Origin of the sequence: Amphiplicatus metriothermophilus, assembly GCF_900199215.1 — a bacterium.
GTDB lineage: Bacteria > Pseudomonadota > Alphaproteobacteria > Caulobacterales > Parvularculaceae > Amphiplicatus > Amphiplicatus metriothermophilus.
In genome coordinates this window covers 1-115343 of record NZ_FZQA01000005.1, presented here as the reverse complement: position 1 = coordinate 115343, position 115343 = coordinate 1, and the positions used below count along the sequence as shown (strand labels likewise).

The following is a 115343-nucleotide window of genomic DNA, read 5'->3' as shown; positions in this document are numbered from 1 at the left end:
CATTCCGTTGCCGAACAGGAATGCCATATATCCCGCATAAGTCAGCAGCATCAGGGCAGCCCACACTCGCCCGATTGTCTTGGTTGCGAAGAGAAGCAATATGAAGACGCAGCTGGCGGCCAGCATGATCGGCGTATCGATGACTCTGAAGCGTTCGCTGATGTCGATCGGCTGAATGACGGCCGTTGTACCAAGTATCGCCAGCACGTTGAAAATGTTGCTGCCGATGACATTGCCCAGCACGACATCCGAGTGGCGGCGGATGGCGGCGACGATGGCTGTCGCCAGTTCCGGCAGCGACGTCCCAACCGCGACCAGTGAAAGGCCAATGACAGCGTCAGGCACCCCGAAGCTGCGCGCAATCGATACAGCGCCGTCCACGAGGAAATCCGCGCCAAAGACCAGCAGTGCGATGCCCCCAAGGGCAAGGATGGGCGCCAGCCAGGCACGCCTGATCGGAATGTCTTCGAACTCCTCCGCTTCCTGCTCGAAAACATTGGCGGCTGTCTCACGCTTCTCCAGCCAGTAGCTGGCGAGCAGATAGACGCAGAGCACCCCCAGTAGAGCGGCTCCCTCGATGGTCGTAATCGCTTGCCCCTGAACAAGGCCGAACAGCGCCAACGCCACCAGTCCCGCAACGAGCGCCTCGCGCACCGCCGTCCGCTTCCAGCCTGTGATGGGCAGGATCAGCGCAGAAACGCCCACGATCAGCAGAATATTCGCAATATTGCTGCCGACGACGTTTCCCAGCGCAATCTCAGGGGAGCCGCCGAGGGCGGCATTGACCGAGACCAAAAGCTCTGGCGTCGATGTGCCGAACCCGACAATCACCAGCCCGATGATGAGCTTGGACAGGCCGAGGCGCTCGGCGATGGCGACGCTGCCCCGCACGAGACTCTCGCCCCCAATGAACAGCAGCACGAGCCCCGATGCGACCAGTCCGAAATCCAACAGCATTATAATTCGTTCTCCAACCAGTCAGAGCCATCCACGGCGCTTGAAATAAACGTAGGGAATGATCGCCGACAGGATCATCAAGCCGATTGCCCACGGGTAGCCGAGAAGCCATTCAAGTTCCGGCATGTGTTCGAAGTTCATCCCGTAGCTCGATGCGACCAGCGTCGGCGGCAGGAAAACCACAGCCGCGACCGAGAAAATCTTGATGATGGCGTTCTGCTCGATATTGATCATGCCGAGCGTGGCATCGAGCAGGAAGGTGATCTTCTGGGAAAGGAAGCTCGCGTGGTCGGCAAGCGATCGCACGTCGCGAGAGAGAGTTTTGATGCGCTCTCTCAAGTCTTTTCCGCTCTTGCGCTGCATGGCACCATGGCCAAGAAAGCCGATGAGTCGTTCGAGCGTCACGAGGCTATCGCGAATATTCGACGTGAGATCGCCCTTGCGGCCGATGGCTTCCAGAACCTTTTGGAAATCCTGGCTCTTGGTCGGCTTGGCGCCCTTGTGCTGGAAGACATCGCGAGAGATGCCATCAATCTCCCGGCCGGCCCGCTCCAGGATATCGGCCAACCGATCGACGATCGCTTCCAGCAGCGCAACCAGCACACCCTCGCCAGTGTCACATCCCATCGGGACCTTTTCGGCGCGCTGGGGAAATGTCTGAAAAGCTCGTGGATCATGGTAGCGCACGGTGATCAGACGGACGCCCGATAGAACGAACGTCACCGGGTGCATCTGCGGATCATCGCCATCGGCCTGGGCCGGCAGCGTGGCGGTCATGAAGGCGGCGCCATCCTTGTTGTAGAGGCGTGAGGAGATCTCGATCTCCTCCATCTCCTCCTTGGTCGGAATGTCGATCCCGAGGCGACTCTCAAGATCGTTCTCCTCAGCGTCCGTTGGGTTGATGAGATCGATCCAGACCAGGTTTTCAGAAAGCTCCGATGCCCCCTCAACGGCTTTCAGCCGACCGCCTTCGTTCAGGAATCCGCGGATCATCGGCGCCTCCTTTCGTTCATGCAGCTCTCCGGGAATATGCGACTTGCGTCGAGCGCGACGGTAACCGAGACCGAGGCGCAAGCCAATCAAATATTCCGGAGCGGTAATCTTTCTTGACCGGCCGACGCAAGTTCGCTTTCATCAAGCAGTCATGAGCAACGAACACATGATCGACGCGCCCGAGGATGTCGGCGCAATGATCAGGGCCGCTCGCAAGGCGCGCAGCCTGACACAGCGGGAGCTATCGGAAGCGGCGGGGGTGGGGCTGCGCTTCGTGATCGACGTGGAACGCGGCAAGCAAACGAGCCAGATTGGGAAGGTCCTGCATTTGCTGCGGGTTCTGGGCGTTCAGCTGTCTGCTCATCATGAGTACACAGACCGCAACCCCGTGGGATCAAAAAATTGCAAATAGAGGAATCGCACCTACATAAAAAATGCGATGAACCGGATTAATCGAAAGGAGCCCAGCTCAGATGAAGTGTCCAGTCGACAACGAAACCCTTGTCATGACCGACCGCAATGGCGTCGAGATTGATTATTGCCCCAAATGCCGCGGCGTTTGGCTCGATCGCGGAGAGCTGGACAAGATCATCGAACGGTCGGCCAGCGCGCCAAGTTCCGCCCCGGCGCCGACGGCGCAGCGCTATGAAGGCCATGGGCATAGCCAAAAGCCGTACCGCAAGAAGAAGGAATCGTTTTTGGGCGAGCTGTTCGACTTCTGATAGTCGCAAAATACCCGATCTGATGCCTTTACTTTAGCCAGGTATGTGCGCGCCACTTCTAATGATTCCGCAGCAACGCGATAAGCCATTGAATCTTATTGCACACCATGGTTTTGCGACTACCGTTTCGCCAGTCATCCTCTGTTGCGAACGGTCTCATGCAAGACGCCCGATCCGGTCCCAACCCCTTGTTGCCCGTCCGTCTGTCGGCGGACGAACGCCTCGATGAACTCGCGCAGATTCTTGCTGCGGGGCTGAGGCGTATCCTGCCGGAACAGTCCAGTTCTTTATCTGCACCTGGCGAAGACAGTTCATTCGACATTCTCGCCCTCAAACGCCGTGTTGGTCGTCGCAAACCGAGCAACCGAGTTGGAGGGCAATAATGCCAGGGACAAAGAGAAAGACTGACGCCGCACCATGGCAACCGGGCAACCGCGATGCGGCGCACGCGGGCGTGGTCACGCAGCTTGCAGCGCTGAAGCGAATGACGGTGGTCGAGCTGAAGGCGAAGTGGGAAAGCCTCTTCGGCACCCCCGCTCCGAACAACAGCCGCAGTTACCTCGAGCTGAGGCTCGGCTACCGGGTCCAGGAACTGACCCTCGGCGGCCTGACCCGCGAGACGCGGCGGACGCTGGACTTGCTGGCTGACGAAATCGAGGGCCGGGCCGGGCGCAAGACGATCATCGCGGATCCCCGCAACCCCGTGGTCGGAACCCGCCTCGTGCGTGAATGGGACGGGGTGGAGCACACCGTCACGGTGATGAAGGACGGCTTCGACTGGCAGGGGCGCAAGTTCAAGTCGCTGTCGGCGGTGGCGCGGGCGATCACCGGCACGCAGTGGAACGGCTACCGCTTCTTCGGCCTCCGCGAGGCGCGGAGGGACGACCGATGAGCCGTCATCAGGAAGCCGTCGCGGTCGTTCCGCGCCGCCAGCGCTGCGCCATTTATACCCGCAAGTCGAGCGAGGAAGGGCTCGACATGGAGTTCAACAGCCTCGACGCCCAGCGCGAGGCTTGCGAGGCCTTCGTGACGAGCCAGAAGGCGGAAGGCTGGGCCACGATCCGTGAACGCTACGACGACGGCGGCTTTTCCGGCGGCACGCTGGAGCGCCCCGGCCTGAAGCGTCTCATTCAGGACGTCGAGGCCGGTCTGATCGATGTGATCGTGGTCTACAAGATCGACCGGCTATCGCGCTCACTGATGGATTTCGCCAAGCTGGTCGAGATCTTCGACCGCAATCAGGTGACCTTCGTTTCGGTCACGCAGTCGTTCAACACCACGACCTCGATGGGCCGCCTGACCCTGAACATCCTTCTCAGCTTCGCACAGTTCGAGCGGGAGGTGATCGGCGAGCGCATCCGCGACAAGGTCGCAGCATCCCGCAAGCGCGGCATGTGGATGGGCGGCCACGTCCCACTGGGCTACGACGTGCACGACCGCAAGCTGGTGATCAATGAGGCCGAGGCCGCGACGGTCCGGATGATCTTCGAGCGGTTCGTCGCCATCGGCTCCGCCACGACGCTGGCCAAAGCGCTCGCGGCTGAAGGCGTGCTGAACAAGCGCGGCAAGCCGATCGACAAGGGCTTCCTCTACAAACTGATCAACAACCGGGTCTACCTGGGCGAAGCCGTGCACAAGGGCACGGCCTATCCGGGCGAGCACGAAGCCATCATCGATCAGGTCCTGTGGGACAAGGTTCACAGCATCCTGCAGGAGAGCCCGCGCCTGCGGGCGAAGAACACCCGCCGCCAGACGCCGGCCCTGCTGAAAGGGATCATCTTCACCGAGACAGGCACGGCGATGACGCCGACGGCGACGAAGAAGGGCACGCGCCTCTACCGCTACTACGCGTCGATGGACTTGATACGAAATCGCCCGACCGGCGACGCCTCGGGCCCGCTGCGCTTGCCCGCCGGCATGGTCGAGGACGCCGTCGTCGGCGAAATCCGCCGCATGATCCGCGCGCCCGAGATCGCGGCGCGGACCATAAAGGCCCTTCGCGAAGAGAGCACGGCCGTCGATGAGAAGGCGGTCGTCCAGGCGCTCGGCGAGTTCGATCAGCTCTGGGCGGCGCTTTATCCGGCGGAGCAGACCCGCATCGTCCAGCTGCTGGTCGAGCGGGTGACCGTCGGCGAAGACGGCATTGCAGTCGATCTGCGCCACGACGGGCTGGATTCGGTCCTGCGTGACATGATGGCCCCCCACCAGACGGAGGCCCGCGCATGACCGACACGACGAACACCATCCGCGTCGTCATCCCCCTGACGATCCGCAAACGCAATGGGCGGCCGAAGATCCTCCCGCCCGACGAGGTGACGGTCCGGGACGGCCGGTCGCAAGACCCTCATGTGCTGCGCGCCATCGCCCGCGCTTGGAACTGGCGGCGGCAGCTGGAATCCGGTGCCGCTTCCACCATTCAGGATATCGCCGCGGCCGAGAAGGTCTCCGACCGGTTCGTGAGCCGCATGATGCGGCTCGCCTATCTGTCGCCGGAGGTGCTCGAACACCTCGTCATCAGGCGAGTGCCGCCGGCACTCTCGCTGAACGACCTTGTCGCTGTCGCCGACCGACCATGGGCGGAGCAGATGCGGCGCGTTTTCGATTGAGCCGACCGCGCTTGGAGGGATGGCGCACGTAACGCCGTCAAGGCATAAAGAACGGGTCGCACTCGAACTGTGAGCCGTCGCTTCATGTCTCTTGCTAAAAGCCCGCCGCCTGCCGTTGACGAGAAAAAGGTCCGCGCTTTACTCGAAGCCTACGCGTGCCCGGTTCCGTTTCACGAAGTCAGAGCACGATTCCTAGGAAATATTGCGACGCCATCTATGTCGGCCTCGCCGATCGCCGTCGTGAAGAACCTGTGGGGCGGCGAACTTCCCGAGTTCGAAAGCCTCGATGCAGTCAACGAGCTGATCGGCGTGCTCGTAAATGGCCTCTGGAACTCCCTCACGCGTCACCAGAGGCGCAGCGAGCCCTTCCGCCTGGTTCGACCCACGGTGCAGGAAAGCAGGGTCGGGCTCGCAGGATTGGCGCTGATACGCCGGCAGGAACTCGACGGGTTCGTCGAGGGGCTTTTCAACGGCGCGGAAGTCCTCGACCTGCCGCAGAAGGCATCCGCCTCTCTCGACATCCTCGGTGAGATGCGCGCCCTATTCGCTGGCATCCACGAGGTCGCCAGCGATGCCGCCAAGCCTGCGGAGTCATCCGAAATCGCTACGACGATGAAGCACCTGCGGGAAATGACCCGGATCGCGGACACCGAGATCAATCGCGTCGTTCTGGACTGCACACGCGCTCGGCGGCAGCTGATGGGCACGGTGGGCACGGCCAAGCCGACACGCCATTGAGGGTGCGTGGGCTTACCCAGACGCTCGCATCGAAACACAGCACTATGCCCACCACGGGCTGTCTCTCTCGGCCCGGCTGCCGACGAAAGCGCCGGAAACCCATCAGGTGGAGCCATAAGCCAGGCGATTGAGAAAACTGTGCTTTCATTGACCGAACCGGGCCGGACCAGGTTCGCTCGGTTAGAGACGGAGGGCCGTTCAGAGACGGAAATTGAACCCAGCGTCAGTCTCCGAGGTTCGGCTGCCTCGGCTAAACGCCTTTGAAACAAAAAGAAAAAGGCCCCCAACGGGAGCCTCATCTCGGGTTCGCTACAGGATAATGGCGGAGAGGGAGGGATTCGAACCCTCGGTACCCGCAAGGGCACAACGGTTTTCGAGACCGCCCCGTTCGACCACTCCGGCACCTCTCCACGCGGCCGCTTGAGGGCGCGGCCGGGCCCCGTACTCCGCCATGCGAGCGGTCGAACCAACCAGGCTTCGCTGACGAAGCCGGCGGGCGACCGCTTCGGCGCCGCTCCGGGGATTGCGGGCATTAGCACTAGCGCCCGCCGCAGAAAAGCCCCCGAGAGGCGCGAGAGAAATATATAATAATGAGCGCCGACCCGCTTTGGGCGTTGGGACGTCACTCCGCCGGCTGGCGGATCGTCGCTGCGCCGGTTCGCGCGCGTCGCCCCGCCGCGCGCGCCCGGATCTCGGGCGCGACGAAGGCGAGCGCGATGAGCCCGCCGACGAGCGACGTCCAGACGGCGGCGGGCGAAAAGAACGCATCCTGGTGGAGCCCTGCATGGATCGCCAGCGCCAGCGCCAGCGCGGCGGCCGCAAGCGCGCGCAGCCGAGCCGCGACGCGCCGCCGGTCCGGTCGCAGCGCCGCCGCGACGATGAATCCGGCGAGCGCGAGCCAGAAGCCGGCCGGCAGCGCCGACGGCCCGGCGAGGCCGACGACGCTCGCCAGCATGGTGAGCGCGAGCGCGGCGGGGGTTCCCCACACGACCCCCGCCCACATCGCCTCGAGACGCGGCGCAGGGCGCGCCTTTTCCCGTCGCTTCAGGAAATAGATGGTCATGCCGCTCGCTGTGATGAAGGCGAGCGCGGCGCCCAGAACGCCGTAGATAATCTTCACCGGCGCGCCGCCGAACGAGCCGAAATGAACCCGATAGGTGGAGGCGGCGATCTGCTGGCCGAGCGTTCCGTCCGCCATGCCGACCGTACCGACGAAGCCGCCATTGGCGTCGAAATTGTAGTACTCGCCGAAAATCAGCCGCCGATCATGCTCGGCGAGCACCTGCAGATGCTGCCCCCGGGTCATGGGCTCGTGCATGATGACGTAGGTCGGCTTCACGTCCGGTTCGTTCGCCGCCATGTAAGCGAGCGCGTTCGCAATGCCGGCGAGCGGCGCGGGCGCGCCATCCTCGGCCGGCTCTTCGCCGAAGACCGGGGCGAACGCCGCTTCGAGATCGCCGCCATAGTCGAGCGTCGCGAGGGCGTAGCCGACGATCGAGGCGAGCCCGATCCACGCGCCCGTGAGCGCGACCGGAACATGAAAGGGCGCCGTCCACACGCTCAGTCGATTGTGCAGATCGGTTTGCGTCACCCGAGCATTGCCCGCGAAACGGAACGTGAAGGCGTCGCGGAAAATGCGCGGATGCGCGATGAAGCCGGACATCGCGAGCCCCAACAGCATCACGCCGAGAATCCCCACGATGGTGATGCCGAGCGTATGCGGCAGGTGCAAGTAATAGTGCAGATCGAGCACGAACTGCGTCCAGGGATGGGCTTCGGCCCCGACGATGTTTCCCTCCGCATCGGCGAACACGGCCTGCGTGTCGGTCGTCAGCACGACCCGCGGCATGTCGTCCGTAGGCAGTTGAATATAGAAATGCGACGTGCGCCCCGCTTCGGCCGCAAGCACGGTTTTCGCTGCGCGCTCGGCGGCGTCCGGCGAAATCGCGGATATTTCCGGCGCGCCCGGCTGCTCCCACCGCTGCAATTCGTGATTGAACACGGCGATCGCACCGCTCACGCACAGAACGTATATGAGCGCGGCGACGGCGAGGCCGATGGCCGAGTGGCCGGACGCCGCCTTGGCCACGAGCTTCGATGACGATTTCGGCCAGATCGACGCGGTCATCTCACCCTCCCCTCACGCAAGCAAAGCCAGACACGCCGCGCCGAACGCGGCCGCGCCGGCGACGACCGCCGACCTGCGCCTCAGGCTCTCGTCCATGACGACATAGACGGCAAGCCCCGCCCACAGCGCCGGCGCGACGAGAAGCGCCGCTGCGATTCGGTCCGCCTCTCCCATTCCAAACGCCTTCATCAGTCTAAAGAAGAACAGCGTAAGGAGCAATGTCGCGCCGCCGGCGAGCGGGCCCGCCAGAAGAAATACGGCGCCGCTGCGGGCATAGAGCGAAAACGAGGCGCGCCGCTCCGCCGCGCTTGCATTGCTCGTCGCTGCGCGCGCCGGCGCCGGTCGGCGGGCGCCATAGGCCGCGCCGGCGCTGAGCGTCAGCGCCGCACAGGCGGCGACGACGATCGCGGCGACGCCGACCGCCGCGCCGCGGTCGCCGCCGGCGATCCCCCAGGCCGTCAGGGCGGCGAAAAGCAACGCCCAAGCCGCGATCAGCTGAACGGCGTGGGGCTCTCGCCGCCTAGCCCAGCTCCGCCAGAGAAGAAATACGCCAACGGCCGTCGCCGCCGCGCCGATCGCGCCGCCAACCGTTTCCATCGTCGATAGCCGTCCGACTCCCGCCGCCCTTTCAGGGCTCTCTCAACGGCGCGGACCTTATCCGGTCCGAAATGAGAATGCAAATAATTTTCATTTACATCTGCGGGCGCTTCTGGCAGGACCTCTCTCCGGCGATGCGGCCGCGCGGCCGTCGGCGGCGGACGCGCGGCCGCATCGTTCTGATGTTCCAACTCGCGTTTCGGAAGGGGAAAGTTACATGCGCTTCAAGAGCATGGCCTTGGCCGCCGGCGCGCTCGTCGCGACCGGCCACGCCCAGGCGCTGGACGACGCCGTCATGGACGACTTCGGCGATGAGATCGTCGTGACGGGCGAGCTGTCGCGTTACGGCGCGACGAAATCGGCGACGCCGATTCTCGAAACCGCGCGCTCGGTCTCCATCGAGACGGAAGACCAGTTCCGCGAAAAGGGCGCGCTGACGCTCGACGACACGCTGAACTACACCGCCGGCGTCATCGGCGACACGTTCGGATTCTCGACGCGCGGCGACTTTCCGAAGATCCGAGGTTTCGATTCGGCGGAATATCGCGACGGCCAGCAAGTGGTGTTCGGCTACTACAACAATACGCGCTCTGACGTTTACATGCTTGAGCAGGTCGAGGTGCTCAAAGGCCCCGCCTCCGTACTCTACGGCAAGGGCACGCCGGGGGGCATCGTCAACGCGATTTCGAAGCTCGCCGGCCCCGACAGGGACGATGAACTCGTCTTCGATATCGGAACCCATGACCGCTATCAGATCGCGGGCGATCTCAACGCCGCGCTGGGCGGGAATTTCTATGTCCGGCTCGTCGGGCTCTATCGCGACAGCGACACCCAGGTCGATTTCGTCGAGGACGACGCGATCATCGTCATGCCCTCGATCACCTATCAGACGGGCCGCACCAGCCTGACGGCGATGGTGGAGATCGCCGACCGCGACAGCGACACCGCCCATCAGTTTCTGCCGCTGACCGGCACGGCTTGCGTCAGCGAGAACGTTTCCGTGACCCCGGCGTCGTTCTGCGCCAACGCGACCGGCGAGGTCATCGAGGCCTCGACCTATCTCGGCCATCCGGATTTCAACCGCTACGACACCAATTCAACGCTCGTGAGCGTCCTTGGACATCATGCGTTTACGGATCACTTCTCGCTTGAAGGCGTCTTCCGCTACAAAAAAGGCGAGGCCGACTATCGTCAGACATGGATCGATTTTCTGGGCGCAGGCGTCCCGCGCGTCGATGCGAATGGCGACGGCGGACTCACCTGGTACCGCAGCGACGCGGGGTCGGAACAATACGCCATCGACGTTCGCGGCCGGCTGACATTCACGACCGGACCGTTCGAGCACGAAGTGTTCGGCGGCGTCGCCTATCAGGACGTGACGACCGGAAACCGGATCATTTATCTCTCCGATCCCGTCTCGCAGAGCTTCGGCGCGCTCAACATCTATGATCCCGTTTACGGCGCGATCCCGCCGGCCCTTCTCGATGACGGCAACTTCTTCGATCTGGGCGATACGCAAACGGAGGATATCGGCGTTTACCTAAACGACCAGGTCTCCCTCGGCGGGTTCAAGATCAATCTCGGCCTGCGCTATGACGACACCGAGACAGAAAGCGCCGACGGAACGACGCAGAAGGACGACGCCGTCTCCTTCAGCGCCGGCCTACTTTACGCCTTCGATTTCGGCCTGTCGCCCTATGTCAGCTACGCCGAATCCTTCGAGCCGGTGATCGGCCTCGACGGCTTCACCATGAACCCGCTGAAGCCGCAGGAAGGCGAGCAGTGGGAAGTCGGCGTCAAATACCAGCCGCCGGGCACGCGAACCTATATCACGCTCGCCTATTTCGACATCCGTCAGTCGAACCTGCCCAATCCCGCCTCGCTGATCGGCCAGCCCGACAGCCAGCAGGAAGGCGTCGGCAAGGTCAAAGGCTTCGAGGCCGAAGCGCAGACGACTATCGGCGATCTCTATCTCGAAGGCAATTTCAGCATTCTCGATACGGAGAATCCGGACGGCTTTCCGTTCCACTACATCCCGGAAACGCAGAGCTCCGCCTGGGTTCAGTACCAGCCCTCGGCCGGACCGCTGGCGGGCTTCCGCATCGGGGCGGGGCTGCGCTACGCCGGCGAGAACGAAAGTAACGCCGTCGCCTCCGGCGGCGTGGTCAGCGTGGTCACCGACGGCTACGTGCTGGGCGATCTCATGGTCGGCTACGGAACCGATTCGTGGGACCTGACGGTCAACGTCCGCAACATCACGGACGAAGACTATTACGGAACCTGCCTTGCGCGGGGGGACTGCTTCCCCGGCGAAAAGCGCACGATCGTCGGGCGCCTCGCCGTGAGGTTCTGATTCCCGTCCGACAGCCGCCGCCCCGGTCCGCGGGCGCAAGGTTCGACGACTCCCCGTTTTCTCCCGAGCGTGGAACGGCCCGCGTCCTTTTGCGACGCGGGCCGTTCTTTTCGCGCCCGCCTTGCCCGGCGCGCAATGGTAGCCTTAACATAAAGCGCCGCAGGCTTGCCCCGACGCGGGCCGAGCATTCCATTCACGCGAGTCAGCCTGGAGTCTTCGAACCGTCTCATGCTTCATCCCGACCGACTTTTCCCGCCCGATCCGACCGAGCGCGCCGTCGCGCGGCGGCTCTTCCGCCTGGTCGAGTCGCTGCCGATCGTCAGCCCGCACGGACACACCGATCCGGCCTGGTTCGCGAGAAACGAGCCGTTCCCCGATCCGGCGAACCTGCTGATCGTTCCCGACCACTATATTTTCCGGATGCTCTATTCGCAGGGTCTCCCCCTCGAGTCCCTCGGCGTGCGCCCGCTCGACGGGTCGCCTTTCGAAACCGACCCTCGCGAAATCTGGCGTCGCTTCGCTGCTCATTACTACTTGTTCCGGGGAACGCCGACGCGCATCTGGACGGACTGGGTTCTTCATTCCGTATTCGACATATCGGAGCGGTTGAATGAAGAATCCGCCGACCGCATATACGATCGCATGGAGGAGCACCTTGCGCGCGAGGATTTTCGCCCGCGCGCGCTCTTCGAGCGCTTCAACATCGAAACGCTGGCGACCACGGAAAGCCCGCTCGACGATCTTTCCCATCACGAGGCGATCCGGCGGAGCGGATGGCCCGGCCGCGTCATCACCGCCTACCGGCCCGATCCGGTCGTAGACCCCGAGTTCGAAGACTTCGCCGGAAACGTGGCGCGGCTCGGCGCTCTAACGGGACGCGACACGCAGACCTGGCGCGGCTATCTCGCCGCCCATCGCGAACGGCGCGCTTATTTCAAGAGCTTCGGCGCGACGTCCACGGATCATGGCCATCCGACCGCTCGCACGGCGGACCTGTCGCAGGGCGAGGCGGAGGCCCTGTTCCGTAAGATCATGTCGGGCGACTTCAGCGCCGAGGACGCCGAGCTTTTCCGCGCGCAGATGCTGACCGAAATGGCGCGCATGAGTCTCGACGACGGACTGGTAATGCAGATACATCCCGGCTCGTTCCGCAATCACAGCAAGCGGCTGTTCGCCCGGTTCGGACGCGACAAGGGCGCGGACATTCCCATGCGCACGGGATATGTCCGCGAGCTGAAGCCCCTGCTCGACGCTTTCGGCCACGAGCCTGCGCTCACGATCATCGTCTTCACGCTAGACGAGTCGACCTACTCGCGCGAACTCGCGCCGCTCGCCGGCGTCTATCCGGCGCTCAGGCTCGGGCCCGCCTGGTGGTTTTTCGACAGCCCCGAAGGCATGCGGCGCTTCCGCGAGCAGACCGCCGAGACGGCGGGCTTTTACAACACCGTCGGCTTCAACGACGACACGCGCGCCTTCCTGTCAATCCCGGCGCGGCACGACGTGGCGCGGCGGATGGACTGCGCTTTCCTGGCGCGTCTCGTCGCCGACCGCAGGCTTGACGAAGACGAAGCCGCGGAAGTCGCCGTCGACCTCGCCTACAACCTCGTCAAGAAGGCGTACAGGCTTTGACGCAGGATCCGAAAACGCTTCCGCGCCTTTGCGAAAGAACGGCGGCGCAGTTGCGCGGGGGCGTCGTCCGGCCGGCCCTCGACCGCCGAAAGCTCGGCGCCGGTCAGGTCCATCTCGGCGTCGGCGCTTTTTTCAAGGCGCATCTTGCCCCCTATACGCAACAGGCGATCGAGCGCGCCGGCGGCGGCTGGGGCGTCATCGGGGTCAGCCTGCGCCGCCCGGACGCGCGCGACGAGCTCGCCCCGCAGGATCATCTCTTCACCGTCACGGAAACGGACGCGGCGGGACCCCGCACGACTCTGATCGGCGTCCTGAAGGACATGCTCGTCGCGCCTGAAAACCCCGGCGCCGTGGTCGACGCGCTCGCCGATCCCGCCGTCAAGATCGTGACCCTGACGATCACCGAAAAGGGCTACTGCCTCGATCCGGCTTCCGGCGCGCTCGATGAGAACCATCCCGACATCCGCCGCGATCTCGCCCATCCCGAAGCGCCGCGCACCGCGGCGGGGCTCATCGCGGCCGCGCTGAAAAAGCGCCTCGCCGCGCGCGCGCCGCTCGCCGTGCTGAGTTGCGACAATCTCTCGTCCAACGGCGCGCGGCTGCGTGCGAGCGTGCGCCGCTTCGCCGAGCTTTGGGATCCGGCCCTGGCCCGCGCCGTCGACGACATCACCGCCTTTCCCAACACGATGGTGGATCGCATCACGCCCGCGACGACTCCGGCGGACCTCGACAAGATCGCGGAACGGATCGGCCTGCGCGACGAAGCGGCGGTCGTCGCCGAGCCCTTCACGCAATGGGTGATCGAGGACCGATTCATGGCCGCCCGCCCCGCCTGGGAGGAGGCCGGCGCATTGATCGTCGACGACGTCGCGCCTTATGAGCTTGCGAAGCTGCGCCTTCTCAACGGCGCCCACTCGACGATCGCCTATCTCGGACAGCTCGCCGGCTACGATCATGTCGCCGACGTGATGGCGGAGCCGGCGTTCGCATCCTTCATCGCCGCGATGCAAACCGAAGAGATCGCGCCGACGCTGAGGCCGGTCGAGGGCCTCGCATATGAGACCTATATCGACGCGCTTCTCGAGCGGTTCCGCAATCCGGCGCTGCGCCACCGCACGGCGCAGATCGCCATGGACGGCTCGCAGAAGCTGCCTCCGCGGCTTCTGGAAACGGCGCGCGCGCAGCTCGAACGCGGCGGGCCCATCGAACGGATCGCCCTCGCGATCGCGGCCTGGATCGAATGCCTGCGCGGCGTCGACCGGCGCGGCGCGCCCATCGAGATAAACGATCCGCTTGCGGACAGGCTGATGCGCCTGAGCGCCGAAGCGGGGGACGATCCTGAGGAAAGGGCCGCCGCCTTTCTTCGGTTCAGGGAAGTTTTCGGCGCCGACCTCGCCGATTCCGGGCGCTTTCGCGCCGCCCTCGCAAGGGGCCTCGCGGCGTTGCGCGCGGACGGCGTCATCGCCGCGGTCAAGCGGATCAACGCCGGTTCGCCGGCGCAAGATTCAACGGGAGGCGTTACGGCATGAGAGTTTCGTCATTCGCAGCCGCGCTGTCGGCGCTCTGGCTCGTCGCAGGTCCCGCAGCGGCGGCGATATCCTTCGACGCGGCCTTTTCCGATCATATGGTGCTGCAGCAGGGCGCGCCGATCGCCGTCAGCGGGACGGCTGAGCCCGGCGCGCAGGTCTCAGTCGCGATCGGCGGGCGGACCGAAACGGCGCGGGCCGACGAAGCCGGCGCCTGGCGCGTCGTTTTTCCGCCCATGCAGGCGGGCGGGCCTTATGAGATCAGCGCGCGCGGCGCGGACGGCGACCGGCGCGTTCTTTCCGACGTGCTCGTCGGCGACGTTTTTCTGTGCTCGGGCCAGTCGAACATGGCCTGGCCGGTCTCGCGGGCGCTCAATCCGGAAGCGGCGCTCGCAGCCTCGGCGAAGGACTCGATCCGCTTGCTCAAAATCGAGCGCGCTAGCGCCGTGACGCCGGCGAAGACGCTCGCAGGCGCGCCGCAATGGCGCGTCTCAGGCCCGGAAAGCGCCGCGGACTTCTCCGCACTGTGCTTCTTCTTCGGAAAGCGGCTGTCCGAACGGTACGGGGCGCCCATCGGTCTCATCGACTCATCCTGGGGCGGATCAAGGATCGAGGCCTGGATAAGCGCCGAGCGCCTCGCCGCCCTGCCGCGCCTGCGCCCTTTCCTTGAGCTTCTCGCGCTTTACGCGGACGATCCGCGCAAGGCGGGCGAAGGGTTCGCGGCGCTGTGGACGGCGTGGTGGAATAAGGTCTTTCCGGACGCGCCCCTGCCATGGACGACGGACGAGGCCGCTGGCTGGCCGGCCGCCCCGGATGCGAAATCGAGCTGGAAGGACTGGGGCGCGCCCGAGCTCGCCGATCATGACGGCATGGTCTGGTTCGCCAAGACATTCGTCTTGAGCGAAGCGCAGGCCGCGCAGGACGCCGTTCTGTTCCTCGGGGGCGTCGACGAAGTCGACATGACCTGGCTGAACGGCGCATTCATCGGGGGCATGTTCGGATGGGGCGACGAGCGCCGCTACGAGGTTCCCGCCGAAGCCCTGCGAGCAGGCGAGAACGAATTGTTTGTGAACGTCTACAGCTCCTGGGCCGGAGCCGGCATGTACGGGCCCGACGAAAAAATGAGGCTCGTCTTTCCCGACGGCTCCTCGATTCCGCTCGCCGAAGGCTGGCGTTACCGCAAGGTCTCCGCCGCCGCCGCGGGCGCGCCGCCGCAGGCGCCGTGGCAGTCGATCAACGGCCTTTCCGGCCTATACAACGCCATGATCGCGCCCCTCGGCGAGATGAGGCTCAAAGGCGTCCTCTGGTATCAGGGGGAATCGAACACGGGCGAGCCGGAAACATACGAAACGCTTCTTAGGCTGATGATAAACGACTGGCGGGCGCAGTTCGGAGCCGACCTGCCGTTCCTCGTCGTCCAGCTTCCCGCCTTCGGCGCGGCGCCGAGCGAGCCCGCCGAGTCCGGCTGGGCCGGCCTTCGCGACGCGCAGCGGCGCGCCGTCGCCGACGATCCGCTGGCGGATCTCGTGGTCGCCATCGACCTCGGCGATCCGCACGAGCTGCATCCTCCCAACAAACAGGCGGTCGCCGAGCGCGCCGTCCGCCGCGCCCGGCGGCTGATCTACGGCGAGGACTCCGTGCGGCCGGCCCCCGCGCCCCTCCGCGCCGAGCGCAAAGGCGACGCGGTGACGGTCTTCTTCGCCAACGCCGGCGATACGCAGATCGTTAGCGCGCGCGAGCCGATCGCCTTCGAGCTTTGCGAAGCGGCGCCGGGCGCGTGCCGCTTCGTCGCCGCGCGGCTTGACGGCGACAGGATCGTCCTGAAGGTTCCGCGCGGCCTGAAGCCGGCGCGCGTCCGCTACTGCTGGGGCGACGCGCCGATCTGCAACTGGCGCGACGCGCACGCAACGCCGGTCACGCCGTTCGAGCTCGCCATCGAGTAGGAGGTTTGCGGTCACGCGGCCGCGTTTCCCGCATCAAAAGCGCGCAGCGTCATGGAAACCGTCCATGATTCGCCCGGCTGAAGAACGCGCAGGCCCGTGTCATTGCGGCGGGCGGCCCAGTTGAGCGCGTCGTTCATATGGCTGACGGGCTCGAAGCAGAAACATCCTTGCGCCTGGGATACATACAGCACCGCGAAAGCGAGATCGGGGCTCGCGCTTATCTCGACGCCGAACGGGCGGTCGCGCCAAAGGATGCGCGCCGGCCCCTTCCAGCCCGTGAAGCAATTATCGATGGACGCTCCCGCCAGCGGCCGGCCCCTGCTGAAGTCCGACGACGGGGAAAGCGGCTTCCATGCGACCGGAAGGGCCGACTCGTCGGCCTCCCACAGGCCGGCCGCCTCGAAGGACAATCGCGCCGCATGCGGATCGGAAAAATACGGGTGAAAGCCCATGCCTGCCGGCGCGGCGCGATCAGCCATGTTTTTCAGGGTCAACCCGATCGTCAGCGCCGGCCCGTCGACGCCGATCGTCTGGCGAAGGCTGAACGGCCACGGCCAGCCCGCCCCCGCTGCATGCTCGAACGCCAGCGATAGGGAATCGCGGGCCCTGGCGACGAGCGACCAGCCGCCCAGCCAGGCCGTTCCGTGCAGGGGGTGCGGGTGGCCGCGCACGTTCGGTTTGATGACGTAGCGTTCGCCCTCGAACACGAAGGAGCCGTCAGCGATGCGGTTGGAATAGGGCGCGAGCGGAAAATGGCCGACGCCGAAAGGATCGGCCCCGCCTTGCGCGGCGGTCCGGCGCAGAATCTCGCCGCCCCGGTAGTCGCAGGAAAGGACGGCGCCCCTTCTCGGCGCGACGGCGACCGTCCAGCCCTCGCTGGCGATGGTCGCGCATTCGATGGTCTCAGCGGCGGCGCTCAAAACTGCATCCCCGATCTGCGGACGGGCGCTGACGGCGCCGCTGCCGGAGCTGATAGCGACGGCTCGCCGGATCAAAAACCAAACGTCTTCCCATCCCCCGCAAGAAATGTTTACGGTAACATAACGGGCGCATCGCGCAAACCCTCCGCGGCGCCTGCGCAGGGTCGCACATGGACAGGCATTTGATTCAAAATGGCTTTCTTAACAGCTCCCCGCCCAGCAACCGCGCTCCGCGCCGCCGTCGCCGCGCACGGCCGGCCCAATCTGGATAACGCTATCATCGGAGCTTTCGTCCTTGCCCTGGCGGCCGCCGTCCTCGTCTGCTCGCCGACGCCGGCGGCCGCCGGGACCGCGCCCGGCGCGATCGCCGCCGAGCCGGTTGCGAACGGCTTCGCCCTTATCCGAAACGGCCGGCCCGCCCCCATCGTCGTTGATGATGAGGATGACGCGGGCGTCCTCATCGCGGCTCGCAATCTCAGAAAGGATCTGGCCGCCGTCGGCGGCAGGACCGGCGTGCTCGTCCTCTCGGGCGCGGCGCCGACCGGCGAGCGCATCGTCGTCGTCGGCACGCTGGGACGCTCGCGCCTCATTGACGATCTCGTCGCGCGCAGCCGGCTCGACCCTTCGTCGATCGCAGGCGCATGGGAAGCCTTCGCCCAGATCGTCGTCGAGGCGCCCTGGCCCGGCGTGAAGCAGGCGCTCGTCATTGCCGGCGCGGACCGGCGGGGCACGATTTTCGGCGTCTACGATCTCGCCCGGCGGGCCGGGATCTCGCCCTGGACCTGGTGGGCCGACGTTCCGGTCAAACGAGCGCGAAACCTCCATGTCGCGCCCGGCCTGCGGGCGGAAAGGCCCGCGGTGCGCTATCGCGGCATTTTCCTCAACGACGAGGAGCCCGCCCTGGGCGGCTGGGCGAGAGAAACTTTCGGCGGGTTCAATCACGCATTCTATGAAAAGGTCTTTGAGCTGATTTTGCGCCTGAAGGGCAACTACCTCTGGCCGGCCATGTGGGGAAAGGCGTTCTATGACGATGACCCGATGAACGCCGTTCTCGCCGACAGAATGGGGATCGTCATCGGAACCTCTCATCACGAACCGATGGGCCGGGCGCATGCGGAATGGGCGCGATATGGCGAAGGCCCGTGGGATTACGCGAAGAACGCCGAGGTTCTGCGCGAATTCTGGCGCGAGGGCGTCGAGCGCCTGGCCGGCCGCGAAGCCATCGTCACCATCGGCATGCGCGGCGACGGCGACGAGCCGATGAGCGAGGAGACGGCGATCGGTCTTCTTGAACGGATCGTCGCCGACCAGCGCCGAATCATCGAGGAAGCGACCGGCGCGCCCGCCGCGCAGACGCCGCAGGTCTGGGCGCTCTACAAGGAAGTGCAGGACTACTACGATCAGGGAATGGAGGTCCCCGACGACGTCACGCTGCTCTTCGCGGACGACAACTGGGGCAATATCCGCCGCCTGCCCGCGCCTGGCGCGACGCGCGCCGGCGGATATGGCGTGTACTATCATTTCGATTACGTAGGCGGGCCGCGCAGTTATAAATGGCTGAGCACGAATCAGATCGAACGCGTCTGGGAGCAGATGAATCTCGCGTGGGAATACGGCGCGCGCGAGCTGTGGATCGTCAATGTCGGCGACCTGAAGCCGATGGAGTTTCCCACGTCGTTTTTCCTGGACTATGCTTGGAGTCCGGAAAAATGGCCGCTGGCGCGGCTCGCCGACTATCCGAAAGCCTGGGCCGCCGCCCAGTTCGGCGACGCGCACGCCGCCGAGATCGCGGACCTGCTCACGACCCACGCGAAATACAACGCCCGCCGGAAGCCGGAGCTGTTAAGCCCGGAGACCTACAGCCTCGTGAATTACGCCGAGGCCGATCGCATCGTCGCCGACTATGAGGCCCTCGCGGCGCGGGCGGACGCATTGCGGCAGAAGCTGCCCGAGCGATATGACGACGCCTATGTGCAGCTCGTCTGGTTTCCCATTCACGCCAGCGCGAATCTCAACGCCCTCTATGTCGCCGCCGCGAAGAACCATTTGTGTGCGGATCAGGGGCGAAGCTGCGCGAGCGAATGGGCGACGAAAACGCAGGCGCTGTTCGAACGGGACGCCGAGCTGACGCGCATCTATCACGAGGACGTCGCCGGCGGAAAATGGCGCCATATGATGTCCCAGACCCATATCGGCTACACATACTGGCAGCAGCCGGACCACAACACGATGCCGGCCGTAAGGCGCGTCAGCGGACCGATCGGGCCGGCCTTCAGCGTCGCGTTCGACCGGCGTCGGCAGGCGCTCGCGCCGGGCGGCAAGGCGTTCGACGCGCCGCTCATATTTGATCGCAACAGCCCCGCCGCGCCGCCCGTCGCAACGGTTTACAGCCGGATCGACGGCGAAATTCGCTTTGAGGTCGACGCGCCCGCGTGGCTGCGCGTCGAGCCGCGCGCGGGAGTCCTTGACGGCGAGCAGGACGTCAGGCTCGCCGTCGACTGGACGGCCGCGCCCGAAGGCGACGCGCCGGCCGTCGTCGCGATCACGGCGAAGCCGGCGAGCGGCGGACCGCGCGAGCGGGTCGAATTTCCCGTTCTCGCGCGCAACAGAACGCCCGACGCGCCGGCAGGCGCCTTCATCGAAGCGGACGGTTATGTCTCCTTCGAAGCGGCCCACTACGCGCGCGCCATCGACGGCGACGGCGTGAAATGGAAAACGATCCCCAATCTCGGCCGGACGGGCGACGGCGTGAGCGCCTTTCCTCGCGCCGGCGGCGCCGTCGCGCTCGCCGAAGACAGCCCGCGCCTCGAGTTCGACTTTTACGCCTTCACGGCCGGCGAAGTGGCGGTCGACGTCGTCCTCGCCCCGACGCTCGACTTCAAGGCGGCGGGCGGGCTGCGTTACGCCGTGTCCATCGACGACCAAACGCCCGTGATCGTCAACGTCCATGAAGACGGCTCCGAACAGGCCTGGAGCCGGTCCGTGGCCGACAACGCCCATCTGCGCGCGAGCCGGCATGTGATTTCCTCGCCCGGGGCGCATACGCTCAAGCTCTGGCTGATCGACCCGGCGCTCGTCTTTCAGAAGGTCACGATCCATACGGAAGGCGCCGCGCCGAGCTATCTCGGCCCGCCGGAGAGCCTGCGCGTTCCTTGAAAGCGGCGGCGAGCGGCGCGAAGCGTCATGCGAGCGAAATCCCGCGCGCTCAACCGGCGCGGCTCGGACGTGCCAGCCCCGCCTCACGCGCCAAAGCATGCGCCAGCATCTTGCGCATGCGTTCGATCCGCCTGGGATCGCGATCGCCAAGCGCGCCGCGCGCGTCAGGAGGCAAATGTTCGACAGGCTCGCCATTGCGCTTGAACACATAATGGTCGAACACCATGCGCCAGATCTCGCGATAGCGCGGCGGCATGTCGCGCAATGCGATAAGACCATGAAGAAGACAGTCGAAAGGCGAGCCGAGATCCGGCGCCGACTCGCTCCACCAATAATTTACGAGCACGTTGAACCATTCAAGCGACTCGACGTGATGCCACCAGAAATAAGGGATGTAGATCGCATCGCCAGGTTCGAGTTCAGCAGTCTGCGCCCGGCACATGGCTTCGACGAATCTAGGATATTTTTCCATGTCCGGCGCATCGAGGCGCACCATGCTCACCGGCGGGCCGGCCAGCGTCAGCTCGAACGGGCCGGGGTAAAGATTGGGAAGCTGATCAGGCGGAAAGAGCGTGAAACGGCGCCGGCCCGCTACGACGACGGCGATGTTTTCGGAGAGATCAAAATGCGTCTGAACCGTCAACCGGTTGCCGATCCAGATGCGGGGCTCGGCCGAGGGGGGAGCGAATTCCAGCCTGTTTTCATCTTCAAATCCCGGTAGATACTCAGAAATCGGAACCGATTGAATATAACAGGCGGGCGGCGCATCAACCGTTCGGATTGCGAGAAGGTGTCTGAGCGTTGCGGCGATCGGGATCGGCCGGCGTGCGAAATTCAGCGCTTTTAGGTCTTCCGTATAGAAAAATCGTCCCTTGATCCCCGGATCGCCGATAATCGTTTCCGCCGGCTTTTTCGAATCGAAGCGAAGCGCGTACTCGACCAGCGCCGCCTCTCCACGCCGCGCCTGCTCGACAGCCGGCCAATGGGCGGCGAGCCCCTTCAAGACGACTGGCTGCCCGGCAGGGACGATTTCTGCGTGGAATTCTTGCGGCGCCAGTACTTCGATCACGCTGATCTGGCGAGGTTTCACTTCCATGATCCCAGCATAACAGGGCGGATCTGCGGTCGCCATCGCCATGCCCGTGAGAACACGGACGCGCCGCAGCCCGGAAGCTGCGGCGCGTTTCCTGAGAGAGGAGCGCCGGCGTCGGCTAGAAACTGAACCGCGCCGACAGCGTTACGCGTCGGTCGTTCTCGAAGAAGGAGCGCGCGCCGCGTCGACCGTCCGAATCCGGGATAAAGGATTCGGTTTCGGTGATTTCGTTCAGGATATTCGCCGCCTGCACCCCGATCTTCACATTGTCGTTGATCGTATAGAAGAACGACCCGTCGAGCTGCCCGGTCGAATTTTGGAAGATCGGATAGAACGGCGTAATAACGTCGCGCGCCGTCACCAGATAATCGCTCCGCCAGTTATAAGACAGACGCGTCGAGATCGGTCCTTTTTCGTAGATCACCGAAGCGTTGATGTTGTGCTTCGAAAGTCCTTCCAGCGGGAAATCGGACAGATCGATCAAAGGGTCATTGCCCGCCGGCGTCGACGAAGTTGGATTGACGCCCGCCGAGGGAACCCCCTTGTTGTCGATGAAGGTGTACGTGAACTGCGTCCCGATCCCGCTCAGCACGCCGGGCAGGAAGTCGTAGAACTGCTGATGGGCGATCTCGAACCCTCGGATCGTCGCCGTTTCCGGCGAGTTTGTCGGCTGTCGAGTATAGACGTTGTCGACCGTGACCCCGTTATTGGAAAAGGTCACGTCGCCTGCCCCTTGAATGATGATGTCGCTGATCAGCTTGTAAAAGGCGCTGATCGTCAGCGAGCCGACATCGGCGAAGTACCATTCATATGACAGGTCGAAATTGTGCGACTTGATCGGATCCAGGAACGGATTGCCGCCGCTCGCAGTGAAGCCGAAAAAGCCTGAACCGCCCGGCGTCGGATCAGGGCCAGGCGTTCTCGGATCGTCCTGCGTCAGCGGATCGATCGTAAAGGACGTCCTCAGCAAACCGACATCTGGCCGTGCGATTGACTTCGAGTAAGCGAAGCGGATCAGGCGGCCTTCGCCCAACTCCAGCCGCGCATTGAAGCTCGGCAGCCAGACGTCATACTTGTGATCGACATCGCGGACTTCGAAGCTATTGTTGGCAAACTGAATAAGATCAGCCTGCTCTTGAGCCGGCAAGTCGCAAAAGCCTGGCGCCGTATAGCCGGGTTGCGGCACGCCCGGTCCCGGCCCCATGTCGTCGACGATAGGCGTCGCACAGCGATTGTCGCCGCCGGGAAAATCCGGATTGTCGGGGTCTGAAATCGGCGGCAGACCGGTATTGATCGGGAAATCGGCGGAGGCGTCGGGAAACTGGAACGCGCCTGTAGACGTCACATTCGTTCTGACATAGCGCACGCCGAAATTCCCGTTGAGTCCCCAACCGGAATTCAGGAAGTCATCAATCTCATAATCGAACTTGACGTATCCGGCCCAATTTTCCTCGACCACGTCGGCGATTTCGCCGGGGAGATAGGGAGTGCCTGCGACGAGCCCTTCGCGCTCGGACAGCCGCCGCCATCCGCCCGACCCTCCCGCAGGCGCGCCTCCGCTTAGCCACGCCGAGACGACGCTGTCTGCAAAATCGGCGGTCGCATCGTAATTTTTCGCGGGATTGAGCGCGAAATAGGGGAAAGGCGGCGGTTGTATCGTGTCGCCCCGATGGAAATCCTCCCAGTCGAAATTAGCGACCATTCCTTCAGGAACGCCGACTTCGTCGAACCACACCGGTCCGCCATTCCCCCAGATTTCGCTCAGCGCGCCCCAATTGTAGGTCGAGAAGCGAGTGGTCTGGTCGCGTTCCGAATAGCGCCCGCCGATGCGAACCGCCTGCAACCAGCCGGCGTCGCCGTCAAAGTCGTACTCGGCGTCGGCGCGAAAAGCGTTTTCTGTGCCCTCGCTGTCCTCGAAATGATCCATGGCGGCACGCCAGAAAGAATTGAAGGGATCGGCGAAGCTGTCATGGGGCGGATCGAAATACACAGGACACGAAGCGACGCCTTCCTCCGGGGGGACGGCCCCGCTGGTGATCGGAGCGCAATCGACGTCTGATGGTTGGCCGCCGCCGTTCCCCGGAATTTCATTTGGTGGCAGGAAGGTAATATTCGGGATGCTCGTGCGCATGTCGAGCGCGACATCCTGGAATGTCGATCCCCATAGTCCGAAGTCGACATTGTCGACGGTCGACTTGACCCGCTGGAAGTCGAAGTTGAATCTCAATCGATCCGACGCCGCCCACTTCAGATTGAAGGAGAGGTCCTGGGTCATGTACTCCTGCTCGACCCCTCGGAAGATATTGTTGGACTGCAGTCCGTAAATCGGCGTGCGGCGCCCGCCTTCGTCGACGCGCGCGCCCTGGTCGGCTTTCCACCCCGTCGGCGCGGAAAGAACGCCATGAGTCAGCAGATCATCCGCACCAAAACCGAATTCCGTGCCGGGAACGAAGAAAAACGCGGTATCGCCGACATTGTCCGTAGCGATTTCGGAAACGTGCTCGTTCCACGACGTCGTCGCCTCCGAGCGCAGGAACTCGAACGTCGCCAGGATAGTTTTGTCCGGATTTTGCCATTGAGCAGAGCCGCCGTAACCCAACCGCTCGCGATCATAATCCTGAGTGCGCACGACCGCGCCTTCCGGAACCCACACGCGCTGAGGCGCCAGATCATCCCGCGGCTGGAAGCTGGATATCTGCGTGCCGTCGGAGCGCGTTTCAAGCTCCGAATAGACGGCGTTCACGAGAACGCCGAACTCGCCGACGCCGGTTTCCCACCGATTTGACAGAAGCCCGGAGAAGGTTGGCGCGCCCTGATCGCGAAAATCGGAATAGTTGTATTCCGCCGAGCCGGCGATGAGATGTCCGGGCTGATCGAAGGGCTTGCGCGTGACAAGATTGATCGACCCCGCGATGCCGCCTTCAATTAGGTCGGCCGTTTGGTTCTTGAACACCTGGACGGAGGCCAGCAGCTCGGGCGGCACGTCGGAGAAGCTCAGCGCCCGGCCGTTGTTTGCGCTGAAAGTGTCGCGCCCGTTCAGTTCAGAGCGAACATAGGTCAGACCGCGGACGACGACGCCCTGCCCTTCGATAGAGAAGTGATCCGGATCGTCCGCCGCCGCGAAGCGGCTGATCGCGATGCCGGGCACGCGTTGCAAAGCCTCAGTGACGGAACGGTCCGGCAGCGCGCCGATATCCTCCGCGGTCACCGCATCGACAAACGTGTCCGCGTTTTGCTTTATGCTTTGCGCGTTCTGAAGCGACCGCCTGATGCCCCTGACGACGATTTCATCTTGGCCGTCTTCATTTTGCAGCGCAACACCCGCAGTCTCATCAATCTCTTCTTGCGCCCAAACGGGCTGCGCAGCCGCCAAAGCCATGGCCGAGGCGCCGCAAAAGAAAAGCGCGCGGTTATGCGGCGCGCGCGTTCTCGAACTATTTTTCGCCTTGAGTTTCAACACCTTCGCCTCCCTATCGCCCCGCCGGATGGTCCCGAGCGCGCCTGGCCAAGCGGTTCGCCCGCATGGATTCGTATTGATGACGGGGATGTGAACACAGAATGTTTGCGCTATCAATATCTTTTGTAGCGCTCACAACACTTGGGCCGCAGGTATGGCAAAAATCCAACACCCCGTTTCGACGCGCCTCGCTATCGTCGAACGCTGCAAGTTCATGGCGCGCAACGGGCTGCCCGAGAACAGCCAAACGCGTCGCATCCGGATCGCACGGTAATGAGCCAGAGCGCTTTGATAAAACGCATTTTGATCGTCGGCGGCGGAACCGCAGGATGGATGACGGCGGCTGCGATGGGAAAGCTTCTCGCGCCGCTCAAGATCGACGTGACGCTCTTGGAGTCAGACCAAATCGGCACGGTCGGCGTCGGCGAAGCGACGCTGCCCCATATCCGATTTTTCAATCGTCGGCTCGGGATCGACGAGGCCGACTTCATGGCCCAGACAGCCGCAACGTTCAAACTCGGCATCGAGTTTCGCGATTGGGCGCGTAAGGGCGACGCCTACATCCATCCTTTCGGCGACTATGGCCGCGACATCAAGGGAGTTCCCTTCCACCACTACTGGTTGAGGCTGCGCCAACGGGGGCGCGCATGGCGCATTGGCGAATTCTCCGCGCCAGTCATGATTTCCGAGTTTGGACGCTTCGCCATGCCGGTCGAAGACGAGCGCTCCGTCATGTCGTCTTTCTCATATGCGTACCAGTTCGACGCAGGCCTTTATGCGAAATACTTGCGACGCTTCGCCGAAGCGTGCGGCGTGCGCCGTATCGAGGGAAAAATCACCACCGTAATACAGCGTGGAGAGGATGGATTCATCGAAGCGGTCAAAACCGAGGACGGAAGGCGAGTCGAGGCCGATCTGTTCGTTGACTGCTCCGGTTTTCGCGGCCTCCTGATCGAGCAGACGCTGAAAGCCGGCTTCGAGGACTGGTCGGCAGTCCTGCCCTGCGACCGGGCGGTCGCCGTTCCATGCGAAAACGCGGCGCCGTCTCTGCCCTATACGCGCGCGACGGCGCGCGGCGCCGGCTGGCAATGGCGAATCCCGCTTCAGCACCGCGTCGGCAATGGCTATGTCTATTGCAGCGAGCACGTCAGCGACGACGAGGCGGCGCAAACGTTGATGGCCAGCCTCGAGGGAAGACCGCGGGCGGAACCAAATTTTCTGCGCTTCCGCGCCGGCAAGCGGCGCAGACAATGGGTGAAGAATTGCGTTTCGATCGGCCTTTCAAGCGGCTTTCTCGAACCGCTGGAATCGACCAGCATTTATTTGATCCAGGCGAGCGTCACGAAGCTGCTTGAACTCTTCCCGGATCGCGATTTTCGCGCCTGCGATATCGACGAATTCAACCGAGCGATGGATCTCGAGTATGAGCGAATCCGTGATTTTCTCATCCTGCATTACCATGCCACCGAGCGCGACGACACGCCATTCTGGGATTACGTACGTACAATGAAAATCCCGGACTCGCTCGCCTATAAAATGACATTGTTTCGCAAGCGCGGGGTGGTCGTAAAATACAAAGACGGCCTTTTTCTGCACCCGAGCTGGATCGCAGTGTATCTGGGGCAGCGGGTCATGCCTGACATGTACGATCCCCGCGCCGAATTCATCGCCGAAGACGAACTCGAAAAGACTTTGTCGGCCATGAGAAACCTGATCAGGAAAACGGCGGAGTCCCTTCCCGACCATAGCGATTTCATTCGGCGCTACTGTCCTGCGCCTGGAACCGTCTGAGACTTATGCCAAACCAATCGCACGGCGAGACGCGCAACATCGTCATCATCGGCGACGGATTCGACGCATGGCTGAGCGCAGCTTATCTTACACGCAAATTGCGCGCCGGGTATGACATTGTGGTCTGCGCGCCCCCGCGCGAAGAGATGCAAGACCACTGTGCCGTTTTCGCCGGCCCGGCGACGAGTTCATTGCACGCCGAACTCGCCGTCGACGAGCGAGACCTTCTCCGTTACTGCCGAGGAACGTTTTCGCTGGGCGCACATTTTCTGGACTGGACGAAGCCTGGAAAAGACTACGTGGTCGCCTTTGGCGCATATGGCGCGCCGATCGAAACGATTGCGTTCCATCAATGCTGGCGAAAACGTCAGCGAATCGTCAAGGGCGGAGACCGCTTCGACAGCTACTCGCTTTCTGCAACCGCCGCTCGCGCGGGGAAGTTCGCACACCCTTCACGCGATCCCGCAGATATCCGCTCGACATACAGATACGGCTATCATGTTGACGTTGAATTGTATACTGATTACATGCGTCGCTATGCGATGCATTACGGCGCAAAAAAGGCCGGGGCGCGCTATGCGAACGCCTTACTGAAGGAGCGCCGAGAGGGGATTGATGCGGTCAGGCTTGCCGACGGCGAAATCATTCCCGCCTTCCTGGCGCTTGACTGCGCCAGCGCCGCCGCTCCCCTCATCGAGGGCGCGCTGGGCGCGACCTGGACCTCCTTCCCCTCGCCTGGCGCCGTCGATAGCGTCATAACTTTCGCCGCCTCGTCGGTCGCTTCGCCCTCCATGACCCGCATCGTCGCGGCGAAGACCTGCTGGCGCATGGACATACCTTTTCAGGACGGCGCGCGCTGCATGATCGGCTATGACAGCAGGGCGGTCAGCCTCGATGCGCTGGCGCGCGAACACGGTCCGCTGGAAAATCTGGAGGCGAAGCGAATTGTCCGCGGCCGGCGCGCGCCGGCTATCGGCAACGTGGCGGCTCTTGGAGAGTCGGCCTGCCGTCTCGATCCGCTATTTTGCCCTGCGCCGGCGACGCTGATCGCCGGGCTCAAAACGCTGGTCGAGCTCTTGCCAGCTTCGCAAAGCGGCGCCGAAACGGACGAATATAACCGGATCATGAGCGACGTGTTTGAGCGGTGCAATGATTTTGTGACTTTGCAGTACTGGCTGGCGGAACAGCTTGGCCAGCATGCCTGGGCCGCCGGCGCGGAGAAAGCGCTTTCGCCCCACCTCAGGCGCAAGATCGAGCAGTTTCGCAGCCGCGGGCAGATCGTGCAATTCGATGAGGAAATCTACGATCAGGAAATGTGGATTGCGAGTTTACTCGGCGCCGGAGTAAATCCGGAACGATATGATCCGTTCGCAGACGGCTTGTCCGAAACCATGCTTGACGCCCGTCTCGCCGCGCTGCGCGAGAAAATAGCCGAGACCGTTCGCGCGATGCCGGACCAGATGATTTATCTGCGCCAGGCCCGCGCGACAGCGCCGGAAAGGTCCGGTTCATGACTGACGCCCTGTCCCGCTCTGCGATCAGGCGGATCGTCATTATCGGCGGGGGAACCGCCGGATGGATGACCGCCGCTGCGCTCTCTCGTCTGATGCGGAACGGCCATTCATCGATAACCTTGATCGAGTCCGATGAAATCGGCGCGATAGGCGTCGGCGAAGCGACAATCCCGCCGATCACCGCATTCAACAAACTGTTGGGCATTGACGAAAACGACTTCGTCGCAAAAACCCAGGCGACCTTCAAGCTCGGCATCGAGTTCGTCGACTGGACTCGGCGCGGTCATCGTTATATCCATCCTTTCGGCGAATATGGCCTTGATATAGAAGCAGTTAAATTCTATCAAATATGGCTCAAGCTTTATAGCCTGGAAGATGATATTCCGTATATTGATGAATTTAACCTCTCCGCCGTAGCGGCGAAGCTGGAGCGCTTTCTCAAGCCCAGCACTGATCCGCGATCGGTGATGTCGAGTCTGGCCTACGCTTTCCATTTCGATGCAACCCAGTACGCCGCCTATCTGCGCCGCTACGCCGAAGCGCGCGGCGTCAAGCGCATTGAAGGCAAAGTCGTCGATACGACTCTCCGCAGCGAGGACGGCTTCATCGAGGCGATCAGGCTTGAGAGCGGCGAAAAAATCGGCGGCGAGTTCTTTATTGACTGCTCGGGTTTCCGCGGCCTCCTGATCGAACAAGCCCTTCACGCTGGCTATGAAAGTTGGACGCGTTGGCTGCCTTGCGATCGTGCCGTGGCCGCGCCCAGCGAGCGCGTCCGCGATCCCATTCCCTATACGCGCGCCAGCGCGCATTCGGCGGGCTGGCGTTGGCGCATTCCGCTTCAGCATCGCACAGGCAATGGCTGCGTTTACTGCAGCGAGCATATGGACGATGAAACGGCGATGGCGCAGCTTGTCGCCGGTCTCGATTCTCCGCTAACAGGCGAGCCGCGTTATCTGAAATTCACGGCCGGACGGCGAAAGGAGTTCTGGAAGAAGAACTGCGTAGCCATCGGGCTCTCCGCCGGATTTCTCGAGCCGCTCGAGTCGACCAGCATCCATCTTATCCAGGCCGGCGTTTCGAAACTGATCGCGCTTTTTCCCGACGGCGAATTCAACCCGATAGAGCGGGACGAATACAATAGGCTGACGGCGCTTCAATTTGAGCAAATAAGAGACTTTCTGATTCTCCATTATCATGCGACAGAGCGGGATGATTCTGAGTTCTGGCGCTATACGCGCTCGATTCCGATCCCTGAAACGCTGAAAGCTAAGATCGAGCTTTTCCGTTCGAAGGGCAGAATTTTCCGTTTCCAGGATGAGCTATTTGGCGAATCTAACTGGCTGTCTGTTCTGCTGGGGCAAAATATCCGACCCCGCACATGGGATCCGTTCGTCGACGCGCTGGATTACGCCCAGATCCGCGGCCAGCTCATGCGAATGCATGCGCTCATCCGCTCGACGGCGGAGAAAATGCCCCGTCATCAAGCCTATATCGACCGCTTCTGCGCAGCAGCGAAGCCAGTCAGGGAACAGAGCAAGTGAACAACACGCGTATACGGAAAATCGTCATCGTGGGCGGCGGCACCGCCGGGTGGATGACAGCCGCGGCCTGCGCGAAAATCCTCAGAAATAACTACTGCGAAATCGAGCTTGTCGAATCCGAGCAAATCGGCTCGGTCGGCGTCGGCGAGGCCACCATCCCTCAGATCGGAACCTATAATCGTACGCTCGGGATAGAAGAAAACGAATTCGTGCGCGAAACGCGCGCCACCTTCAAACTGGGCATCGAGTTCGTTGACTGGGGCGCGCCGGGCGAGCGCTATATCCACCCCTTCGGAACTTATGGCCTCGACATGGAAGGCGTATCCTTTCACGCCTTCTTCCTAAAGGCGCATCCCGACTGGACTGCGCGCACACTGGAGCAATATTCCCTTCAAGCGCAGGCGGCCAGGCATGGCAAGTTCATGCGCCCCGTCAATGCAGGCAATTCGCCTTTAAGTAAGATTGCTTACGCTTTCCATTTCGATGCCGGCCTTTATGCGCAGTACTTGCGCCGCTACGCGCAAGCGCGCGGCGTCGCACGCCGAGAGGGAAAAATCGTCGACGCCGTGCAGAATTCGCAAACCGGTTATATCGAAGCCGTCATTCTCGAGGATGGCTGCACCGTTGAAGGCGACCTCTTCATCGATTGTTCAGGCTTTCGCGGCCTCTTGATCGATCAGAAACTCGGCGCGGGCTATATTGACTGGTCGCACTGGTTGCCGTGCGACGCTGCCGTCGCTGTCCCATGCGAAAGCGCCGGCCCGCCGACGCCCTTCACCCGATCGACGGCGCGCGAAGCCGGTTGGCAATGGCGAATTCCTCTTCAACATCGCATAGGCAACGGGCTCGTTTTCTCGCGCGGTTATATCGACGACGATAAAGCAGCCGGGATTCTGCTCGCAAACCTTGACGGCAAGCCCCTCGCCGACCCGCGTTTTCTCAACTTTACGCCGGGTCGACGAAAGCTTTTCTGGATCAAGAATTGCGTAGCCATCGGGCTCGCCGCCGGCTTCATCGAGCCGCTTGAGTCGACGAGCATCCATCTCATCCAGAGCGGCGTCGCCAAGCTCTTGCAGATGTTTCCGGACCGCCGCTTCAACCAGGCGGATATCGATCGCTACAATCGCGTCACAGCGTTCGAGTTCGAACGCATTCGCGATTTCATTATTCTTCATTACAAGGCCACGCAGCGGCGACGGCAGCCTTTCTGGGATTATGTTCGTGAAATGAACATCCCAGACTATCTACAGGACAAAATAAGGCTTTTTAAAAGCTATGGCCGCATTTTTCGTGAGAACGAAGAGCTTTTCAACGACACGAGCTGGTTCGCCGTCATGACGGGGCAGAATATCCGCCCGAATGGGTACGACCCGGTCGCGGACGTTCTATCGATTGAGGAGACGCGCGCGCGCCTCGATCATATTCGCGCGACCATCGCGACGTGCGCCGGCCACATGCCGCCGCACGAAGAATTCATCGCTCGGCATTGCGCCTTCGACGGCTTCCCATACAGATGACCTGCTATTTACGGACGGGCCGAATATTGCGCATATAATCCTAAGACGGCGCCGACGAAGCCGCCCGCCTCGCGCGTGCTGAGGATGCGCCCGTCGGCGCCGGCGAGGAGCATGCGCCATTCGCCGTCAGCGCCGGCGTATTCGAAATCGTAAAGCGCGCCGCGCGCGCGGATGCGAAGCCGGATCGCCTCGGCGCCGGCGAGCGCCGCCGAGGCGATGACCTCGCCGGCCGGCGGCGTCTCAGGTCCGGCGCGACGACGCAGCCGAACGACCGTCTTTCCGTCCCCGTCCCGCACTGCGCCCAGCGCGTAATAAAATTCGTCGTTCTGAAAAGCGGCGAGACCCGCCTCCGCCCCGCCGGCCCGCGCAAGAGAAACCTCCGTCTCGGCCAGCGCGAACAGATGCTGCTGCCGACGCGCGAGAAACGCCGGTCGGCCGAAATCGCCAAGTCCGTCCGCCTGCGCGTACAGCTTCGCCGCGCCGTTCTCCAGACGCAGCCACGGCGCGGCGGGACCGCGCAGGGAGAGCCAATAAGGCGCGAGCGCTGGAGCGTCGAACGATTCGTAGACGGAGAACGGACCCGTCGTCGGCGCCGGCGCGTCATCTGCCGACGCAGCGCCCGTGGGCGCGTCTTCCGAAGGAGGCCGCTTGACGACCATCGGAACCGGCTCGCCGGGCGGCAAAATGATCGGCCATCCCTCCCGCCATTCGACCGGCAGGAGAAAGGTCTCCCGGCCCGTGTTGTAATAATCGCCTTCATAGGGGCGCACGCCCAGAAACGCCGCATGCCAGCCGCCTTTTGCATCCTGCACGAGATCGGCGTGTCCGACCGAGGTCACGGGATTTTCGCGATTCTCGGGCAGGTCGCGCTGGGTGAGAATCGGATTTCCGTCATACGGCTCATAAGGGCCGAAGATTTCGCGCGCGCGCAGCGCGACCTGCGAATGTCCGATCGCCGTGCCGCCTTCCGCCGCGATCAGATAGTACCAGCCGCCGATCTTGTAGAGATGCGGGCCCTCGATCCAGATCGGGTTTTCTTCCGGACGCACGCCGCCGTCGATCAGAACTCTCGGCTTCGTCAGCGGCTGGAGCGTCTCGGGATCGATTCGCCTGATCCAGATCGCTCTGTGCCCGTCATACCGCGCTTCGCCCGGCGGCGCGTCGTTATTCAGCAAATAAACGGCGCCGTCCTCGTCGAAAAACAGCGACGGATCGATGCCGCCGACCTCCGGCAGCCATATCGGCTCCGACCAGGGCCCCGCCGGATCGTCAGCCGTGATGATGAAATTGTCGCCGCAATCGACGCAGGTCGTCGCAATGTAGTATTTTCCCTCATGATGCTCGATCGTCGCCGCAAAAATTCCGCGTGAAACGCCGAGTCCCGTGAAATCGACCATGCCCGGCCGGTCGATGGCGTTCGCGATCTGCCGCCACCCGACGAGATCGCGGCTGTGAAACACCGGAACGCCCGGAAACCAGGCGAAGGTCGAATTGACGAGATAATAGTCCGCGCCGACCTGGACGACGCTCGGATCGGGATAAAAGCCGGCTATCACCGGGTTTCGATATTCGTCGGCGGCCGGCTCAGGCGCGCCTTCCGCTTCGGTCCCTTCATAACGGAACCAGTCGAACGCCGCGTACGGCGCCGGCGCGGGCTCCCCGGCACCGTCGCCTCCCGCCGCGCATGCGGATAGCGCGCCGGCGGCGATCATGAGAGCCCAGGCGAGTCTGCAAGGCATGTCGTCCCCCTTATCGCATTCGTCGGCGCGGGTTGCGCCCGATATTTGATAGCGATAACATTTTAGCTTGGCGCTGAACAGACGCCGCCTTTGGCCGCCCGGAAAAGGTTTTGAACGCCATGACAAAGCATGACCGCCGCAAGATCCTTAAGCTCGCCGCGAGCGCCGCTGCGGTCGGCCCTTTGTCCCTCGCCGCCGGCGCGTGCGCGCGCAACGCGCCGGCCGGCGCAGGCGCCGACGCGACCCCTCTCAAAGACCTCGCCGCGGCCAAAGGCCTGCGCTTCGGATCGGCGATGGCCGCCCATCAGCTGAGCGATCCGCGCTATGTCGAGGTCATCCGGCGCGAATGCGGGGTCATCGTCGCGGAGAACGAGCATAAATGGTATGTCATTCATCCGCAGTCGGATCAGTGGAATTTTCAGCCGGCGGACGCGCTGGTCGACTTCGCGAAGACCGAAGGGCTCGGAATGCGCGGGCATACGCTTTTATGGCATCACCCGCGCTGGCTGCCGGACTGGGTCAACGCGCTTGAGTTCGACTCCGCGGCGCAAGCCGAAGCCATGCTCGGCGATTACGTGACCCGCGTCGCCAGCCGCTATCACCCGTTCATCTATTCATGGGACGTCGTCAACGAAGCCGTCGACGACAAGACCGGCGCCTTGCGCGAAACCGCCTTCTCCCGGGCCATGGGACCGGAAGCGATCGACTTCTGCTTCCATAAGGCGAAAGAAGCCGCCCCCGACGCGACGCTCGCCTATAACGACTATATGAGCTGGGAAAGCGGCAACGAGAACCATCGCAAGGGCGTTCTGAAGCTGCTTGAACGGCTGGTGAAGAACGGCGTTCCCATCGATGCGCTCGGCGTCCAGAGCCATTCGAATTATGACATGCCGGACGCCTTCACGCCGGAGAAGCAGCGCGCCTGGCGCGAATTCGTCGATGAAGTCGTCGCGATGGGCCTCGACGTTTATCTGACGGAGTTCGACGTCAACGACACCGACCTCCCGCCCGACGTCGAAACGCGCGACCGGCTTATGGCCGGCTATGCGAAGGACTATCTCGACATGATGCTGAGCTATGAGCAGACCAAGGATCTGCTGGTCTGGGGCATGGTCGACTCCTACAGCTGGCTGCAGGATTTTCTGCCTCGCGAGGACGGTGTTCCCAAGCGGCCCACGCTCTATGACGCGGCGTATCGCCCGAAACCCCTGCGCGAGGCGGTCGCCGCCGCGCTTCGGGCCGCGCCGGCGCGCTGACGGCGAAAGCCGCTCGCTTGCCTACGCCCGCCGAGCGACGAAGGTCCGTGCACGCAGCATAAGTCTACGGCTTCTCGGCCGGGCGCCGCTGGCGCTCGTCCGGCCTTGCGGAGCGCGCGAGCGCGCCGGCGAGCATCGCGCGCATCTGCGCAAGCCGTTCCGGCGTGGGTTCGCCCAGCACCCCCCGGCGCGCGGGCGGCAGATGCGCGGCCGGATCGCCATGGGTTTCGAAGACGTAGTAATCGAGCACCGCGCGCCAGACCGCGCGCTGCCGGGGCGGCAGCGCGCGCAGGGCGATCAGCGCATGAAGAAGACAGTCGCGCGGCGAGCCCGCATCGGGCCGCGAGCCGCTCCACCAGCAGTTCACCAGCACGTTGAATGGATCGAGCGACTCGACATGATGCCACCAGTGATAGGGAATATAGAGCGCGTCGCCCGGTCCAAGCTCGGCGACCTCGGCGCTGGCGATCGCGTCGCGGAATTTCGGATAGCGTTCGAAATCGGGCTCGTCGAGCCGGACCATGCTCACCGGCGGACCCGAAAGGGTGAATTCGAGCGGGCCGGGATAAAGGCTGACGATCTGCTCGGGCGGAAAAAGCGTGAAGCGTTTGCGCCCTGCGACGACGCAGGCGATGTTCTCGGACAGGTCGAAATGGGTTTGCACCGTGACGGCGTTGCCGATCCAGATGCGCGGCGCGACGGTCCCGTCAAGAAGGGAAACCCGGTTCTCCTCGCCGAACTGCGGAAGATAGTCGTCGATCGGCGCGGACTGGATATAAAGCGCAGGCGGCGACGCCTCGCCTATGAAGGACAACAGCTTGTCCACGGCGGCGACGAAATTCGCCTGCCTACGGACGAAATTGACGCCGCCGAGCTCGTCCCGATAAAAGAAATAGCCCCTGATCGACGGCGGCCCGAGCAGTATCTCGACAGGCCTGTCGCTGCTGAACCTTTTTATGTAATCGGCGAGCGCCTGAGGCGAGCGCTTTCCCAGGCGCGTCGCCGGCCAGTCGTCCGCGAGCCCTTTCAGCACGACAGGCCTGTTTCCCGGAACGATCTCCCGTTCGAACAGCGCCCGGTCGACATTCTCCCGGACCGGCGTCGTCCCGGCGCCGAGGCGGCGCAGATCCGTCATCGCTCGCTCTCCAGCGATCGCGCCCGGTCCGCGCGCGCGCCGGCGTCTTCGAGGATGCGCGTCATCGCCGCCAGGCCCTGCTCGGCCGTGCGGAACGGCGCCGGGGCGTCGTCCCGTTCGACGAAACAATGTTTGATCCCCGCCGTAGCGCGGTCTGCGAGCGCGCCTGCGAAGTCGATGACGCCCTCGCCGATGTCGGTCATGTTCCCTTTCCGATCCATGTCCTTGACATGGCACAGAGGAAAGCGGGCCGGCGCCTTTTCAAGAAGACCCAGAATGTTCTGGCCCGCCTTGCGCGCCCAATAGAAGTCAAGCTCGAAGGATACGAGATCCGGATCGGCGCGTTCGAGAAGAACGTCATAAGGGACGACGCCGCCGATCGGATGGAACTCGAAGTCGTGATTATGCCAGGCGAAGCGCAGGCCGGCCGCGCGGCATCGCTCTGCGACATGATTGCACGTCTCGGCCCACGCCTTGTACTGATCGATCGTGCGGCGGTCTTCCGGGCGAAGCCATCCGAGCACGACGAATTCGTGGCCGATCTGCGCCGCCGCGTCGATGAGCGGTCCCGGATCGTCGCGCAGAAGGCGCGCGTCCATGTGCGCGCTCGGCGCGGCGAGGCCGAGATGGGACAAGAGCGTCCTGAGCGCGCCTGGCGCCATGCCGAAATAGCCGGCGAATTCGACATGCCTGTACCCGATCTCGGCGACGCGCCGGAGCGCCGCCGGCGCGTCCTCGCTCATGGCGCGGCGAATGGTGTAAAGCTGAAGGCCGATCGCGCGCGCCCTCTCGCCGGCGCGGAGGGGCCCGCACGCCGTCGCCGCCGCCAGTCCCGCCGCGCCGGCGATGAAGCTCCGTCTCGACAGCGACGCCTCCTTCCTGATCTGCGGCTTGTGATGCAATGTCCGCTCCCTGCGCGGCTGTTCGGCGCGCGCGCCGCGGACGGCCGTGAAGGCCGGCCCGGCGCCGCCGGCGATTGCGAAACGCTTTTTCATTATGATCCGGCCGGACGCGGCCTGTCCATGACCGGACGGCCGCGGGCGCGGCGGCGGGCGCTAGGCGCAGTGCCGCCTGATCGCCGCCTCCAGCGCCTCCTGCCGGATCGGCTTGGCGAGATAGTCGTTCATCCCGCTTTCGGCGCATTTGGCGCGATCTTCCGGCATGGCGTGGGCCGTCACGCCGATGATGGGAACGCCGGCCGGCCGGCCTTGCGCCTTCTCGATCTCGCGGATCTTGCGCGTGGCGGCGTAGCCGTCGAGATTGGGCATGGAAACGTCCATGAGAATGAGGTCGGGCGGCCCGTTCATGTATTCCGCCACCGCCTTCTCGCCGTCCTCCAGCTCGACAAGTTCGTAGCCGGAGTTTTTCAGCATCTCGCCGACGACCCTTCGGTTGACGAGATTGTCCTCGACCACGAAGACCTTGATCTTCCTGCCGCCCTCGTCGGCTTGCGGCGGCTGCGCCGCCCCGTTCCCGCACGGCGCGGCGTGCGCCGGCGCAACGGCTTTGGCGGCGGGACGCGCGGGCTCCGCTTCATCGTCGACCGCGACGGTTTCAGCGCTTTCCGGCGCGCGGCCCGCCTGCTTTTGCTCCTGCGCCGGCGCGGATTCGGCGGGCCGGGGCACGAAGCCGCCGGACAGCGCGCGGCGAATGTTCTCCAGAAGCTGGGCGGCGCGCGCCGGCTTCACCAGATAGCCGGCGAAATCCTCATAAACGCGATCGTCCGTATCGCCGACATGGCCGACGGACGTCAGCAGCACCAGAGGCGTCGCCGAAAGGTGCGGATGCGTCTTGATCCGCCGGGCGAGGGCGAGGCCGTCCATCTCCGGCATCTGGTAATCGAGAACGGCGAGGTCGACGGGGGCGCCCGCGCGCCTTTCGCCCAGGAGCGTCGCAAGAGCCTCCTCGCCGCCCGCCGCCGACAGCGGCGTCATGCCCCAACCCTGCAGCTGCTCGCACAGAATCTGTCTGTTGACCTCCTGATCGTCGACGACCAGAACGCGCGCGCCGGACACGTCCACAGGATCGATCTCGGCGCAGCACGGATCGTCCTCCTGATGATCGTGAACCGGCAGCGCAAGATCGATGCGGAAGGTCGTCCCCTCTCCGACGGCGCTTTCGGCCCTGACCGCCCCGCCCATCGCCTCGACGATGCGCTTCGTGATGGCCAGGCCGAGGCCCGTGCCCTGATGGGCGCGGGTGGCGGACCCGTCCGCCTGCTCGAACATGTCGAACACGGTCTCGATCTTTTCCGGCGGGATGCCGCAGCCAGTGTCCTTGACCGCGATCGCGAGTCTGGCGCGCCCGCCTTCGCGGGCCCCGGCCACGTCGATGAGAATATGGCCCTTGTCGGTGAACTTGACCGCATTGCCGACGATATTGGTGAGCACCTGACGCAGCCGGCCCGCATCGCCGATAAGGTTCGCCGGCGTTCCCGGCGCGACGCGGACCATCAGCTCCACGTCCTTCTTCTCCACATGGGCGGCGAACATCGCCGCCACGTCCTCGATCGTCGTGCGCAGATCGAACGGATCCTCCTTCAGCCGCAGCTTGCCCGCCTCGATCTTCGAGAAATCGAGGATGTCGTTGATGACGGTAAGCAGGCTGTTCCCGGATTTGATGATGACGTCGAGGATCTCGGCCTGGGATTCGCTGAGCGGCGTGCGCTGAAGAACGTCGGCCATGCCGAGAACGCCGTTGAGCGGGGTGCGGATTTCATGGCTCATATTGGCGAGGAATTCGGACTTGGCGCGGCTCGCCGCATCCGACTTCATCTTCGCCTCGCGCAGATTCGCCGCCAAACCTTCGAGCTCTCTCGTTCTCGCATCCCGCTCGGTGTAATCGGTCTCGATGATGATGAAGCCGCCCCCTTCGCGCGGCTCGGCGCGCGCGTGCAGAAGCCGGCCCCCGAACGTCATGCGCGCGAATTCGAAGCGTTCTCCCGCCTTCATCTTCTCGACGATCCCGTCGACGCACTGGCGCGCCTCGCCGAGGCCGAGCTGGCCGGCTTCGGCGAGCGCGCGAAGATAGGCTTCCGCGGACTGCCCGGCCCGGGCCGCGCCGGGCGCGCCCGGCTGGTTGTACCAGGGCTGGCCGGTGCAGGCGACGATGGTGAGGTCAGGGCCGACGATCGTGATCGACTGGTCGATAGCGGCGGTGATCTCCTCCAGGAGCTTTTCGGGATTATCCGTTCCCTTCGCCCGTCGCCGTTGGGCCTCCATCCGTTTGGAGATGAGCCGCGCCAGGCCGATGAGGCGCGCGCTCGGATTCGAGACGACATAAGTCGGAATGCGTCCGACGAAGTCCGTAAACGACCCTTTTCTCTGAAAGGTCTCTCTGAACCGGTCATGCGGCATGATTTCGGCGACGCCGTTCAGGATTTCGCCGCATATGAAAAGGCCGTCGACGGCGCACAGATTGAGCGCCACGTCCCCGGCCGCCGACGCGAGCATGTCGAAATAGAGGTCGAGCGCCTTCCGGCAGGTCTCCTCCGCGCCGGTCTTGCCGTAAAGAACGATCTCCAGCGGGCTCAGCTTGGCGTCGAAGTCGCCGTTCGCCGCACAAAGCGCGGTATAGATAGCGCGAATCCCGTCCGAGGCGAGAATCATCTCCTTGCTGACATGCGGCTCGCGTTTCAACATCTCGGCGAGGATGCGCATCTCCTCCGGCGTCTGGGGCGCGTAGCCGGAATGTCCGCCCTCGGAATCGACGACGGCGAACGCGCCGCCTTCTCCTACGAGCGCCGCGATGCCGAGCCCGTAACGCAGGCTCATCACGCTATAACGTCCTTCGGGCGAGACGCTGAATCCCTGCTCCTCGCGCCCTATGGATTTCACGTCGTGCGGGCCGAGCCAGGGCAGCGAGGAAGCCACCGCGCTCGTATCGTTGACGAACACGACGTCGGCGAAGCCGAACCCGTCGCGCAGCACCCGCCTGTCCACCGTCCACTGCGGCGACGGCAGCCGAATCACGTCCCGCGTCACCGGCTGGGCGAGCGAAAGCCCCAGAACTTCCGGCGTTTCATCCCCGAGGAGCGAGAGGTAATGGCGCAACAACGCCGCCAAAGACGGGAACTCGGACGAGGAGAACCGGGCGTTGTGCGCGAAGCTCGGCCGCTCGCCCGCGGTCTCGCGCATGAGCGCGAGGCGGCACTCGTCATGGCCGACATCCGCCAGCAGAGCGGAAGAGAAGTCGGTCGACATCAGGCGCTCCCCCTGATTATTGTCAGCGTTGTTGGCGCTACCGTCGATTATTAAGCAAACACGTTAAAACTATTCTACCGGCGGCCTTCGCGGGCCGGGCCGCCCCCAGCGCACGCGGCGATTCGGCCGAAAAAACCGGTACCGATGTTCTGCGACGCGCCGTATTAAGGGGGCCGATGATTCCGTAGCAGGCGATCGCGCGATGGAAGAAAACTCTAAACGCGGCAACAAGCGCCAGGGCGTGACGATCAAGGAAGTGGCCGAGCGGGCGGGCGTGTCGCAGATGACCGTCTCGCGCGTGCTCAACAAGAAGGCGGTGGTGAAGGCCTCGACCCGGGAAAAGGTCGAGGCGGCCATCGCGGAGCTCAACTACCGGCCGAACATGCTGGCGCGGGGACTCGCCGGCGGCAAATCCTTTCTGATCGGCTTTTTGTACCACAATCCCAGCTATGGATATCTCAACGAGTTCCTCAACGGCGCGCTCGACGAGTGCCGCGAGCTCGGCCATCATCTCGTCGTCGAAGCCATCGACGTCGCCGCGCTGGAGTCCGAGCCTTCCCGTTACGCCGAACTCGTCAGGCGGATCGGGGTCGACGGCCTGATCGTCAACCCGCCCCTCAGCGACAATCACGAGCTCATTACGGCCCTGCGCCAGATCGGCCTGCCTTTCGTGCGCATCGCGCATGGGGATCTTTCCTGCGCGGATCTGAGCGTCGTCATCAATGACGCCGACGCCGCGAAGATCATGACCCTGCATCTCATCGCGCAGGGCCACCGGCGCATCGCCTTCATTTTGGGCGCGCGCAACCAGACGTCGAGCGCCATGCGCCTCGCCGGATTCAAGGCGGCGATGGCCAGGCGCAAGCTGCATATCGACCGGAACTACATCGCCAGCGGCGATTACACCTTTCAGTCCGGCGTGGAGGCGGCCCGTCAGCTTCTCTCCCTCGCCGAGCCGCCGACCGCCATTTTCGCCAGCAATGACGAGATGGCCGCCGGCGTGATCGCCGCCGCGCACCAGCGCGGCCTGCGCCTTCCGGACGAACTCTCGGTCGCGGGCTTCGACGATACCGCGCTTGCAGAAGTCGTGTGCCCCCGCCTCACCACCATCCGGCAACCGGTCGCCGACATGGCGCGAAAATCGGTTTCCCTACTGACGGATTGTCTGATTCACGGCGAGGTGGAGCTGGCCGAGCGCCTGCACATTCTCGACGTCGCGCTCATCGAGCGGGAATCCGTCGCGCCGCCCAGCGGGATCAGGGATTAGGGATTAGGGACGAAGCGCCGTCGTCCCGGGCGCGGCGCGGCATGAAATGACGCGCTGCAGGCCCGGAACCGCGCTCGACCCGCTCCATCGGCGTCACTGATCCGGGATCACGGGAGAAACGCGCCGCGCGGCCGTGCGCGGCGCGTCGATTCCGTCGCCCGGAAGGCGCCGACGTTCATTTTACTTTGACGGCGGCCGCGCCCGCCGCTAATGTTAGCCCTAACATCAAGAGGTCAGGGAGGGTCGGTTCCAATGAAATTCTTCACCCCGGCGCGCGCGCCGCTGGCTGCGGCGGCGCTGACGTTCGCCACCGTCGCGTCGGCGGCGGCCCAGGAGGAGAAAACGCCGCTCTACAAGAATCCCGAAGCGCCGGTGGAGGCGCGCGTCGACGACCTTCTCGCCCGCATGACCTTGGAGGAGAAGATCGCGCAGATCACGACGGTCTGGACGCGCAAGACCGAGCTCTTCGACGAGACCGGGGCGTTCGACCCGGAAAAGGCGAAGGTCCTCTATCCAGCCGGAATCGGCCATTTCGCGCGCCCGAACGACCTTCAGGGGCCGTCGAGCCCGCTGGAGAAGCCTTTCCGCGACGCGCGCGAAACGGTCGCGCTGGTCAACGCCGTCCAGCGCTACGCCGTCGAGGAAACCCGGCTCGGCATTCCGGTTCTCTTCCATGAGGAAGGCCTTCACGGCTACGCCGCGCGCGGCGCAACCTCCTTCCCGCAGGCGATCGCGCTCGCCTCGACCTGGGACCCGGAGCTCATCGAGAAGGTCTATTCGATCGCAGCGCGGGAAATCCGCGCGCGCGGCGCGCATCTCGTGCTCTCGCCCGTGGTCGACGTCGCCCGCGATCCGCGCTGGGGCCGCATCGAGGAAACCTACGGAGAAGACCCCTACCTCGTCAGCGAGCTCGGCGTCGCCGCGATCAAGGGTTTTCAGGGCGACGCCCTTCCGCTCGCCGAGGACAAGGTGTTCGCCACGCTGAAGCACATGACCGGGCACGGACAGCCGGAAAGCGGCACGAATGTCGGTCCGGCCAATCTCTCCGAAAGGCTGCTGCGCGAAATCTTCTTTCCACCTTTCGAGCAAGCCGTGAAACGCACGAACATTCTTTCCGTCATGGCGTCCTATAACGAGATCGACGGCGTTCCCTCGCACGCCAACGGCTGGCTGCTGAACGACGTGCTGCGCGGCGAATGGGGATTCAAGGGCGGCGTGGTCAGCGATTACTGGGGAATCGACGATCTGCAACGCCTGCATTTCGTCGAGCCGGATCTTGAAAGCGCGGCCGTGCGCGCGCTCAAGTCGGGCGTCGATTTCGACCTGCCCGACGGCCAGGCCTTCGCGCTGCTTCCCGACGCCCTCAAAAAGGGCCGCGTGAGCCAGGCCGAGATCGACCGCGCCGTGCGCCGGATGCTGAAGATCAAGTTTCTGGCCGGCCTGTTCGAGAACCCTTACGCCGACGCCGATTACGCCGAAGCGATCACCGACAATGAGGAGGCGCGCGCCCTCGCCGAGGAGGCCGCGCGCAAGGCGATCGTGCTTCTCAAGAACGACGGCGTGCTGCCTCTGGCGAAGGAATCGCTCAGGCGTCTCGCCGTGATCGGACCGAATGCGGACGCGGTTCGGCTCGGCGGCTATTCGGACGTGCCCACGAGGGTGATCACGATCCTCGACGGCATACGGGCCCATATCGGAGAGGAGGTGGAGATTCTCCACCATGAAGGCGTGAAGATCGTCGAGCGCGGCGATTGGTGGTCGGACGAGGTCGTTCTCGCCGACCGCGAGGAGAACCTGAAACGCATCAGGGAGGCGAAGAAGGTCGCCAAAAAAGCCGACGCCGTCGTTCTCGTGATCGGCGGAACCGAAGCCACGAGCCGCGAAGGGTGGTCTGCGGATCATCTCGGCGATCGCTCGGATATCGAGCTGGTCGGCGAGCAGAAAGAGCTGGCCGAGGCGATGTTCTCTCTCGGCAAGCCGGTCGTCGTGGTGCTGATCAACGGCAAGCCGCTCGGCGTCGAAGACGTCGCCGCGCGCGCGAACGCCCTCGTGGAAGGGTGGTATCTCGGCCAGGAAGGCGGAACCGCCATGGCCCAGGTTCTTTTCGGCGACTACAACCCCGGCGGCAAACTGCCGGTCACCATTCCGCGCCATGCGGGGCAATTGCCCCTCGTCTATAACCGCAAGCCCAGCGCGCTGCGCGGCTATCTCTTCGACACGACAGAACCGCTCTATCCGTTCGGCTACGGACTCAGTTACACGACGTTCGAGATCAGCGCGCCGAGGCTGACGGCGCCCGAGATCGACGCGGACGGCGAAACCGAAGTCGTCGTAAGCGTCGCCAATACCGGCGAGCGGGCCGGCGACGAGGTCGTCCAGCTCTACATCCGCGACCGCGTGAGCTCGGTGACGCGTCCCGTCAAGGAGCTGCGCGGCTTCAGGCGCGTAACGCTGCAGCCTGGCGAGAGGAAGGAAGTCCGCTTCGTCATCGGCCCCGAACATCTGCGGTTCTGGAACAAGGACATGAAGCGGGTCGTCGAGCCCGGCGAATTCGAGATCATGGTCGGCCCGAATTCGCAGGACCTCAAGACCGCCGTGCTGACCGTCCGCGGCTAGCACGGACGCGCGCGGGGCGAAACGGCCTCCTCTTCCTCCTCCCCCGTTTCGCCCCGCGCTTCATCATCGCGCCGGGAAATCGCGCTTCCGCGCGCCGCAGGAACGCGGCAGGGGGGGGGTAACGTATACGAATTAAATCAGCCGGCGGAGATATGGCTCATGACGCCGGGGCGCCGATTCCGGCCTCTCCCTGATAGGGAGAAGACATGCTCCGCACATGCTACATCGGCCGGAATCGGCCCAAGATTATATAAGGCGCGTACGGACCTCCGTTTCTCCTCAAAGGAAAGAAGGGAGCGATGCGCGCGCGGGGACAGGCCGGCCAGACAGAGATCAGGAGCCATTCGCCGCATCGCCGGGCGCGATCCGGCCGGGAGCCGCGGCGCGCGGAGCGACAAAGCCGCCCGCGCGCCGCTTCGCTCAGCCTTTCATCTCTTCGAGCTCGAGCCCCTTGGTCTCGCGCACCATTCTGATGACGAACCAGACCGAGACCACGGCGAAGAACGTATAGATGCCGTAGGCGCCCGCGAGGCCGATCGCAGCGAGCAACATCGGAAACGTCCAGGTGATCATGAAGTTCGAGCCCCATTGGGCGAGGCCCGCGACGGCGAGGCCCGAGCCGCGGATCTGGTTGGGGAACATCTCGCCCAGCATGACCCACATCACAGGGCCCCAGGAGAAATTGAAGAAGACGACGTAGACGTTCGCGGCGACGAGCGCGAGCACGCCCATGTCGGAGTCGAGGCGAAGATTGCCGTTCTCCATCAGCTCGCCCGTCGAGAAGGCGTAGGCCGCCAGGGCGAGCGTGACGGCCATGCCGACCGAACCGATGATCAGCATGGGCTTGCGGCCGATCTTGTCGATGACGAGCAGCGCCACGATGACCGCGCCGATCGAAAGCGCGCCGGAGAGCACGTTGGTCAGCAGCGCGTCGTTTTCGGTGAAGCCGGCCGCCTGCCACAGCACCGCGCCGTAATAGAAGATGACGTTGATGCCGACGAGCTGCTGGAAGGTCGCCAGGCCGATCCCGACCCAGACGATGGTGCGCACGCGCTTGGTCGAAGAGTCGATAAGATCGGAAAAGCGCGGGCGGTGATGGTCGGCGGCGAGCGAGGCCTCGATCTCGGCGACCTTCTGCGCGGCGGCGGTCGGCCCGACCAGCCGCGTCAAGACCGCAAGCGCCTGCTCCTTGCGGCCCTTGAGCACCAGAAAGCGCGGGCTCTCGGGAATGGCGAACAGAGCGAAGAAGAAGATCGACGCCGGGACGAGCTCCATCCAGAACATCCAGCGCCAGGTGGCGAAGCCGAACCAGAAGTCTTGCGTCGAGCCGCCCGCCGCGCTCGCCAGCAGATAGTTGGACAGGAACGAAAAGAACAGGCCGGCGATGATCGCGATCTGCTGGATCGTCGCGAGACGGCCGCGAACACGCGCGGGCGCGACCTCGCTGATATAGGCCGGCGCGAGCACGCTCGCCGCGCCGACCGCAAGGCCGCCGAGCACCCGATAGATGACGAATTCGAGCGAGCCGTTCGCGACCCCCGATCCCCAGGCGCTGACGATGAAAAACACCGCGGCCACGATCAGAACGTTCCGCCGGCCGAGAATATCGGCGAGGCGTCCGGCCGTGAACGCGCCGACCGCGCAGCCGAGCAGCATCGAGGCGACGTTGAATCCCGTGCCGACGCTGTCGGAGTTGAACGCCTTTTGCAGCCCCTCGACCGTGCCGTTGATGACGCCGCTGTCGAAACCGAAAAGAAATCCGCCGATCGTCGCGACGCAGCTGATCAGAAGCACGAACGCGAAGTCGCCTTCGCCCTTCGCCGCGGCCGCGCCAGAGGCTGTCATAGTGACTGACAATGCACCCTCCCGTGTAATCCTTTGATTCTTGACAGGATTGTTATTGCGCCGCCAGGCGGCGGCCAGGCAGATGTTAGGGCTAACAGGTGGCCCCGTCCACCGAAATCACCCCTTCACCAGTTCCACATGGTCCCGTCCTTGAGGCGCGCGACGGGCAGCTGTTTGGGATCATAAGGATATTTTTTCGCCAGCGCCTCGTCGATATCGACGCCGTGGCCGGGCGCGTCGCCCGGATGCAGATAGCCGTCGCTGAACCGGTAGGCGTGCGGGAACACCGCGTCGGTTTCCGCCGTGTGCCGCATATATTCCTGAACGCCGAAATTCGGGACCCACAGGTCGAAATGAAGCGCCGCGCCCATGGTCACCGGCGACAGATCCGTGGCGCCGTGGCAGCCCGCGCGCACCTGATAGAGGCTCGCGAGGTCGGCGATGCGGCGAAGCTGCGTGATCCCGCCGGCGTGGACCACGCTCGTGCGGATGTAATCGATAAGCTGCTCCTGGATCAGCGCGCGGCAATCATGGATCGAATTGAACACCTCGCCGATGGCGATCGGCGTGACGGTGTGCTGCCTGATGAGGCGAAGCGCCTCCTGATTCTCGGCGGGGGTGGGGTCTTCCATCCAGAACAGCCGAAACGGCTCCAGGGCCTTGCCCAGCCGCGCCGCCTCGATCGGCGTCAGCCGGTGATGGACGTCGTGCAGCAGCTCGATGTCAGGCCCGTGGGCTTCGCGCAGCCGCTCGAACAGCTTCGGAACGAAATTGAGATAGGCGGTCGTATCCCAGACGGTCTCGGTCGGCAGCGCGCTGTCGGCGGGCTCGTAATACATGGTTCCGCGCGCCACGCCGTAGGCGCCCTTGACGCCCGGCACGCCTGACTGCGCGCGCACCGCCTTGTAGCCCATCTCGATGTAACGGCCGACTTCGTCGACCGTCTGTTCGACGTCAGCGCCGTTCGCATGGCCGTAAACCAGCACGCCCTCGCGCGAGGCGCCGCCGAGAAGCTGGTAAAGCGGCATGTTCGCCGCCTTGGCCTTGATGTCCCACAGCGCCGTGTCGACGGCGGCGATGGCCGTCATCGTCACCGGCCCGCGCCGCCAATAGGCGCCGCGGTAAAGATACTGCCAGGCGTCTTCGATGCGCGCGGCGTCGCGCCCGATCAGAACCGGAACGACATGCTCCTCGAGATAGGCGACGACGGCCTTCTCCCTGCCGTTCAGCGTCGCATCGCCTATTCCGTAGACCCCTGCATCGGTCTCGATCTTCAGCGTGACGAAATTGCGCCCCGGACAAGTGACGATGACGCGCGCGGCGCTGATCTTCATGACCCCGATCCCGGCATGGCTGGTCCTGACCGGCCGATTTGTTGACAGAGATTCTTCGCTTTGTCATCGTCCAATTTCGCGATTTTGGAATCTTCGACGATGGCGCGACCGGATCATGGAAGAGAATGCGGTCGCGCCGTGGCGGTTTCGAATATAATGAAAGATTGTTCCAAGATGGCGGCGTCGCACGCAGAGAGAAACGGCGCCGCCGCGCGCTTTCGCCTTGCGCGCCGGCGCTTCCTCGCCGGCGGCGCCCTGGCCATGGGCGGCGCGGCGCTCGCCGGCTGCTGGAAGAATGCGAACCTCCTGCGCTCTGCAGACGCGCATCCGGCGGATTACCCGACCGTAGCGGCGGTAAATGAGATGGGCCGGCTGCTGCGCGCGCGATCGGGCGGCCGGCTTGCGCTCAAGACCTACGCCGGAGGGCAGCTCGGCGCGGAGAAAGACACGCTGGAGATCGCCATTCTGGGCGGGCTCGATTTCACCCGCGTCAGCATCGCGCCGCTGAGCGCCGTCGCCGAAGAGGCGATCGTGCCGACTCTGCCGTTTCTGTTCCGCGACGCGCGCCATATGCGCGCCGCGCTCGACGGCCCGCCTGGGCGTAAGATTCTGGCCGCGCTCGAGCCGCATGGCCTGATCGGCCTGTGCTTCTATGACGCCGGCGCCCGCTCGTTCTACACGCGCGGGCGCCGGATCGAACGGCCTGAGGATCTCAAGGGCCTGAAAATCCGCGTCATGAACTCCGACATGTTCGTGGCGATGGTGGAGGCGCTGGGCGGCGACGCCGTGCCGATGCCTTACGGCGAGGTTTATCAGGGAATGCTTCAGGGCGTCGTGGACGGGGCCGAAAACAACTGGCCTTCCTATGAAAGCTCGCGGCATTTCGAGGTCGCGCCCGTCTACAGCCTGACGCGCCATGTCATGGCGCCGGAAGCGCTTCTCATGTCGGCCAAACGCTGGCGAAAGCTGAGCGCGTCCGATCAGGATCTGATCCGCGAATGCGCCGCGGACAGCGTGCCCTTCATGCGCGCGCTTTGGGACGAACGCAGCCGGCAGGCCGAGGCGCGGCTGCGCGCGGCCGGCGTCGAAATCGTCGCGCCCGATCCGGCGCCGTTCGTCGAGGCGGTCAGGCCGGTCTGGGACCGATACCTGACGAAGCCGGCCCTCCGGGCGCTCGCCGAGGAAATCCGGGACATGCGCGCGGCCGATGCTTGACCTGCTTTCCCGGATATCGCGCCTGACGAGCAAGGCCGCTCTTTATATCTCCGTCGCAGGCCTCGTGCTGATGACCGCGATCATCAGCTGGCAGATCTTCGCGCGCTACGTTCTCAACGCCGCGCCGGCCTGGACCGAGCCGGCGGCCCTTTTTCTGATGCTGTGGTTCATTCTGTTCGCTGCGGCTGCGGGCGTGCGCGAAGGCTTTCACATCCGCCTGACGCTGGTTGAGGACGCACTTTCGCCGATAGGGCGCGTCGCGTTGCGCCTGTTCTGTCATGCCGTCGTCGGGCTGTTCGGCGCGGCGATGGCGGGGGCCGGCGGAAGCCTCGTCCTCGCCACCTGGAGCCACGTCATTCCGACGCTGGGCCTGCCGCGCGGCGCAGCCTATGCGCCGATCGTCGTCGCCGGCGCGCTGATCGTTCTTTATTCCGTCGAGCGCGCCCTTCTGGAGCTGCGCGGCGAAGAGGCGGAGCGCGCATGGCCCTGACGCTGCTGCTTTGCCTGCTGTTCGCGCTTCTTCTCGCCGGCGCGCCGGTGGCGTTCGCGCTCGGCGCGGCGAGCCTGTTCGCGTTCCTTGCGCTGGACATCCCGGCGACCGTCGCCTTTCAGCGCCTCGCCGCCGGCATGAACGTCTTCTCGCTGATGGCCATCCCTTTTTTCGTGTTCGCTGGCGAGCTGATGGCGCGCACGGGCATAGCCTGGCGGCTCATCACGGTCGCGGAAAGCCTTTTCGGCCGCGCGCGCGGCGGGCTGGGCCAGGTCGATGTCGGGGCCAGCATGCTGTTCGGCGCGGTGTCGGGCTCGGCCGCGGCGTCGGTCTCGGCCATGGGCTCCACGCTCATCCCGATGATGAAGGAGCGCGGCTACGATTCCGACTACGCCGTGAACGTCACTATCACCGCCGCCATTCTCGGCATTCTGATCCCGCCGTCCCACAACATGGTCATTTACGCCGCCGCGGCGCCGATCGGAATCGACGTCGGCGCGCTGTTCCTCGCGGGGGTCGTTCCCGGCCTGCTGGCCGGCGCCGCGCTGATGATCGCCGCCTGGCTCGTGGCGGCTCGGCGGGACTATCCTCGCGGTTCTTTTCCCGGCTGGCGGCCGTTTCTGCGCGCCTTCGCGGCGATGATTCCTGGCCTGACGACCGCGCTCATCATCGTTTTCGGCATCCTTTTCGGCGTGTTCACGCCGACCGAGAGCGCCGCCGTCGCCGTCGTCTACACCATCATCATCGGCGTCGCGCTTTACCGGACCCTCGGCGCGCAAGAGTTTTTCGCGGCGGCCGTCGCCTCCGTCAAGACGACCGCCATGGTGATGATGATCATCGGATCGGCGGCGATGTTCGGCTGGCTCTTCGCGCTTCTGGAGGTGCCGGCGGGGCTCGCCGCGATTCTCACGGCGGTCTCGGACGAGCCCGGCGCAATAATGCTCCTTATACTGATTATTCTCCTGGTTCTTGGCGCCTTCATGGACATGGCGCCGCTCATCATCATCATGACGCCGATTTTCCTGCCCGTGGCGATCAATGTCGGGATCGATCCCGTTCATTTCGGCGTCGTCATGCTGATGACGCTGGGCATCGGCCTCGTCACGCCGCCGGTCGGCTCGATCCTCTTTCTCGGCTGCGCCATCGGGAACGCCAAACCCGAGGACGTGGTCAAAACCATCTGGCCTTTTTATCTGGCGCTTCTGATCGCGCTTGTGCTGGTCGCCTATGCGCCGCCCCTGTCGCTGTGGCTGCCGGCGCTGTTCTCATGAAGGCCGGACGACGCGAAAATGGTTGCCGGCGAGGCGCAGTCTCGCCTTCGTCGCGCAAGAATGATACCGGTAACGAAAACTGCAAATAACCGATCGGGAGGAGCCTGACCATGAGTCATTCGATCCGCGTCGCGGCGGCCGCTTTGCTGGCCGGCTCGCTGAGCGCCGCCGCCGCCGCGTCTGAGAAAACGCCGGGCGAGCGCGCGGCGGTCGAGGCGATCCATCTCAATCAGCACGGCTTCGCGCCCGATGCGGAAAAGCGCGCCACGGTCGTCTCCGACAGCAAGCGCGCGCTCGCCTGGCGCCTTGTCGATCAGAACGGCGAAAGCGTCGCTCAAGGCGAGACAGCGCCTTTCGGCTACAGCCGCAACGCCGGCCATTCGGTCCACATAGCCGATTTCAGCGGCGTCGCCGCCGAGGGCGAAGGCTATCGGCTCGCGGTCGGATCGGCGCAAAGCGCGCCCTTCGCCATCTCGACGCGGATATACCGTCCGCTGAAGTTCGACGCGCTCGCCTTCTTCTATCATCAACGCAGCGGCATAGAGATTTCGGCCGATCTCGTCGGCGCCGAATGGGCGCGCCCCGCCGCGCACGCGCCCGATCTTGCGACATGCTACGGGCCGAAGGATTTTCGCGGCAACGACTGGGGCGGTTGTCCGTACACGCTCGACGTTTCGAAGGGCTGGTACGACGCCGGCGATCATGGGAAATATGTCGTCAACGGCGGCATCGCCGTGTGGACCCTGCTCAACTATTTCGAACGCGCTTACGGGCGCGATCCTGCGCGTTTCGCATTCGGCGACGGCGCGCTCGCCGTACCCGAGGCGGGAAACGGCGTGCCGGACCTTCTCGACGAAGCCCGCTGGCAGCTCGATTTCATGCTGGCCATGCAGGTTCCTGACGGAGCCGCGCTGAAGCTGCCCCGCGGCGACCAGTTCGACCGGCTCGACAATCTTTCCTTTTCGGAAGTCGACGCCTCCGGCCTCGTCCATCACAAAATGCATGACGAGCATTGGACGGCGCTGCCCACGCCGCCGCATCTGGACACGGAAAAGCGTTATCTCTCATACCCCTCGACCGCCGCGACCCTCAATCTCGCCGCGGTCACCGCCCAATGCGCGCGCGTCTTTCGTCCCTTCGACGCCGCCTACGCCGATCGCTGCCTCGAGGCGGCGATAAAGGCGTATGACGCCGCGCTGCGTCTGCCCGACATTCTCGCTTACGACGTGCTGGAAGGCGGCGGCGGCGCCTATGGCGACAGAAATCTGGCGGACGAGTTCTACTGGGCCGCCGCCGAGCTGTTCGCGACGACCGGCGAGGCCAGGTATCGCGAGGACATGGCCGCGCTCCCCCATTATCTCGCCGCGCCCAGGGGCGACGCGAACGCGACCAACGACATTTTCTGGAACAGTGTCCAGACCCTCGGCTCGCTGACCCTGCTCGCCGCGCCGGACCGGCTTGAGGCGAAGCAGCTCGAACGCCTCAGGAAGGCGTTCGTCAAAGGCGCCGACGCCTATCTCGCTCAGGCCGCGAAGGACGGTTACGGCGTTCCTTTCGACAGGAGCTACAACTGGGGCTCCAACGGCGACATGGCCAATCGCGGGATCGTGCTGGCCGCCGCTTACGACATTACTGGCGAAGAGAAATACCGGCAGGGCGTCGTCGCCATCATGGACTATCTTCTGGGGCGCAACCCGCTCGGCCAGTCTTATATATCCGGCTACGGAGAAAACCCCATGAAGGCGCCGCACCACCGCTTCTGGGCGAAGGCCGTCGATCCGTCCCTGCCCGGCCCGCCGCCGGGCGCCCTCGCCGGCGGGCCCAACGCCGCGAGCGCGCCGGAAGAAGTCGCCCGGCGCCTTCATGACGGCTCCTGCGCGCCGCAAACATGCTACGCCGACGAGACCGAGGCCTATTCGCTGAACGAGGTCGCGATCAACTGGAACGCCCCATTGTTCTGGATCGCGGCCTTTCTGGACGAGGGCCGGACGAGCGATTGACCTGGCCTTATGGTAGCGGTATCATAACCAACTTCTTCCGCCCCGCGCGGCGATCCGGTCAGGCATGTATCTCGGCATCGACATAGGCACCTCGGGCGTCAAGGTCGTCGCGGTCAACGACGACGGCGCGGTCGTCGATCAGTCTTCCGCAGAGCTGTCGGTCTCGCGCCCGGCGCCGCTGCATTCCGAACAGGATCCCGCCGACTGGTGGGCGGCGACGAACAAGGCCGTCGCCAATATCGCTCAGGACCATCGCAGAAAGGCGCGCGCGATCGGCCTGTCGGGCCAGATGCACGGCGCGACCCTGCTCGACAGGGACGGCAAGGCCCTTCGCCCTGCCGTCCTGTGGAATGACGGGCGCAGCCTCGCGGAATGCGCCGAACTTGAAGCCGCGCTGCCGGCCCTCGGCGAAATCACCGGCAACCGCGCGATGCCCGGCTTCACCGCGCCGAAGCTTCTCTGGGTGCGCAAACACGAGCCGGAATGCTTCGACAAGATCGCGAAAATCCTCCTGCCCAAGGATTACGTGCGCCTTAGAATGACCGGCGATTACGCCTCCGACATGTCGGATTCGGCCGGCACGCTGTGGCTCGACACGAAGAAGCGCGACTGGTCCGACGAGGTTCTCGCCGCCTGCGGCCTTTCGCGCGAGAACATGCCGGCCCTCTTTGAAGGAAACGCGTTCACCGGCAGGCTGCGCGGCGAGCTCGCCGAAGCCTGGGGCATGGAGCGCGTTCCCGTCGCAGCCGGCGGCGGCGACAATGCGGCGGGCGCGGTCGGTTCGGGCGTCGTACGCTCGGGCGACGCCTTTCTTTCTCTCGGCACGTCGGGCGTCACCTTCCTCGCCGACGATCAGTACCGGGCGAATCCGGCGGGCGGCGTCCACACTTTCTGCCACGCGCTGCCCGGCCGCTGGCATCAGATGTCGGTCATGCTGAGCGCGGCCAGCGCGATCGACTGGGTGGCGCGCGCGACCGGCTTCGCCGACCCCGCGGCGCTCTATGCGGCTGCGGAAGCGCGCAAGAAGCCGGCCGACACCGAGATCTTCCTGCCCTATCTCACCGGCGAGCGCACGCCCCATAACGACCCGCTCGCGCAAGGGGTGTTTTTCGGCCTGACGCCGTCCAGCGACGCCGTCGCGCTCGGCCAGGCGGCGCTCGAAGGCGTCGCTTTCGGGCTCGCCGACGGCATCGACTCGCTGCACGCCACCGGCGCGCGGATCGAAACGCTGACCGTCATCGGCGGGGGCGCGCGCTCTCAATATTGGGGCAAGATCCTGAGCTCGGTCTTCGACCAGCCGTTGATCTACCGCGAGGGCGGCGAGGTCGGACCGGCCTACGGCGCGGCGCGCCTGGCTCGTCTGGCGCTGACCGGCGAGGACGTCGAAGACGTCTGCGCCCCGCCGCCGATCCGCAACGTGATCGAGCCGTCCGAAAAATTGAGAGACCACTATGCGGCGCGCAGGCCGCTGTTCCAGGAGCTCTACAGGAGTCTTGCGCCGCTGTTCAGGGAGAACGTTTGATGTCGCGTGGTTACTTTTCGCATATTCCGCCCGTCGAATTCAAAGGCGTCGACAGCGACGATCCGCTTTCCTACCGCTATTACGACAAGAACCGCGTGGTGCTCGGCAAGACCATGGAAGAGCACCTCCGCTTCGCCGTTTGCTACTGGCACACCTTCTGCTGGGACGGATTCGACGTCTTCGGCGCCGGCACGTTCGAACGCCCCTGGCATACGGGCGTTCTCGATCAGGACGCGGCCGATCACAAGCTCGACGAAGCCTTCGATTTCTTCACGCGCCTCGGCGTTCCCTATTTCTGCTTTCACGACGTTGACGTAATGGCCGCCGCGGCCACGCCGGCCGAGCATGTGAAAAATCTCTCGGTCATCGTCGACAGGATCGAGGAGAAGATGGCGAAGACCGGCGTGAAGCTGCTCTGGGGGACCGCCAATCTCTTCAGCCATCCGCGCTATATGGCCGGCGCGGCGACCAACCCCGACCCTGAGGTCGCGGCCTTCGCCGCCCTTCAGGTGCGCCACGCGCTCGAAGCGACGCACCGCCTCGGCGGCGCGAATTACGTGCTCTGGGGCGGTCGCGAAGGCTATGACTGCGGCCTCAACACGCGGATGGGCCAGGAGCTCGACCAGCTCGGCCGATTCCTCAACATGGTCGTGGAGCACAAGCACAAGATCGGCTTCAAGGGGACGATCCTGATCGAGCCCAAGCCGCACGAGCCGACCAAGCATCAGTACGATACGGACGTCGCCACGGTTTACGGCTTCCTTGAGCGCTACGGCCTGGAGAAGGAAGTTCGGGTCAATATCGAAGCCAACCACGCCACGCTTGCCGGCCACTCCTTCGAGCACGAAATCCAGCTCGCCATCGACCTCGGGATTTTCGGCTCCATCGACATGAATCGCGGCGACCCGCAAAACGGATGGGACACGGATCAGTTTCCGAACGATCTGCGCGAGATCACGCTCGCCGTCTATTACATACTTCAGGGCGGCGGATTCTCGACCGGCGGGTTTAACTTCGACGCCAAGGTTCGTCGCCAGAGCATCGATCCCGAGGACCTCTTCTACGGCCATATCGGGGCGATCGATCTGACGGCGCGCGCGCTCCTCAACGCCGCCGCCATGATCGAGGACGGAACCCTCGAGCGCTTCAAGGAAGAACGCTACGCCGGCTGGAAAGAGGGTTTTGGCGCGAAGATGCTGGCGGGGGACGTCGATCTCGCCGGCGCGGCCGATTACGCGCTCGAGAAGAACATCGCGCCTGTTCGCAAGTCGGGCCGGCAGGAGTTTCTCGAGAATTACGTCACGAAATTCGTAAAGTAGCAGAACGAGATGAAGTTTTTTGCAGATACGGCCGACATCGGCGAAATCCGTTCGCTGAACGAGGCGGGCTTGATCGACGGCGTCACCACGAACCCGTCGCTCATCAAAAAGGCGGGACGGGATTTCCGCGAGGCCATCGCCGAGATCTGCGACGCCACGACGGGTCCCGTGAGCGCCGAAGTCGTCGCGCTCGACGCGGCGGGCATGGAGAAGGAAGGCCGCTCGCTCGCGACGATCGCCGACAATGTCGCCGTCAAGCTGCCGCTGACGATCGACGGGCTCAAGGCCTGCCGGCGCCTTTCAGGCGACGGAATCAAGACGAACGTCACGCTGTGCTTTTCAGCCAATCAGGCCTTGCTGGCCGCCAAGGCCGGCGCGTCGTTCATCTCACCCTTCATCGGCCGGCTCGACGACATTCACGCCGACGGCCTTGCGCTTATCCGAGAAATTCGCGGGATATACGACAATTACGGCTTCCGGACGGAGATTCTCGCCGCCTCCATCCGCTCGCCGAATCACGTGAAGGAATGCGCGCTGATCGGCGCCGACGTCGTCACGGCGCCGCCGGCCGTTCTGTGGCGGCTCGCGGATCATCCGCTAACGGACAAAGGGCTCGAAGCCTTCCTCAAGGACTGGGCGGCGACAGGGCAATCCGTTCTCTGACGCCGCGACGGCGGAAGAGCGCCGCATGGGCGGCGTTACGCAGCCTGGAAGCAGGCTGCGCGGATCGACGGCTCGCCAGCCGGCGGCGACGGGCGCGTCTTCGCGGACGCGGACACGGACGCCGCGCCGACGCGCTTGAGGGGCGCGCCGGGGCGCGCTCCTTTTACGTTCTCGCTCTTGATTGCGAACCGGAACGGGGCCGCGACCCAGACGAAGCCGAATGCAGGCCGCGGAACCATCCTGAACGGCCGTAACATCTTGCGCGGAACCAGCCTGCGGAAAGGCCGAAACGACTTGCGCGATCGGCTGGTAGCGGGGGGCGGGCTTGAACCGCCGACCTCAGGGTTATGAATCCTGCGCTCTCACCAACTGAGCTACCCCGCCCCAGGCGGGCCCGGCCGTGACGGGCGTCAGGCGCGGGCGAGCCAGCGTCTATAAAAGCCTCGGGCGGGCCTTGCAAGACCGCCCTATTCGGAGGCTGATCCCCGCGGCGGCTCGGGCGGAATGATGCGTGAGATCGGCCCGGATTTCGGGAAGGGCGCGACCAGAACGCGGCGGACCGCATGCCAGCCGCCGCCGAGCAGCACCATCGCCCCGCCGAGGATGAGAAGCGTCAGCGCCGCCGTCCAGGCGCCGTCGAGCCCGGTCTTCGAGACGAGAACCCAGACCGAGGCGACCGCCGAAAGAAGACCCGACACAAGCAACGCCCGGCGATTGATGAGCAGCGAAACGAGCGCGAAGGCGATCACCACCGCCAGGGTCGCCGCGGCGGGATACGCCTCGCCCGAGAACGCCTGCGCGGGACTGACGACCATCGCCGTGACGGAGAAGAAAATCAGCGGCGCGGCGAAGAAGTGCAGCCAGAAGCCATTGTCGGAATAGCGCGTGCGCCGCGCAGGGTCGCGCGCGTCATAGGCCACGCCGAGCACGAACAGAAACGCGCCGGCGGCGAGCTGAAGCTTCAGGGCGTGCTGCGCGACCAGCTCAGGCGCGGCGAAAAACAGATACGCGATCGCCGTTCCCGCCAGCGCCAGCGCGCCATAACCCATCGCGAAGGGAAGCTTCGTACGGAAATAATAGGCGAAGATCCCGAGCGTCACGCCGCCCGAAAGAAAAAGCGGCAGGCCGCGCAGCTCGCTGAGCGGCTTTTCGAGATTTTCGATGTTCGCATCGAGAAAGATCAGCGCGTAAGTCGCCGCGAGCCCGCAAAACAGAAAGCCGCCGAAGGCGAGCAGAATGACGATGGACGGCAGGAACAGCCGGCGCGTGCGCGCGAAGATCTCCGCCAGCAGCCACATGACGACCGCGTCGGCGAATGCGACGGCGGCGATGATCGCGGTCGCGCGCCGCCAGGCGCTCTCATCCGCTCCGCCGACAAGCCCGCGGATCAGCAGAACCGAAGCGATGGCGAGCCCCGCCGCAAACATCGCCAGGCCGATGCTCAGAAAAACGTCGTGGAAATTTCGGATGAAGCGAAGCTCCTCCTCGCCCGAAGGCGGGACGGCCGGCTTCGGCGCGGCGGCGCGGATCTGCGTCGTTTCCGACATCGTCAGCCCCCTTGAATCCCTCTCCCTCGGCGAGCCTATCCGGCATGAGCCGGACCGACAACGCGCCCGGAGGCCGGATCAGACGGCGCGCGCGATTCTCGCGACGAGCTCCCCGATCGCCAGGCAAGCGGTCAGCCCCGGCGATTCGATGGCGTAAAGGCCGATATAGCCCGGCGTTCCGTGCTCGGCGGGGCCGAGAATGAGGAAATCGCCCTCCTCGCCCGGTCCCGTCGCTTTCGGCCGCTGGCCGGCGTAGCCGGGCTGGAGCCGCGCCGGGTCGAGGTCGGGCCAGAAGCGCCGCGCCGTCTCGACGAACGACGGCAGGCGCGTCTCGTCGACCGTGTAATCGCCCAGCGGCGCGTCCCAGCGGATGTCGGGGCCGAGTCTGGCCTGGCCGCCGAGATCGCGGGTGTAATGCACGCCCTGGCTGTCCGGCGCGTGCAGGGGGTAGATCAACCGCGAGAACGGCGCTTTTCCTGCGTATACGAAGTATTGCCCCTTGGCGGGCCGGATCGCCGGAATGAAGGCGGGGTCGAGTCCTGCGATCGAATGCGCCGCCTTATCCGCATACAGACCGGCGCTGTTGACGACGAGCCGGGCCTTGAGCGCGACCGGCTCCGTCCCGCCTGCGTCGAGCCGGATTCCGTCATCCTCGACGCGCCCGCCGACGAGCGGGCTCGACAGCGCCAGCGTCCCGCCGGCGTTTTCGAGATCGCCGAGCAGCGCAAGCATCAGCCCATGGCTGTCGACGATTCCGGAAGAAGGCGACAGCAGCGCCGCGTCGCAGCGCACGCCCGGCTCCAGCCGCGCCGCCTCAGTCGCGTCGATGAGGGCGAGATCGTCGACGCCGTTCTTCGCGGCGTTTTCGTTCAGCGCCGTCAGTCGCGCCCGCTCCTCTTCGCCGTGGGCGACGATGAGCTTTTCGCAGCGCAGATGCGCCACGCCTCGCTCGGCGCAATAGGCGTAGAGCAGCGCCTTGCCGCGCACGCACAGCCGCGCGCGCCGGCCGCCGGGCCGGTAATAGACGCCGGCGTGGATGACTTCCGAATTGCGCGAGGACGTTTCGGTCCCGAAGGCGTCATGACGCTCAAGGACGATGACCTCCCGCCCGTCGAGCGCCAAAGCGCGCGCGACCGCCAGCCCGACGACGCCGGCCCCCACGACCACGGCGTCGACGCGCTCAGCCATGACGGTCTAATCCGTCGTCGCGATCCATTCCGGATCGTCCTGCACTTCGCGCTCGAACATCAGGAAGTCGTAATAGCCGCAGCGGGTCTGCGTCGGGAAATCGCGGCAGATCTTCGGGCGCGCTTCATAGATGGTGCAATTGCGCGTCTGCTTGTCGAGAAACATGCAGCTCGATACGAAATGCTCGTCGGCCGTATGACGCAGCACGCGCGGATTCTCCTTGTCGCCCTTCTTGGTGAACTTCTTGCGCGCCTTCTCTTCGCTGACGCCGAAATGCTTCGCCAGTCGCTTGATGTCCGTCTTCGTGGTCGGAATATGCGCGTAGGAGCAGCAATAGGCTGGGCACTTGAGACAATCGTACTTCTTCCTGGCCAACGGCGTCTCCGAAACTTCGATGTCCGCTATGTCCGCCGGTACTGAACGAAGTCGGTTTTCGTTGCAAGTTTATCATAGAGTCGGCGCGCGGTCGTATTGCCCTGATGCGTCATCCAGTAAACGCGCGCCGCGCCCCGCCGATCGGCTTCGGCGTAGACCGACTCGATGAGCGCGCGCCCGACGCCGGCGCCGCGGACCGCCTCGATGACATAAAGATCTTCGAGGTAGCAGTAATCCGCCTTCGCCCAGGTGACCGGATGAAAGAGGCAATGAGCGAAGCCGACGAGCCCTTCCGGCGCCTGCGCGACGCGCGCGAAGAAGCGCTCGTCCTCGATGAGACGGCGGAAGGTCTCGGCCGTGACGTCCTCAGCCAGACGCGTTTCGTAAAACGTCAGATAGCCGTCCCAGAGCGCGCGCCAGGCCGGCTCGTCGGCGCGGGCGAGAGGCCGGATCGTCGCCGTCATGGAAGGGCGGACCGGCCGGTCGCGGCGATCCAGCCGCCGCCGAGCACCCGGTCATGGCCGTCTTCGGGCGAGTAGAAGACGCAGGCCTGGCCCGGCGCCACCCCTTCTTCCGGCGCGTCGAGATCGACCGCCGCGCGCCCGTCCTCCCAGACGAGGCGCGCCGGCGCGGGCGGGCGCGTGGAGCGCACTTTCACCGCGACGGGATCGCCGCGGCGCGCGGCGTCTTCCAGCGCGCCGTCGCCGATCCACGAGACGTCTTTCAGCCGGATGCGCGAGACCAGGAGCGCTTCGCGCGGGCCGACGACGACGCGGCGCCGCGCGGCGTCGAGACGCACGACATAAAGCGGTTCGCCCGTCGCGAGCCCGAGGCCGCGGCGTTGCCCGACCGTATAATGAATGATCCCCGGATGGCGGCCGAGGACGTTCCCGTCGAGGTCGACGATATCGCCCGGCTCGCCCGCGCCCGGGCGCAGACGCTCGACGACGGAAGCGTATCCGCCTTCCGGCACGAAGCAGATGTCCTGGCTGTCCGGCTTGTCGGCGACGACCAGACCGAGCGCGCCGGCGATGGCGCGCACCTCGCTTTTCGGCAGATCGCCGAGCGGGAAACGCAGGAATTCGAGCTGCTCGCGCGTGGTCGAGAAGAGAAAATAGCTTTGATCGCGCGCCGGGTCGGCCGCGCGGCGCAGCTCCGGCCCGGCGGGACCTTCCACGCGCCGGATGTAATGGCCCGTCGCCATGGCCGCGCCGCCGAGATCGCGCGCCGTTTCCAGCAGATCTTTGAACTTCACTCGTTCATTGCAGCGCACGCAGGGAATCGGCGTCGCGCCGGCGAGATAGGTGTCGGCGAAGTCCTCCATCACCGCTTGCGAGAAGCGGTCCTCGTAATCGAGCACGTAATGGGGGATGGCGAGGCGTTCGGCGACGCGCCGCGCGTCGTGAATGTCCTGTCCCGCGCAGCACGCGCCTTTTTTCCGCACGGCCGCGCCGTGGTCGTAGAGCTGCAAGGTGACGCCGACGACGTCATAGCCGGAAAGTTTGCACAGGGCCGCCGCGACCGAGGAGTCGACCCCGCCGGACATGGCCACGACCACCCGCGCGCCGGCGGGCGCGCCGAGGTCGATCCGCGGCGCGGCGATGTCGATGGGCGCGATGTCTGCGGCGATGCTCATGGCGGGCGGAACATAGGCGCTTGCGGCGGCCTGTTCCAGTGCGGCCCATGGGAGCGGCGCGCGGCGGCGGCCCGTTTCGTAACGGGACGCCTAGCCGGCGCATTTTTATCAAATTTATTCAAGAGTTTACCACACAAATTCACCTTGACATTTAGGCGTTTCTTAAAAGCGCCCGACGTACGGTGCGCTCACTGGAGTTGCGTACTTAAGGGATCAACCGACAATGTCCGTCGCCGCTTCGAACGCCACGCCGCAGCGATCCAAGGAGCCGTATGTCATCGGCCCCGACGGATTGCCCCTGACGCTCGCCGACCTGCCGCCGAGCGACACGAAGCGTTGGGTGATCAGGCGCAAGGCCGAAGTCGTCGCGGCGGTTCGCGGCGGCCTGCTCACCCTTGAAGAGGCCTGCCGCCGCTACAAGCTCACCGTCGAGGAGTTTCTCAGCTGGCAGCGGGCGATCGACCAGTACGGCATGGCGGGCCTGCGCGCCACGCGCATCCAACAATATCGCTGAGCGTTTCTTACCTCTTTCGCCTCCGGCTCCCTCCCCTGGCCCCGCGCGTTTCGCGGGGCCTTTCTTTTGGCGCGGCTTTCGCAACCCCGCGGGCAGGCCAGAGGCGGGCGGCCGGGTGAAAATCCTCGGGCCGGCGCTTTCGCAATCCGGGATTCGCGCCCATACTGCGCCGGCCTGCGGCCCTGTGCAGTCTGTAAGGACGTGTCGAGTTTCCCCATGATGAAATTCATCGCCTCTTCCCTCGACGCGGCGAAGGCCAAGGCGCGCCGGGCGCTCGGGGAGAACGCGGTGATCATCGCGACGCGCAATCTGCCGAGCGGCGACGTGGAGGTTTCCGCTTCCGACCGGCCGGCGCCGGCCGTCCCGGTCGAGCCCGCGACGCCGGGTTTCGCCGACGAAACCCGCCACGCGATCGCGGAAGCCCGCGCGCGGCCCGCCGCCGGCGCGCGGCTCAACGAGACGCTCGAGCAGCGTTTCGCGGAAGACGCGCTGGCGCGCCTGCGCGGCGAGCTCACCCGCAGCCGGCCGCCGGCCCCGCAGCTCGATCTGTCCGACCGGATCGCGCAGGGCATGAGCGACCTCCTTCGTCCGCACGGGATCGGCGAGGCGCTGCTCGCAGCCCTTGTCGACGGCGCGCGAGGCGCGCGCATCGAGGACGATCTTTATCGCATGGAGGCGGCCTTCGCCTCGGTCTTCACCTTCGCGCCGATCCGGTTTTCGGGCGCGGCGCCGCTGATGCTCGTGGGCCCGACCGGCGCAGGCAAGACCTCTTCGGCCGCCAGGCTCGCCGCCCGCGCGATCGCGCAGGGCCAGAGCGCGTTCATCATGACCGCGGACGCGGCCCGCGCCGGCGCCGTGGAGCAGCTCAAGACCTATAGCGACGCTCTGGGCGCGGATTATTACATCGTCGAGACTCCGTTCGACGTCGATCAGGCGCTCAAGGCGCGCGCGCCGACGGGCGCGATCCTGCTCGACACGCCGGGGGTGAGCCCCTTCGATCCGGGCGACGTCGCCGCGCTCCGGAGCTTTCAGGAAGCCTGCCGGGCCGAGCCCGTGCTTGTCCTGCCCGCGAGCGGCGATGCGGCGGAGTTCCGCGACTGGGCGCAGGCGTTCCGCGAATTCGGCGTGCGGCGCGTCATCGTCACCAAGTTCGACGCCTCGAAGCGCGTAGGCGCGGCGCTCGACGCGGTTCATGCGGCCGGGCTGGGCCTTGCGCATTTTTCGGAGACGCCCTTCATCTCCGACGGGCTGATCGACGCCAACGCCGACTTTCTCGCCCGCCGGCTGCTGGCGAGCCGGCCGGGCCGCATCGCGTAGGATCAATTAGTCCTTATACGCAATACAGATCGCCATCTCGCCGTCGCCGAAGCCGGCGAGCCAGCGCAGAAAGGCCCGCCGTCCCCAGGCGCGCATGTCGGCGCGCGGCGCTTCTTCCGGCGGACGGTCTGGATGGGCGTCGACCCATTCGATGAATTTCGACGCCTCCGCCATCATCGCCGCGCCGCCCGCGCCGTTCGGCGTCGAGAACGCGGCGATGCGCGCAAAGCCCGCCTCGCGGCACAGCCGGCGCAAGGTCGCGGGGCTGAACAGAAAGAGATGGCGCGGAATCTCGAGACCCCGCCAGTGCCTGCCGAAACAACGATGGCCGTAGCTGAGCACGTTCGGCGTCGCTATCACGAGAACCCCGCCGGGACGCAAAATCCGCCGCGCCTCGGCGATGACCTCGGCGGGATTTCGCAGATGCTCGATGACGTTGTTGAGCGTGACGGCGTCGAACGACTCCGCCTCGTAACCCGCCTCGACGAGGCCGCCGTAATCGACCTCGACGCCTTTTTCGCGCGCGGCGCGCGCGGCCGCTTCGTCGAAATCGATCCCCCGCACGCGCCAGCCGCGCGCGGCCGCTTTGCGCAGAAAGCTTCCCTCGCCGCAGCCCACGTCGAGAAGCGCGCCCGGCGGACGGGCGCCCAGATAGAAAAGATCGGGCGCGAAGATTTCCGGCCGCCAGTGAACGCGCCGCAGGACGGCGCGGACAAGCCGCTTCGCCCGGCTTTCGCCGGCGTAAGCCGCAAGCGCGTCCTCGCCGCCGGACGCTCTGTCCGTATGCGTATAATAGCTTTGATAAAACTTGGCCTCCTCTCCCGGCAGGGGAAAAGGGTGAAGCCAGCAGGTGCGGCAGCGCGGATCGGCGCACTGCTTCACGCTCCACACGCCGGGCGCGCCGAACAGATGGTCGCGCACGCCCCGCCAGAGAATCTCGCCGGGCGCGCCGCATACGGCGCAGGTCGGCCTGTCTTCGGCGGCGACGCCGTCGACGGTCGTCATGTGGCTTCCTCGTCCTCGCGGGGAGCGCTGCGCGCGATGAGCACGTCCCGCGCCTCGTTGATCTTGGCGGCGAGATAGTCCGTGCCGCCCTTGTCGGGATGCAGCTGCCCGATCAGCTTGCGATGCGCCGCGCGCACCGTCTCGGCCGGCGCGTCCTCGGCGACGCCGAGAATGGAAGCGGCCTCCTTCGGCGCCATCTTCCCGCGCGGAACCGGCAGCCCCTCGCCCTCGCGCGCCCGGATCGCGCGCGCGCGCCAGATCTCGATGGCGGTGATTCCGCCCGCCGCGATCAGCAGCATGAAAGCGAGCGGCCAAAGCCTCGCGGCGAAGAGCGCGGCGGCGAGCGCGAGAAAGGCGACGCCTTTCAACAGCGTCACGTTGCGGCTTTCCGCGCCGTCGACGCGTCCGCGCGCCATGCGCCACAAGAGCAGCCCCGCGACGGCGAGCGCGCAGAGCAAGGCGAGCATCCCGATCATCCGCGCCCTCCCGGCCAGCGGCGAGCTTGCCCTATTCGCATCCGCCGCGAAAGCGGGCGAACGCCCCTCCTCAGGCGGCCTCTTTCGTTTCGCGGCCGGGCAGCTTGAGCGTCGCGACGAGCGAGCGGATCTCCAGCCGGGCGGTCACGTGGCTCATGGTCGACAGACGCACCGGCGCGTCCGGCCCGCCGAGATCGAGCAGCGTCAGGCCCATCGGAAACAGCTCGCGATAGATGACCCGGTCCCCGAAGCCGCGCGCCAGCCGGAAGCCGATGCGCGCCGACAGGTCTTCGAGCTTCTTGCCCATCTCGCGCTTGTTGCGGGCCTGGGTCGCGGAAAGCCGGTTGCGCATCACCACCCAGTCGATGCCGCCGGGCACGCCGGCGAGCGCCCGGCGCTTGCGGGCGGCCCACACCATTTCGCTGTAAAGGCTCGGGCCCGCCACCGCTCCGGTCGCCGGATCGAGCCGGGCGAGCAGATCGAAATCGACGAAGCTGTCGTTGAGCGGCGTGACGATGGTGTCGGCGTGGGCGTGCGCGAGCCGCGACAGATGGGTGTCCGCGCCGGGACAGTCGATCACCACGAAATCGCAGCCCGCCAGGCTCTGAAGCGCGGCGGCGAAATTCTCCGTCTCTTCCTGTCGGGCCGCCTCGCGGCTGTCCAGGGAGGAGGGCCTTACCTCCGGCATGAGCGGAAAGACAAGGTCTATTCCTTTGCTTTCACAGTATTTTCGCCTGTTCTCAACATAGCGGCTCAAGCTGCGCTGGCGCATGTCGAGGTCGATCGCGGCGACCTTGCGCCCGCTCTTGAGCAGCGCCACGACGACATGCATCGCCGCGGTCGACTTGCCCGAGCCGCCCTTTTCGTTGCCCAGCACGATGACGTGCGTCATCTCGCAAACCCGTTCTGAAACGCGCGCTTCCTACCCGCCTGCTTACGGCCGGGAAACCCTCCGCCGCGTAGAATGCCCCCCATGGTAAGGCGATGCTGCGGCGATTCTCCCCCGAGGGGGACATGGGCGGCGCGACCGCGCGCATTCGTTGTCGGATTGGCGGCGGGGCTGGCTCTTTTCTGGGACGGCGCCGGCGCCGAAATCACGCTGACACCGCTGCGCCAGGTCGTCACGGCCGAGGCGCCGGTCGCGACCTATCGGGTCTCGAACCCTTCCGAGCGCGTCGTCGAGGGCCGGGTGGACTGGCTCGATCTCGCCGCCACTGAGACGGCGTTTGCGCCGGCTTCCGACGCGATGCGCCCGGGGCTCAGCGCCGCGCCCTATCTCGAGGTCTCGCCGGCCTTCTTCAGACTCGAACCGGGCGCCGCGACGACCGTCAGGGTTTCGCTGCGCAAGGGCGCGCGCCCGCCTGCCGGAGAGCGGCGTTCGCATCTGCTCATTCAGACCGAGGCCGCTCGCACGCCGCTGCGCAAGGCCGGGAGCGGGCTCGAGCTCGACATCGGGCTCGGCGTCTCGACGCCGGTGATCCTGCGGACCGGCCAGGGGCAGGCGCGCGCGGCCATCGGCGAGACGCGCCTTCTGCGGGACGCGAACGGCCTTCTCGAACTTGAAACGACGCTCGTTCCCGAGGGGGAATTCTCCGCCTACGGCGCGATCGTCCTCGCCTTCGCCGAAGCGGGCGCGCCGGCGTCGGTCATCGCCGAAGCCGACAACATCGCCGCCTATCTCGACGCCGGAAAACGGCGCGTGACGATTCCGCTCGGCGCGCGCCGCCTGCCGGCGGGCGTTCTCGAAATCCGTTATGAGGGGCGGGCCGAATATCAGGGGCGCCTGTTCGACCGGCGCGCTTTCAACATCGCGCCGCCGGAGTAAGCGGGCGCGCATTTTCAACTTTTCCGGGCGCGCGCAGCGCGCCGGAACGCCTCCTGCAACTCCTTGAAAATACGCCTAAATCACGAAAACGGGGATAAAACGTGAATAGTTATCCCCGCCTTTCGCGCCGGCCTTATTCTGTCCTCATCCGGCGCCGTCTCGCCTGTCCGAAGGGTGATTGACGCCGTCCATGACGGGTATCTCGCCGAGCGCGTAAGGATCGACGCCGTCGAGACAGCCGACATTGACGCCGTACTCGTTCGGGTTCGAGCGCCGCCGGTGATGGGTGTATATGCCGCATACGGAGCAGAAGTAATGTTCGGCGGTCTTCGTGTTGAACCGGTAGAGCGACAGCTTGTCCGCGCCTTTCACGACCTTGAGGTCGGCGAACGGGACGCTCGCGACCACGGCGCGCGCCGGCGGCACATCGAACAGTTGCAGCGGCGCAGATCGACGAGGCCGTTCGGCAGCTTGAGCGCGAGCTCCACCGCGCCGCAATGGCAACGCGCCGTGTGAACCGGTTTGATCTTCGTCTCCATGCGGCGGCCTCCTTACGGCTTGCCGAAGCCGGCGCCGCGCGCCCGATCGAGCGCCTTGCGCATGACGGTCGGCAGGCGCGCCGTCTCGGGGTCGGCCCAGAGCTGGTTGGCGGCCGGCTTTTTCCGCCGCGCGCCGACGGCGGCGTAGACGTCGAGATCGAGATGAAAATGGGTGAACGCATGGCGCACCGCGCCGGCATGGCGCCAGCGCGCCCTTGCGGGCGCGGCGCGCGAGGGCGCCGCCGCGCCGTCTTCCGTCCACGGGCTCGTCGGCAGGCCGAGCATCCCGCCGAGAAGCCCCTCGGGCGGGCGGCGCTCCAGCAGCACCGCGCCGTCAGGCGCGAAGAGCGCGAAGGCCGCCCCCCGGCGCACGGGCTTGTCCCCGCGGGGCGCCTTGCGCGGATAGAGCTCGGGATTTCCATCCCGACGCGCGCGGCAGACGTCGCTCAGCGGGCAGACGCCGCAGGCGGGCTTTCGCGGCGTGCAGACCATCGCGCCGAGATCCATCATCGCCTGGGCGAAATCGCCGGGCCGCTCATGCGGCGCGAGGGCCTCGGCTTTCGCGCGAATCGCCGTCTTGCCCGCCGGCAACGGCGTCTCGACGGCGAAGAGCCGCGCAAGGACGCGCTCGACATTGCCGTCCACGACCGCCGCCGGGCGGTCGAAAGCGATCGCCGCGATCGCGGCGGCGGTGTACCGGCCGACGCCCGGCAGGGCGCGAAGCTCTTCTTCCGTATCGGGAAACGCGCCGCCGCGATCGCGCGCCACCGCGCGGGCGCATGCGTGAAGATTGCGCGCGCGGGCGTAATAGCCGAGCCCTGCCCACGCGCCCAGAACCTCGTCGAGCGGGGCGGCGGCGAGCGCCTCGACCGTGGGCCAGCGGGCGATGAAGTCCGCATAGCGGCGGCGCACGGTCGCCGCCGTCGTCTGCTGAAGCATGACCTCGGAGAGCCAGACCGCGTATGGGTCGGGCCGCGCGCCCTGCTTGCGCGCCGCCGGGCCGATGCGCCAGGGCAGATCGCGGGCGTGCGCGTCGTACCAGGCGAGCAGCCGGGCGGCGATCGTTCGCGGCGTTTCTTTTTCCACGCGTGCGCTCATCGGAAAACGAACGTGCTAGATTACGCCGTTGAGACAAGACCCGCCCGCCCGCAAGGAGCAAGCCCCGATGGCCCGCGACCGCCTCGAAACCAGACCGCCGCGCCCGGCGCCGCCGGCGATCGGGCGTTATGCGGCGAAGGTTTTCGCCGATCTCGCCCGCGAGACCCGCTACGCCGACCCGGCGCTGGCGGAGCGCTGGCCGACGCTCGCCGGCCCGGCGCTCGCCGATCTCTGCCGGCCGGGAAAGCTGACCGGCGCGCGGGGCGGAACGCTGGAAGTGTTCGTTCCGCATGGCGCGGCCGCCGCGCGCGTGCAGTTCGAGGCCGAAGCCCTGCGCCGCCGGCTGAACGATTATCTGGGCCCCGACCGGGTCGGACGCATTCTGGTGCGCCAGGCGGGCGCGCCGGCTTCGCGCGCGAAGCCGCAAGCGGCGTCCCGGTCCGGCGAGGCGAGCCCGCTGGACGGCGCGCTCGCCCGATTCCGCGCCTCGGCTTCGGCGAACGAGCAGAAATGACCGCCGCTTCCCGCCCATGCCCCGCCCTTGCATCGGGGCATGGCATGGGCGATTTTCCACCGCGCCGGCCGGACGCGCCGCGCCTGATCGAGAGGTTCGCATGTTGAGACTGCTTCCCCGCGCCGCGCTGGCGGCCGTCCCGCTTTTCCTCGCCGCCTGCGGCGGCGCGTCCTCCAACGGCGAGCAGCAGCCGGCCGATGAAACGGAGGCGTCGGCCGAAAACGCCGCCGCCGAAACGCAGACCAAGCCGGAGACCGGCGCGGCGGCGGAAATGTTTCTGGGCGATCCGGACGCGCCGGTCACGGTGATCGAGTACGCCTCGGTCACCTGCCCGCACTGCGCCGCCTTCCACGAGACGGTCTTCCCGGCGATCAAGGAGAAATATGTCGACACCGGAAAGGTGAAGTTCGTCTTCCGCGAATTCCCGACCGCGCCGGCGGGCCTGTCCTATGTGGGCTCGGTGCTCGCGCGCTGCGCGGCCGACAAGGGCGGGCGCGACGCCTATTTCCTCGTGCTCGGGGCCCTGTTCAAGACCCAGCGCACCTGGATCTACGGCGAGGACCCGAAGGCGGAGCTCCTCAAGATCGCCGCCCAGGCCGGCATGGACGAGGCGTCTTTCGACGCGTGCATGCAGCGCCAGGAGCTCGTGGAGCTCATCAACGCCAATGTCGACGAGGCTTCGAACAAGTATCAGATCAATTCGACGCCGAGCTTCGTGGTCGACGGCGAGAAGCAGGCGGTGCGCACGGTCGAAGATTTCGAGAAGGTTCTCGACGCGGCGCTCGCCGAATCCCAGGGCTAGGGAAAAGCAAGGAGTTGGCGGCGTCGCAGAATCGGCGATCACTCGGCTTTCCAAGCGCCTGTCCGGCCCCCGCCGGGCCGGGCCGTCGCCGGGACTGAGCACGTGAAGTTCACCAATCTTCGCCTTGTCGGCTTCAAGTCGTTCGTCGACGCCACGGATTTCGAGATCCGCGACGGGTTGACCGGCGTGGTCGGGCCGAACGGCTGCGGCAAGTCGAACCTGCTCGAAGCGCTGCGCTGGGTGATGGGCGCGACCTCGGCCAAGGCCCTGCGCGGGGAAGGGATGGGCGACGTCATCTTCTCCGGCACGTCGATGCGTCCGGCGCGCAACTGGGCGGAGGTCACGCTCGCCCTCGACAACGCCGACCGCTCCGCGCCGGCCGAATATAACGACAGCCCGGTCATCGAGGTCTCGCGCCGCATCGTCCAGAAAGAGGACGGCACGCAGTCGATCTACCGCATCAACGCGAAGGAGGTGCGCGCCAAGGACGTGCAGCTTCTCTTCGCCGACGCCGCTACGGGCGCGAACTCCCCGGCCCTGGTCCGCCAGGGCCAGGTCGCCGAGCTCATCAACGCCAAGCCCCAGAACCGCCGCCGTCTGCTTGAGGAAGCCGCGGGCGTCACCGGCCTGCACACCCGCCGGCACGAGGCGGAGCTGCGCCTGCGCGCGGCGGAGCAGAATCTCGAACGGCTCGACGACGTCATCGGCGAGCTGGAGAGCCAGAAGGCCGCCCTCGCCCGCCAGGCGCGCCAGGCGACGCGCTATCGTAACATCTCCGGCGACATCCGCCGGGCCGAAGCGATGACCGCTTATCTGCGCTGGCGCGAAGCGGTCGAGGCGCGCCAGGAGGCCGAGGCGCGCCTCGCCGAGATCGCCGCGCTGATCGAGGACACGGCGCGCGCCGCGGCCGCCGCCTCCGCCGCCCAGACGGCCGCGCATGAAGCGCTCGATCCCCTGCGCCAGGCGGAGGCCGAGGCCGCCGCGGCGCTGCACCGGCTGACCGTCGCGCGCGAGGGGCTGGACGACGAAGCCCGCCGGGCCGCCGCCGCGCTCGAACGCCTCGCCGGCGAGATCGAGCGGCTCGACGGCGACCTCGCCCGCGAACGCGAGCTCCTGAAGGACGCCGAGAGCGCCGTCGACACGCTCGCGCGCGAGGAGGCGGGCCTCAAGGCGCGCGAAGCCTCCGAGGCCGAGCGCCTGAAACGCGCCGGCGAGACGATGGCCGAGACCGCCGAACGCCTCGCCGAGGCCGAACGCGAATTCGACGCCAAGAGCCGCGAGGCCGCCGAGATCGACGCGCGCCGGCGCGCCGCCGCCGCCGCCATCGACGAGACCGAGCGCCGGCTGCGCAAGATCGGCGCCCAGATCGACGCGCTCGCCGCCGAGCGCGCCTCCATCGAGCCGACGCCGGCGCAGGCCCGCGCGCTCGACGAGGCGGCCGCGCGCTTCGTCGCCGCCGAGGAAGCCGCGCGCGCCGCCGAGACCGCCCTCCACCGCGCCGAGGAGGAGCGCGCCGGCGCTGAGGAGCGCGAGGCGGCCCTGCGCGGCCCGCGCCAGAAGGCCGAGCAGGCGCTTTCCGAAATCCGCGCCGAATGCGACGCCCTGAAGCGCGTGCTCGAATCGCACGGCGACGGCGACTGGCCGGCGCTCATCGAGGAAGTCGACGTCGAGCCCGGCTATGAGAACGCGCTCGCCGCCGCGCTCGGCGACGACCTCGGCGCGGCGCTCGACGACGCCGCGCCGGCCCATTGGTCGGCGCATGGCGCCGCGCCGCTTGAAGGCCTGGCGACGGCGCTTCCCGCCGAGGCCGCGCCGCTTGCGCGCTTCGTCAAGGCGCCGCCGCGGCTTGCGCGCCGGCTCGCCGCCATCGGCGTCGTCGCGCCCGAAGCGGGTCCGCGCCTCATGGCCTCGCTGCAGCCGGGCCAGCGGCTCGTCTCGCGCGCCGGCGATCTGTGGCGCTGGGACGGCTTCGTCAGCCGCGCCGAGGCGAAGACGCCCGCCGCCATCCGGCTTGAGCAGCGCAACCGCCTCGCCGCGCTCGGCGCCGACCTCGAGGCGGCGACGGCGCGCGCCGCGGCCGCGGCCGAAGAACACCAGTCGGCGCGCGAAGCCCTCGCCCGCCGGCAGGAGATCGAGCGCGAAGCGCGCAGCCTGCTCGCCGAGAGCCGCCGGGAGCTCGAGGCGGCGCGCTCGGACCTCGCCGCCCGCGAGCGGGAGCACGCCCGCGCCTCGGCCCGCATCACCGCCATCGACGAGGCGCTCGCCCGTCTTGAAGAAGACAGGGCCGAAGCCGAGGCCGCTCTCGCGGCGCGGCGCGCGGAGAAGGACGCCCTGCCCGACCCGGCGCTCATCGCCGAAGCGCTCGCAGAACTGCGCGAGGCGCTCGCCGGCGCGCGCGCGCGGGCGAGCGAAGCGCGCGCGGCGCACGCCGACCTTTCCCGCGAGGCGAAGATGCGCGCCGACCGCCTCGCCGACATCGGCCGCGAGCGCGGCGTCTGGGCGAGCCGCGGCGAGACCGCCGAGGCGCGCATCAGGGAGCTCGAAGCCCGCCTCGCCGACGCGCAGGCCGCCCGCGCCGAGGCCGCCGACGCGCCCGCCGAGATCGAGGAAAAACGCAAGGCGCTCATCGACCGCATCGAAGAGGCCGAACGCCGCCGCGCCGAAGCCGGCGACGCGCTCGCCCGCGCCGTCGCCGACGCGCAGGAGGCCGACCGCGGCGCCAAGGCCGCCGACCGCGCCGCCGCGGAGGCGCGCGAGGCGCGCGCGCGCCTCGAAGCCCAGGCCGAAAGCGCGGTCCTGCGCGTGGAGGAAGCCGCCGGCGTCGCGCAGGAGACCTGCAGCGCGCCGCCCGAAGAGCTGCTCGCCATCGCCGAGCACAAGGACGGCGCGCCGCTTCCCGCCCGCGAGGACGTCGAGCGCCGGCTCGAACGCTACAAGCGCGAGCGGGAGAATCTCGGCGGCGTCAATCTGCGTGCGGACGAAGAGATGCGCGAGGTCGCCGCGCGGCTCGAAGAGCTCGCCGCCGAGCGCGCCGACTGCGACGGCGCCGTGCGCAAGCTGCGCGCGGCGATCGGCGGGCTCAACCGCGAGGCGCGCCAGCGCCTCGTCGAGGCGTTCGAGACCGTCAACCGCAATTTCGGGACCCTGTTCACGCGCCTGTTCAACGGCGGCCATGCGGAGCTGCGGCTCATCGATTCCGACGATCCGCTCGAAGCGGGACTCGAAATCTTCGCCTCGCCCCCGGGCAAGAAGCTCGCCTCCATGTCGCTGATGTCGGGCGGCGAGCAGGCGCTGACGGCCACCGCCCTCATCTTCGCCGTTTTTATGGCGAACCCGGCGCCGGTCTGCGTGCTCGACGAGGTCGACGCGCCGCTCGACGACGCGAATGTGGAGCGCTTCTGCCGGCTGCTGCACGAAATGGCGCAGGAGACCGAGACGCGCTTCATCATCATCACCCACCACGCGCTCACCATGTCGCGCATGGACAGGCTTTACGGCGTGACCATGGTCGAGCGCGGCGTGAGCCAGCTTGTCTCGGTCGATCTGCGCAAGGCCGAACAGCTCGCCGCGGCGGAATAACGCTCCGCCGCATTTTGTGTTGAGAATAAGGCGGGCGCGGCGTGTATCGACTGCGACGCCGATTTGATCGCCGAAACAAAACAGGGACGGGACGACCATGATGCGCCGGACTCTTCTTTTCACCGTTGGAATCGCCGCCATCGCGCTGGCCGGCTGCGCGAGGGAGGCGAGCGAGGCCGAAAGCGCCGCCGAAGCCGCCGATTCGGAGGCCGTCGAAGCCGACAACATCCTGCTCGCCGAGTGGACCGGCCCTTATGGCGGCGTTCCGGCCTTCGACAGGATGGATCTCGCCGCGCTCAAGCCCGCGCTCGAGACCGCCATGGCGATGCACCTCGCCGAGATCGACGCGATCGCGAACAACGACGAGCCGGCGAGCTTCGCCAACACCATCGAGGCGCTGGAGGCCTCCGGCGACGCCATCGGGCGCGTCTTCGTCTACTGGGGCATATGGTCGTCGAACCTCTCCACGCCCGCGTTCCGCGAGATCCAGCAGGAGATGGCGCCGAAGCTCGCCGATTATCGCTCGAAGATCACCCAGAACGCCGCCCTGTTCGCGCGCATCAAGGCGGTGCGCGAAGGCGGAGAATATGAAACGCTGCGTCCCGACCAGAAGCGCCTCGTCGATCTCGTCTATGACGGTTTCGCGCGCAACGGCGCGACGCTCGAAGGCGAAGCGAAAGAACGCTACGCCGCCATCAACAAGCGCCTCGCCGAGCTGCACACGACATTCGCCAACAACGTCCTGCACGACGAAGAGTCGTATGTGACCTACATTACCGAAGACCAGCTCGGCGGCCTGCCGGAGTCCTTCGTAAAAGCGGCCGCCGCGGCGGCGGCCGAGCGCGGGCGCGAAGGCGAATATGCGATCACTAACACCCGCTCCTCGATGGATCCGTTTCTGACGTATTCGGACGAACGGGATCTGCGCGAGAAGGTCTGGCGGACCTATTACAATCGCGGGGACAATGGCGACGAATACGACAACAACGCGGTGATCGCCGAAATTCTTCAGCTCCGCGACGAGCGCGTCGCGCTTCTGGGCTATGACAATTACGCGCAGTGGCGGCTCGAAGACCGCATGGCGAAAACGCCCGAGCGCGCGCTCGCGCTGATGGAGGCGGTGTGGCCCGCGGCGGTCGCGCGCGTGCGCGAGGAGGTCGCCGAAATGCAGGCCCTCGCCGACGCCGAAGGCGCGGGGATAACCATTCAGCCTTGGGACTATCGCTATTACATGGAGAAAGTCCGTCAGGCGAAATACGATCTCGACTCGGACGAAGTGAAGCAATACCTGCAGCTCGACCGCTTGCGCGAAGCGATGTTCTTCGTCGCGGGCGAGCTGTTCAATTTCGACTTCGCGCCGGCTCCCGAAGGCTCGGTCCCGGTCTTTCATCCCGACGTGAAAGTCTGGGAAGTGACCGACAGGACCAGCGGCGAGCATGTCGGCCTGTGGTATCTCGATCCCTTCGCGCGGCCGGGCAAGCGCTCGGGCGCCTGGGCGACGAGCTATCGCAGCCATGAGACCTTTCGCGGGAAAAAGACCGTCCTCGCCTCAAACAATTCGAACTTCATCAAGGGCGCGCCGGGCGAGCCGGTGCTGGTTTCCTGGGATGATGCGGAGACCTTTTTCCACGAATTCGGCCACGCGCTGCACTCGCTGTCGTCGAATGTCGCCTATCCGACCCTGAACGGCGGCGTGCGCGACTACACCGAGTTCCAGTCGCAGCTTCTCGAACGCTGGCTCGCCACCGACGAAGTCATCGACCGCTTCCTCGTGCATTACGAGACCGGCGAGCCCATGCCGGACGAGCTCGTCGCCAAGATCAAGGCGGCGGCGACCTTCAACCAGGGCTTTGCGACCACGGAATATCTCGCCTCGGCTCTCGTCGACATGCGCTTCCACATGGTCGACCCGACCGGGATCGACCCGGACGCGTTCGAGCGCGAGACCCTCGCCGAGCTGGGCATGCCGGACGAGCTCGTCATGCGTCACCGCAGCCCGCATTTCGGGCATATCTTTTCCGGCGAAGGCTATTCGGCCGGCTATTACGGCTATATGTGGGCGGACGTTCTGACGTCGGACGCGGCCGAGGCCTTCGCCGAGGCGCCGGGCGGCTTTTACGACAAGGAAGTGGCGAGCCGCCTCGTCGAGCACCTTTTCGCGCCGCGCAACGCCGTCGATCCGGCCGAGGCCTATCGCGCTTTCCGCGGCCGCGACGCGCGCATCGAGGCGCTGCTGCGCGACCGGGGCTTCCCCGTTCCGGGCGAATAGGAAAGAGCCCGCCGCGGCGAGACGCCGCGGCGGGAATTTTGCTTTTCCGCCAGCATGTTAGGCGAAAAATCGTTTGCTTGACGCTGCCGGGGGCCGCGGCTAAGGTCCGCCGCGATTTCTGGCGCGGGCGGCCGCTCGCGCCTCTTTTCGGGCACGCCCATGGCGGACGACGCCGGCAAGCAACAACCGCCCTCGCTTGATGAGTTCTCGAAGCGTTTGGCCGCCGCGCGCGGCGGCGATGCGAACGCGAAGGAACCGCGCGCGAAGGACGGCTCCGGGATGGGGCGGGCGTTCCGCCTGTCCAGCGAGCTGCTCGCCGGGCTGATCGTGGGCGTCCTGCTCGGATGGGGGCTCGACCGGCTGGCGGGAACCTCTCCTTGGGGGCTCCTGGCGGGCATATTCCTCGGCTTCGCGGCCGGCGTGCTGAACGTGGCGCGCGCCATGAAAGCAACGGGAAACGCTCCGCCTGCGGACGGGCGGAACGACGATTGAGACGAACAGCCGGCGGCGCCGTTCCGAGCGCCCAAGGCGCAGGGGTGCAGGAACGATGATCGGGTTGAACGCCGCCGGGCCGATGGAGCAGTTCGAGATCGTCCCCCTCGTGCCGCTTTCGCTCGGGACGATCGACATCTCGCTCACCAACTCCGCCTTGTGGATGATCATCGCCGTGGCAGTCTCTGCCGCGTTCTTTCTCGCCGCGATACGCCGGCGCGCGCTGGTGCCCGGCCCGCTGCAGTCGACGGCGGAAGTCGCCTACGAGTTCGTCGCCGACATGGTGCGCGGCGCCATCGGCCAGGAAGGGATGAAGTTCTTCCCCTACGTCTTCACGCTCTTCATCTTCATCCTGACGGCCAACCTCCTCGGCCTTTTCCCGACCATTCCCGGCGCGCCGCACGGGCTTCATACCTTCACCACGACGAGCCACATCATCGTCACCTTCGCGCTGGCGATTCTCTCGATCTCCATCGTCATCGTCTACGGGTTTTACAAAAACGGCCTCGGCTTTCTGAAACTGTTCGCGCCGTCGGGCGTGCCGATCTGGCTGTTGCCGCTCATTGTGCTGATCGAGTTCGTCTCCTTCCTGTCGCGCCCGCTAAGCCTGTCGATCCGACTGTTCGCCAACATGCTGGCGGGCCACGTGATCCTGAAAGTGTTCGCGACCTTCATCGTCATGCTGTTCGGCGCGGGCGCGACCTTCGGCTGGCTGTCGATCTTTCCCTTTCTCGGCATCGTCGCGGTGACGCTGCTCGAGCTGCTCGTAGCGTTTCTTCAGGCGTATGTGTTCGCCATCCTCACCTGCATCTATCTCAACGACGCGGTGCATGCCGGGCACCACTGAGGAGCGAGGACTTGTCTTTCCCTTCGCGGCCTATTAAGGGCCGGCCGCGAAGCCAAGGGACCAAAGGCTCAAAGGACAATTGGGAGTTAAAAACATGGAAGCTGAAGCTGCAAAACTCATCGGCGCCGGAATCGCCGCCCTGCCGCTCGCCGGCGCCGCCGTGGGCCTTGGCGTGATCTTCGGCAATTTTCTCTCCGGCGCGTTCCGCAACCCCTCGGCCTCGGCCGGCAATCAGCAGACGCTGCTTCTCGCCTTCGCGCTGACGGAGTTCACGGGCCTGCTCGGCTTCGTCGTCGCGATGCTCATCCTGTTCGTGTTCTAAAGCGCTTCCCGGAGCATTCCGGAAAGGGGAGCTTTCGCCTGATGTCCCTCGTCGCGATCCTCGTCAGCGCCGCCGCGCCCGCCGCCGCCCCTGTCGTCGAGGGGGCGGGCGAGGCCGGGCCCGGCCTGCCGCAGATGGACGCCTCGACCTATCCGAGCCAGCTTTTCTGGCTCGCGGTCACCTTCGGCTTCCTCTACTGGATCATGACGAGCTTCGTGCTGCCGCGCCTCGGCGGCGTGATCGAAGAACGTCGCGACCGCATCGCCGACGACTTCGACCAGGCCGCCGAGTTCAAACGCAAGGCCGAAGAGGCTGAAGCCGCCTATGAGGCCGCCCTCGCCGACGCCAAGGCGCGCGCGCGCGCGATCGCGGCCGAAACCCGCGAGTCGCTGAACGAGGAGCTCGCCGAACTGCAGCGCGAAGCGGACGCCCGCGTCGCGGCGAGTCTGGCCGCCGCGGAGGCGCGCATCGCCGCCATGAAGGAAGACGCCGCCGCGAAAGTGCGCGAGGCCGCCGCCGAGGTCACGCGCGCCGTCGTGGAGGCGCTGATCGACGAAACCCCGACGCCGGAGGCGGTCGATTCGGCCCTCAACGGCGTCGCCAAGGCGGCCTGAGGACGCGCCGATGATCAGCCTCGCGACAATCAGCCTCGCCGCAGCGGAAACCGCCGGTCACGCCGAGACGGCCTGGTGGCAGGACACCGCGCTCTGGGTGAGCCTCGCCTTTCTGGTCGTGGTCGGCGTTTTCGCCTATTTCCGCGTCCATAAGAAAATCGGCGACGCCCTCGCCAAGCGCGCCCAGCGCATCGCCGACGAGCTCGACCACGCCCGACGTCTGCGCGAGGAGGCGCAGGAGCTTCTGGCCCATTACCAGCGCCGCCAGCGCGAGGCTGAAGACGAGGCCAAGAGCATCGTCGAGCAGGCCAAGCGCGACGCCAAGCGCCTCGCCGCGGAAGCCCGCGACAAGATCAACGAGCAGATCGAGCGCCGCACCAAGGCGGCCGAAGACAAGATCGCCCGCGCCGAAGCCCAGGCCCTCGCCGAAGTGCGCGGACAGGCCGCCGAGCTCGCCGTCGAGGCGGCCCGCGAGATCATCCGCAAGCGTATGGATCAGGGCGCCCAGGCGGCGATGATCGACAAGGCGATCAGCGACCTGCGCGCCGCCAAGCTGCAATAGCCGCGCGCGGGTTCCGTATCCTTCCTTATTCCGCGCCGATTTTTCCGAACGCTCCTTTCCCATTGAACCCCTCATGGCGCCCGGCTATCCGGTCGGCTGATGGCGCCTTTGCTTCAGATGAGCGGAATCAGGCTGTCCTTCGCCGGCGCGCCGCTGCTCGAGGGCGTCGCCCTTTCCCTCGCCGCGCGCGAGCGCGTCGCGCTGGTCGGGCGCAACGGCTCGGGCAAGTCGACGCTTCTGAAAATCGCCGCCGGCCTTATCGAGCCGGACGGCGGAGAGCGCTTCGTCGACCCGGCGGCGCGCATCGCCTATCTGCCGCAGGAGCCCGATCTTTCGGGGTATGAAACCGTCGGCGCCTTCGCCTGCGCGGACCTGTCCGATCCGTCCGAATCGTTTCGTGCAGAGAAACTCCTCGCCGCGCTCGGCCTGTCGCCGACGCTTTCGACGCGCGCGCTATCAGGCGGCGAGATGCGCCGCGCCGCGCTTGTCCGCGCCCTCGCGCCCGAGCCCGACGTTCTGTTGCTCGACGAGCCGACCAACCATCTCGATCTGCCGGCGATCGCCTGGCTCGAAGCCTTTCTCGCCGAGAGCGCGGCCGGAATCGTCGTCATCAGCCACGACCGGCGCTTCCTCGAAAATCTCACCGCCCGGACGGTCTGGATCGACCGCGGCGCGACGCGCGCGCTCGATCGCGGCTTTTCCGCTTTCGAGGAATGGCGCGACCAGCTGCTGGAAGAGGAGGAAGCCGCGCGCCGCAAGCTCGATCGCAAGATCGCCATGGAGGAGGACTGGCTGCGCTATGGCGTCACCGCGCGACGAAAGCGCAACGTCCGGCGGCTGCGCGAGCTTGACGAAATGCGCAAGGCCCGCCGCGAGGCGCGACGGCGGCCCGGAAACGTCGTCTTTTCCCTCGCCCGCGGCGAGGTCGCCGGCAAACGCGTGATCGTCGCAGAGAAAATCTCAAAGTCCTTCGGCGGGCGCGCGGTCGTGCGGGACTTCTCCATCGAGATCGCGCGCGGCGACCGCGTCGGAATCGTCGGTCCGAACGGCGCGGGCAAGACGACGCTCCTGAAGCTTCTCGCCGGCGCGCTGGCGCCCGACGCGGGAACCGTCAGTCTGGGGACGAACCTGCAGATCGTCACGCTCGACCAGCGCCGCGCCGCGCTCGACCCCGACGCGCGCGTCGCCGACGCCATCGTCGACGGGCGCGGCGATTGGGTGGAGATCAATGGCGAGAAGCGTCATATCGCAAGCTATCTCAAGGACTTTCTGTTCGCGCCGGAGCAGTTCCGCGCGCCCGTGTCGGCGTTGTCGGGCGGGGAGCGCGGGCGCCTGGCGCTCGCCGCCGCGCTCGCCAGGCCCTCAAATCTGCTCGTCCTCGACGAGCCGACGAACGACCTCGACCTTGAAACCCTCGACCTGCTCGAAGAAACGCTGGCGGACTATCGCGGCGCGCTATTGCTCGTCAGCCACGACCGCAGCTTTCTCGACCGGCTGGTGACGTCCGTCGTCGCGCCGGCGCCGCCTTCCGCCGGTCTGCCGCCCGGAACCTGGCTCGAATACGCCGGCGGTTATGAAGACATGCTCGCCCAGCGCGGAAGCGCGCCTGGCCTTGAGGACGCGCCGGCGCAGCCCGGCGCGCGCGCGAAGCCGCGTCGAGAAGAGACGGCGCCCGCAAAGCCCGCCGCGCGGCAGAAGCTCAGCTTCAAGGAGAAATTCGCCCTCGAACAATTGCCCGGACGCATCGAAGCGCTTGAACGCGAGATCGCGGCGCTGCGCGCGAAACTCTCCGACCCCGCTTTGTTCGCGAGCGACCCGGCGATGTTTCACGACGCCGCCGCCAGACTCGAGAAGGCCGAAGCCGCCCTCGCCGCGGCGGAGGAGGAATGGCTGGCGCTGGAGACGAAACGCGAGGCGCTGGAGGGCTGATCGCGTCCGCGCGCCGCCGTCAGATGAAGATCGCCACCGACTGGCGGCTTGCGACGAGCGGGCACCCGTCCCGGGCCCACACGAACATGTCCTGGCTGGAATAGCCGTCGGCGGCGTTCTCCGCCTTGGTCGCGAGCAGGAACCAGCCGTCCTCGGTCGATGAATCCGTTGCGAGAAAGTTCACGCCCCAGGTCATGGAGCTGATGGGCGCGAAGCGCGGGAACATCGGCATGACCGCCGGCGGCGGCATGTCCGCAAGGGCCAGCAGCGCGGACAACGACGTCGCCGCGCGGTCGCGATGGCGCACCCAGAGAAAAAGATCGGACCCGGACGATCCCGTTCCCGGTCGCCCGCCCGCCGCGAGCCTCGTCTCGAAATGCGCGGCGAAGGGCGGGCCCATGCCTTCAGGGATGTAGGGCTCGCAATCCTCCGGCGGCTTTATCGACGGCGCCGGCAGAAAGGCGCGATCGAACATCGACTCGCGCGCCGCGCCGAAAGCGAAGATCGCCCGTGCGGCGAGACCCTTGTCGGCGGAAAGATCGGCCTCGACGAAGGTGACGGAACGCCCGGCGCGCAGCACCGACGCCTCTACGGCCAGCATGCCGTCCGCCGGACCGATGAAAACGATCTGGGCCGAGCGCAGCGGGGCGAGATCCGGCATGGCGCGCAGCGCGCCCTCGAGGCACAGCGCCGCGGCGAGCCCGCCATAGGTCGTGCGCCCCTGGCGCCAGTCCTCCGGCACGTCGACCGCAAATCGGCCGCCGTCGGCGCGCAGCGACGCCATCAGGCGCGTAAAGGACGTGAGATCAACCGACGACCCGGACATGCGAGAGCTCGCTGGGAAACCACGCGACAGCCTCGATGTCCTAGGTCGCACAGGCCCGCGCGCCAAGACTCTTGCGCAGCGACTTCGTTAATCGACCGCTTTCGCGCCGCCGGGCGCAGGCTCCCACAGCTCGATGGGATTGCCCTCCGGGTCATGAATGCGCGCGAAGCGGCCGGCTTGCGAATCCCACTCTGCGCGGGTTTCAACATCAATGCCGGCGGCTTTCAGCCGCGCCGTCATGGCGGCGAGATCGTCGACGCGGAAGTTGATCATCCATTGCTGCTCGCGTCGGCCGAAATAATCCGTGTTCGCGGCAAAGGGCGCGAACACGGTCTGGCCAGCCTCCTGCGTCCAGACGCCGTTGGCGATGTCAGCGACGCCGAGATGCCGCTCATACCAGGCGGCGAGCGCCTTGGGATCGCGCGCGCGGAAGAAAAATCCGCCGATGCCGGCGACTTTCGCCATCTCATTTTCCCCTTCCATCAGTTGCGCCATTACGGCCAGAGCTTGGCCGGATGCGAGTCCGGCGTGATGATTTCCTTTCTCAGCGCGAAGCTGACGATCGACACGCCGTTTCCTTCCCGCGCTATTCCGGCGAGAAAACCGTCGCCGTAGCAACGGACGTCTTCAAGTCCGATGACGGCGTTTCCCCAGCTTCTCAGCATGATCTCGACGCGACCGTCCTTGTGGAGCGTAACGTCCTGAATGTCCGCCTGCGCAGCATCGAATCGCGCGCCGAGGCCTGCGCGACGGTCGCTGTACAGCACCGTGAACCGGCCGATCAGCCTGTCGCCGCCCCAGCCGAAGGCGCCCTCGGAATAGGCGCCGTGTCCCCACGGATATGTCGCGCCGTCGCGCGAGCGGATTTTCACGGCCGCCATCTTGGCGCCGATGCGATGGTCGCCGGGACTGGTCCCGCGCCTGGCGTTCACATAGGACCAGAGATCTTCAGCGAACGCCGCGCATTCGAGTTCGGCGCCCTGCGGCGCAAGCAGCTCCGGACGCAGCTCAAGCCGCCCCGCTTCGATTTGCGGCCCGATCGCGCGTTTGGCGCCAGCTTCGCGCGTCTCATCCTGAGCCGCGCCCGACGTCGCGACAAGGGCGAGCAACACGCCCGCGCATGCTGATTTGACGATCATGGCTGTTCTCCCCGCTGACAGCCCTTGAAGCCTATCCCAGGACGCGCCTTGAGCCTAATCGTATTGCGGCGGAACGCCTGTTGCATCCGCGCCCCGTTCAGGCGCGCCGGCCGGTCGATGCGCGCGCCGGGTTATGATAGACGCCGGATCGCAAAATACGGGGGTGAGGCTGACCAGGAAAAGCCGCCTGATCGAAGCCGTCGGACGCGCCGCGCCGGGCTGGCGCCCGCGCGCGCTGCGCAACCGCGCGCTGATCCTTGCGGCCGCCTGGCGCCATCGTGCTGCGGTTTTCGCCATGCTCGACGCGCCCGCCTCATCCGATCTCGGCCGGCTTTTGCGCGAGCGGCCGGAGACGCTGGGCGCGCTCATCTGGCCTTATCAGACCGCCTCCTGGCCGGCGCGCGAACGGCTGCGCCGCATCGCCGATCATTGCGAGATCGTCGATGCGCTCGGCCCGCCCTTTTCGTTCGGCGTCGAGGAGAAGCTCATTCTGCTTGAGCTCGGCGAGATCTATCCTGGCCTGCGCGTCGTGCTCGATCAGCCGAAATGGTTCATGCGCGAGGGCCAGCTCACGCTCAATCTCTTCATCGGAAGCTTCCGCGCCTATTCCTTGGCTTTCTCCTTCAATCGGGACGCCGACGGGACGCGCGCGGTTTTCATCGGCGGGCTGCAAGGGCGCAACCGGGAGGACGCGCGCGACCTTTACCGCGATCTTACGAAGGCTCTCCATGGCCAGCGGCCGCGGGATTTCATCCTGGAGCTTCTGCGCATGCTGTGCCGGGCGACGGGCGCGGAGCGAATCTACGCCGTCTCGAACGCCCATCGCCATCAGCTTCATCCGTTCCTCAACAAAAAAGACCCCTTCACCCTGGATTACGACGAGATCTGGCGCGACCGGGGCGGGCGCGCCGTGGATCCGGTCTTTTTCGAGCTTGATCGCGACCCGCCGGCGCGCGATCTTGCCGAAGTGAAGCCCAACAAGCGCTCCATGTACCGCAAACGCGCGCAGTTTCTGGACGATGTCGAAGCCGAGATGCGTCGGCGCCTGCCGACGCTCGCGTCGGTTCGGTTTAAAGACGACTGACGGGGAACGCCAATGTTTGGCATGCTGAGATTCTGGATCGAGCCCGGCGAGAAGATCGTCGCCAATCAATACCGTTACCGGCGGTGGAAGAACCGCAAGGGACCGATCGCAGCGCTCGTCAGAGGGTATTGCAAGTTCCAGCACCGCTACTGGCGGTTCGTCACCACCTGTCTCATCAATATCGAAGCGGAGATCCATCCGACCGCCAAGCTGATCCATGCGATCGGCGTGATGATTCACAAGGACGCGGTCATCGGCGAGAACTGCATGATCATGCAGCACGTCACTCTCGGCCAGCTCGCCGGGCCCGGCGCGCCGAAGCTCGGCAGGAACGTCTATGTCGGCGCCGGCGCGCGCGTGCTCGGCCCCGTCACGATCGGCGACAACGCCCGCATCGGCGCGAACGCCGTCGTCATCAAGGACGTGCCGGCCAACGCCACCGCCGTCGGCGTGCCCGCCCGCATCATTCTTCGGGATGAGCCGGCGTCGAGCGAAGCCGCGCCGGAATCGCCCGCCCAAACGCCTTCCGGCGCGGCGTAAGCGTTCTGCCTGCGCCGTTTCGATCCTGGGCGCGATGGGCTAAGCTTGCGCGACGCGGCGAGGGCCCGGCGCGCCGAAGCGTCCGCCGGGGGTGGGGATGTCGGAATATTTCTACGGCGAGGATGAGAGCGCGCGCCCTTCGGCGCTCGAGCGCTTGCGCGCGCGGATGGCGGGCTGGGCCGAGCGGCTCGCCCCGCGCCGGGCCGCATCCGCCGCTCAGCCCGACGGCGCGCCGCCGGACCCGGCGAAGCTGCTTTTTCCGGTTCAGCCCGATGCCGCGTCGGGCGAGCGCGTGGATGCCGACCGTCCTCTGCGCGCGCGTCTTGAGGAAAGCGCGGAGAACATCGCCGGCTATCAGAAGACCCTGCGCGCCCGCGCGGGCGAAGTCTGGCGCGCCGTCGTCGAGCGGCGCGACGGCTTTGCGCGCAACGTCGCCTACTACCTGCGCGTCCTGATCGGGATCGCGCTCGCCGGCGTCGCGCTGCACCTCGACCGGGCCTCGCTTACCGACGGGATGACCATTTTCGGCCCGATGAGCGTCAGCGAGCCCAACCATGCCGCCATCGTCTCGGCGGTCTTTTTCTGGTTCGGCGCGCTCTTGGCGACGGGCGGCCTTATCGGCCTGCTGTTCGTCTCGGCGGCCGGCGACGCCGATAATCGCAAGGTTCAGGCGCGCGCGCGGCGGCTCGGCGGAGATGCCGCTGCGATCGCGCTCAGGATCGACGCCGCGCTCGCGGCCGCCCGCGAGGAGATGGACCGCCACCATGCCCGCAATCGCCCGGCCAGGGCCGTAGGCGCGCTTTCCCAGGCGCATCTCATCGCGCTTGAAGCCGCGACCCTGTTCCGGACCCTCGGCGTTCTCAACGACCGGCCGGGCGAGCCGGCCGACGAGGCCGCGCGCCGGCGTTTCGCCGAATTTCTGAGGGAAAGCGCCGCGCCGGAGGACGTCCCGCAGGCGGGCGCGTTCTTCGCCGTCCTCGCCGCGCTCGCGATCGGCTTCGCCTTCGGCTACGGCTTCGCCTATGTGCAATTCGTCCCCGGCCCCGAGTCGCCGGAGCAGACCGATGCGGCGAGCCTGTTGAAGCTTTACCCGGCGGCGGCGCACGCGCTTCTGGGCGCGGGGCTGATCTATGCGCTGCTGGGCTGGATCTGCGGCCAGCTGCGCTTCGTCATCGCCGCCGACGCCCGCCGTCAGGCGCTCGTCGAAGCGCTCGACGCGGCGCGCAGCCCCTTCACCGGCGAGAACGCGCCGCGCATGGACGACATCGCCCAGCGCATCGAGGACGCGCTCGCGGTATACATCGCATGGGTCGAGCCGCCTCCCGGCAAGCCGAAAACCGGCGCCGCCGCCGCCGCGGCCGAGGACGACGCGCCCGCATGGCGGCGCCCGCCCGAAGGGCCGCGATTCGTCGAAACCGGCTTTCAGGCCGCCCCCAAGGCCTTTCGCGCCGACCCGCCCGACCGCGATTCCGAAAAAAAATCGCGCCGCGGGACGGGCCCGAAACGAACCCTCAAAGGGCTTGTCAGGCCGCCCGGAATTTAACCATTCAGGCGCACTCAGTGCGACGGCTTAAGATTCCCTTAACCAAAAAAACCTGACCTGTTGGTAACTTCATATTGACGGAGGGAAAGGCCTCCATCACTATATCTTGTGTCGATGGCGCTGAAGGGGGCGCGCCGGCCCGAGGCCCGGAACCGAGCGGGAGAACGGCCTTGGGAAGCCCCGGAAATGCCGCCCGGAAGGCCGCGATCGACGCTTCATGAAACACAGCGCGACGCCCGCGCCGGCGAGCGGCCCCGAGAGGCTATCCGGCGCCCAGGGAGACGCGCGCCCGGGCCAAAAGGCCGGGACAAAAGGAAGGGGACGAAGCATGTCGCTGTCGACGGAAGCCGCCGAACGAGTCGAAGCTGCCAGCCCCGCCGGGGGCGCGGCCGATCCCGCCGCGACTCCCGCGCCGGCTCGCCGGCCCGCGCTCAAGGTGGTGCGCGACATCGTTCTCGATCGCTCCCGCGACGCGCTGCTGACCGACTTCGGCAAGAAGACGCTCGAAGACCGCTATCTCCTGCCCGGCGAGTCGTTTCAGGACATGTTCGCGCGCGTAGCGCGCACCTATGGCGACGACGCCGACCACGCCCAGCGCATCTACGACTACATCTCGAAGCTGTGGTTCATGCCGGCGACGCCGATTCTCTCGAACGGGGGGGCGAACCGCGGCCTTCCCATCTCCTGCTTCCTCAACGCCGTCGGCGATTCGCTTGAGGAGATCGTCGGCGTATGGAACGAGAACGTGGCGCTCGCCTCCAACGGCGGGGGCATCGGCACCTATTGGGGCGGAGTGCGCTCCATCGGCGAGAAGGTGAAGGGCGCGGGCCAGACCTCCGGCATCATCCCCTTCATCCGCGTAATGGACTCGCTCACCCTCGCCATCAGCCAGGGCAGCCTGCGCCGGGGCTCGGCGGCGGTGTATCTCGACATCCACCATCCGGAGATCGAGGAGTTCCTCGAGATCCGCAAACCTTCCGGCGACTTCAACCGCAAGTCCCTCAACCTCCATCACGGCGTCAACGTCACCGACGAATTCATGACCGCCGTGCTGCAAGACGCGGAGTTCGCCCTGCGCTCGCCCAAGACCGGCGAGACGCTGCGCGCCGTGAGCGCCCGCAAGCTGTGGCAGAAGATCCTTGAGACGCGCCTCGCCACGGGCGAGCCCTATCTCGTCTTCTCCGACACGGTGAACCGTCAGATGGCGAAGCACCAGCGCGATCTCGGCCTCAAGGTTTCGACCTCCAACCTGTGCTCGGAGATCATGCTGCACACGGGGCCGGATCACCTCGGCGAGGACAGAACCGCCGTGTGCTGCCTTTCTTCGATCAACGCCGAGAAATATTTCGAGTGGAAGGACGAGCCGCTGTTCGTCGAGGACGTGATGCGCTTTCTCGACAACGTTCTGGAGGATTTCATCCGGCGCGCGCCGGCCTCCATGGCCAAGGCCGTCTATTCGGCCAGGCGCGAGCGCTCGGTCGGGCTCGGCCTCATGGGCTTCCACTCCTTCCTGCAGCAACAGGGCGTTCCTTTCGAATCCGCCATGGCGAAGGCGTGGAACATCAGGCTGTTCAAGCACATCCGCATGGGCGCGGACGCGGCCTCGGTCAAGCTCGCCGAGGAGCGCGGCGCTTGCCCCGACGCGGCCGAGCGCGGCGTGAAGCAGCGCTTCTCCCACAAGCTCGCCATCGCGCCGACCGCCTCCATCTCCATCATCTGCGGCGGGTGCAGCCCGTGCATCGAGCCGATCCCGGCGAACGTCTATGTGCACAAGACGCTGTCGGGCTCTTTCACGGTGAAGAACGCCGCGCTCGAGAAGCTGCTCGCCGAGAAAGGTCACGACACGGACGAGACCTGGGCCTCGATCATCGAGCATGAAGGCTCCGTGCAGCACCTCGATTGCCTCACGGACGAAGAGAAGGCCGTGTTCAAGACCGCCTTCGAGATCGACCAGCGCTGGGTGATCGAGCTCGCCGCCGACCGCGCGCCGCTCGTCTGCCAGGGCCAGTCGGTGAACGTCTTCCTGCCCGGCGACATCGACAAATGGGATCTTCACATGCTGCACTGGACGGCGTGGGAGAAGGGCGTGAAGTCGCTCTATTACTGCCGCTCGAAGTCGGTCCAGCGCGCCAGCTACGCCGGCGGGCGCAAGGGCGAGGCCGGCGCGGCCGCTCTCGACAGGGCCGAGGCCAGGGCCGCCGAAGCCGCCGCCGCGCCCGGCGACGACGCCCCCGACATGCAGACCCTGATGCAGGCCGCGGCCAGGACCGATTACGACGAGTGCCTGGCGTGTCAGTGAGAGGGTACATTTGAAATCGAAATGGGTTCATCAATCTCCGTACTACCGGCGCGACGGAACCTATGTTCGCGGCTCATGGCAGTTGCGCCTTAAAGGCGACAACAACAAGGGAGGTATGAGTTACCGCCATCCGTGCCCTATTTGCGAAACTTCCATAATCAGCATTCGAATGCCGAATGGCGGATGGGCTCACTTTGAAGCCGGCGCAGGAATGACGCGAATCAAACACGCTTGTCTCCACCGACTTGATGGATACTTCAAAAAACGTGATGATAGAACGCTCGATTTACTCAAGCGTGAACAAGTGAAAAAAACGCCATAAACGCAAAGGCGGCCGAGCAACGCGATAAAGTAACACAATATTAGTAGCGCTTATGGGAAACACAACGCACGAAACTTGGTATATAGGCCTGCCTTCGGGCAATCACCCAATCAATAGCAAGCTTGGCCGGTATTTCGCAGCAACATCATACATCGAGTTTTCCATATTGCTGTGCATGGCCGCCGCTTTAGGAAATGCCTCGGATCTCGACAAGGCGTTCGCCGAACTCAAAACCATTAAATGCATTCATAGAACTCAATAAGCTGGAAAAGACCGCCAAAAAATCTGACATCGATGAATATCGTAAAGGGATAATCCTTGCCGCCTGCGCACACATGCGAAAGCTGAATGACCGGCGGAACGATTACGCTCATGGATTATTTGAGCACACCAAAGATGGCGCCGTTCGCCTTCGTCCTTTCGGAATCAATGACGCTCCGCAAATTCTTGAGCCAGCTCGGGTTGAGGGCGACATTATGCTGCTTGATATTATGTTCCACATGGCCCGATTCGTGGCGGGACGAATTACTCGCGAGCAGCTCCAGCCCTATATGGATAGATTAACTTCCGCAAAAGTAGACCCCCACGATTTGCAGGGGGCGTAGCCAGTATCCACTCGCCGCGCACGCCGACTTGGCGGGATAAATCCCGCTGCTGTCCGGTTTAGCCACGCCTGCTGCTTAGGGCGGGTTAGCCGGAGGCGTAATCCGCGCCCCGCCCAGAGTCCGCCGTCTGCGCCGCATCTGCGATCCTTCTGGCATCGCCGCGGTCTACAAGCGGTCGGCACCGCAGCACCGCCCCGCCGCAGAACGGACTTCACCCCACCATTTCCGGCCCCGCCGCGATGATTGCCTTGGCGTACCGGGACCCGCCCTCCTCGCACGCACCCGACGAGCAACTCACTGTCATACTGGATGCGCTGCGGCGCGCCCGGGATGACGGGGGTCTGCTTCCCGCCGCCTGCCGCCTGCCTCCTATTCGCTGCCCCATTCCCGAATTCGTCCGCCTTTGCGTGGAATTCCCCTCTCGGAAAAACAAGGACTTAACCGAAAAACGGGGAAAGTTATCCCCGCCTGTCGGCCCGGCTCCATACTGGGCGCATGAGAACGCCCGCGCCTTTCCCTTCCCGCCCAGCCGCGCCCGCCCGCCGGGCCGCGCCGGCGCGGCGCGCCGCCCGGGCCCCGGGGACGATTCCGTGCGAAACGCCGCGAGGCGAATCGTTCGAAACTAGGCCGGCGCCCGCGCGGGCTCTGAACGAGCGCGAACGCCGGCCCGTTCGTTTCGCACGAAACGCAAGCGCCCGCCCGGCGGGGCCCCGGCGGGGCCTTGCGGCCCCCTCGCCGCCACTCGGACGGCGAGGCCGGCAGAGCCGGCGCGCCCTCGGCCCGCGCGGGAATGCCGCCGTCGCCCGGACCGACTGTAGCATTTTTGCAATGGTTTCTGGGAGCGTTCGCAAAAATCGCCCAAGGGGGCTTGTCAAGCCGGGATTATCGGCCAACCATAATTCAATAAAAAAAAACACTTTCGTTAAACGGCGTGGCCGAAGCGGAAGCGCGAGCATGCAGCCTTAAGCAGGGGAGGACGGCAGGCGTTATTTCGACCCGACGGGTTTCTCGGCGCCGCAAGCTATGTTAACGCTATCAACGCCCGCGGCGCATCGTCGCGGCCGGGAACCATAATCCCCTGCGCCGCATGGGCGGCGAAACGGCGCGTCCCGCGCCTGGTTCGAAAGGAGGTGTACGGAGCAATAGCATCGCAAATTCGCATGTCGCGCCGCGCGGCGCCTGCGCGCCCGGTTCGTCATTATGCAGAATAGAAACCATGGCGCGCCTGCTCGCGCATTCGCTGGTCGGCGCATGCGCGTCGCGATTCAACGGTCGTCGCCGACGACTAACCGCAATCGTTCTTCAAAGGGAGGCAAAACGTGAAAGAACGCAGTCACAATACCGATCATTCAAAAAAGGCCGCCGGGCTGAAGCGCGCCGCGCTTCTGGGCGGCGCGTCCACTCTGGTCATGCTGTCGCTCGCGCCGGCGGCCCTCGCGCAGGACGCCGAAGAGACCGCGAGCGACGAGATCATCGTCACCGGCGTGCGCGCCTCGCTGGGGCGCGCGGCCGACATCAAGCGGAATTCGCACGGCGTCGTCGACGCGATTTCCGCCGAGGACATCGGCAAGTTTCCCGACACCAACCTCGCCGAATCCCTGCAGCGGATCACGGGCGTCTCCATCGACCGGGTGAACGGCGAGGGCTCGCTGGTCACCGCGCGCGGCTTCGGCCCGCAGTTCAACCTCGTCACGCTGAACGGCCGCCACATGCCCGCCGCCAATGTCGGCACGATCGGCGGCGGCGACGGGGCGGACTTCGACGGCGGCGCAGGGCGCTCCTTCGACTTCCAGAACCTGGCTTCGGAAGGCGTCCGGCGTCTTGAGGTCTACAAGACCGGCCGGGCGGACATTCCAACCGGCGGCATCGGCGCAAGCGTGAACGTGGTCACCGCCCGCCCGCTGGATAATCCCGGCGCCCATCTTACGGTCGGCGCCAAGGCTCTCCACGACACCAGCGTCGTGTTCGGCAGCGACGTCACGCCGGAGATTACGGGTCTCGCCAGCTGGACGGATGAGAGCGAAAAGTTCGGCGTCAGCATCTTCGGCGCATGGCAGAAGCGCGACAGCGCATCGGCAGGCGCGACCAGCAACGCCTGGAACGTGACGACGATCAGCGATTTCCTGAGCAACACCAATCTCGTGCGTCCGACCTCCATCGTGAATAACGCGCCGTCGGATCCCGATACGCTCGTCACTTTCCCGAACGACAGCCGTTACGCTTTTGCGGAGACCGACCGCGAACGGCTCAACGGCTATGCGACCGTGCAATTCGCGCCGACGGAAACGCTGACGTTTACCGCGGACGCGTTTTACGCCCAGAACAAGCAGCAGGAGATGCGGTCGGAACAGACGAACTGGTTCAACCGCCCATTCGATGAAATAACGTTCTCGGATGATTTGGTGCCGACGACGGAATTCCTGTTCGAGGATATCGGCGGCATAGGCAGCCCGAACGTCAAGGACCAGGGTCACGAGCAGCAATTCCGCTCAAGCAAGGAAACGCTCAGCTCGTTCGGCCTTAACGCCGCCTGGAACAACGGCGACGGCTGGCATGCCGAGATCGACGCGCACACATCGCGCGCCTGGAGCGGACCGAATTCGCGCAACGATACGACGTCGACGCTGGTCTCGATCGCGCTGCCGACGACAGACGCGCACTCGCTAGACCTGACGGGCGACCTGCCGGTCCAGAACGTCGTTTTCAACGACTGCACGCGTCAGGGCGCCACGCCCGACGGATTCCCGGGTACAAACTGCAACGGACAGATCGACATCGCCGATCTCGGCTCGCAAGTCGCCCGCGCCAACATAACGAGGGTGTCCAACCAGATTAATGAAGTCCAGTTCAGTCTCGGACGGGAATTCGCCGACGGCGCCCGTCTCGACTTCGGCGGCGAATGGCAGGACAGCGAGTATCGCCGTCTGCAAGCCGGCGTCACCCAGACGCTGGGCGACTGGGGCGTGTCGAATCCCGGCGACGTCGATGCGCTCGCGCCGGGCGTGGTGGAACTATTCTGCCTGGCCTGTCAGTTCAACGACTTTACGACGGGCGGCGCCGCACAGGTCGTCCCGCGAGGCAATGCGCTGGATCTTTATGATGCGCTGGCGCCGTTCTATCGCGATCTCGGCAACGCGCCCACGACGAACAACACGTTCGACGCCGTCGATGAAAGAATCCTGGCGATCTGGAGCCAGCTTTCGTGGCAGGGCGAATTCGCGGACAGGCCCGCCGAACTGGTTTTCGGCATGCGCTATGAAGACACCAATGTGGAAGCGTCGACGACGCAGCTTATTCCGGTCGCCATCCGTTGGGAGGCGGATAACGACATCCGAACGATAAACAGCGCCGAGCAAGGCGTCGTCACAGGCAAGGGCGGATACAACGACCTGCTGCCCAGCGTCGATTTCAAGATCGAAGCCTTGCCGGACGTGATCGCTCGCGCCTCTTACAGCGAGACCATCGCCCGGCCCAACTTCGATAATCTGTCCCCCGGCGCCACGCCTGACGCCCGGCCGCTCGACCGTCCGTCGGTCCTCGGCGGCAGGGCGACCGGCACGGCGAACAACACCGGGCTCCTGCCCTTGCGCTCGAAGAACTTCGACGTTTCACTCGAGTGGTATTTCGCCGAGGACAGCTATGTCTCGATCGGCTTCTTCGACAAGCGCGTGCGCAACTTCATCGGAACGGGCGTGAGCGAGCGAACCCTGTTCGACCTGCGCGACCCGACATCCGGCCAGCCGGGCACGCGCTCGGGCGATGCGCTGGACCTTATCAGCGAGTTGGGGCTGGTGCAGAACGACGTCAGCCTGTTCACCGCGACGGCCCTGATCGACCAGTTCGGCGTCGACACGGCCCGCACCATGCTGGCGGCCAACCAGACCGGGACGGATCTCGATCAGGCCTTCGTCGATCAGGTGCTCGCCGATTTCGACGTTCTCGGCAATGCGGACGATCCCGTCGCCACCTTCGAGGTGACAGGCCCGATCAACAACCGGGAAGGCAAGATCCGCGGTCTCGAATTCGCGTTCCAGCACTTTTTCGGCGAGCATATCGGCGTCCCGGGCCTGGGCTTACAGGCCAACTACACCTTCGTCGACGGCGACGTGGAGGTCGACGTGACCAGAGTGCCGGACGACGATGAATTCGCGCTGGTGGGTCTCAGCAACACCGCCAATGCGACTCTCATCTACGAAAACTACGGCGTTTCCGCCCGCCTGGCGTTTAACTGGCGCGGCGAGTTCGTTGCAGACCTGAACCAGGATGGCGGCAACCGAAATCCGCTCATCACCGAAGCTTACAAGCAGCTCGATGCGAGCGTCGCTTATGACGTGACCGACAATCTTCAGCTCACGTTCGAAGGCATCAACCTCTTGGGCGAAGATATCCGTCAGCATGCGAGGTCCGAAACGGCTTTCGTGTTTGTTCAGGAGCTGAGCCCGCGCTTCCTGTTCGGCGCCCGTTACCGGTTCTAAAAGTCAGGGGGGGCGCAAAGTAGGGAAAAGGCCGCTGCTCCTCCGCAGCGGCCTTTTCTCGCCAAGGCTTCATCGCGAAGTTCCCTGCGCCGGCCTGTCGCCATTGAGCGAAGCGGCGCTTTGTTTCATGATGGCGGGCATGTCCAGGATGGCGCTGCTGAACAACATCGACCACGCGGACTTGCGGGTCATTACCCGGCACGCCGCCGAGTTCGGCGACAATATCAATCAGGCGCTGGTTTTCCCGACCGAGTTTGAAGAGGTTCAAAGAGAGTACCCCATTTTCTTCCGCAAGGACGAAAACGGCGCGTTTCAGTCGGTCGCGCTCTTGGGATTCGACAGAGGCGAGAACCTGTTTCTGGATGAGAACGGATGGAACGCCCGATACGTGCCGGCCGTGCAGGCGCGCGGGCCCTTTTCGATCGCTCTTCGCAGGGGCGACCAGGCCGACGCGGCGCCCGAGCCGATGATCCATGTCGATCTCGACCACCCCCGCCTCAGCGAAACGGAAGGCGAGTCGGTTTTCCTGCCGCAGGGCGGAAATTCGCCTTATCTCGAGCGCGTCGCCCATGTGCTGCGCGTCATTCATCGCGGCGCCGAAATGAGCAGGGCCATGTTCGCCGTCTTCGAGGCGTGCGATTTGCTCGACCCCGTAACGGTGGAGATCAAGTTGAGCGAGTCGGAGAAAGTCACGATTCCGGACCGTTTTACGATCAGCCGGGAGCGGCTTCAGCGGCTTTCGGGCGAAAAGCTTGAGACGCTCCACCAATCCGGGTTCCTTTACGCCGCTTTCATGGCGGCGGCCTCGCTCGGCAATGTAAGCCGGCTGATCGAGATGAAGAACCGGAAACGCGCGGCCGAAGGCCTCATTTGAAAAGTCTGGACGATCGCTGGCGTAGAACCATGACGGACATCGCGCGCAAAACGAAAATACTCGAAGGCGTCGCGCCGGACGCGATCCCCTATGACGCGCTGATGGAGGCGCAGGAGCCGGCCGTGCTGAAGGGGATCGCCGGCGATTGGCCGCTCGTGCGGCGCGGAATGGAATCGCCGCGGCGCGCGATCGCTTATCTGACCTCCTTTTATGAAGGCAGGCCCGTGGTCGGCTATGTCGGCGCGCCGGAGATCAAAGGGCGCTTCTTCTACAACGAGGATGCGACGACGCTGAATTTTCAGGCCCAGCGCGTGAAACTGGACGCGTTTTTGGAACGCATCCACGACCATCTCGAAGACGAAGCGGCGCCGTCCTTCTATATCGGCTCGACCGACGCCGACGTCTATCTGCCGGGACTGAGAAACGAGAACGATCTCATCCTTGACCATCCAATGTTCGAGCGAAATCCGCCGCTTGTCGGCTTGTGGATCGGCAACCGCACGATCGCGTCGGCCCATTACGATTATTCGAACAACATCGCTTGCTGCCTGGTCGGCCGGCGGCGCTTCACGCTTTTCCCGCCGGAGCAGATCGCCAATCTCTATCCCGGCCCCTTGGAGCCGACGCCGGGCGGTCAGGTCGTTAGCATGGTGAATTTCAGCGCGCCCGACTTCGAGCGCTATCCGCGTTTCCGCGAGGCGCTTGCGGCCGGCGAGGTCGCCGAGCTGGAGCCGGGGGACGTTCTCTTCTATCCCGCCATGTGGTGGCATCACGTGGAGGCGCTCGAGCCTTTCAACGTGATGATGAACTATTGGTGGAACGTCTCGCCGGCTTTCATGGACACGCCGCAGATCACCTTGATGCACGCCTTGCTCAGCCTGCGAGACCGTCCTGATACGGAAAAACGCGCCTGGCGCGCGGTGTTCGATTACTACGTTTTCGGACCCGCCGGGCAGGCCGGCGCGCATCTGCCCGAACGCGCCCGCGGCCCTCTCGCCCCGCTCGACGAGCGCGGGGCCCGACGTCTGCGCGCCTGGCTGCTAAACCGTCTCAACCGCTGACGCAAAAGGAGCGGCGCTTGGAAGGGCAAGCCGTAAAACGCGTGGTTATCGCCGGGGGCGGCACGGCGGGCTGGGTCGCTGCGGCGGGCCTCGTCAGCCAGCTCGGCCCTTTGCTCGACATCGCGCTCGTCGAGTCCGAAGACATCGGCACGGTGGGCGTCGGCGAGGCGACCATTCCCACTTTTCGCGGCTATCACGGCTTGCTCGGCGTCGACGAGCGCGAATTCATGCGGGCGACTCAGGCGACCTTCAAGCTGGGCATCGCCTTCGAGAACTGGGCGCGGCGCGGCGACCGTTACATTCACTCCTTCGGCCGCATCGGCAAATCGACCTGGATGGGCGACTTTCACCATTACTGGCTGCAGGCGAAGGCCGAAGGCTATGGGGGCGCCATCGGCGAATATTGTTTCGAGCATCAGGCGGCCGAGGCGAACAGGTTCTTCGCCTCGGAGAAATCGCCGATCAATTACGCCTACCACCTGGACGCCGGCCTTTACGCCCGCTTCCTGCGCGCCTTCAGCGAGCCGAAAGGGGTGCGGCGCATCGAGGGAAAGATCGTCGGCGTCGATCAGGACGGCGAGAGCGGCTTCATCCGCGCGCTCATTATGGAATCGGGCGAGCGCATCGAGGGCGATCTTTTCATCGACTGCACCGGCTTTCGCGGCCTGCTCATCGAGCAGACGCTCAAGGCCGGTTATGAAGACTGGCGCCGGTGGCTCGCCACCGACAGCGCGCTCGCCGTGCAGACGGCCTCGACCGGCGACATCCCGCCATACACGCGCGCGATCGCGCGGCAGGCTGGCTGGCAGTGGCGCATTCCGCTGCGCCATCGGGTCGGCAACGGCCTCGTTTACTGCAGCGAGCACCTGGCCGACGAGGACGCGCACGCTGAGCTGCTCGGTCATCTCGAAGGCGCGCTTCTCACCGAGCCGAAACTGATCCGTTATCGGACGGGCCGACGGCGCAAGGTATGGGAGAAGAACTGCATCGCCCTGGGACTGGCCGGCGGATTCGTGGAGCCGCTCGAATCCACGAGCATCCATCTCATTATGATCGGCGTTACGCGTCTCATTCAGCTGTTTCCCTTCGGCGGCGTCAACGACGCGCTGGCGAAGCGTTACAACGACCAGGCCAGAAACGAGCTCGAAAAAATCCGGGACTTCATCATTTTGCACTACAAGCTCACTGAGCGGGACGACGCGCCTTTCTGGCGGCGCTGCCGGGAGATGGCGATACCGGACTCGCTGGCGCAGCGGATCGCGCTCTTTCGCGAGAACGCGTTCGCATGGCAGGACCCCGACGAGCTGTTCCGGGTCGATTCCTGGGTTCAGGTCATGCTGGGTCAGCGCCTCGAGCCGCGCGGACGCCATCATATGGGCCGTCTGCTGGAAGGGGAGCGGCTGCGCCGTGCGCTCGACAGCCTGCGGCGCAACATCGCCGACGCCGTCGCCAAACTGCCGAGCCATCAGGCGTTCCTGGAGAGTTATTGCGCGCCGGCGGGCGATTGAACCGCCTGCGGCCTGCGTTCTCTCCGCCTCCGGCAAGAAGGCCGCGCGCAGATCTCCGCGCCGCCGTGCGCCGGAGCAGAATGGAAGACGCGCAGAAGCGCGCAATCTTCCTGCTTGTGATGAAATGGCGCGAGTGACGGGGCTCGAACCCGCGACCTCCGGCGTGACAGTACAGATGTAAGCAATTTGCGCGTTTTTGCTTGAGTTGGCTGAAATTGGACAAGATACTGAAAATAAATAAATAATATTGATGACGCAGTCCGGAGGTTATGCTAAAATAAGCCTCGATTTGAGCCATCCTGCTTACCATACGCTTACCCAGCGCTCTGGTAAGCAAGAACCGCGCGGACGAAAAAAAGAGCCCCTCATGCCCCGGATCACCAAGAGCCTGATCGCCTCATCCCATCCCAAACCGGATCGCTACTATGTCTGGGATGAAAAGCCGTGGGGCTTCGGTCTTTCGGTCTTCCCAAGCGGCCGGAAAAGCTTCGTCTTTCAGTATCGGACGGCGGAAGGCCGCACACGGCGCGCAACAATCGGAAAGGTCGAGTCGCTGACGCCGGATCAGGCGCGCGAATTGGCGCAAGAAATGGCCGAGACAGCTCGAAAGGGCGGCGATCCTTTGGAGGAAAGGGGCTGTCCTAGATGTCTGAGACATTTAGGATGGCGGGCTGCGGCTAAGGCATTCAAAACTCACGCATAATCAGACCAATCGGCTCATCGAGCACTTTGTGGCCGGTACGCCGGCCCGAACGGCGTCTGCACTGATCGGGGTGAACAAGGATACGGCGGCGACCTTCTACCATCGGCTCCGGAGCGTCATCGCCGAGAAGCTGGCCGAGGAAGCCGGTGAGCCGGCCGGCGAAGTCGAGGTCGACGAGAGCTATTTCGGCGGTGTACGGAAGGGAAAGCGCGGGCGCGGCGCGGCGGGGAAGGTCCCGGTCTTCGGCCTTTTGAAGCGCGGCGGGCGCGTTTTCGTTCTGCCGGTGAAGGACACGAGGTCCGATACGCTGATCCCTATAATCGCCTGTAAAGTGCAGCCTGACAGCGTCGTCTTTACTGACAGCTTCCGCGCTTATGACCAGCTCGACGTAACCGATTTCCACCACATGCGGATCAATCATTCGAAGCTTTTCGCCGACCGGGAAAACCACATCAACGGCATTGAGAACTTCTGGAACCAGGCGAAGCGACACCTGCGCCGCTACAACGGCATCCCCCGCCAGCACTTCCTTCTATTCATCAAGGAGTGCGAATGGCGCTTCAATTACGGCCCGCCGGACGCCCTCTTGCGCACCCTCCGGGAATGGCTCAAACCCTACTCAAGAAGCTGAACATCTGGGACAGCCCCAAATTTTTCGTCCCAATGCTGACAAACATGCGCAAACGTGATACAGAATAAACCATGTTTGGGAACAGAATTACCCAAGCGTATTGAAGTGTTGGCATGGTGCTTGGTACACAGATGAACGGCCTCTCCCAATATTTTGATAGTAAAACCAGACTCGGGACGGGCGATTCCTCTCCTGGGCACCACTGTTTGGGGCTTTCAGTAGATTGGCAGAAGTTGGGCCCGTCAGGCGGCGCCCTACATTCGCCCTCGGCTCGCTGTCGCTGTTGGCAGCCGGCAGCGACGACGATGCATTCGCATCGTCGTCGCCGCGTCAGCGCGGGTGCGTCACGTCGCCCAACCCCTCAGAAGCTGGTCTCCCAGCTGAGGAGGCCGTTGAGGGCCGAGAACAGAAGGACGACCAGCACGGCCAGCGCCAGCACGAGACTCCAGAGTTTCGCGAACCAGCTCTGCCGTCCCCGCCAGACGATAAAGACGTTCCAGAGGGAAATCGCCATCGCCACGTAAAGCAGGATCTGCGTCGCCATGGTGAGATACAATTGCGTATCGAAGTCAGCGCCGAGTCCGGACAGGTCCGAGAACAGGGACTGGAACGTCAGCACCCATGCTCCGATGAAGACGAAGACCAGCGCGGCCCCGACGCGCGCGAGACGGTACGCCATGGCTTCCTTGCCGCGCAGGGCAAACGGCTGCTTATAGCGCCAGCGAACGAGGGCGCGAACCGGCCAGAACACCAGCGTCAACGCCAGCGCGCCGAGCGCAACCGCAAGCACCGGCGTCACAAGGGACGACGCGCGATACCACGGCGCGGGCAACAGATGGATGATCGGCGAAATGGGCTCGAAGGTGACATAGTCGAGCTCGCCGCTTTCCTTTCGAACAGCGACAAGCCGCTCATAGCCGTCGACATGGCGCCATACGAAGGGCTCCACCTCGCGCCAGACGGACGGCTTTCCGAAGAGTTCGAATACAAGATCCCCCTCCTCGTTCATGGTGATCTTTTGCTGGCCCAGGAAACGGAGGATGGCGGCGAAGTTGGTGACCACCGTCCGGGAGCTTTCATACTCTCCGACGACCAGCGCGCCGTGTTCCTTCGCCGTATCGAGGCGCGGTCCGACCGGCACGGTCGCTTCCGGGAAGTACCGCTGCGCGAACCGCGTCGTCACCGCAAAACGCAACGGCCCCGCCCCTTCTCCGGAGCTGTTCACGGAAACGTAAATCCCCACGTTCTTGTCGAGAGCGACGTTCAGATCGGAATGAAAGAAGCTCGTGTCGCCTCCGTGCCCGCGGAGTCTCAAATCCCCCTTGTCGAGCTCCCAGACGCCTAAGGCCATGGCGTTCAGGGGCGGCGAGAGCTGATAGATCGTCTCGTACATCTGTCGCCACGTCTCCGGCTTCATGATTGCAGGATCTCGTTCAAGCATGCCGATCATAAAGCGCCCCATAGCCTCGCCGCTCGCCGCCATGGAACCCGCCGGCGACATCGGAACGATCTCGTAATACTGGGCCTCTCCGTCCGACGCGCTCCGGTAGCCCTTCGACATGTAGGGCTCGAATTGCTCGGGCAGCGGCTGGCGGAAGGTGGCGCGCTCCATGCCGAGCGGGTCAAAGATGTGCCGCTCGACGTATTCCTCAAAAGGCTCGCCCGACAGCCGCTGCACGATATATCCCGCGAGCGCCGTTCCATAGTTGGAGTAGGCCGGCGTCACGCCCGGCGGAAAGATGCGCGAGGGTGGCGGGGAGGATTTCAGGAACTCCTCGAGCGGCAGCGCCATCTCGGGATCGCCGATAATCAGGTTCCGGAACTTTTCCTGAAAGCCCGGCGTGTGCGTCATCAGGTTGCGCATGGTGATCGGCGCGCCGAAGGCGTCGGGGATCTCGAAATCGAGATACGTGTTCACGTCCTCATCGAGGTCGATCTTGCCCTGCTCGACGAGCTGCATCACGGCGATCCAGGTGAACAGCTTGGAAATCGACCCGGGGCGGAAAATTGTTCCATAGCCGTCGACCGGCGTCCTGTTTTCGAGGTCGGAGTACCCGAAGCCGCGGCTCGTCAGGATCTCGCCGTCCTTGACGACAGTCACCACGGCGCCGACGATATCGGCTTCTTCAAGCGCATAAGGCATGAAGCCGTCGAGCCAGGCGTCGACGTCCGCCTTCGTCAACGCGGCGACGCCCTCGGCTGGCGCCGCCGCATCTTCCGGCTGCTCGCTTTCCTCGGTCTCAACCTCCTCTTCCTCCAGCGGGTCAGGAGCCAGCGGATTTTCCTGCGCCGCGGCCGAAATCGGCAGCGACAAAAGCGCGGCCGCGGCGAAGATGCTGCGAGCTATGGTGGTCAACGACATGACACCCTCCTTGCTGTCCGGATGAAGGCGGCGCTCATTGCAGCGAGCCTCCGAGAAGCTTGAAAATACCGACACCGGCGAAATTGCCGACGACATAGCCGAGGATCCCTGTGAGGATCCCCGGCGCGACGAGATTTCGCCATTTCATCAGGATCGCGATGGCTGCCGCGACGGGCGGCCCGGTGATGCAGGCAAGCGAAGCGACGATGAGCTCCGCGTAGTTGAGCTTCAGCACGGCGCCCGCCGCAAAAAGCACGACGAGGTGCGCGGCAAAGATCATCAGCACGATCATGAACATTTCCGGCGCCGCGCTAAGCATGCCGCCGATGTCCGCCCCCGCGCCGATGATCGCGAAGAAGAGATACATGAAGATCATGGCGATCATGTCTTCGCCGCGAAGCCGCGCGACGAACGTCCGGCCGACCGTGGCGACCGCCGTCATGAGCACGGTGATGAAGAGAAGCGTATAGCGATCGAGTCCGAGCCGCGCCGCCGCGAAGCCGCTCACGGCGACGACGACTGAGGCGACGGCGATGGCGGACAGGAGATTCGGCAGGGTGACCGAAGTGCCGATCTCGCCGCCCGGGCTGTCGGCCGCGCCCCAGACGCTCTCGCTGCGCCAGGGATAAAGCCGCTGCAGCAGCGCCCAGCCCGCGATCAGGTTGATGAAGATGATGAACCCCGTGCCGAGGATGTTGTCGATCGCAAGCGCCGCCGCCAGCTCCGAAGACTGATCGAACCGCACGGCCTCGGCGACGGCGACAAAGTTCAGCGAGCCGCCGATGTAAGTCGCGCTGAATACCGCGGCGATCGCCGGCTCGTTCGGCCCGAGATCGAGCAGGAGCGCGCCGAGAAGCGCGCCGGCGGCGGCGCCGACGCCGCCAATAGCGAAACCGATGAGTACGCGCCCGCCTTCGACGAAGACTTTGACGAGGTCCGCCTTCAGGAGAAAAAGCGCGATCGCGAAAGGGACCAGATAGGTCCAGATGGCGTCGTAGAGCGGGGCGCTGCGCGGAATGACGCCGAAGTGCGACGCGGCGAGCGCGCCCACCAGAACGAAGCCGACGCCGGAGATTCGCCTGCCGACGGGCGTCGTCTCCAGCGCCGCCGCAACCGCCGAGAGGCACAAAAGCGCGGCGAGCAGCCCGAAAACGTCGCCGGACTCAATCATGCGCCGCGCCCCTGGCCGTCCCCGAGCCGGCGCGGATATGCCGCCGCCCGAGTCAGCTCATGCCTCCCCAGAAGCCCGGCGAAGGCGCCGACACCATGCCGCCGTCATACGACATGCCGCCGGCGTAGTCCGATTTCAGGTTGAGCGGCCCGTCGAGATCGACGAAATCGCAAAGCTGCGCGACCACGAACGCCGGCGCCATAGAAAGCGACGTGCCCACCATGTTGCCGACCATGACGCGTTTGCCGGCCGCGCGCGCCTCGCGGGCGAGCGCGAGGCCCTCCGTGAGTCCGCCCGTCTTGTCGAGTTTGATGTTGATCATGTCGTAGCGTTCGAGCGCCGCCGGCAACTCGCCCCGATGGAGACAGCTTTCATCGGCGCAGATGGGCACGGGCGAGTCGAAACCGGCGAGGCCTTCGTCCTCTCCACGGCGCAGCGGTTGCTCGATCATCGCAACGCCAAGTTCGCCGAGCGGCGCCGCGACCTCCTTGAGCTGATCGAGCGAGAAGCCCTGATTGGCGTCGATCACCAGCGTCGCGTCGGGCCGCACCGCGCGGATCGCCGCAATCCGCTCCACCGGCTGCTCGCCGTCGAGCTTGACCTTGAGAACCGGAAAGGCGCGCGCGCCCGCGGCCTTCGCCGCCATCTTCTCAGGCGTTTCCTCAATCCCGATAGTGAACACCGTCTGCACCGGGCGCGGTTCGATCTCCGTAAGCTCCCAGACGGACTTGCCAGTCTGCTTCGCCGTCAGATCCCACAGCGCGCAGTCGACGGCGTTGCGCGCGCCCCCGGCCGGCAACGCCGACTGAAGCTCCTCTCTCGTGAGCCCGCCCTCGATGTCCGACCGCAGCGCCTCGATGCTGTCGAGCATCCCGTCCGCCACGTCGTTCAGGTAATAGACCCCGCAGCCCTCGCCGCGCCCGACATGGCCGCCTTCACTGATTTCGACGACAACGGCGTCGATCGTTTCGAACACATAGCCGGTGATGCGAAACGGCGCCCTCATCGGCCATGACGTTTTATGCACACCAAGCTTCCGGGCCATCAGCGGAACTCCGCGGCAATACGGTCGACGATCGCCTTCACCCCCTCCCGAATGGGATCAGCGACGGGCAGTCCCGTCTCGCGCGCGATCTCTTCGTACAATCGCGAGCGCTCTTCAGGAGACACGCGAGACGTATTGACCGACACGCCGACGAACCGAGCGTTGACGTTCACGCGGCGGGCAAGGCCAAGGCACTGCTCAATCGATTGAGCCAGCGGCAGGATTGGAAACGAGCCGCTCCCCTCCATGCCCAGGAGAAACTTTCGCGACGGGTCGTGGCACAGGACGAGCGCGTCGGGCTGCGCCCCATGAAGCAGCCCGAGGCTGACGCCGGCGAAGCTCGGATGGGAGAGCGAGCCCTGCCCTTCAATCACGTCCCAATGGTCGGGCGCCGCCGCGGGTGAAAGCATCTCGGCGGCGCCCGAGATGAAATCGGCGATAACGCTGTCAATGGCGACGCCCTGCCCGGCGATCATGATGCCGGTCTGTCCGGTCGCGCGGAAGTCGGCGTTCCAGCCGCGGGCGCGCATTTCTTTCTCGACGGCGAGCGCGGTGTATTTCTTGCCGACGGCGCAGTCCGTGCCGACCGTCAGAAGTCGTTTGCCCGAACGCCTCTCGCCGGAACCGACCGGGATGTTCCGCGGCGGCGTGCGAACGTCGATGAGGCGCGCGCCCGACTCCCGCGCTGCGGCGACGATCTCAGGAAAATCCGACAGCCGCGCGTGCATCCCGGACACGATGTCGATCCCGGCGCGCGCGGCGCGCACGAGGTCGCTGACCCATGTAGGGGGGATCGAGCCGCCTGCAGGCGCGACGCCGATCACCAGCGAATTCACCCCGGCCGCGACCGCTTCGCCGATGCCCATGTCAGGAATGCCGCCATCCACATGGCAGCCGGACGCGCGCATCTGGCCGGCGCAGAATTCCCGCCGCCATTGAATAAGCCCCAGCCCGGTCTTGGCGTGGCCGACGTCCTCGACATCGCCGAAATAGATCAGCCAGGGCGGCCGCAGCCGCACCATCGGGCTGTTCTGCGCATGCCCTTCCACAGGCTCGCTCGCCCGGCTTTGCTTGGCCAGATTCACATTACGTCTCCGTCAACAAGGGTTTTGCGGCGGCGATCCTGTAAACGCCGATGGTAAGCAATGGCGCGACGACGATGGCGATAAAGGCGTAAGACAGCGCGCCGTAGCCCTTGGCGATCAGGTCGATGATCCCGACCGCGCTCGCGAGAAAGATGGCACCGCCCAGCAGCGACAGCGCCACGGCCAGTCGCGCCCAGTGCGGGAAATCCCGGCCTTTTTCATCGAAAACGCTCGCCACGCGCTCGTTGACGGCGTGGACGATGCCCGCCCCGGTTTCGATGAACGTGCCGAAGAGCACGATCTGGAAGACGACAAAGAACCAGAGCGAGTTCAGCCCCTGCAGGACTGACAACACCGGCACAGGCTCCTGTTCGACTCCGGGATATTGCGACAGCATCGCGAGGAACACGAAAACGCCGGGAATGACGCCGAGAAGGCCAGCGCCGAAGCCGGCCTTCAGCGCGGTTTCCCGCGAGTCGAGATAAGGCAGGACAAAGAGCACGGCCGCAAGGGCAATAAGGTTGTAAGCAGCATAGCGAAGGCCGTCCAGGCGCCACGCGCCCTCCGCCTTTCCCTGAGACAGGGCGGATGAGATGTCGCCGCCAAAGCGCGCCGCGACCCAGATGAAAAACGCGCCGTAGACCGTGTAGAGAATGATCGACCAGAAAGTCAGCGCGCGTTCGATGGTCTTGCTGCCCCAATAGGCGAGCGCGCCGACCGCGCCGAGCAACACGGCGGCACCGACAAAGCGCGGGAGACCGAATGTCTCCGCCGCCATCTCGCCGGCCGCCGATCCAAGCACGGAAAGCACCAGCAGCGCGATCAGCAGGTAGAGAATCTCGAACACCGGCCAGACCGGCCCCAGGAGCGCGCCGAAGAAGGTCCGGTAGTTGTACCCCTTCGTGATGCGCGCGAATTCGAATGCGATCGCCAGGACGACACCCCATGCAAGCGCCGCCACAGCCATGCCCAGCAGCCCGCCGACGGCTCCGTGCGATAAGAAGAACTCCGCGATTTCGCGGCCTGTGCCGTATCCGCCGCCGATGATTACGGATTGAAAGACGAGCCCCGGCAGAAGATATCGTTTGAACACGTCATTCATAAACGCTTCGCCAGCCGTTATCCGTCAGTTGGTCCCGACATGCTCGAGCCGGAGCGCCTGTATGGATGTGCGACGCGCCCGGCGCCGGGGGAGCGGAAGAGCTTCGCCGGGCGCGTTCGCACAAGCGCAAATGTCAGTACCGAAGCGTCAGGTTCACGCCGAACGTTCTCGGCCGATTGACGCTGACACCAACCACTGGCGCATTAAGGTCGCCGTTCGCGTCGATGAACTGCTGCAGCGGATTGCCGCCGATGTTCACCGCCTCGATATCGTCCAGAAGATTGCTGGCGAACAAATTGAGCGCCCAGACGTCATTCTCGACGCCAATGCGCAGATTGAGGATCTCCAACGGATCGAGCTGCGTCGAGGGAAAGTTCTGCACCGAAGAATAGCGCTTGCCGACATACTGGAACGAGCCGCTCGAGGTCAGGCTCAAATCGCCCCACCCTGTCGGGCGCTTGAAGGTGTACCCCGTCGCCAAGGTGAATTCCGGCACGTTGGAAGGGCTATTACCCTCCGCCAGGTCGAAATAAGGCGGCGTGACGCCCGGCGGCGGCGGAGAGATGACCTGTCCGTCCTGGAACTCGGCGTCCAGCACCGACGCGTTCAAGAAAGTGGCGAACATATCGTTGAACCGATACGCCGTCTCGAGCTCCAGCCCCAGCAGGCGCTGGTTCGGGCCGTTGATCGTGTTGTTCGCCGGCGTGTTCACCTGGATCTGCGTGTCCTTGTACTTCGTGTAGAACACGCCCAGATTCGCCGTCAGCGCTCCGTCGAGCCACGCCGATTTGACGCCGCCGTCGACGGAGAAAACGCTGTCTTCCTCAAAGAAAAGGTTTTCGAAGAACACGTTCTCGTCGCCGCCGGAGGCGCCCAGCGCGCCAATCGCATTGCCGACGCCGCCGTTGCGGGCGCCGAGCGCGGCGTTCAGATAAAGCATTGCATCGTCTGTCACGTCGTATTCGACGCCGCCGCGCGGCAGGAACCGGTCGAGCACGAACTCGAACTCGGTGCCGAGCCCGGCGCCGTTCAGCGTGGCGAGAATGTCGACGAAGGGTATGGGATCGGACTCCGTCCACGGAATGAGATTGCCCATGCCGTCGAAACGGGGAACGAGATTGACGACATCATCCTGAAGGAGCGTCGCCGTCACCGTGTCGTTGACGTAGCGCGCGCCGCCGATGACGCGAAAGACGTCGCTGACCTCGTATGTCAGCTCCAGGAATCCGGAATACTGCCGGGTTTGCGTTTCGCTCAGCCGAGTAGCGAGATTGGGGCTTTGCGGCGTCGTCACCGGAGCGCACCCCTCGCAGGTCAGAAACTGCCCGCCAACGTCCTGGCGGTCTCTGAAATAGAAGCCAGAGGTGAAGTTCAAAGGCCCGTCGAAATCGGAGACGAGCCGCACCTCCTCCGACCACTGCTGGAATTCTCCCGCAGACGTTGAGAACGTCGTCGTATCGACCGTCGGGAAGAAGGGGGCGAGGCCGAACGAGTTCCCGGCGCTGAACAGGGACGACGCGGTCCGCCGTTCGTAATATCCGGTAATCGACGTCAGGTTGAGCGCGCCGAAGTCATAGGAGATGCGGCCCGAATAGAGGTCGAAATCGTCCGAGAAGTCGCCGCTCATGGGCGACGCGGAAAAGGTGAGGTCCTCCGGATCGGAACCGGGATCGACCTGCGTCGACTCGCCCATGTCGTCCCGCGAAAGAAACGCCGATAACCGAATCTCCAGGGCGTCGGTCGGCTGCGCCAGGATAACGGCGCGCCCGCCAACGGAGTCGAAACCGTTCACGTCGTCGGCCTCGTTCGGATTGTCGATGAAGCCTTCGTCCTTGCGGTAAAAGCCCGAAAGCCGAACGCCCAGTTTCCCGGGGGCAAGAATGATCGACGTCCCGTTCTCGCCGCTATAGGCGAGCCCGCCTTCGTTGATCGATTCGATCTGCCCTCTCGCCGTTCCGGTGACTCTCGGCCCGTCGAGGTCGGGGTCCTTCGTGAAATAGCGGATGACGCCGCCGACCGCTCCTTCGCCGTAGAGCGTGGGCTGGGGCCCGCGGATAACCTCGATGCGGTTGAGATCGACCGAACTGAAGTCGCGAAGGTTGCCCGCCCCGGCAACCGAAACCTCATCGACATAAACGCTGAAGACCGCGCTGGTCTCGTAGCCGCTGCCGGCGGAGATCACGCCGCGAATCGCAATGTCGTTGGAGTTCTGCCGCGACTTGATCGTCTGCAGGCCCGGAACAATGCGGGCGATGTCGTCGAGATCGCGCAGCCCCTGCTCCTGAAGCGCTTCTTCCGAAAGCCCTGTGACGCTGGCGCCGATGTCCTGAATCGACTCTTCGCGAAACCGCGCTGTGACGACGATCACGTCCTTGGATGCGTTTTCCTCGGCGTCGCCCTCTGCGCCCTCCTGCGCGTACGCCGGCGCAGACAACGCCAGAAGCGCAGCGCCGCTCAAAAGACAAAGCTTCTTATGATGAGCCATGGAATCCCTCCCGGTGTAGCCGGCGCAACTGATTTGGCTGTCCGCCGTATTTCAGCGTATCGCAGCCTTATTTAAATTGAAAGCGGATTTATCAGAAAATCTTTGGCGGCAGAGGGTCGCTGTTGCGAATTAGGCACAGCCATACCGTCGATTGGAACGTCGCGCCCCGGCATGAGCGGATGTCGCCCCCGCAGCGCGATATCCGGCTGATCCCGCGCTGGCGCGCTTGTTTACTATTAATGCGCCGCTCTTGCTTCCGCGGCGGACGGCAGCCGCAGATCCTGCGTGTAGAGGCGGTCGTGCATGAAGATCGCATCCAGCACCCGCTCTTCGCAAACCGACAGGATCTTGTGGGTCTGATCTCGAATCTCCGCCGACTGATCCTTTTTCACGGCCTCGAGAAGCGCACGCTGGTGCTCCAGCGCATAGGGCAGCACATGCTTGATTTTGACGTATAGCCAGTAGATTCGCATGGTGGTGTCTTCGAGCTGGCGAATCCAGTGAATCAGCAACGGGTATCTCACCTGTTGCGCCATATAGAGATTGAAGCGCTTGTTCGCCTTCAACAGCTTGAGCGCCATGGCGTCGTCGTTGATCGGCTCCTTGTGGGAGATGGCCTCGTTCAATTTGACGAACTGGTTGTAATCGACCTGCGACGCGGCCATGGCGAAGATGTCGGGCTGCAGCATTTTCCGCATCGCGAAATTCTGCTTTACGTCCAGCAGCGTCAGGGGCGCGACGCGCGTGATCCTGGGCGAAACGGAGACAAGGAACTGCTGCGCCGTCAACTGCTCCATAATATTGCGCGCGGTAGTCCGGCTGATGTCGAACATCTCGGTCAGGATGTTCTCTGAGACCTTCTGGCTCGGCGCGAGCTTCTGCGTCACGATCGCATCCATGATGAGATCATAGGCGGTCGCCGGATCGGCGCCGTTTTTCCGTTTGGTTTTCGCGGGTTGCGCTTTTTTGTTCATCGCCCGGCCGTCGTCTCTCTAGTCAGCCACCTTCTACAATTATCGCCGATTTGAACCGCCCCGACTTTCCCGGAGGCTGGTTGATTTGAGTGTTACGCGGCGAGACCGAGTTGATCAAGCTGGGCGTAGTATCGCTCTTCGGCCTCGGCTGGCGGGATGTTCCCGATGGGCTCCAGAATGCGGCGGTTATTGAACCAGTCGACCCATTCCAGGGTGACGTATTCGACCGCTTCCAGTGAACGCCATGGGCCCCGCCTATGGATGAGCTCGGCTTTGTAGAGCCCGTTGATCGTCTCGGCCAAGGCGTTGTCGTAACTGTCTCCGACGCTGCCGACCGAGGGCTCTATTCCTGCTTCCGCCAAGCGCTCGGCGTACTTGATCGAGACATACTGGCTGCCGCGATCGGAATGATGGATGAGCCCGTCTCCAGACGCCGGCCGGCGCTGATGCAACGCCTGTTCGAGCGCGTCCAGAACAAAGCTGGCGTGAGCCGACCGGCTCACCCGCCAGCCCACGATACGCCGGGCGTAGGCGTCGATGACGAACGCCACGTAGACAAAGCCGGTCCAGGTGGCGACATAGGTGAAGTCCGACACCCACAGCCGGTTTGGCGCAGGCGGCTGGAACTGGCGGTTCACCCGGTCGAGCGGGCACGGCGCTGTCTTGTCGCTTCTCGTAGTCTTGACCGGCTTGCCGCGGATCGCCCCGGCCAGGCCCATCTCACCCATCAGCCGCTCCACCGTGCAGCGGGTCACATCGAAGCCTTCGCGCCGTAGCTGGCGCCAGACCTTGCGCACGCCGTAGACCGCGAAGTTCTCCTCGAAGACGCGCCGGACCTCGATCTTCAGGGCCTCATCGCGCTTGGCTCATGCCGGACGTCTGTCCGGGTCCCGGCGCCGGGCGGCGTGCTCGCGATAAGTGGACGGGGCGATCGGCAATATCTTGCAGATCGGCTCGACCCCGTGCTCCTCACGATGATCGTCGATGAAGGCGATCATGGCTTGTACCGGCGGTCGAGCTCCGCCTGGGCAAAATAAGCGCTGGCCTTGCGCAATATCTCGTTAGCCTGGCGCAGCTCGCGGTTCTCACGCTCGAGTGTGCGGATCCGGTCGCGGTCCTCGCTCGTCACCCCAGGCCGAACCCCGCTGTCGCGTTCAGCTTGCCTCACCCATCGGCGCAGCGTCTCGGCGGTACACCCGATCTTCGCCGCCACCGAACCGATCGCTTCCCACTGCGAGGCGTGATCGCCCCGATGGTCCAGCACCAGGCGGACAGCCCGCTCGCGAACCTCCGCCGGATATCGTGTCGTATGTCGTCCCATAATGGCTCCTCCTTCTCACAGGTCGGAGCCTCCGGGAAAGTCGGGGCGGTTCAATTTATGTCCAGCAGGTGAAGATTTTGCACGTCTTATGACAAATTAAGGCTGTATTAACAGCAGCGATTGGGTTAGCGTTGCAAGCGCGCAAGGATATGAGGGGTATGTCGATGGAGGCCAGTTCGAGGGCGAACCGCAAGGGCGGCGCTCAATCCAAGACGTCGCGCCGCGGGATGCTGAAGGGCGGCCTCGCCGCGGCGGGAACGGCGGCGACCATGGTCAATTTCGGCCGGTACAAGGTCTTCGCCGCCGGCGAACGGACCTATTCCGCCAAGACCGTCGAGCTCATCAACCGCAATCTCGTCATCGACATGCTCTCCCTGCTGGGAGACCTCGGCGACATGCTGACGGCCGGAAACTCCAAGCTGAAGGACGGAATGGCGGTCGACGACGCGCATCTTGAGAAGCTGCGATCGGCGGGCGTCAACATCTATCATCCCGCGATCGGCCTCGGCGGGCGCGACAGCGCGCTGGCCTATGTCGCCCGGCTGAACGCCTACGCCGCCGAACGGCCGGACGTGTTCCGCCGCATCGACTCCGTCGCCGATATGGACGCGGTCAAGGCCGAGGGCAAGATCGGCTATATCGTCGGCATACAGAACGCCCAGCATTTCGAGCGGCCCGACGACGTCAACGAGTTTTACCATCTCGGCCAGCGGATCAGCCAGCTGACCTACAATTCGCAGACACGCATCGGCGCCGGATCGACCGATCGCGTCGACGGCGGCGTCAGCGACTTCGGCGCGGCGATCATCAAGCGCATGAACGAGGTCGGCATGGCGGTCGACGTCTCGCACTGCGGAGACAGGACCACGCTAGACGCTTTCGAACTCTCCGAGGCGCCGGTGCTGATCACCCACTCCAACGCGCGCGCCCTCGCCGGGGGGCATCCGCGCTGCAAGTCCGACGAAGCGATCAAGAAAATGGCCAAATCCGGCGGCGTCATGGGCATTACCGGCGTGCGGAATTTCATCCGCGACAAGGAGCCGACGACCATCGAGCACATGCTCGATCATTTTGATTATGTCGCGAAGCTGGTCGGCGTCGAACATTTGGGCATCGGGTCCGACATGGATGCGGACGGCTATGATGATCTGCCGGAAGCCGCCTATGAGCGGCTCAAGAGCGGCTACAAGGACTCCTACAAGTTCCGCGGCAAGATCGACACCGACGGCTTCGATCATCCGCAAAAGGTGTTCGACCTGACCGAAGGGCTTGTCCGCCGCGGCTACAGCGATTCCGATATCGAGCTCATCCTGGGCGGCAATTTCAAGCGCGCCCTTGGCGAGATCTGGAAGTCATAAGCGCTCAAAGGGAGAGAACTCATGAGTGGACGCCGCATCGCTCCAATGGCCGTCCTGTTCGCGCTGTGGGCCGGCGCCGTATGCGCCGCGGACATAACGCCGGAAAAAATCGAAGCCTATACGGCGCGCGCGAACGAGGCTTTCAAAGTCACCGGACTCGCCGTCACCGTCGTCGACAGTGATTCCATTATTTTCCAGGAAACCTATGGCGTGCGCGATGTGCGCACCGGCGCGCCGGTCGACGAGAACACCATCTTTCCCTTCGCGTCGATCGGCAAGGCGTTCACGACGGCCTCGCTGGCGATGCTCGTCGATGAGGGAAAGCTCGGCTGGGACGATCCGGTTCGCAAATACATTCCCGAATTCGAGATGTCCGATCCCTATATCACCGCGGAATTTTCCGTGCGGGATCTGGTGACCCATCGCTCGGGGCTGCCGCTGGGCGCCGGCGACCTCCTCGTCATTCCGGACGCGAAACCGGAGGTTTCCGATATTCTCGCCGCGATAAAGCATATTCCCCCGGCGACGAGCTTTCGCTCGGAATACGCCTACGACAATCTCATGTACATGATCGCCGGAGAGGTGCTGTCGCGGATCGACCGGCGGCCCTGGCACAAGTCGATCGAAGCGCGACTCTTCAAGCCGCTCGGGATGAGGTCCTGCGAAGCGCTGCCGTCGAAGGCGGCTGCGTCGAAGCGGACCGTTACGCAGCATCTGAGAACGCCGGGAAGCTGGGACGCCAAACCGATCGATCCGCGTTACATCGTGGGCGACAATACCTCGCCTGCGGGCGGCATCAGCTGCCCTATCGAGGACCTTTCGAAATGGGCGCAGTTCTGGCTCAATGACGGCAAGACCCCGTCGGGCGAGAGGCTGATCACGGAGGAGCAGGTCAAGGAGCTGTGGACGGGCGTGACGCCGCAGAACGTTAATCCCATGCTCTCCCAGCTCGGGAACACGCATTTCTCCCTGTACGGACTGGGCTGGACGCTGCGCGACTTTCACGGCAAGCTTCTTGTCGGCCATAGCGGCGGGCTTTTGGGCGCGTCGGCGTATTTCGGGCTGCTGCCGGAAGAGGATGTCGCCGTCTTCGTCACAAGCAACGTCTCGACGCCCGGCGCCAGCGCGCTTGCGCTTCAAATCCTCAACGAGGCGGCGGCGCCGGGCTCGGACTCCGACTGGATCGGCGTCCTCTCCGAATATTACGCCAGGGTTCAGGCGACGGCGCAGAAGGACGCCGGCCTCGGCGAAGGCGCCGGAGACGTCGCCATCGAGCCGGTCCGTCCGCTAAAGGACTATGTCGGCGTTTACGTAGATCCGTGGTACGGCCCCGTCTCCATCGAAATCCGCGACGATGCGTTGTTCATCGACATGAGCCGCTCGGAAGTTCTCGACGCGCCCCTCATCCCGGTCGAGCCCGACAAGTTCGTTGCGCGCTGGCCGGATCGGTCGCTCAATGCCGACGCCTACGTGATTTTTTCAACCGAAGACGGCGACATCGTCGGAATGGAAATGGAAGCCGTGTCGGAAACGACCGACTTCTCCTTCGATTTTCATGACCTCAAATTCGTCAGGCGGCGCTGATCGGCGGGCGGGAGCGTACGACCGGGTCTTCGCCACGCAACGGCTTCATGGGAGGACAAGAGCTGTGAAGACATTTGTTGCTCTGGGGCTTGCGCTCGCCACCCTGCTCGGCCTCTTTCCAGCCGCGAGCGCAGAAGAGACCTTTGACCTCGTCATCCTGAACGGCCGCGTGATCGATCCCGAAACAGGGCTCGACGCCGTCCGCAATGTCGGCGTGCGCGGCGACAGGATCGCCAGGATCACGAAAAAGAACATCAGCGGCGCGCGTGTGATCGACGCCGAAGGATTCGTTGTCGCGCCGGGGTTCATTGATCTGCACGCTCACGGACAGAACATTCCGTCGGGGCGCGCCCAGGCGCTCGACGGCGTCACGACCGCGCTTGAACTCGAATCCGGCGAGTACCCTGTCTCCAGCTTCTATGACGCGGCCGCCGAGGAAGGTCGCCCCATTCACTACGGCGCGTCCGTCAACTGGTCGCGCGCGCGCATCGCTGAGATCACCGGGCAGGAGCCCGCGTCCCATGACGATGAATTCGAGCGCGACCCGAACGGCCCGGACTGGCGCTACATGGTCGCCGACGAGACGCAATCGGAGCGCATCCTCGCGCGGGTTCAACAGGGCCTCGATGAAGGCGGCTTGGGAATCGGCGTTCTCCTCGGATACTCGCCGGGCTCAGGCAGGGGCGAGTATTACGCACTGCACGAACTTGCGGCGACGAACGGCGTGCCGACATTCACGCATGCGCGATATCTCTCTAACACTGAGCCCGACAGCTCATTCGAGGGCTTCCAGGAAATGGTCGCGGTTTCCGCCGCCACGGGTGCGCAGATGCATGTTTCTCACCTGAACAGCATCAGCCTGCGCAACATCGCGCCCATACGTGCGATGCTGCAAGGCGCTCAAGGTCGCGGCGTCAACATCACCGTCGAGGCCTATCCTTACGGCGCCGGCGCTACGGCCATCGGAACCGCTCTGTTTGAAGGGGGAAACTGGCAGGCGCGCCTCGGCGGCATCAAGAAGTCGGACTTCACGCTCGACGGAACGCCGCTCACCGACGCCGAATTCGACCGGCTCCAGAAGGAGGCGCCGAGAACCGACATCGTTGTTCACTTTCTCCACCCGGAGGACAAACCGGAAGATCAGGCCATTCTCGATCAGTCCATCCTCTATCCCGGCGGCGCCATCGCTTCGGACGGCGGCGAGTGGCAGATAAACGGAGAAGAGATCGCGAGCGACGTCTGGCCGATCCCCGCCCACGCGGAGTCGCATCCGCGCAGCGCCGGCACGTTCTCGAAATTCCTGCGCGTCTATGTCCGCGAGCAGGAAGCGATCAGCCTGATCGACGCGCTCGCCAAGACGAGCCTCATCCCTGCGCAAATCCTCGAGGAGTCCGTTCCGCAGATGCGCCGCAAGGGCCGGCTCCAGGAAGGCGCCGACGCCGATATCGTGGTGTTCGGTATCGCCCGGGTGAGCGACCGCGCGACCTATGAAGAACCGGCGCAGATGTCGGCAGGCTTTGAACATGTGATCGTCGCCGGAACGCCGCTGGTCTCGAACGGCGTGCTCGACACGTCGGTTCTTCCGGGGCGGCCAATCCGGAGAACGCCGCGCGACGGCGCGCAATCTCCTTGAGACGGAGCGAGGGATGCTCCTGCGCCTGGACAGGCCCTGGCGCGAACTATGGTGAGAAGGGTGAGGTCTTGATGACTGTGAAAGCATTTTCGCGAGGCGCGGCGGCGGCGTTGGCGCTGCTCGTTTCAGGCGCGCCGCAAGAGACGGTCGCGCAGTCGGACGCCGCGGCGGCGTCATCGCAACGCGTCGAGGCGCAGAACCTCAAGGGCGTCGCCGACTTCATCGATGGCGTGATGGCGCAACAAATCGCGAGCCACGAAGTGGCGGGCGCGGTCGTCACTATCGTTCATCGGGGCGAGACGATTTTCGCGCGCGGATACGGACATGCCGATATCGACAACGGCGTGAAGGTTGACGCCGAGCGCACGTTGTTCCGTCCAGGGTCCGTGTCGAAGTTGTTCACCTGGACGGCGTTGATGCAGCAGGTCGAGCAGGGCCGCATCGATCTCGACGAGGACGTCAACCGCTATATCGACTTCACCATACCGCCTTTTGAAGGACAGCCAATCTTGGTGCGCCACCTGATGTCGCACAGCCCCGGCATGAGCGACGTAAGCGGCATTTCCGTCCAGACGGTTGAAGAACTCACGCCCTATGGCGAGTGGATCAAGGCCCACATTCCGGCGCGCCTCTGGGCGCCGGGGACCGAGATTGCCTATTCGAACTATGGCGTGGCGCTAGCGGGCTACATCGTCGAGCGGGTCTCCGGCGAGCCCTTCGCCGATTACGTCGAAAACCACGTCTTCCAGCCGCTGAACATGAACTCGTCGACGTTCCGCGAGCCCCTCCCCGACGCGCTCGCGCCGCGCATGGCGAACGGCTATGAGCTCGAGGACGGCCGTCTTGCCGCGGAACCGTTCGAGCTTTTCAGCTCAATCATGCCCGCCGGCTCCGGCACGTCGAGCGGCGCCGACATGGCGCGCTTCATCAAGGCGATGCTCAACGAAGGCCGTCTCGGCCGCACGCGCATCCTCAAGCACGACTCCGTGCGCCTGCTGATGAGCGACTCTATGGCCAACGCGGAAGGGCTCCCCTCGATGGCCCACGGATTTTACGTCATCCGCGACGCCGGGCCGCGGCTCGTCGGCCACGGCGGCAACACCGGCGACTTCCATTCCCTCCTCGTCCTGGCGCCCGAGGCGGACTTCGGCTTTTTCGTGTCCATGACCGGAGGCGACAAGAGTTCGCAAGGACGCACCGACCTCGCCAACGCCATTATCGGCCGCGTCTTCCCGCAGGCACCCGCCTCGCGCGTCGCCGCCGCGCAAAGCGAGGTTCCGCCGACAGGAACATACCGAGCGAACCGACGCGACTACTCACGCGACCCGCGCCCTGAATTCGACATCAAGGTCGAGGCCGCCGGCGCCAACGCCATCGTCGTCACCAGCCGGGACGAAACGACCTATTGGGAGCGGATCGGGCCCATGACCTATGAGCGGGTTACCGGCGCGCGGGAAGGCGGCCCCTATGACCGCATCCGGTTCCATGGCGACAAGAACGACCTGCGCATGTCCTACGCCTCCATGCCCTATATGGCCTTTCACCGGGTGAAGCCCGAAGACGCCGGCCCCATCGCCGCCGGAGGAGACAAATGATGAAATCCGCCCTTCTTGCCTTCGCTTTTCTGAGCTTCGCAACGGCCGCATCGGCGCAGGAGGCCGCAACGGCGGACACGCCCGGCGCAACCTCGGCGGGCTCATCCTACGTTCAGCCGAAGGACTGGTCCGGTGCGACCGAGGGCCCGCTGACGGTCTTCACCGCGCCCGAAGGCGATCTCGATATCGCCATTGTCGAGGTCGGCGCGGCGAACGACGCGGGTGAAGCCGCGGCCAAGGCATGGTCGCTCTACGATCCCGAGGCGAACCGCGAAGTGCGGCTGGCGACGCCCGCCGCGCCGGCGAACGGGTGGGACGAGCGCGTCAACCTCTCATATGAAACTTCGCCTGCGGAGCAGGCGACGGTTTCCGCGCTGTCGCTGCGCAAGGGCGATGCGTGGACGGTGCTGATCGTCAATGGATCGCAGGCGACCGCCAACAAACGTTCGGCCGCCGTCTCGCTGGTCCGGGAGGCACTGCAGCCGGCGGGCTACGAGCGCGAGAACTTTGCCGGGAAGGAGGCGCATCGCCTGACGCCGGAGCGCGTGCAGGCGCTTCGCGACTTCGTGGCCGAAGCGGCGGATATTCTTGACGTTCCCGGCGTAGGCTTGGCGCTGATCGATCAGGGCGAGGTCGTCTGGCAGGGCGGCGTCGGGGTGCGCGCGCTGGGCTCGGACAAGCCGGTCGACGCAAAGACGAAATTCATGGTCGCGTCCAATACGAAAGGCATGTCGACGCTGCTGCTCTCGATTCTCGCGGACGAAGGCAAGCTCGAATGGGACCAGCGCGTCGTCGATCTTTACCCGGACTTTCGGCTCGGCTCCGAGAGCACGACGAACGCCACGCTTGTGCGCCACCTCGTCTGCGCCTGCACGGGGCTCCCGCGCAAGGACTGGGCCTTCATTCTCGCCGATCAGGGCGCGCCGGCGGCCGACACGTTTCGCCAGCTTGCCGAAACCCAGCCCACCAGCGATTTCGGCGAGCTGTTCCAGTACAACAATCCCATGGCCGCGGCGGCAGGGTATCTCGGCGGCGCCCTCGCCTATCCCGACATGGAAATCGGCGCCGCCTACGACAAGGCGATGGAGGATCGGGTCTTCGGCCCGCTAGGCATGAAGGACACCACCTTCGACTTCGACGAAGGCATGCGCGGCAACTGGGCGAAACCGCACGGGCTGGACGTCGACGGGCGAACGCGCGTCATGTCCAACGACTTCAATTACGGGCCCTATCCCTATCGCCCCGCCGGCGGCGCCTTCTTGACGAAACCCCGATGGCGCAGCCATTCTTTATGTAACCATGGGATTGGCTCCGAGGGAAGGCCGATCCGGCTGTAGCCTCCACACAGCGCAGGCCGGATCGGCCGGATGGAAGGTCTCCGGCGCCGGCGGTCTGTACCCCAATGATGTGTGTGGGCGCTCTGTGTTGTAATGGCGCCGCCAATTTTCGATGATGATCTTCGCCTCGATCAGATGATTGAAAAGCTCCGGTTTTAGGCACTCATCCTGCAGTC

87 protein-coding genes, 2 tRNA genes, 2 pseudogenes and 1 other annotated feature (1 of these 92 running past the window's edge) are annotated in these 115343 nt (G+C 65.1%); of the genes and pseudogenes, 54 read left to right on the top strand and 37 right to left on the bottom strand.

The features are described from left to right. A protein-coding gene (locus CHB64_RS11345) for a calcium/sodium antiporter (protein WP_089412741.1) crosses the window boundary here: on the bottom strand, window positions 1–957 show its 5' portion. The gene continues 9 nt to the left of window position 1, outside the view; 957 of the gene's 966 nt are visible here — the first part of the coding sequence; it begins with the start codon at window positions 955–957; its stop codon lies off the left edge, out of view. A gap of 21 nt (window positions 958–978) precedes the next feature. After that, complete coding sequence (gene corA, locus CHB64_RS11340) at window positions 979–1950, bottom strand: magnesium/cobalt transporter CorA (protein WP_089412740.1); 972 nt, start codon at window positions 1948–1950, stop codon at window positions 979–981. A gap of 151 nt (window positions 1951–2101) precedes the next feature. Here corA and CHB64_RS11335 point away from each other — a divergent pair, with 151 nt between their 5' ends. From CHB64_RS11335 to CHB64_RS11310, 6 genes are all read left to right on the top strand, one after another. Further along, window positions 2102–2362: a helix-turn-helix transcriptional regulator gene (locus CHB64_RS11335; protein WP_200815348.1), complete on the top strand. Its 261-nt coding sequence runs from the start codon at window positions 2102–2104 to the stop codon at window positions 2360–2362. 61 nt (window positions 2363–2423) lie between these two features. Next, window positions 2424–2672: a TFIIB-type zinc ribbon-containing protein gene (locus tag CHB64_RS11330; protein WP_089412739.1), complete on the top strand. Its 249-nt coding sequence runs from the start codon at window positions 2424–2426 to the stop codon at window positions 2670–2672. Between the two features lie 382 nt (window positions 2673–3054). Next, window positions 3055–3564, top strand: coding sequence for a DUF2924 domain-containing protein (locus CHB64_RS11325; protein WP_089412738.1), 510 nt, complete (start codon window positions 3055–3057; stop codon window positions 3562–3564). After that, on the top strand, window positions 3561–4898 hold the full coding sequence (locus CHB64_RS11320) for a recombinase family protein (RefSeq protein ID WP_089412737.1): 1338 nt from the start codon (window positions 3561–3563) through the stop codon (window positions 4896–4898). The genes CHB64_RS11325 and CHB64_RS11320 overlap by 4 nt, the downstream gene beginning before the upstream one ends. Next, on the top strand, window positions 4895–5278 hold the full coding sequence (locus tag CHB64_RS11315; RefSeq protein WP_089412736.1) for a hypothetical protein: 384 nt from the start codon (window positions 4895–4897) through the stop codon (window positions 5276–5278). The genes CHB64_RS11320 and CHB64_RS11315 overlap by 4 nt, the downstream gene beginning before the upstream one ends. Window positions 5279–5494: 216 nt before the next feature. Beyond that, complete coding sequence (locus CHB64_RS11310; protein ID WP_200815347.1) at window positions 5495–6016, top strand: hypothetical protein; 522 nt, start codon at window positions 5495–5497, stop codon at window positions 6014–6016. 320 nt (window positions 6017–6336) lie between these two features. Here CHB64_RS11310 and CHB64_RS11305 read toward each other — a convergent pair. The 3 genes from CHB64_RS11305 to CHB64_RS11295 all read right to left on the bottom strand — a co-directional run bounded on the left by CHB64_RS11305 (window position 6337) and on the right by CHB64_RS11295 (window position 8741). Then, a tRNA-Ser gene (locus CHB64_RS11305) sits at window positions 6337–6426 on the bottom strand. Window positions 6427–6638: 212 nt separating this feature from the next. After that, the gene (locus tag CHB64_RS11300; protein ID WP_089412734.1) at window positions 6639–8144 is read right to left on the bottom strand and encodes a PepSY-associated TM helix domain-containing protein; all 1506 of its coding nucleotides are present in this window, start codon (window positions 8142–8144) and stop codon (window positions 6639–6641) included. A 12-nt stretch (window positions 8145–8156) separates the two neighbouring features. After that, a complete protein-coding gene (locus CHB64_RS11295; RefSeq protein WP_089412733.1) occupies window positions 8157–8741 on the bottom strand; it encodes a hypothetical protein in 585 nt (194 codons plus the stop codon). Between the two features lie 217 nt (window positions 8742–8958). Between CHB64_RS11295 and CHB64_RS11290 the strand changes: the two genes are divergently transcribed. The 4 genes from CHB64_RS11290 (at window position 8959) to CHB64_RS11275 (ending at window position 16192) form a co-directional block, all read left to right on the top strand. Beyond that, window positions 8959–11094, top strand: a complete 2136-nt coding sequence (locus CHB64_RS11290; RefSeq protein WP_089412732.1) for a TonB-dependent siderophore receptor — start codon at window positions 8959–8961, stop codon at window positions 11092–11094. Between the two features lie 228 nt (window positions 11095–11322). Then, window positions 11323–12723 carry a glucuronate isomerase gene (uxaC, locus tag CHB64_RS11285; RefSeq protein ID WP_089412731.1) on the top strand — a complete coding sequence of 467 codons (1401 nt, stop codon included), beginning with the start codon at window positions 11323–11325 and terminating at the stop codon, window positions 12721–12723. Window positions 12724–12773: 50 nt separating this feature from the next. After that, window positions 12774–14252, top strand: a complete 1479-nt coding sequence (locus CHB64_RS11280; protein WP_200815346.1) for a mannitol dehydrogenase family protein — start codon at window positions 12774–12776, stop codon at window positions 14250–14252. Then, window positions 14249–16192 (top strand): sialate O-acetylesterase, encoded by a 1944-nt coding sequence (locus CHB64_RS11275; protein WP_089412729.1) that lies wholly within the window; start codon window positions 14249–14251, stop codon window positions 16190–16192. Before CHB64_RS11280 ends, CHB64_RS11275 begins: the two co-directional genes overlap by 4 nt. Before the next feature lie 11 nt (window positions 16193–16203). Here the strand turns inward: CHB64_RS11275 and CHB64_RS11270 are convergent, their stop codons facing one another. Further along, window positions 16204–17112 carry an aldose 1-epimerase gene (locus tag CHB64_RS11270; RefSeq protein WP_143266009.1) on the bottom strand — a complete coding sequence of 303 codons (909 nt, stop codon included), beginning with the start codon at window positions 17110–17112 and terminating at the stop codon, window positions 16204–16206. Between the two features lie 192 nt (window positions 17113–17304). Between CHB64_RS11270 and CHB64_RS11265 the strand changes: the two genes are divergently transcribed. After that, window positions 17305–20268 carry a glycosyl hydrolase 115 family protein gene (locus tag CHB64_RS11265; protein ID WP_089412727.1) on the top strand — a complete coding sequence of 988 codons (2964 nt, stop codon included), beginning with the start codon at window positions 17305–17307 and terminating at the stop codon, window positions 20266–20268. 49 nt (window positions 20269–20317) lie between these two features. Here CHB64_RS11265 and CHB64_RS11260 read toward each other — a convergent pair whose 3' ends face one another. Both CHB64_RS11260 and CHB64_RS11255 read right to left on the bottom strand, forming a co-directional pair. Beyond that, a complete protein-coding gene (locus tag CHB64_RS11260) occupies window positions 20318–21364 on the bottom strand; it encodes a cupin-like domain-containing protein (protein ID WP_089412815.1) in 1047 nt (348 codons plus the stop codon). A 115-nt stretch (window positions 21365–21479) separates the two neighbouring features. Next, entirely contained in the window at window positions 21480–24818 is a 3339-nt protein-coding gene (locus CHB64_RS11255) for a TonB-dependent receptor (protein WP_089412726.1), read from the bottom strand. Window positions 24819–25091: 273 nt separating this feature from the next. Between CHB64_RS11255 and CHB64_RS11250 the strand changes: the two genes are divergently transcribed. From CHB64_RS11250 to CHB64_RS11235, 4 genes are read left to right on the top strand one after another with little or no spacing between them, the layout of a single operon-like run. Next, complete coding sequence (locus tag CHB64_RS11250; protein ID WP_089412725.1) at window positions 25092–26609, top strand: tryptophan halogenase family protein; 1518 nt, start codon at window positions 25092–25094, stop codon at window positions 26607–26609. A gap of 5 nt (window positions 26610–26614) precedes the next feature. Beyond that, a complete protein-coding gene (locus tag CHB64_RS11245) occupies window positions 26615–28123 on the top strand; it encodes a tryptophan 7-halogenase (RefSeq protein ID WP_089412724.1) in 1509 nt (502 codons plus the stop codon). Further along, entirely contained in the window at window positions 28120–29664 is a 1545-nt protein-coding gene (locus CHB64_RS11240; RefSeq protein WP_200815345.1) for a tryptophan halogenase family protein, read from the top strand. Before CHB64_RS11245 ends, CHB64_RS11240 begins: the two co-directional genes overlap by 4 nt. After that, window positions 29661–31181, top strand: coding sequence for a tryptophan halogenase family protein (locus CHB64_RS11235; RefSeq protein ID WP_089412723.1), 1521 nt, complete (start codon window positions 29661–29663; stop codon window positions 31179–31181). Before CHB64_RS11240 ends, CHB64_RS11235 begins: the two co-directional genes overlap by 4 nt. Window positions 31182–31189: 8 nt before the next feature. Here CHB64_RS11235 and CHB64_RS11230 read toward each other — a convergent pair whose 3' ends face one another. Further along, window positions 31190–32920 carry a glycoside hydrolase family 43 protein gene (locus CHB64_RS11230; protein ID WP_089412722.1) on the bottom strand — a complete coding sequence of 577 codons (1731 nt, stop codon included), beginning with the start codon at window positions 32918–32920 and terminating at the stop codon, window positions 31190–31192. 119 nt (window positions 32921–33039) lie between these two features. On the opposite strand from CHB64_RS11230, the gene CHB64_RS11225 reads away from it, so the two are divergent. Continuing rightward, window positions 33040–34176 (top strand): endo-1,4-beta-xylanase, encoded by a 1137-nt coding sequence (locus CHB64_RS11225; RefSeq protein ID WP_089412721.1) that lies wholly within the window; start codon window positions 33040–33042, stop codon window positions 34174–34176. Window positions 34177–34240: 64 nt separating this feature from the next. Here CHB64_RS11225 and CHB64_RS11220 read toward each other — a convergent pair whose 3' ends face one another. From CHB64_RS11220 to CHB64_RS11210, 3 genes are read right to left on the bottom strand one after another with little or no spacing between them, the layout of a single operon-like run. Beyond that, complete coding sequence (locus tag CHB64_RS11220; protein ID WP_089412720.1) at window positions 34241–35311, bottom strand: cupin-like domain-containing protein; 1071 nt, start codon at window positions 35309–35311, stop codon at window positions 34241–34243. Beyond that, on the bottom strand, window positions 35308–36306 hold the full coding sequence (locus CHB64_RS11215; RefSeq protein ID WP_089412719.1) for a sugar phosphate isomerase/epimerase family protein: 999 nt from the start codon (window positions 36304–36306) through the stop codon (window positions 35308–35310). The genes CHB64_RS11220 and CHB64_RS11215 overlap by 4 nt, the downstream gene beginning before the upstream one ends. A 60-nt stretch (window positions 36307–36366) precedes the next feature. After that, window positions 36367–39513 (bottom strand): glucokinase, encoded by a 3147-nt coding sequence (locus tag CHB64_RS11210; protein ID WP_089412718.1) that lies wholly within the window; start codon window positions 39511–39513, stop codon window positions 36367–36369. Between the two features lie 202 nt (window positions 39514–39715). On the opposite strand from CHB64_RS11210, the gene CHB64_RS11205 reads away from it, so the two are divergent. Both CHB64_RS11205 and CHB64_RS11200 read left to right on the top strand, forming a co-directional pair. After that, entirely contained in the window at window positions 39716–40780 is a 1065-nt protein-coding gene (locus tag CHB64_RS11205) for a LacI family DNA-binding transcriptional regulator (protein WP_089412717.1), read from the top strand. Window positions 40781–41032: 252 nt separating this feature from the next. Continuing rightward, window positions 41033–43396: a glycoside hydrolase family 3 N-terminal domain-containing protein gene (locus CHB64_RS11200; protein WP_089412716.1), complete on the top strand. Its 2364-nt coding sequence runs from the start codon at window positions 41033–41035 to the stop codon at window positions 43394–43396. 420 nt (window positions 43397–43816) lie between these two features. Here the strand turns inward: CHB64_RS11200 and CHB64_RS11195 are convergent, their stop codons facing one another. Together CHB64_RS11195 and manD are read right to left on the bottom strand one after the other, a co-directional pair. Then, window positions 43817–45241 (bottom strand): sugar porter family MFS transporter, encoded by a 1425-nt coding sequence (locus tag CHB64_RS11195; protein ID WP_089412715.1) that lies wholly within the window; start codon window positions 45239–45241, stop codon window positions 43817–43819. A gap of 125 nt (window positions 45242–45366) precedes the next feature. Continuing rightward, complete coding sequence (gene manD / locus CHB64_RS11190) at window positions 45367–46575, bottom strand: D-mannonate dehydratase ManD (protein WP_089412714.1); 1209 nt, start codon at window positions 46573–46575, stop codon at window positions 45367–45369. Window positions 46576–46749: 174 nt separating this feature from the next. Between manD and CHB64_RS11185 the strand changes: the two genes are divergently transcribed. From CHB64_RS11185 to fsa, 7 genes are all read left to right on the top strand, one after another. After that, window positions 46750–47790 (top strand): TRAP transporter substrate-binding protein, encoded by a 1041-nt coding sequence (locus CHB64_RS11185; RefSeq protein ID WP_200815342.1) that lies wholly within the window; start codon window positions 46750–46752, stop codon window positions 47788–47790. Continuing rightward, window positions 47783–48280: a TRAP transporter small permease gene (locus CHB64_RS11180; RefSeq protein WP_089412713.1), complete on the top strand. Its 498-nt coding sequence runs from the start codon at window positions 47783–47785 to the stop codon at window positions 48278–48280. The genes CHB64_RS11185 and CHB64_RS11180 overlap by 8 nt, the downstream gene beginning before the upstream one ends. Further along, window positions 48271–49551 (top strand): TRAP transporter large permease, encoded by a 1281-nt coding sequence (locus tag CHB64_RS11175; RefSeq protein WP_089412712.1) that lies wholly within the window; start codon window positions 48271–48273, stop codon window positions 49549–49551. Before CHB64_RS11180 ends, CHB64_RS11175 begins: the two co-directional genes overlap by 10 nt. Window positions 49552–49661: 110 nt before the next feature. After that, window positions 49662–51551 carry a glycoside hydrolase family 9 protein gene (locus tag CHB64_RS11170; RefSeq protein ID WP_089412711.1) on the top strand — a complete coding sequence of 630 codons (1890 nt, stop codon included), beginning with the start codon at window positions 49662–49664 and terminating at the stop codon, window positions 51549–51551. Window positions 51552–51615: 64 nt separating this feature from the next. Next, window positions 51616–53073 carry a xylulokinase gene (gene xylB, locus CHB64_RS11165; RefSeq protein ID WP_089412710.1) on the top strand — a complete coding sequence of 486 codons (1458 nt, stop codon included), beginning with the start codon at window positions 51616–51618 and terminating at the stop codon, window positions 53071–53073. After that, a complete protein-coding gene (gene xylA / locus CHB64_RS11160) occupies window positions 53073–54392 on the top strand; it encodes a xylose isomerase (RefSeq protein WP_089412709.1) in 1320 nt (439 codons plus the stop codon). Before xylB ends, xylA begins: the two co-directional genes overlap by 1 nt. 9 nt (window positions 54393–54401) lie before the next feature. After that, window positions 54402–55055: a fructose-6-phosphate aldolase gene (gene fsa / locus CHB64_RS11155; RefSeq protein ID WP_089412708.1), complete on the top strand. Its 654-nt coding sequence runs from the start codon at window positions 54402–54404 to the stop codon at window positions 55053–55055. 307 nt (window positions 55056–55362) lie between these two features. On the opposite strand, the gene CHB64_RS11145 is transcribed toward fsa, so the two are convergent. The 6 genes from CHB64_RS11145 to mnmA form a co-directional block, all read right to left on the bottom strand. Then, window positions 55363–55439, bottom strand: a tRNA-Met gene (locus tag CHB64_RS11145). 83 nt (window positions 55440–55522) lie between these two features. Next, window positions 55523–56602, bottom strand: coding sequence for a DUF962 domain-containing protein (locus tag CHB64_RS11140; RefSeq protein WP_089412706.1), 1080 nt, complete (start codon window positions 56600–56602; stop codon window positions 55523–55525). Between the two features lie 78 nt (window positions 56603–56680). After that, window positions 56681–57790: an NAD(P)/FAD-dependent oxidoreductase gene (locus tag CHB64_RS11135; protein WP_089412705.1), complete on the bottom strand. Its 1110-nt coding sequence runs from the start codon at window positions 57788–57790 to the stop codon at window positions 56681–56683. 6 nt (window positions 57791–57796) lie between these two features. Beyond that, complete coding sequence (locus tag CHB64_RS11130; protein ID WP_200815341.1) at window positions 57797–58165, bottom strand: YkgJ family cysteine cluster protein; 369 nt, start codon at window positions 58163–58165, stop codon at window positions 57797–57799. Between the two features lie 26 nt (window positions 58166–58191). Continuing rightward, a complete protein-coding gene (locus CHB64_RS11125) occupies window positions 58192–58629 on the bottom strand; it encodes a GNAT family N-acetyltransferase (protein WP_089412703.1) in 438 nt (145 codons plus the stop codon). Continuing rightward, the gene (mnmA, locus tag CHB64_RS11120; protein WP_089412702.1) at window positions 58626–59801 is read right to left on the bottom strand and encodes a tRNA 2-thiouridine(34) synthase MnmA; all 1176 of its coding nucleotides are present in this window, start codon (window positions 59799–59801) and stop codon (window positions 58626–58628) included. Before mnmA ends, CHB64_RS11125 begins: the two co-directional genes overlap by 4 nt. A gap of 223 nt (window positions 59802–60024) precedes the next feature. On the opposite strand from mnmA, the gene sciP reads away from it, so the two are divergent. Together sciP and CHB64_RS11110 are read left to right on the top strand one after the other, a co-directional pair. Beyond that, entirely contained in the window at window positions 60025–60315 is a 291-nt protein-coding gene (gene sciP, locus CHB64_RS11115) for a CtrA inhibitor SciP (protein ID WP_089412701.1), read from the top strand. A gap of 216 nt (window positions 60316–60531) precedes the next feature. Then, the gene (locus CHB64_RS11110) at window positions 60532–61632 is read left to right on the top strand and encodes a flagellar biosynthesis protein FlhF (RefSeq protein WP_089412700.1); all 1101 of its coding nucleotides are present in this window, start codon (window positions 60532–60534) and stop codon (window positions 61630–61632) included. A 6-nt stretch (window positions 61633–61638) separates the two neighbouring features. On the opposite strand, the gene CHB64_RS11105 is transcribed toward CHB64_RS11110, so the two are convergent. From CHB64_RS11105 to CHB64_RS11095, 3 genes are all read right to left on the bottom strand, one after another. Next, window positions 61639–62637, bottom strand: coding sequence for a class I SAM-dependent methyltransferase (locus tag CHB64_RS11105; RefSeq protein ID WP_089412699.1), 999 nt, complete (start codon window positions 62635–62637; stop codon window positions 61639–61641). Next, a complete protein-coding gene (locus tag CHB64_RS11100) occupies window positions 62634–63113 on the bottom strand; it encodes a DnaJ domain-containing protein (RefSeq protein WP_089412698.1) in 480 nt (159 codons plus the stop codon). Before CHB64_RS11100 ends, CHB64_RS11105 begins: the two co-directional genes overlap by 4 nt. 70 nt (window positions 63114–63183) lie before the next feature. After that, window positions 63184–64005, bottom strand: a complete 822-nt coding sequence (locus CHB64_RS11095) for a division plane positioning ATPase MipZ (RefSeq protein ID WP_089412697.1) — start codon at window positions 64003–64005, stop codon at window positions 63184–63186. Window positions 64006–64161: 156 nt separating this feature from the next. On the opposite strand from CHB64_RS11095, the gene CHB64_RS11090 reads away from it, so the two are divergent. Further along, complete coding sequence (locus tag CHB64_RS11090) at window positions 64162–64938, top strand: fimbrial biogenesis chaperone (RefSeq protein WP_089412696.1); 777 nt, start codon at window positions 64162–64164, stop codon at window positions 64936–64938. Between the two features lie 144 nt (window positions 64939–65082). On the opposite strand, the pseudogene CHB64_RS11085 reads toward CHB64_RS11090, so the two are convergent. Beyond that, window positions 65083–65477 (bottom strand): annotated as a pseudogene (locus tag CHB64_RS11085) (GFA family protein). 12 nt (window positions 65478–65489) lie between these two features. After that, the gene (gene mutY / locus CHB64_RS11080; protein WP_200815340.1) at window positions 65490–66563 is read right to left on the bottom strand and encodes an A/G-specific adenine glycosylase; all 1074 of its coding nucleotides are present in this window, start codon (window positions 66561–66563) and stop codon (window positions 65490–65492) included. A 79-nt stretch (window positions 66564–66642) separates the two neighbouring features. Between mutY and CHB64_RS11075 the strand changes: the two genes are divergently transcribed. From CHB64_RS11075 to CHB64_RS11030, 10 genes are all read left to right on the top strand, one after another. Further along, the gene (locus CHB64_RS11075; RefSeq protein WP_089412694.1) at window positions 66643–67089 is read left to right on the top strand and encodes a DUF721 domain-containing protein; all 447 of its coding nucleotides are present in this window, start codon (window positions 66643–66645) and stop codon (window positions 67087–67089) included. A 100-nt stretch (window positions 67090–67189) separates the two neighbouring features. Further along, window positions 67190–67891 (top strand): DsbA family protein, encoded by a 702-nt coding sequence (locus CHB64_RS11070; protein ID WP_159462482.1) that lies wholly within the window; start codon window positions 67190–67192, stop codon window positions 67889–67891. A 102-nt stretch (window positions 67892–67993) separates the two neighbouring features. Continuing rightward, window positions 67994–71470 (top strand): chromosome segregation protein SMC, encoded by a 3477-nt coding sequence (gene smc / locus CHB64_RS11065; RefSeq protein WP_089412692.1) that lies wholly within the window; start codon window positions 67994–67996, stop codon window positions 71468–71470. Window positions 71471–71570: 100 nt separating this feature from the next. Then, window positions 71571–73739 (top strand): M3 family metallopeptidase, encoded by a 2169-nt coding sequence (locus CHB64_RS11060; protein ID WP_089412812.1) that lies wholly within the window; start codon window positions 71571–71573, stop codon window positions 73737–73739. 159 nt (window positions 73740–73898) lie between these two features. After that, window positions 73899–74231, top strand: a complete 333-nt coding sequence (locus CHB64_RS11055) for an AtpZ/AtpI family protein (protein ID WP_089412691.1) — start codon at window positions 73899–73901, stop codon at window positions 74229–74231. 58 nt (window positions 74232–74289) lie between these two features. Then, a complete protein-coding gene (locus CHB64_RS11050) occupies window positions 74290–75078 on the top strand; it encodes a F0F1 ATP synthase subunit A (RefSeq protein ID WP_375790379.1) in 789 nt (262 codons plus the stop codon). Between the two features lie 94 nt (window positions 75079–75172). Continuing rightward, complete coding sequence (locus CHB64_RS11045) at window positions 75173–75400, top strand: F0F1 ATP synthase subunit C (protein ID WP_089412689.1); 228 nt, start codon at window positions 75173–75175, stop codon at window positions 75398–75400. A gap of 41 nt (window positions 75401–75441) precedes the next feature. After that, on the top strand, window positions 75442–76014 hold the full coding sequence (locus CHB64_RS11040; protein ID WP_200815338.1) for a F0F1 ATP synthase subunit B family protein: 573 nt from the start codon (window positions 75442–75444) through the stop codon (window positions 76012–76014). Window positions 76015–76024: 10 nt separating this feature from the next. Continuing rightward, window positions 76025–76576 (top strand): F0F1 ATP synthase subunit B, encoded by a 552-nt coding sequence (atpF, locus tag CHB64_RS11035; RefSeq protein ID WP_089412688.1) that lies wholly within the window; start codon window positions 76025–76027, stop codon window positions 76574–76576. Window positions 76577–76693: 117 nt separating this feature from the next. Further along, window positions 76694–78505 carry an ABC-F family ATP-binding cassette domain-containing protein gene (locus CHB64_RS11030; protein ID WP_234993350.1) on the top strand — a complete coding sequence of 604 codons (1812 nt, stop codon included), beginning with the start codon at window positions 76694–76696 and terminating at the stop codon, window positions 78503–78505. A 19-nt stretch (window positions 78506–78524) separates the two neighbouring features. Here CHB64_RS11030 and CHB64_RS11025 read toward each other — a convergent pair whose 3' ends face one another. The 3 genes from CHB64_RS11025 to CHB64_RS11015 form a co-directional block, all read right to left on the bottom strand. After that, window positions 78525–79331, bottom strand: a complete 807-nt coding sequence (locus CHB64_RS11025; RefSeq protein ID WP_089412686.1) for an acyl-CoA thioesterase — start codon at window positions 79329–79331, stop codon at window positions 78525–78527. 87 nt (window positions 79332–79418) lie between these two features. Beyond that, window positions 79419–79796: a VOC family protein gene (locus tag CHB64_RS11020; RefSeq protein WP_089412810.1), complete on the bottom strand. Its 378-nt coding sequence runs from the start codon at window positions 79794–79796 to the stop codon at window positions 79419–79421. A 29-nt stretch (window positions 79797–79825) separates the two neighbouring features. Further along, a complete protein-coding gene (locus CHB64_RS11015; RefSeq protein WP_089412685.1) occupies window positions 79826–80470 on the bottom strand; it encodes a hypothetical protein in 645 nt (214 codons plus the stop codon). 163 nt (window positions 80471–80633) lie between these two features. Here CHB64_RS11015 and CHB64_RS11010 point away from each other — a divergent pair, with 163 nt between their 5' ends. From CHB64_RS11010 to CHB64_RS10965, 11 genes are all read left to right on the top strand, one after another. Beyond that, window positions 80634–81554 (top strand): VirK/YbjX family protein, encoded by a 921-nt coding sequence (locus CHB64_RS11010; protein ID WP_159462481.1) that lies wholly within the window; start codon window positions 80634–80636, stop codon window positions 81552–81554. A 12-nt stretch (window positions 81555–81566) separates the two neighbouring features. Next, window positions 81567–82094, top strand: coding sequence for a serine O-acetyltransferase (locus CHB64_RS15560; RefSeq protein WP_089412683.1), 528 nt, complete (start codon window positions 81567–81569; stop codon window positions 82092–82094). A gap of 97 nt (window positions 82095–82191) precedes the next feature. Then, window positions 82192–83637 (top strand): hypothetical protein, encoded by a 1446-nt coding sequence (locus CHB64_RS11000; protein ID WP_089412682.1) that lies wholly within the window; start codon window positions 82192–82194, stop codon window positions 83635–83637. A gap of 328 nt (window positions 83638–83965) precedes the next feature. After that, the gene (locus CHB64_RS10995) at window positions 83966–85936 is read left to right on the top strand and encodes a ribonucleoside-diphosphate reductase subunit alpha (protein WP_089412681.1); all 1971 of its coding nucleotides are present in this window, start codon (window positions 83966–83968) and stop codon (window positions 85934–85936) included. 516 nt (window positions 85937–86452) lie between these two features. After that, the gene (locus tag CHB64_RS15105) at window positions 86453–86863 is read left to right on the top strand and encodes a hypothetical protein (protein WP_143266008.1); all 411 of its coding nucleotides are present in this window, start codon (window positions 86453–86455) and stop codon (window positions 86861–86863) included. 1319 nt (window positions 86864–88182) lie between these two features. Then, window positions 88183–91338, top strand: a complete 3156-nt coding sequence (locus CHB64_RS10990; RefSeq protein ID WP_200815337.1) for a TonB-dependent receptor — start codon at window positions 88183–88185, stop codon at window positions 91336–91338. A 139-nt stretch (window positions 91339–91477) separates the two neighbouring features. Beyond that, window positions 91478–92212, top strand: a complete 735-nt coding sequence (locus tag CHB64_RS10985) for a SapC family protein (protein ID WP_089412808.1) — start codon at window positions 91478–91480, stop codon at window positions 92210–92212. A gap of 29 nt (window positions 92213–92241) precedes the next feature. Further along, entirely contained in the window at window positions 92242–93273 is a 1032-nt protein-coding gene (locus CHB64_RS10980; RefSeq protein WP_089412680.1) for a cupin-like domain-containing protein, read from the top strand. Window positions 93274–93290: 17 nt separating this feature from the next. Beyond that, on the top strand, window positions 93291–94781 hold the full coding sequence (locus tag CHB64_RS10975) for a tryptophan halogenase family protein (RefSeq protein ID WP_089412679.1): 1491 nt from the start codon (window positions 93291–93293) through the stop codon (window positions 94779–94781). Window positions 94782–95148: 367 nt separating this feature from the next. Next, window positions 95149–95484: an Arm DNA-binding domain-containing protein gene (locus tag CHB64_RS10970; RefSeq protein WP_200815336.1), complete on the top strand. Its 336-nt coding sequence runs from the start codon at window positions 95149–95151 to the stop codon at window positions 95482–95484. Beyond that, on the top strand, window positions 95453–96115 hold the full coding sequence (locus CHB64_RS10965) for an IS1595 family transposase (protein ID WP_089412678.1): 663 nt from the start codon (window positions 95453–95455) through the stop codon (window positions 96113–96115). The genes CHB64_RS10970 and CHB64_RS10965 overlap by 32 nt, the downstream gene beginning before the upstream one ends. A gap of 361 nt (window positions 96116–96476) precedes the next feature. Here CHB64_RS10965 and CHB64_RS10960 read toward each other — a convergent pair whose 3' ends face one another. From CHB64_RS10960 to CHB64_RS10925, 8 genes and pseudogenes are all read right to left on the bottom strand, one after another. Then, on the bottom strand, window positions 96477–98477 hold the full coding sequence (locus CHB64_RS10960) for a serine hydrolase domain-containing protein (protein WP_143266007.1): 2001 nt from the start codon (window positions 98475–98477) through the stop codon (window positions 96477–96479). 34 nt (window positions 98478–98511) lie between these two features. Then, window positions 98512–99648: a DUF819 family protein gene (locus tag CHB64_RS10955; protein WP_089412676.1), complete on the bottom strand. Its 1137-nt coding sequence runs from the start codon at window positions 99646–99648 to the stop codon at window positions 98512–98514. A gap of 52 nt (window positions 99649–99700) precedes the next feature. Next, window positions 99701–100693 (bottom strand): N-acetyl-D-Glu racemase DgcA, encoded by a 993-nt coding sequence (gene dgcA, locus CHB64_RS10950; RefSeq protein WP_089412675.1) that lies wholly within the window; start codon window positions 100691–100693, stop codon window positions 99701–99703. Then, a complete protein-coding gene (locus CHB64_RS10945) occupies window positions 100693–101778 on the bottom strand; it encodes a DUF1611 domain-containing protein (RefSeq protein ID WP_200815334.1) in 1086 nt (361 codons plus the stop codon). The genes dgcA and CHB64_RS10945 overlap by 1 nt, the downstream gene beginning before the upstream one ends. A gap of 1 nt (window position 101779) precedes the next feature. Then, window positions 101780–102880 carry a YkvI family membrane protein gene (locus CHB64_RS10940; RefSeq protein ID WP_089412674.1) on the bottom strand — a complete coding sequence of 367 codons (1101 nt, stop codon included), beginning with the start codon at window positions 102878–102880 and terminating at the stop codon, window positions 101780–101782. Window positions 102881–103013: 133 nt separating this feature from the next. Then, window positions 103014–105365 carry a TonB-dependent receptor gene (locus CHB64_RS10935; RefSeq protein WP_089412673.1) on the bottom strand — a complete coding sequence of 784 codons (2352 nt, stop codon included), beginning with the start codon at window positions 105363–105365 and terminating at the stop codon, window positions 103014–103016. Between the two features lie 236 nt (window positions 105366–105601). Beyond that, the gene (locus CHB64_RS10930) at window positions 105602–106339 is read right to left on the bottom strand and encodes a GntR family transcriptional regulator (RefSeq protein WP_089412672.1); all 738 of its coding nucleotides are present in this window, start codon (window positions 106337–106339) and stop codon (window positions 105602–105604) included. A gap of 92 nt (window positions 106340–106431) precedes the next feature. Then, window positions 106432–107660, bottom strand: a pseudogene (locus CHB64_RS10925) (IS3 family transposase). Continuing rightward, window positions 107263–107379: a sequence feature (AL1L pseudoknot), on the bottom strand. It overlaps the preceding pseudogene by 117 nt. Before the next feature lie 158 nt (window positions 107661–107818). Here CHB64_RS10925 and CHB64_RS10920 point away from each other — a divergent pair. The 5 genes from CHB64_RS10920 to CHB64_RS10900 all read left to right on the top strand — a co-directional run bounded on the left by CHB64_RS10920 (window position 107819) and on the right by CHB64_RS10900 (window position 115167). Next, on the top strand, window positions 107819–109018 hold the full coding sequence (locus tag CHB64_RS10920; RefSeq protein WP_200815333.1) for a dipeptidase: 1200 nt from the start codon (window positions 107819–107821) through the stop codon (window positions 109016–109018). A 21-nt stretch (window positions 109019–109039) separates the two neighbouring features. After that, on the top strand, window positions 109040–110602 hold the full coding sequence (locus CHB64_RS10915; RefSeq protein WP_089412671.1) for a serine hydrolase: 1563 nt from the start codon (window positions 109040–109042) through the stop codon (window positions 110600–110602). 64 nt (window positions 110603–110666) lie between these two features. Next, complete coding sequence (locus CHB64_RS10910) at window positions 110667–112235, top strand: amidohydrolase family protein (protein ID WP_200815332.1); 1569 nt, start codon at window positions 110667–110669, stop codon at window positions 112233–112235. A 71-nt stretch (window positions 112236–112306) separates the two neighbouring features. Beyond that, complete coding sequence (locus CHB64_RS10905; protein ID WP_089412669.1) at window positions 112307–113830, top strand: serine hydrolase domain-containing protein; 1524 nt, start codon at window positions 112307–112309, stop codon at window positions 113828–113830. Then, window positions 113827–115167 (top strand): serine hydrolase domain-containing protein, encoded by a 1341-nt coding sequence (locus CHB64_RS10900; protein WP_089412668.1) that lies wholly within the window; start codon window positions 113827–113829, stop codon window positions 115165–115167. The genes CHB64_RS10905 and CHB64_RS10900 overlap by 4 nt, the downstream gene beginning before the upstream one ends. Here CHB64_RS10900 and CHB64_RS15555 read toward each other — a convergent pair. Beyond that, window positions 115120–115343, bottom strand: a 224-nt coding sequence (locus tag CHB64_RS15555; protein ID WP_234993349.1) for a transposase, incomplete at its 5' end; no start/stop codon positions are given. The genes CHB64_RS10900 and CHB64_RS15555 overlap by 48 nt on opposite strands.

Bases quoted from the DNA above. Each gene is read 5' to 3' on its own strand.
- corA (WP_089412740.1), bottom strand. From the start codon at position 1,950: ATGATCCGCGGATTCCTGAACGAAGGCGGTCGGCTGAAAGCCGTTGAG.
- CHB64_RS11335 (WP_200815348.1), top strand. From the start codon at position 2,102: ATGAGCAACGAACACATGATCGACGCGCCCGAGGATGTCGGCGCAATG.
- CHB64_RS11330 (WP_089412739.1), top strand. From the start codon at position 2,424: ATGAAGTGTCCAGTCGACAACGAAACCCTTGTCATGACCGACCGCAAT.
- CHB64_RS11325 (WP_089412738.1), top strand. From the start codon at position 3,055: ATGCCAGGGACAAAGAGAAAGACTGACGCCGCACCATGGCAACCGGGC.
- CHB64_RS11320 (WP_089412737.1), top strand. From the start codon at position 3,561: ATGAGCCGTCATCAGGAAGCCGTCGCGGTCGTTCCGCGCCGCCAGCGC.
- CHB64_RS11315 (WP_089412736.1), top strand. From the start codon at position 4,895: ATGACCGACACGACGAACACCATCCGCGTCGTCATCCCCCTGACGATC.
- CHB64_RS11310 (WP_200815347.1), top strand. From the start codon at position 5,495: ATGTCGGCCTCGCCGATCGCCGTCGTGAAGAACCTGTGGGGCGGCGAA.
- CHB64_RS11300 (WP_089412734.1), bottom strand. From the start codon at position 8,144: ATGACCGCGTCGATCTGGCCGAAATCGTCATCGAAGCTCGTGGCCAAG.
- CHB64_RS11295 (WP_089412733.1), bottom strand. From the start codon at position 8,741: ATGGAAACGGTTGGCGGCGCGATCGGCGCGGCGGCGACGGCCGTTGGC.
- CHB64_RS11290 (WP_089412732.1), top strand. From the start codon at position 8,959: ATGCGCTTCAAGAGCATGGCCTTGGCCGCCGGCGCGCTCGTCGCGACC.
- uxaC (WP_089412731.1), top strand. From the start codon at position 11,323: ATGCTTCATCCCGACCGACTTTTCCCGCCCGATCCGACCGAGCGCGCC.
- CHB64_RS11275 (WP_089412729.1), top strand. From the start codon at position 14,249: ATGAGAGTTTCGTCATTCGCAGCCGCGCTGTCGGCGCTCTGGCTCGTC.
- CHB64_RS11265 (WP_089412727.1), top strand. From the start codon at position 17,305: ATGGCTTTCTTAACAGCTCCCCGCCCAGCAACCGCGCTCCGCGCCGCC.
- CHB64_RS11260 (WP_089412815.1), bottom strand. From the start codon at position 21,364: ATGGAAGTGAAACCTCGCCAGATCAGCGTGATCGAAGTACTGGCGCCG.
- CHB64_RS11250 (WP_089412725.1), top strand. From the start codon at position 25,092: ATGAGCCAGAGCGCTTTGATAAAACGCATTTTGATCGTCGGCGGCGGA.
- CHB64_RS11245 (WP_089412724.1), top strand. From the start codon at position 26,615: ATGCCAAACCAATCGCACGGCGAGACGCGCAACATCGTCATCATCGGC.
- CHB64_RS11240 (WP_200815345.1), top strand. From the start codon at position 28,120: ATGACTGACGCCCTGTCCCGCTCTGCGATCAGGCGGATCGTCATTATC.
- CHB64_RS11230 (WP_089412722.1), bottom strand. From the start codon at position 32,920: ATGCCTTGCAGACTCGCCTGGGCTCTCATGATCGCCGCCGGCGCGCTA.
- CHB64_RS11225 (WP_089412721.1), top strand. From the start codon at position 33,040: ATGACAAAGCATGACCGCCGCAAGATCCTTAAGCTCGCCGCGAGCGCC.
- CHB64_RS11220 (WP_089412720.1), bottom strand. From the start codon at position 35,311: ATGACGGATCTGCGCCGCCTCGGCGCCGGGACGACGCCGGTCCGGGAG.
- CHB64_RS11215 (WP_089412719.1), bottom strand. From the start codon at position 36,306: ATGAAAAAGCGTTTCGCAATCGCCGGCGGCGCCGGGCCGGCCTTCACG.
- CHB64_RS11210 (WP_089412718.1), bottom strand. From the start codon at position 39,513: ATGTCGACCGACTTCTCTTCCGCTCTGCTGGCGGATGTCGGCCATGAC.
- CHB64_RS11205 (WP_089412717.1), top strand. From the start codon at position 39,716: ATGGAAGAAAACTCTAAACGCGGCAACAAGCGCCAGGGCGTGACGATC.
- CHB64_RS11200 (WP_089412716.1), top strand. From the start codon at position 41,033: ATGAAATTCTTCACCCCGGCGCGCGCGCCGCTGGCTGCGGCGGCGCTG.
- CHB64_RS11195 (WP_089412715.1), bottom strand. From the start codon at position 45,241: ATGACAGCCTCTGGCGCGGCCGCGGCGAAGGGCGAAGGCGACTTCGCG.
- manD (WP_089412714.1), bottom strand. From the start codon at position 46,575: ATGAAGATCAGCGCCGCGCGCGTCATCGTCACTTGTCCGGGGCGCAAT.
- CHB64_RS11185 (WP_200815342.1), top strand. From the start codon at position 46,750: ATGGCGGCGTCGCACGCAGAGAGAAACGGCGCCGCCGCGCGCTTTCGC.
- CHB64_RS11180 (WP_089412713.1), top strand. From the start codon at position 47,783: ATGCTTGACCTGCTTTCCCGGATATCGCGCCTGACGAGCAAGGCCGCT.
- CHB64_RS11175 (WP_089412712.1), top strand. From the start codon at position 48,271: ATGGCCCTGACGCTGCTGCTTTGCCTGCTGTTCGCGCTTCTTCTCGCC.
- CHB64_RS11170 (WP_089412711.1), top strand. From the start codon at position 49,662: ATGAGTCATTCGATCCGCGTCGCGGCGGCCGCTTTGCTGGCCGGCTCG.
- xylB (WP_089412710.1), top strand. From the start codon at position 51,616: ATGTATCTCGGCATCGACATAGGCACCTCGGGCGTCAAGGTCGTCGCG.
- xylA (WP_089412709.1), top strand. From the start codon at position 53,073: ATGTCGCGTGGTTACTTTTCGCATATTCCGCCCGTCGAATTCAAAGGC.
- fsa (WP_089412708.1), top strand. From the start codon at position 54,402: ATGAAGTTTTTTGCAGATACGGCCGACATCGGCGAAATCCGTTCGCTG.
- CHB64_RS11140 (WP_089412706.1), bottom strand. From the start codon at position 56,602: ATGTCGGAAACGACGCAGATCCGCGCCGCCGCGCCGAAGCCGGCCGTC.
- CHB64_RS11135 (WP_089412705.1), bottom strand. From the start codon at position 57,790: ATGGCTGAGCGCGTCGACGCCGTGGTCGTGGGGGCCGGCGTCGTCGGG.
- CHB64_RS11125 (WP_089412703.1), bottom strand. From the start codon at position 58,629: ATGACGGCGACGATCCGGCCTCTCGCCCGCGCCGACGAGCCGGCCTGG.
- mnmA (WP_089412702.1), bottom strand. From the start codon at position 59,801: ATGAGCATCGCCGCAGACATCGCGCCCATCGACATCGCCGCGCCGCGG.
- sciP (WP_089412701.1), top strand. From the start codon at position 60,025: ATGTCCGTCGCCGCTTCGAACGCCACGCCGCAGCGATCCAAGGAGCCG.
- CHB64_RS11110 (WP_089412700.1), top strand. From the start codon at position 60,532: ATGATGAAATTCATCGCCTCTTCCCTCGACGCGGCGAAGGCCAAGGCG.
- CHB64_RS11105 (WP_089412699.1), bottom strand. From the start codon at position 62,637: ATGACGACCGTCGACGGCGTCGCCGCCGAAGACAGGCCGACCTGCGCC.
- CHB64_RS11100 (WP_089412698.1), bottom strand. From the start codon at position 63,113: ATGATCGGGATGCTCGCCTTGCTCTGCGCGCTCGCCGTCGCGGGGCTG.
- CHB64_RS11095 (WP_089412697.1), bottom strand. From the start codon at position 64,005: ATGACGCACGTCATCGTGCTGGGCAACGAAAAGGGCGGCTCGGGCAAG.
- CHB64_RS11075 (WP_089412694.1), top strand. From the start codon at position 66,643: ATGGCCCGCGACCGCCTCGAAACCAGACCGCCGCGCCCGGCGCCGCCG.
- CHB64_RS11070 (WP_159462482.1), top strand. From the start codon at position 67,190: ATGTTGAGACTGCTTCCCCGCGCCGCGCTGGCGGCCGTCCCGCTTTTC.
- CHB64_RS11060 (WP_089412812.1), top strand. From the start codon at position 71,571: ATGCGCCGGACTCTTCTTTTCACCGTTGGAATCGCCGCCATCGCGCTG.
- CHB64_RS11055 (WP_089412691.1), top strand. From the start codon at position 73,899: ATGGCGGACGACGCCGGCAAGCAACAACCGCCCTCGCTTGATGAGTTC.
- CHB64_RS11045 (WP_089412689.1), top strand. From the start codon at position 75,173: ATGGAAGCTGAAGCTGCAAAACTCATCGGCGCCGGAATCGCCGCCCTG.
- CHB64_RS11040 (WP_200815338.1), top strand. From the start codon at position 75,442: ATGTCCCTCGTCGCGATCCTCGTCAGCGCCGCCGCGCCCGCCGCCGCC.
- atpF (WP_089412688.1), top strand. From the start codon at position 76,025: ATGATCAGCCTCGCGACAATCAGCCTCGCCGCAGCGGAAACCGCCGGT.
- CHB64_RS11030 (WP_234993350.1), top strand. From the start codon at position 76,694: ATGAGCGGAATCAGGCTGTCCTTCGCCGGCGCGCCGCTGCTCGAGGGC.
- CHB64_RS11025 (WP_089412686.1), bottom strand. From the start codon at position 79,331: ATGTCCGGGTCGTCGGTTGATCTCACGTCCTTTACGCGCCTGATGGCG.
- CHB64_RS11020 (WP_089412810.1), bottom strand. From the start codon at position 79,796: ATGGCGAAAGTCGCCGGCATCGGCGGATTTTTCTTCCGCGCGCGCGAT.
- CHB64_RS11015 (WP_089412685.1), bottom strand. From the start codon at position 80,470: ATGATCGTCAAATCAGCATGCGCGGGCGTGTTGCTCGCCCTTGTCGCG.
- CHB64_RS15560 (WP_089412683.1), top strand. From the start codon at position 81,567: ATGTTTGGCATGCTGAGATTCTGGATCGAGCCCGGCGAGAAGATCGTC.
- CHB64_RS11000 (WP_089412682.1), top strand. From the start codon at position 82,192: ATGTCGGAATATTTCTACGGCGAGGATGAGAGCGCGCGCCCTTCGGCG.
- CHB64_RS10995 (WP_089412681.1), top strand. From the start codon at position 83,966: ATGTCGCTGTCGACGGAAGCCGCCGAACGAGTCGAAGCTGCCAGCCCC.
- CHB64_RS15105 (WP_143266008.1), top strand. From the start codon at position 86,453: ATGCCTCGGATCTCGACAAGGCGTTCGCCGAACTCAAAACCATTAAAT.
- CHB64_RS10985 (WP_089412808.1), top strand. From the start codon at position 91,478: ATGTCCAGGATGGCGCTGCTGAACAACATCGACCACGCGGACTTGCGG.
- CHB64_RS10980 (WP_089412680.1), top strand. From the start codon at position 92,242: ATGACGGACATCGCGCGCAAAACGAAAATACTCGAAGGCGTCGCGCCG.
- CHB64_RS10970 (WP_200815336.1), top strand. From the start codon at position 95,149: ATGCCCCGGATCACCAAGAGCCTGATCGCCTCATCCCATCCCAAACCG.
- CHB64_RS10960 (WP_143266007.1), bottom strand. From the start codon at position 98,477: ATGTCGTTGACCACCATAGCTCGCAGCATCTTCGCCGCGGCCGCGCTT.
- CHB64_RS10955 (WP_089412676.1), bottom strand. From the start codon at position 99,648: ATGATTGAGTCCGGCGACGTTTTCGGGCTGCTCGCCGCGCTTTTGTGC.
- dgcA (WP_089412675.1), bottom strand. From the start codon at position 100,693: ATGGCCCGGAAGCTTGGTGTGCATAAAACGTCATGGCCGATGAGGGCG.
- CHB64_RS10940 (WP_089412674.1), bottom strand. From the start codon at position 102,880: ATGAATGACGTGTTCAAACGATATCTTCTGCCGGGGCTCGTCTTTCAA.
- CHB64_RS10935 (WP_089412673.1), bottom strand. From the start codon at position 105,365: ATGGCTCATCATAAGAAGCTTTGTCTTTTGAGCGGCGCTGCGCTTCTG.
- CHB64_RS10930 (WP_089412672.1), bottom strand. From the start codon at position 106,339: ATGAACAAAAAAGCGCAACCCGCGAAAACCAAACGGAAAAACGGCGCC.
- CHB64_RS10920 (WP_200815333.1), top strand. From the start codon at position 107,819: ATGTCGATGGAGGCCAGTTCGAGGGCGAACCGCAAGGGCGGCGCTCAA.
- CHB64_RS10915 (WP_089412671.1), top strand. From the start codon at position 109,040: ATGAGTGGACGCCGCATCGCTCCAATGGCCGTCCTGTTCGCGCTGTGG.
- CHB64_RS10905 (WP_089412669.1), top strand. From the start codon at position 112,307: ATGACTGTGAAAGCATTTTCGCGAGGCGCGGCGGCGGCGTTGGCGCTG.
- CHB64_RS10900 (WP_089412668.1), top strand. From the start codon at position 113,827: ATGATGAAATCCGCCCTTCTTGCCTTCGCTTTTCTGAGCTTCGCAACG.